The 115,343-nt window shown below is 46.6% G+C and carries 111 protein-coding genes, 3 pseudogenes and 2 riboswitches (2 of these 116 cut by a window edge); of the genes and pseudogenes, 32 read left to right on the top strand and 82 right to left on the bottom strand.

The genetic code is table 11. From position 1 onward, the window contains the following. The 5 genes from prdA to AA84_RS0109385 form a co-directional block, all read right to left on the bottom strand. Positions 1 to 260, bottom strand: the beginning of a protein-coding gene (prdA, locus tag AA84_RS0109405; protein WP_028976983.1) for a D-proline reductase (dithiol) proprotein PrdA. 1,450 nt of this gene lie to the left of the window's left edge; only the first 260 of its 1,710 coding nucleotides appear in the window; its start codon is at positions 258 to 260; the stop codon falls past the left edge of the window. Between the two features lie 26 nt (positions 261 to 286). Further along, positions 287 to 1,600: a proline reductase-associated electron transfer protein PrdC gene (prdC, locus tag AA84_RS0109400; protein ID WP_028976982.1), complete on the bottom strand. Its 1,314-nt coding sequence runs from the start codon at positions 1,598 to 1,600 to the stop codon at positions 287 to 289. A 27-nt stretch (positions 1,601 to 1,627) separates the two neighbouring features. Continuing rightward, positions 1,628 to 2,629, bottom strand: coding sequence for a proline racemase family protein (locus AA84_RS0109395; RefSeq protein WP_028976981.1), 1,002 nt, complete (start codon positions 2,627 to 2,629; stop codon positions 1,628 to 1,630). Between the two features lie 434 nt (positions 2,630 to 3,063). Continuing rightward, complete coding sequence (locus AA84_RS0109390; protein WP_037563334.1) at positions 3,064 to 4,809, bottom strand: sigma-54 interaction domain-containing protein; 1,746 nt, start codon at positions 4,807 to 4,809, stop codon at positions 3,064 to 3,066. A 197-nt stretch (positions 4,810 to 5,006) separates the two neighbouring features. Beyond that, positions 5,007 to 5,996 (bottom strand): asparaginase, encoded by a 990-nt coding sequence (locus AA84_RS0109385; protein ID WP_028976979.1) that lies wholly within the window; start codon positions 5,994 to 5,996, stop codon positions 5,007 to 5,009. Positions 5,997 to 6,113: 117 nt separating this feature from the next. Here AA84_RS0109385 and AA84_RS0109380 point away from each other — a divergent pair, with 117 nt between their 5' ends. From AA84_RS0109380 to AA84_RS0109365, 4 genes are all read left to right on the top strand, one after another. Next, a complete protein-coding gene (locus AA84_RS0109380) occupies positions 6,114 to 6,434 on the top strand; it encodes a helix-turn-helix domain-containing protein (protein WP_051577913.1) in 321 nt (106 codons plus the stop codon). Positions 6,435 to 6,854: 420 nt separating this feature from the next. Next, positions 6,855 to 7,511 (top strand): HlyD family secretion protein, encoded by a 657-nt coding sequence (locus tag AA84_RS0109375; protein WP_028976977.1) that lies wholly within the window; start codon positions 6,855 to 6,857, stop codon positions 7,509 to 7,511. Positions 7,512 to 7,529: 18 nt separating this feature from the next. Continuing rightward, complete coding sequence (locus tag AA84_RS0109370; protein WP_028976976.1) at positions 7,530 to 9,356, top strand: DHA2 family efflux MFS transporter permease subunit; 1,827 nt, start codon at positions 7,530 to 7,532, stop codon at positions 9,354 to 9,356. Between the two features lie 9 nt (positions 9,357 to 9,365). Beyond that, the gene (locus AA84_RS0109365) at positions 9,366 to 9,791 is read left to right on the top strand and encodes a MarR family winged helix-turn-helix transcriptional regulator (RefSeq protein ID WP_028976975.1); all 426 of its coding nucleotides are present in this window, start codon (positions 9,366 to 9,368) and stop codon (positions 9,789 to 9,791) included. Positions 9,792 to 9,917: 126 nt separating this feature from the next. On the opposite strand, the gene AA84_RS0109360 is transcribed toward AA84_RS0109365, so the two are convergent. The 7 genes from AA84_RS0109360 to AA84_RS0109325 all read right to left on the bottom strand — a co-directional run bounded on the left by AA84_RS0109360 (position 9,918) and on the right by AA84_RS0109325 (position 16,985). Further along, the gene (locus AA84_RS0109360; protein WP_028976974.1) at positions 9,918 to 10,295 is read right to left on the bottom strand and encodes a hypothetical protein; all 378 of its coding nucleotides are present in this window, start codon (positions 10,293 to 10,295) and stop codon (positions 9,918 to 9,920) included. Between the two features lie 72 nt (positions 10,296 to 10,367). Next, positions 10,368 to 11,204, bottom strand: coding sequence for a PTS system mannose/fructose/sorbose family transporter subunit IID (locus tag AA84_RS0109355; protein ID WP_028976973.1), 837 nt, complete (start codon positions 11,202 to 11,204; stop codon positions 10,368 to 10,370). A 14-nt stretch (positions 11,205 to 11,218) separates the two neighbouring features. Then, a complete protein-coding gene (locus tag AA84_RS0109350; RefSeq protein ID WP_010023727.1) occupies positions 11,219 to 12,019 on the bottom strand; it encodes a PTS mannose/fructose/sorbose transporter subunit IIC in 801 nt (266 codons plus the stop codon). Between the two features lie 38 nt (positions 12,020 to 12,057). Then, positions 12,058 to 12,549, bottom strand: coding sequence for a PTS sugar transporter subunit IIB (locus AA84_RS0109345; RefSeq protein ID WP_028976972.1), 492 nt, complete (start codon positions 12,547 to 12,549; stop codon positions 12,058 to 12,060). After that, positions 12,546 to 12,995 carry a PTS sugar transporter subunit IIA gene (locus tag AA84_RS0109340; RefSeq protein WP_028976971.1) on the bottom strand — a complete coding sequence of 150 codons (450 nt, stop codon included), beginning with the start codon at positions 12,993 to 12,995 and terminating at the stop codon, positions 12,546 to 12,548. Before AA84_RS0109340 ends, AA84_RS0109345 begins: the two co-directional genes overlap by 4 nt. Before the next feature lie 234 nt (positions 12,996 to 13,229). Continuing rightward, a complete protein-coding gene (locus AA84_RS17555; RefSeq protein WP_160168713.1) occupies positions 13,230 to 16,037 on the bottom strand; it encodes a sigma-54-dependent transcriptional regulator in 2,808 nt (935 codons plus the stop codon). Positions 16,038 to 16,775: 738 nt separating this feature from the next. Beyond that, on the bottom strand, positions 16,776 to 16,985 hold the full coding sequence (locus AA84_RS0109325; protein WP_028976969.1) for a hypothetical protein: 210 nt from the start codon (positions 16,983 to 16,985) through the stop codon (positions 16,776 to 16,778). Between the two features lie 112 nt (positions 16,986 to 17,097). Here AA84_RS0109325 and AA84_RS18645 point away from each other — a divergent pair, with 112 nt between their 5' ends. Beyond that, complete coding sequence (locus AA84_RS18645; protein WP_081791758.1) at positions 17,098 to 17,469, top strand: cupin domain-containing protein; 372 nt, start codon at positions 17,098 to 17,100, stop codon at positions 17,467 to 17,469. Positions 17,470 to 17,555: 86 nt separating this feature from the next. On the opposite strand, the gene AA84_RS0109315 is transcribed toward AA84_RS18645, so the two are convergent. Together AA84_RS0109315 and AA84_RS0109310 are read right to left on the bottom strand one after the other, a co-directional pair. Next, complete coding sequence (locus AA84_RS0109315; protein WP_028976968.1) at positions 17,556 to 18,749, bottom strand: aminotransferase-like domain-containing protein; 1,194 nt, start codon at positions 18,747 to 18,749, stop codon at positions 17,556 to 17,558. Between the two features lie 19 nt (positions 18,750 to 18,768). Further along, positions 18,769 to 20,271 carry an aminotransferase-like domain-containing protein gene (locus AA84_RS0109310; protein ID WP_028976967.1) on the bottom strand — a complete coding sequence of 501 codons (1,503 nt, stop codon included), beginning with the start codon at positions 20,269 to 20,271 and terminating at the stop codon, positions 18,769 to 18,771. Between the two features lie 238 nt (positions 20,272 to 20,509). On the opposite strand from AA84_RS0109310, the gene AA84_RS0109305 reads away from it, so the two are divergent. The 5 genes from AA84_RS0109305 (at position 20,510) to AA84_RS19010 (ending at position 24,104) form a co-directional block, all read left to right on the top strand. Then, entirely contained in the window at positions 20,510 to 21,223 is a 714-nt protein-coding gene (locus tag AA84_RS0109305) for a metal ABC transporter ATP-binding protein (RefSeq protein WP_028976966.1), read from the top strand. Between the two features lie 15 nt (positions 21,224 to 21,238). Next, entirely contained in the window at positions 21,239 to 22,069 is an 831-nt protein-coding gene (locus AA84_RS0109300; RefSeq protein WP_028976965.1) for a metal ABC transporter permease, read from the top strand. A 50-nt stretch (positions 22,070 to 22,119) separates the two neighbouring features. Continuing rightward, entirely contained in the window at positions 22,120 to 23,010 is an 891-nt protein-coding gene (locus AA84_RS0109295; RefSeq protein WP_051575262.1) for a metal ABC transporter substrate-binding protein, read from the top strand. 364 nt (positions 23,011 to 23,374) lie between these two features. Continuing rightward, positions 23,375 to 23,899, top strand: coding sequence for an ImmA/IrrE family metallo-endopeptidase (locus AA84_RS0109290; RefSeq protein ID WP_028976963.1), 525 nt, complete (start codon positions 23,375 to 23,377; stop codon positions 23,897 to 23,899). A 43-nt stretch (positions 23,900 to 23,942) separates the two neighbouring features. Further along, positions 23,943 to 24,104: a hypothetical protein gene (locus tag AA84_RS19010; RefSeq protein WP_160168712.1), complete on the top strand. Its 162-nt coding sequence runs from the start codon at positions 23,943 to 23,945 to the stop codon at positions 24,102 to 24,104. Positions 24,105 to 24,170: 66 nt separating this feature from the next. Here AA84_RS19010 and AA84_RS0109280 read toward each other — a convergent pair whose 3' ends face one another. After that, entirely contained in the window at positions 24,171 to 24,929 is a 759-nt protein-coding gene (locus AA84_RS0109280) for a TetR/AcrR family transcriptional regulator (RefSeq protein WP_028976962.1), read from the bottom strand. A gap of 131 nt (positions 24,930 to 25,060) precedes the next feature. Here AA84_RS0109280 and AA84_RS0109275 point away from each other — a divergent pair, with 131 nt between their 5' ends. The 3 genes from AA84_RS0109275 (at position 25,061) to AA84_RS0109265 (ending at position 27,397) form a co-directional block, all read left to right on the top strand. Then, a complete protein-coding gene (locus AA84_RS0109275) occupies positions 25,061 to 25,960 on the top strand; it encodes an ATP-binding cassette domain-containing protein (RefSeq protein WP_037563331.1) in 900 nt (299 codons plus the stop codon). After that, the gene (locus AA84_RS0109270) at positions 25,950 to 26,729 is read left to right on the top strand and encodes an ABC transporter permease (protein WP_028976960.1); all 780 of its coding nucleotides are present in this window, start codon (positions 25,950 to 25,952) and stop codon (positions 26,727 to 26,729) included. Before AA84_RS0109275 ends, AA84_RS0109270 begins: the two co-directional genes overlap by 11 nt. Before the next feature lie 101 nt (positions 26,730 to 26,830). Further along, on the top strand, positions 26,831 to 27,397 hold the full coding sequence (locus AA84_RS0109265) for a biotin transporter BioY (protein WP_028976959.1): 567 nt from the start codon (positions 26,831 to 26,833) through the stop codon (positions 27,395 to 27,397). A gap of 166 nt (positions 27,398 to 27,563) precedes the next feature. Here AA84_RS0109265 and AA84_RS0109260 read toward each other — a convergent pair whose 3' ends face one another. The 7 genes from AA84_RS0109260 to AA84_RS0109230 form a co-directional block, all read right to left on the bottom strand. Then, on the bottom strand, positions 27,564 to 28,571 hold the full coding sequence (locus AA84_RS0109260; protein ID WP_028976958.1) for a D-2-hydroxyacid dehydrogenase: 1,008 nt from the start codon (positions 28,569 to 28,571) through the stop codon (positions 27,564 to 27,566). Beyond that, positions 28,568 to 29,764 (bottom strand): pyridoxal phosphate-dependent aminotransferase, encoded by a 1,197-nt coding sequence (locus AA84_RS0109255; protein WP_028976957.1) that lies wholly within the window; start codon positions 29,762 to 29,764, stop codon positions 28,568 to 28,570. Before AA84_RS0109255 ends, AA84_RS0109260 begins: the two co-directional genes overlap by 4 nt. Before the next feature lie 405 nt (positions 29,765 to 30,169). Beyond that, entirely contained in the window at positions 30,170 to 34,582 is a 4,413-nt protein-coding gene (locus tag AA84_RS0109250; RefSeq protein WP_028976956.1) for a coiled-coil domain-containing protein, read from the bottom strand. Further along, complete coding sequence (locus tag AA84_RS0109245; protein WP_028976955.1) at positions 34,566 to 35,309, bottom strand: DUF6063 family protein; 744 nt, start codon at positions 35,307 to 35,309, stop codon at positions 34,566 to 34,568. The genes AA84_RS0109250 and AA84_RS0109245 overlap by 17 nt, the downstream gene beginning before the upstream one ends. Beyond that, the gene (locus AA84_RS0109240) at positions 35,296 to 36,813 is read right to left on the bottom strand and encodes a hypothetical protein (protein ID WP_028976954.1); all 1,518 of its coding nucleotides are present in this window, start codon (positions 36,811 to 36,813) and stop codon (positions 35,296 to 35,298) included. Before AA84_RS0109240 ends, AA84_RS0109245 begins: the two co-directional genes overlap by 14 nt. Then, positions 36,801 to 37,817, bottom strand: a complete 1,017-nt coding sequence (locus tag AA84_RS0109235; RefSeq protein ID WP_028976953.1) for a Wadjet anti-phage system protein JetD domain-containing protein — start codon at positions 37,815 to 37,817, stop codon at positions 36,801 to 36,803. Before AA84_RS0109235 ends, AA84_RS0109240 begins: the two co-directional genes overlap by 13 nt. A 58-nt stretch (positions 37,818 to 37,875) precedes the next feature. Then, positions 37,876 to 38,148 carry a hypothetical protein gene (locus AA84_RS0109230; protein ID WP_028976952.1) on the bottom strand — a complete coding sequence of 91 codons (273 nt, stop codon included), beginning with the start codon at positions 38,146 to 38,148 and terminating at the stop codon, positions 37,876 to 37,878. A gap of 60 nt (positions 38,149 to 38,208) precedes the next feature. Here AA84_RS0109230 and AA84_RS0109225 point away from each other — a divergent pair, with 60 nt between their 5' ends. Then, complete coding sequence (locus AA84_RS0109225) at positions 38,209 to 38,958, top strand: NADPH-dependent oxidoreductase (RefSeq protein WP_028976951.1); 750 nt, start codon at positions 38,209 to 38,211, stop codon at positions 38,956 to 38,958. Between the two features lie 290 nt (positions 38,959 to 39,248). On the opposite strand, the gene AA84_RS0109220 is transcribed toward AA84_RS0109225, so the two are convergent. The 6 genes from AA84_RS0109220 to AA84_RS0109195 form a co-directional block, all read right to left on the bottom strand. Continuing rightward, positions 39,249 to 39,704: a putative immunity protein gene (locus AA84_RS0109220; RefSeq protein WP_028976950.1), complete on the bottom strand. Its 456-nt coding sequence runs from the start codon at positions 39,702 to 39,704 to the stop codon at positions 39,249 to 39,251. 327 nt (positions 39,705 to 40,031) lie between these two features. Beyond that, positions 40,032 to 40,589, bottom strand: coding sequence for a cysteine hydrolase family protein (locus AA84_RS0109215; RefSeq protein ID WP_028976949.1), 558 nt, complete (start codon positions 40,587 to 40,589; stop codon positions 40,032 to 40,034). A 233-nt stretch (positions 40,590 to 40,822) separates the two neighbouring features. After that, the gene (gene queC / locus AA84_RS0109210; protein ID WP_028976948.1) at positions 40,823 to 41,518 is read right to left on the bottom strand and encodes a 7-cyano-7-deazaguanine synthase QueC; all 696 of its coding nucleotides are present in this window, start codon (positions 41,516 to 41,518) and stop codon (positions 40,823 to 40,825) included. Between the two features lie 17 nt (positions 41,519 to 41,535). Then, the gene (queF, locus tag AA84_RS0109205; protein WP_028976947.1) at positions 41,536 to 42,021 is read right to left on the bottom strand and encodes a preQ(1) synthase; all 486 of its coding nucleotides are present in this window, start codon (positions 42,019 to 42,021) and stop codon (positions 41,536 to 41,538) included. Between the two features lie 14 nt (positions 42,022 to 42,035). Continuing rightward, the gene (locus AA84_RS17545) at positions 42,036 to 42,719 is read right to left on the bottom strand and encodes a queuosine precursor transporter (RefSeq protein ID WP_010027062.1); all 684 of its coding nucleotides are present in this window, start codon (positions 42,717 to 42,719) and stop codon (positions 42,036 to 42,038) included. Positions 42,720 to 42,977: 258 nt separating this feature from the next. Then, entirely contained in the window at positions 42,978 to 43,640 is a 663-nt protein-coding gene (locus tag AA84_RS0109195) for a Crp/Fnr family transcriptional regulator (protein WP_037563326.1), read from the bottom strand. A 239-nt stretch (positions 43,641 to 43,879) separates the two neighbouring features. Here AA84_RS0109195 and AA84_RS0109190 point away from each other — a divergent pair, with 239 nt between their 5' ends. The 4 genes from AA84_RS0109190 to AA84_RS0109175 are packed head-to-tail and all read left to right on the top strand — an operon-like array spanning position 43,880 to position 45,625. Next, positions 43,880 to 44,188, top strand: a complete 309-nt coding sequence (locus AA84_RS0109190) for a cupin domain-containing protein (protein ID WP_010027064.1) — start codon at positions 43,880 to 43,882, stop codon at positions 44,186 to 44,188. A 29-nt stretch (positions 44,189 to 44,217) separates the two neighbouring features. Further along, positions 44,218 to 44,454, top strand: coding sequence for a ferredoxin (locus AA84_RS0109185; RefSeq protein ID WP_010027065.1), 237 nt, complete (start codon positions 44,218 to 44,220; stop codon positions 44,452 to 44,454). Between the two features lie 11 nt (positions 44,455 to 44,465). Next, positions 44,466 to 44,846 (top strand): DUF488 domain-containing protein, encoded by a 381-nt coding sequence (locus AA84_RS0109180; RefSeq protein ID WP_028976945.1) that lies wholly within the window; start codon positions 44,466 to 44,468, stop codon positions 44,844 to 44,846. Further along, a complete protein-coding gene (locus AA84_RS0109175; protein WP_037563323.1) occupies positions 44,843 to 45,625 on the top strand; it encodes a flavodoxin family protein in 783 nt (260 codons plus the stop codon). Before AA84_RS0109180 ends, AA84_RS0109175 begins: the two co-directional genes overlap by 4 nt. Positions 45,626 to 45,678: 53 nt before the next feature. On the opposite strand, the gene AA84_RS0109170 is transcribed toward AA84_RS0109175, so the two are convergent. Next, positions 45,679 to 47,121 (bottom strand): MFS transporter, encoded by a 1,443-nt coding sequence (locus AA84_RS0109170; protein WP_010027070.1) that lies wholly within the window; start codon positions 47,119 to 47,121, stop codon positions 45,679 to 45,681. Positions 47,122 to 47,239: 118 nt separating this feature from the next. On the opposite strand from AA84_RS0109170, the gene AA84_RS0109165 reads away from it, so the two are divergent. After that, the gene (locus AA84_RS0109165; protein ID WP_010027071.1) at positions 47,240 to 48,142 is read left to right on the top strand and encodes a LysR family transcriptional regulator; all 903 of its coding nucleotides are present in this window, start codon (positions 47,240 to 47,242) and stop codon (positions 48,140 to 48,142) included. Positions 48,143 to 48,222: 80 nt separating this feature from the next. Then, positions 48,223 to 48,711 carry a GNAT family N-acetyltransferase gene (locus AA84_RS0109160; RefSeq protein ID WP_010027072.1) on the top strand — a complete coding sequence of 163 codons (489 nt, stop codon included), beginning with the start codon at positions 48,223 to 48,225 and terminating at the stop codon, positions 48,709 to 48,711. Between the two features lie 39 nt (positions 48,712 to 48,750). On the opposite strand, the gene AA84_RS18640 is transcribed toward AA84_RS0109160, so the two are convergent. The 5 genes from AA84_RS18640 to AA84_RS0109135 all read right to left on the bottom strand — a co-directional run bounded on the left by AA84_RS18640 (position 48,751) and on the right by AA84_RS0109135 (position 52,787). Then, complete coding sequence (locus tag AA84_RS18640) at positions 48,751 to 48,921, bottom strand: DUF1540 domain-containing protein (RefSeq protein WP_010027073.1); 171 nt, start codon at positions 48,919 to 48,921, stop codon at positions 48,751 to 48,753. 600 nt (positions 48,922 to 49,521) lie between these two features. Beyond that, positions 49,522 to 50,016, bottom strand: coding sequence for a hypothetical protein (locus tag AA84_RS18385; RefSeq protein ID WP_051577908.1), 495 nt, complete (start codon positions 50,014 to 50,016; stop codon positions 49,522 to 49,524). A 90-nt stretch (positions 50,017 to 50,106) separates the two neighbouring features. Further along, positions 50,107 to 50,385 carry a hypothetical protein gene (locus AA84_RS19210; RefSeq protein WP_028976943.1) on the bottom strand — a complete coding sequence of 93 codons (279 nt, stop codon included), beginning with the start codon at positions 50,383 to 50,385 and terminating at the stop codon, positions 50,107 to 50,109. A gap of 227 nt (positions 50,386 to 50,612) precedes the next feature. Beyond that, the gene (locus AA84_RS17535; protein ID WP_010027557.1) at positions 50,613 to 51,326 is read right to left on the bottom strand and encodes a YczE/YyaS/YitT family protein; all 714 of its coding nucleotides are present in this window, start codon (positions 51,324 to 51,326) and stop codon (positions 50,613 to 50,615) included. Positions 51,327 to 51,710: 384 nt separating this feature from the next. Beyond that, on the bottom strand, positions 51,711 to 52,787 hold the full coding sequence (locus AA84_RS0109135; protein WP_028976942.1) for a C40 family peptidase: 1,077 nt from the start codon (positions 52,785 to 52,787) through the stop codon (positions 51,711 to 51,713). A gap of 957 nt (positions 52,788 to 53,744) precedes the next feature. Here AA84_RS0109135 and AA84_RS0109125 point away from each other — a divergent pair. Beyond that, complete coding sequence (locus AA84_RS0109125) at positions 53,745 to 54,554, top strand: ZIP family metal transporter (RefSeq protein ID WP_010026009.1); 810 nt, start codon at positions 53,745 to 53,747, stop codon at positions 54,552 to 54,554. Between the two features lie 70 nt (positions 54,555 to 54,624). On the opposite strand, the gene AA84_RS0109120 is transcribed toward AA84_RS0109125, so the two are convergent. Beyond that, a complete protein-coding gene (locus AA84_RS0109120) occupies positions 54,625 to 55,122 on the bottom strand; it encodes an AAA family ATPase (protein WP_028976940.1) in 498 nt (165 codons plus the stop codon). A 260-nt stretch (positions 55,123 to 55,382) separates the two neighbouring features. Between AA84_RS0109120 and hemG the strand changes: the two genes are divergently transcribed. Continuing rightward, positions 55,383 to 56,765 carry a protoporphyrinogen oxidase gene (gene hemG / locus AA84_RS0109115; RefSeq protein WP_028976939.1) on the top strand — a complete coding sequence of 461 codons (1,383 nt, stop codon included), beginning with the start codon at positions 55,383 to 55,385 and terminating at the stop codon, positions 56,763 to 56,765. A gap of 99 nt (positions 56,766 to 56,864) precedes the next feature. Here hemG and AA84_RS0109110 read toward each other — a convergent pair whose 3' ends face one another. From AA84_RS0109110 to AA84_RS0109075, 8 genes are all read right to left on the bottom strand, one after another. Beyond that, positions 56,865 to 57,386 (bottom strand): shikimate kinase, encoded by a 522-nt coding sequence (locus AA84_RS0109110; protein WP_028976938.1) that lies wholly within the window; start codon positions 57,384 to 57,386, stop codon positions 56,865 to 56,867. Continuing rightward, positions 57,386 to 58,498: a prephenate dehydrogenase gene (locus AA84_RS0109105; RefSeq protein WP_028976937.1), complete on the bottom strand. Its 1,113-nt coding sequence runs from the start codon at positions 58,496 to 58,498 to the stop codon at positions 57,386 to 57,388. Before AA84_RS0109105 ends, AA84_RS0109110 begins: the two co-directional genes overlap by 1 nt. Further along, entirely contained in the window at positions 58,495 to 59,805 is a 1,311-nt protein-coding gene (aroA, locus tag AA84_RS0109100) for a 3-phosphoshikimate 1-carboxyvinyltransferase (RefSeq protein ID WP_028976936.1), read from the bottom strand. The genes AA84_RS0109105 and aroA overlap by 4 nt, the downstream gene beginning before the upstream one ends. A 7-nt stretch (positions 59,806 to 59,812) precedes the next feature. Beyond that, entirely contained in the window at positions 59,813 to 60,361 is a 549-nt protein-coding gene (locus tag AA84_RS0109095; protein ID WP_028976935.1) for a hypothetical protein, read from the bottom strand. A 57-nt stretch (positions 60,362 to 60,418) separates the two neighbouring features. Beyond that, positions 60,419 to 61,585 carry a chorismate synthase gene (aroC, locus tag AA84_RS0109090; protein ID WP_028976934.1) on the bottom strand — a complete coding sequence of 389 codons (1,167 nt, stop codon included), beginning with the start codon at positions 61,583 to 61,585 and terminating at the stop codon, positions 60,419 to 60,421. Next, positions 61,582 to 63,042 carry an MFS transporter gene (locus tag AA84_RS0109085; RefSeq protein ID WP_028976933.1) on the bottom strand — a complete coding sequence of 487 codons (1,461 nt, stop codon included), beginning with the start codon at positions 63,040 to 63,042 and terminating at the stop codon, positions 61,582 to 61,584. The genes aroC and AA84_RS0109085 overlap by 4 nt, the downstream gene beginning before the upstream one ends. 387 nt (positions 63,043 to 63,429) lie before the next feature. Beyond that, positions 63,430 to 64,200 (bottom strand): alpha/beta fold hydrolase, encoded by a 771-nt coding sequence (locus AA84_RS0109080; RefSeq protein WP_028976932.1) that lies wholly within the window; start codon positions 64,198 to 64,200, stop codon positions 63,430 to 63,432. An 82-nt stretch (positions 64,201 to 64,282) separates the two neighbouring features. Next, positions 64,283 to 64,825 carry a pyridoxamine 5'-phosphate oxidase family protein gene (locus tag AA84_RS0109075; protein ID WP_028976931.1) on the bottom strand — a complete coding sequence of 181 codons (543 nt, stop codon included), beginning with the start codon at positions 64,823 to 64,825 and terminating at the stop codon, positions 64,283 to 64,285. Positions 64,826 to 64,934: 109 nt separating this feature from the next. Here AA84_RS0109075 and pdxR point away from each other — a divergent pair, with 109 nt between their 5' ends. After that, positions 64,935 to 66,338, top strand: a complete 1,404-nt coding sequence (pdxR, locus tag AA84_RS0109070; protein ID WP_028976930.1) for a MocR-like pyridoxine biosynthesis transcription factor PdxR — start codon at positions 64,935 to 64,937, stop codon at positions 66,336 to 66,338. Between the two features lie 179 nt (positions 66,339 to 66,517). Here pdxR and AA84_RS17530 read toward each other — a convergent pair whose 3' ends face one another. From AA84_RS17530 to AA84_RS0108985, 17 genes are all read right to left on the bottom strand, one after another. Further along, complete coding sequence (locus tag AA84_RS17530; protein ID WP_051577906.1) at positions 66,518 to 67,054, bottom strand: hypothetical protein; 537 nt, start codon at positions 67,052 to 67,054, stop codon at positions 66,518 to 66,520. A gap of 200 nt (positions 67,055 to 67,254) precedes the next feature. Beyond that, complete coding sequence (locus AA84_RS0109060) at positions 67,255 to 68,535, bottom strand: ArsB/NhaD family transporter (protein ID WP_028976929.1); 1,281 nt, start codon at positions 68,533 to 68,535, stop codon at positions 67,255 to 67,257. A gap of 51 nt (positions 68,536 to 68,586) precedes the next feature. Beyond that, complete coding sequence (locus AA84_RS0109055) at positions 68,587 to 68,877, bottom strand: hypothetical protein (RefSeq protein WP_010025172.1); 291 nt, start codon at positions 68,875 to 68,877, stop codon at positions 68,587 to 68,589. Between the two features lie 14 nt (positions 68,878 to 68,891). After that, positions 68,892 to 70,052 carry a cation:proton antiporter gene (locus AA84_RS0109050; protein WP_028976928.1) on the bottom strand — a complete coding sequence of 387 codons (1,161 nt, stop codon included), beginning with the start codon at positions 70,050 to 70,052 and terminating at the stop codon, positions 68,892 to 68,894. A gap of 220 nt (positions 70,053 to 70,272) precedes the next feature. Then, the gene (locus AA84_RS0109045) at positions 70,273 to 71,568 is read right to left on the bottom strand and encodes an arsenic transporter (protein WP_028976927.1); all 1,296 of its coding nucleotides are present in this window, start codon (positions 71,566 to 71,568) and stop codon (positions 70,273 to 70,275) included. Positions 71,569 to 71,687: 119 nt separating this feature from the next. Continuing rightward, positions 71,688 to 73,439, bottom strand: coding sequence for an arsenical pump-driving ATPase (arsA, locus tag AA84_RS0109040; protein WP_028976926.1), 1,752 nt, complete (start codon positions 73,437 to 73,439; stop codon positions 71,688 to 71,690). 18 nt (positions 73,440 to 73,457) lie between these two features. Next, complete coding sequence (gene arsD, locus AA84_RS0109035) at positions 73,458 to 73,817, bottom strand: arsenite efflux transporter metallochaperone ArsD (protein ID WP_010024593.1); 360 nt, start codon at positions 73,815 to 73,817, stop codon at positions 73,458 to 73,460. A gap of 13 nt (positions 73,818 to 73,830) precedes the next feature. Beyond that, positions 73,831 to 74,262 carry an arsenate reductase (thioredoxin) gene (gene arsC / locus AA84_RS0109030; RefSeq protein ID WP_028976925.1) on the bottom strand — a complete coding sequence of 144 codons (432 nt, stop codon included), beginning with the start codon at positions 74,260 to 74,262 and terminating at the stop codon, positions 73,831 to 73,833. A gap of 54 nt (positions 74,263 to 74,316) precedes the next feature. Beyond that, the gene (locus tag AA84_RS0109025) at positions 74,317 to 74,640 is read right to left on the bottom strand and encodes an ArsR/SmtB family transcription factor (protein WP_010024591.1); all 324 of its coding nucleotides are present in this window, start codon (positions 74,638 to 74,640) and stop codon (positions 74,317 to 74,319) included. A 1,066-nt stretch (positions 74,641 to 75,706) separates the two neighbouring features. Further along, positions 75,707 to 77,068, bottom strand: a complete 1,362-nt coding sequence (locus tag AA84_RS0109020) for an aspartate kinase (protein ID WP_010023617.1) — start codon at positions 77,066 to 77,068, stop codon at positions 75,707 to 75,709. 278 nt (positions 77,069 to 77,346) lie between these two features. Then, positions 77,347 to 78,108, bottom strand: coding sequence for an SDR family NAD(P)-dependent oxidoreductase (locus tag AA84_RS0109015; RefSeq protein WP_010023619.1), 762 nt, complete (start codon positions 78,106 to 78,108; stop codon positions 77,347 to 77,349). Positions 78,109 to 78,141: 33 nt separating this feature from the next. After that, the gene (locus AA84_RS0109010) at positions 78,142 to 79,296 is read right to left on the bottom strand and encodes a pyridoxal phosphate-dependent aminotransferase (RefSeq protein ID WP_028976924.1); all 1,155 of its coding nucleotides are present in this window, start codon (positions 79,294 to 79,296) and stop codon (positions 78,142 to 78,144) included. A gap of 317 nt (positions 79,297 to 79,613) precedes the next feature. Beyond that, complete coding sequence (locus tag AA84_RS0109005; RefSeq protein WP_028976923.1) at positions 79,614 to 81,182, bottom strand: Vga family ABC-F type ribosomal protection protein; 1,569 nt, start codon at positions 81,180 to 81,182, stop codon at positions 79,614 to 79,616. 461 nt (positions 81,183 to 81,643) lie between these two features. Further along, positions 81,644 to 82,198: a serine O-acetyltransferase gene (locus AA84_RS17525; protein ID WP_010023624.1), complete on the bottom strand. Its 555-nt coding sequence runs from the start codon at positions 82,196 to 82,198 to the stop codon at positions 81,644 to 81,646. 356 nt (positions 82,199 to 82,554) lie between these two features. Beyond that, positions 82,555 to 83,721, bottom strand: coding sequence for an amidohydrolase (locus AA84_RS17520; RefSeq protein WP_051577903.1), 1,167 nt, complete (start codon positions 83,719 to 83,721; stop codon positions 82,555 to 82,557). Between the two features lie 293 nt (positions 83,722 to 84,014). Next, positions 84,015 to 84,118, bottom strand: a riboswitch (SAM riboswitch). A gap of 184 nt (positions 84,119 to 84,302) precedes the next feature. Further along, positions 84,303 to 84,992, bottom strand: a complete 690-nt coding sequence (locus AA84_RS0108990) for a VIT1/CCC1 transporter family protein (protein WP_010023626.1) — start codon at positions 84,990 to 84,992, stop codon at positions 84,303 to 84,305. A 21-nt stretch (positions 84,993 to 85,013) separates the two neighbouring features. After that, a complete protein-coding gene (locus AA84_RS0108985) occupies positions 85,014 to 85,760 on the bottom strand; it encodes a VIT1/CCC1 transporter family protein (RefSeq protein ID WP_010023627.1) in 747 nt (248 codons plus the stop codon). Between the two features lie 561 nt (positions 85,761 to 86,321). Between AA84_RS0108985 and AA84_RS19510 the strand changes: the two genes are divergently transcribed. Further along, positions 86,322 to 86,450, top strand: a complete 129-nt coding sequence (locus tag AA84_RS19510) for a hypothetical protein (RefSeq protein WP_263282748.1) — start codon at positions 86,322 to 86,324, stop codon at positions 86,448 to 86,450. 30 nt (positions 86,451 to 86,480) lie between these two features. Further along, positions 86,481 to 86,768, top strand: coding sequence for a DUF5316 domain-containing protein (locus AA84_RS0108975; RefSeq protein ID WP_028976921.1), 288 nt, complete (start codon positions 86,481 to 86,483; stop codon positions 86,766 to 86,768). Between the two features lie 4 nt (positions 86,769 to 86,772). On the opposite strand, the pseudogene AA84_RS19635 reads toward AA84_RS0108975, so the two are convergent. Further along, positions 86,773 to 87,103, bottom strand: a pseudogene (locus tag AA84_RS19635) (DUF6176 family protein). A gap of 125 nt (positions 87,104 to 87,228) precedes the next feature. Then, positions 87,229 to 87,651 carry a VOC family protein gene (locus AA84_RS0108965; protein WP_028976920.1) on the bottom strand — a complete coding sequence of 141 codons (423 nt, stop codon included), beginning with the start codon at positions 87,649 to 87,651 and terminating at the stop codon, positions 87,229 to 87,231. Positions 87,652 to 88,036: 385 nt separating this feature from the next. Between AA84_RS0108965 and hcp the strand changes: the two genes are divergently transcribed. Continuing rightward, positions 88,037 to 89,674: a hydroxylamine reductase gene (hcp, locus tag AA84_RS0108960; protein ID WP_028976919.1), complete on the top strand. Its 1,638-nt coding sequence runs from the start codon at positions 88,037 to 88,039 to the stop codon at positions 89,672 to 89,674. A 76-nt stretch (positions 89,675 to 89,750) separates the two neighbouring features. Here hcp and AA84_RS17510 read toward each other — a convergent pair whose 3' ends face one another. From AA84_RS17510 to AA84_RS0108905, 11 genes are all read right to left on the bottom strand, one after another. Then, positions 89,751 to 90,770, bottom strand: a complete 1,020-nt coding sequence (locus AA84_RS17510; RefSeq protein ID WP_051577900.1) for a uroporphyrinogen decarboxylase family protein — start codon at positions 90,768 to 90,770, stop codon at positions 89,751 to 89,753. Between the two features lie 24 nt (positions 90,771 to 90,794). Next, positions 90,795 to 91,538, bottom strand: a complete 744-nt coding sequence (locus AA84_RS0108950; protein ID WP_028976918.1) for an SDR family NAD(P)-dependent oxidoreductase — start codon at positions 91,536 to 91,538, stop codon at positions 90,795 to 90,797. A 65-nt stretch (positions 91,539 to 91,603) separates the two neighbouring features. Next, positions 91,604 to 92,344, bottom strand: a complete 741-nt coding sequence (locus AA84_RS0108945) for an amino acid ABC transporter ATP-binding protein (RefSeq protein WP_028976917.1) — start codon at positions 92,342 to 92,344, stop codon at positions 91,604 to 91,606. Between the two features lie 21 nt (positions 92,345 to 92,365). Next, entirely contained in the window at positions 92,366 to 93,124 is a 759-nt protein-coding gene (locus AA84_RS0108940) for an amino acid ABC transporter permease (RefSeq protein ID WP_028976916.1), read from the bottom strand. 14 nt (positions 93,125 to 93,138) lie between these two features. Further along, positions 93,139 to 93,837, bottom strand: coding sequence for an amino acid ABC transporter permease (locus AA84_RS0108935; protein WP_010023645.1), 699 nt, complete (start codon positions 93,835 to 93,837; stop codon positions 93,139 to 93,141). Positions 93,838 to 93,859: 22 nt separating this feature from the next. Beyond that, positions 93,860 to 94,741 (bottom strand): transporter substrate-binding domain-containing protein, encoded by an 882-nt coding sequence (locus tag AA84_RS0108930; RefSeq protein ID WP_028976915.1) that lies wholly within the window; start codon positions 94,739 to 94,741, stop codon positions 93,860 to 93,862. A 13-nt stretch (positions 94,742 to 94,754) separates the two neighbouring features. After that, positions 94,755 to 95,525 (bottom strand): VOC family protein, encoded by a 771-nt coding sequence (locus AA84_RS0108925; protein ID WP_028976914.1) that lies wholly within the window; start codon positions 95,523 to 95,525, stop codon positions 94,755 to 94,757. A gap of 3 nt (positions 95,526 to 95,528) precedes the next feature. Continuing rightward, complete coding sequence (locus AA84_RS0108920) at positions 95,529 to 96,338, bottom strand: pyrroline-5-carboxylate reductase family protein (RefSeq protein ID WP_028976913.1); 810 nt, start codon at positions 96,336 to 96,338, stop codon at positions 95,529 to 95,531. A 743-nt stretch (positions 96,339 to 97,081) separates the two neighbouring features. Next, a complete protein-coding gene (locus AA84_RS0108915) occupies positions 97,082 to 98,443 on the bottom strand; it encodes an amino acid permease (RefSeq protein WP_028976912.1) in 1,362 nt (453 codons plus the stop codon). Positions 98,444 to 98,725: 282 nt separating this feature from the next. After that, entirely contained in the window at positions 98,726 to 100,777 is a 2,052-nt protein-coding gene (locus AA84_RS0108910) for a KUP/HAK/KT family potassium transporter (protein ID WP_028976911.1), read from the bottom strand. Positions 100,778 to 100,901: 124 nt separating this feature from the next. Further along, positions 100,902 to 101,049: riboswitch (cyclic di-AMP (ydaO/yuaA leader) on the bottom strand. Positions 101,050 to 101,168: 119 nt separating this feature from the next. Beyond that, on the bottom strand, positions 101,169 to 101,675 hold the full coding sequence (locus AA84_RS0108905) for a hypothetical protein (protein ID WP_010023334.1): 507 nt from the start codon (positions 101,673 to 101,675) through the stop codon (positions 101,169 to 101,171). A gap of 122 nt (positions 101,676 to 101,797) precedes the next feature. On the opposite strand from AA84_RS0108905, the gene AA84_RS0108900 reads away from it, so the two are divergent. Then, positions 101,798 to 102,490 (top strand): tyrosine-protein phosphatase, encoded by a 693-nt coding sequence (locus AA84_RS0108900; protein ID WP_028976910.1) that lies wholly within the window; start codon positions 101,798 to 101,800, stop codon positions 102,488 to 102,490. Between the two features lie 51 nt (positions 102,491 to 102,541). Here AA84_RS0108900 and AA84_RS0108895 read toward each other — a convergent pair whose 3' ends face one another. After that, on the bottom strand, positions 102,542 to 104,944 hold the full coding sequence (locus AA84_RS0108895; RefSeq protein WP_028976909.1) for a heavy metal translocating P-type ATPase: 2,403 nt from the start codon (positions 104,942 to 104,944) through the stop codon (positions 102,542 to 102,544). An 18-nt stretch (positions 104,945 to 104,962) separates the two neighbouring features. Further along, on the bottom strand, positions 104,963 to 105,352 hold the full coding sequence (locus AA84_RS0108890) for an ArsR/SmtB family transcription factor (protein WP_028976908.1): 390 nt from the start codon (positions 105,350 to 105,352) through the stop codon (positions 104,963 to 104,965). Between the two features lie 516 nt (positions 105,353 to 105,868). Between AA84_RS0108890 and AA84_RS19395 the strand changes: the two genes are divergently transcribed. The 4 genes from AA84_RS19395 (at position 105,869) to AA84_RS0108865 (ending at position 109,306) form a co-directional block, all read left to right on the top strand. Further along, complete coding sequence (locus AA84_RS19395) at positions 105,869 to 105,958, top strand: putative holin-like toxin (RefSeq protein ID WP_223362365.1); 90 nt, start codon at positions 105,869 to 105,871, stop codon at positions 105,956 to 105,958. A gap of 478 nt (positions 105,959 to 106,436) precedes the next feature. Then, entirely contained in the window at positions 106,437 to 106,772 is a 336-nt protein-coding gene (locus tag AA84_RS0108880) for a PadR family transcriptional regulator (protein ID WP_028976907.1), read from the top strand. Next, positions 106,769 to 107,617, top strand: coding sequence for a DUF1129 domain-containing protein (locus AA84_RS0108875; RefSeq protein ID WP_028976906.1), 849 nt, complete (start codon positions 106,769 to 106,771; stop codon positions 107,615 to 107,617). The genes AA84_RS0108880 and AA84_RS0108875 overlap by 4 nt, the downstream gene beginning before the upstream one ends. 681 nt (positions 107,618 to 108,298) lie before the next feature. Beyond that, entirely contained in the window at positions 108,299 to 109,306 is a 1,008-nt protein-coding gene (locus tag AA84_RS0108865; protein WP_051577898.1) for an SDR family oxidoreductase, read from the top strand. Positions 109,307 to 109,397: 91 nt separating this feature from the next. On the opposite strand, the gene AA84_RS0108860 is transcribed toward AA84_RS0108865, so the two are convergent. The 7 genes and pseudogenes from AA84_RS0108860 to AA84_RS0108830 form a co-directional block, all read right to left on the bottom strand. Further along, positions 109,398 to 110,270, bottom strand: a complete 873-nt coding sequence (locus AA84_RS0108860) for an AraC family transcriptional regulator (RefSeq protein ID WP_028976904.1) — start codon at positions 110,268 to 110,270, stop codon at positions 109,398 to 109,400. A gap of 128 nt (positions 110,271 to 110,398) precedes the next feature. Next, a pseudogene (locus AA84_RS19390) lies at positions 110,399 to 110,641 on the bottom strand (hypothetical protein); the annotation flags it as partial. Positions 110,642 to 110,967: 326 nt separating this feature from the next. Then, positions 110,968 to 111,249 carry an aspartyl protease family protein gene (locus AA84_RS17500; RefSeq protein ID WP_232057196.1) on the bottom strand — a complete coding sequence of 94 codons (282 nt, stop codon included), beginning with the start codon at positions 111,247 to 111,249 and terminating at the stop codon, positions 110,968 to 110,970. After that, on the bottom strand, positions 111,246 to 111,494 hold the full coding sequence (locus AA84_RS0108845; RefSeq protein WP_028976903.1) for a hypothetical protein: 249 nt from the start codon (positions 111,492 to 111,494) through the stop codon (positions 111,246 to 111,248). The genes AA84_RS17500 and AA84_RS0108845 overlap by 4 nt, the downstream gene beginning before the upstream one ends. Before the next feature lie 285 nt (positions 111,495 to 111,779). After that, positions 111,780 to 112,141 (bottom strand): annotated as a pseudogene (locus AA84_RS17495) (iron chaperone). 155 nt (positions 112,142 to 112,296) lie between these two features. After that, positions 112,297 to 113,397, bottom strand: a complete 1,101-nt coding sequence (locus AA84_RS0108835; protein WP_051577891.1) for a murein hydrolase activator EnvC family protein — start codon at positions 113,395 to 113,397, stop codon at positions 112,297 to 112,299. 226 nt (positions 113,398 to 113,623) lie between these two features. Further along, positions 113,624 to 114,502, bottom strand: coding sequence for a DMT family transporter (locus AA84_RS0108830; RefSeq protein ID WP_028976901.1), 879 nt, complete (start codon positions 114,500 to 114,502; stop codon positions 113,624 to 113,626). Between the two features lie 604 nt (positions 114,503 to 115,106). On the opposite strand from AA84_RS0108830, the gene AA84_RS0108820 reads away from it, so the two are divergent. Next, positions 115,107 to 115,343: the beginning of an MFS transporter gene (locus tag AA84_RS0108820; protein ID WP_028976899.1), read on the top strand. Its footprint extends 1,044 nt past the window's final position; only the first 237 of its 1,281 coding nucleotides appear in the window; the start codon lies at positions 115,107 to 115,109; the stop codon falls past the right edge of the window.

The raw sequence follows: 115,343 nt of genomic DNA, 5'->3' as shown, positions 1-115,343 counted from the left end.
GCCTTATTTGAATAGCCATCGAGTAATTTCGCGGTCAATGACGTCATGGCATCTGTATCTTCTTTCAAGGTCGCGCCCAATACCTGACCGATCGTCAGCGCATCCTCGGGAATGGTCAGTAACCCGGATTCTTGCAGGTCGGGAACAATGGCAGGATCTTCAAGATCAGACGCAGAAATAATCGTTCCTTTGTTTCTCAGACAACAAAGTACCGCTGGATCGTTCTGATGCAGATTGGCTGTTTCATTTGTAATTGACATAGAAATGCTCCTTTACCAAAAAATAATTACATGCGTAATTTGAAATTGACCTCATGATTACGAAGCTTGCGGACAAGCGGCAGATTCATCGCGCGCAATGCACTGTCCGTGACATGGTGCACCGGAAGGTTTAATTTCGGTGCAAGAGCCATCACCGTATTGCTGCAATCGCTGCAATTGCCGATTAATAGTGCTTGGGCACCGGCTTTCTTCAGGCGCAGCACCCGATCAGCCTGTCCGGGACATATCCCTGGATTTCGGCATCGCAAAACGCCGTGAACCTCCACTGCATGTTTGCACCGTTCACTCGCCGCCACATCCGCTCCCATTTGATCTGCAATCTCTTTCATTCGGGCCTCACTCGCACTGCAGGCACAAACGAGCAGACCAAGGGGCGCTTTTGCTTTCAGAAAAGGCATCGTCACAATCATTGCACCGGTGGTTTTGGTCACCACATCGTCCAACGTCACACGTTGACTCATAAACGGTCCGCCGGTAATCACTTCACCGTAGTCCCGATCCATTCCACCGACACTTTCGATTAAGTCTCCGATACGCGTTCCGATTGGCACATCCATAAGCGTGACTGACTTGGGTCCTCTGCGCAGTTTTCCTGCAATCGTCAGATTTTTAGAAAGCACAGGTCGGCCGAGTTCCACGGCCTGGCTCACGCGGGAAAGCGTTTCTGAATTCAAGACAATCGCGTTAGCGTGAACCGTTCGTTCATCCGGAGCCAACAGCACGCCCAAAACATCACGGATCAGTGCACGCTTCTCACCAACCGGATACCGATCCTCTAATTGAAAAACGGACACACGGTCATCCTGAATGATCGTTTTCAAACGGGCGATGGCTTTCTTATGTTTCGCTTTGACAGCAATCACTCCATGCGCAGCGTCGACCGATTCCATCGCATAGAGCAGACCCCTGTAAACCTCATTCGGACCGCGTTCGATCTCAGCAATATTATGGGCGAGAATTGGCTCGCATTCAGCAGCATTTGCAATCACTGTTCCGCCAGGTATCTTTTGGGCCAGCTTTATCCAAGTGGGGAACCCCGCCCCTCCCATACCGACAATGCCCGCGGAACGAACACGTTCGCCGATGTTTCCCGGCGGAATTATTTCAAATTCACTATTTTCAGACTTTTCACCGCGTATAAAAATCGCTTCATCAGTCACCTGAATTACTGTTCCGGCTACACTCGCATGTAGGTCGGCACCTAGGCCATCGGCTGTTGCAATGCAATGGCCACGTTTTACAGACTCTCCTGCTTTAACACACGGAATCGCCGGTTTGCCCATGCCTTGTTTTAAAAGAAGTTTATACATTTCGCTCATGGTGAATCTTCCACCTTTCATCCGTCGTTACAACGCAAAGCCAAATTCAAAGGGATCTTCATCATCAAAGATGAGCCTAGATTCTCCGGTCGCATAGGCGCGACCTGTGATTTCCGGAATGACCGCCGGATAGTCGCCCACAGCGGTTTTTTCCAAAGCATGACCGGTGAAACGCGTCCCCATAATGCTCTCACAAACAAAATCTTCACCGAGCTTTAATTCCCCTCTAGCACAGAGCGAAGCAATCTTGGCACTGGTTCCTGTGCCGCATGGCGAGCGATCCACTTGCCTTTTCCCGAAGACAACGGTATTTCTAATCGTCCTCGGATCGTGCAGGGGTTCGAAAAACTCTACCAAATCAACCGAATGAATGTCGGAAAGCAGCGGATGTTGGATGACCGTCTGCTGATTCACCGATTCACGGATGTCAACGCCGATTTGTAAAAGTCTGTTCAGATTTTCCGGGATCAACGCTATGCCCAGGTTTTCAGCATTTACCAGTGCGAAGAAGTTGCCGCCAAACGCAACGTCTACCCGAATCTCTCCCCATTTAGGAACCTGAATCGCCACGTCTTTGCGATATAAGAAAGCAGGAACATTAATCATACAGGCTTCTTTTACGCGACCGTTTTCCACCTTCACCCTTGTGCGAATTAAACCTGCAGGCGTTTCCAATGCCACGTGCGTATACGGTTCAGTCACGGGAACCAAGCCTCGAATGACCGCTATGGTTGCGACACCAATGGACCCATGCCCGCACATATTCAAGTAACCGCCCCCGTCCATAAAAATAACCGCTAAATCGGCTTCTTTATGAATCGGTTTCATCAAGAGTGCGCCGAACATGTTCCGATGTCCCCGCGGCTCATTGATGATCGCGCGGCGAAGATGGTCATAATTCTTTTGCAGGCAGATTTTCTTTTCCATGATGGTGTTCCCATCGACTTCCGGAAATCCGTTCACAATAATTCTGGTCGGCTCGCCCATCGTATGCGAGTCAATGATAAAAAGGCTCTGATCATCGGCCATCACCGTCCTCCTTTCTAAAACGGAACGAAAATTCGATTAGTTTAGAATATATTCAAAATTATTCTAGCAAGAACCGTGCCAACTTTTTTCTTGGCTAAATCCACGAAAGTGTCTCAATCATTTGACAGTCATCGTCTAATTATTGAGACATGTTTCATTTAGTAGGCATATTTAATAACATCCAGTGTAATAAAATGAAATATTTATTGGCTCAATGTATTTTTTCGTGGAAAAAATTAGGGAGGTACGTCATATTGTGTTAGATTTTCTGTCAATCAAAGGATGTAGTGGTGTTTGTGGAAGTTCTCTCTTTCATGCGCGTTTCGCTTTAACTTTCGCGGAATTTGCTTTAACTTCGCGGTTTTGATTTAGCAGGCGATTCGGGAGCCTTCCCAGACTGCGGGAGCTGCCCTAGCTCACGACTCGCAAACCGTTCAAGGAGAAATACCCAGTTTATGCATTTTGTTATAAAGTGTTGCTCTTGAGATTCCTAAAATTTGGGCCGTTTTGTTTTTATTTTCATGCGTTTGTTCCAATACTTGCTGAATGGTTTTTGCTTCACATGCTTTCAACGTATCATTTAATGAAGAAAAAGTCTGCATTTCTTGTGAAGGGAACGTCCGGTGTCCTACTGTACGCTCCTCATGTTCACCCGCTTGAAGATTCACTGGCAAGTCGGTGAAATTTAATTTTCCGTCTTTCGAAAAGACGACTAAGTTTTCAATGACATTCCGCAACTCGCGGATATTCCCGGGCCAGCGATGGTTGACCAGCGCGAGCATAATTTCTTTCGGGATTTCTTTTACGTCTCGATTGTATTTCTTGGCGAATTCATAAAGAATTTGGTGACTTAATTCGACGACGTCCTCAATTCTGTCTCTTAATGGGGGGATGAGAATCGACACGATGTTGAGCCGGTAGTAGAGATCTTCTCTGAATTTGCCCTGTTTTACGCGTTCTCGCAAATCCTTATTTGTTGCAGCTATGATAAAACAATCGGCGTATTTAAGTCTTGTCCCGCCTACTGCGTAAAAGGTTCCCTCCTGAAGCACGCGCAACAGCTTCACCTGCATATCAAGCGGAAGTTCGCCAATTTCATCCAGAAACAGCGTCCCGCCTCTTGCCAGTTCAAGGGTTCCTTTCTTTCCGAGTGCACTCGCTCCGGAAAAGGCGCCTTTTTCATAGCCGAACAGTTCACTCTCAAACAGGGAGGGAGGAATTGCGCCGCAGTTAATGGCGATAAACGGCGCCTGATTCGATGTGCGCAGATCATGCAAGGCTTTCGCAAATAATTCCTTCCCGACCCCTGATTCTCCAAGAAATAAAACCCTTGCCTGTGTCGTTCCGATTTGCTTCACCCGGTCGATCGTTCGGCGAATGGACGGACTGGATCCCTGAATCGGGTAAAACGGATCAGCCGACGGCTTCAGCCGCGACACTTTCTTTTGCAATTGCTGGATCATTTCGTTCGCGCTGTTTAATTGTTGATTAAGATGGACTTGATGCGTCACATCAGATTCACAAGAAACGGCGCCAATGATCCGATCATGCACCCTTACAGGATTCGAATTGATTAATACAAACAAGTCCCCCCTTGGCTGATGCTGCTTATGATAAAAACGCTTACCTGAGTGAATGATACGCAAGTTATCCAAACGGCTCTCGGAGAAAAAGTCAGTCATCGGCTTTCCTAAAATCTCTTCTTTCTTTATTGAGTATAATCGTTCTGCACCACTCGTCCAAACAACCGTTTTCATCTGTTCGTCAATCACCGAAATGGTGCTATCTGTTGTTTCCAATATTGTATCGTTGTATGCCTTTAAATACGTATAGGCCTCTAAAATAATGGGAATAAGTTCACCTGTTTTTATATAACCGATTGGTTTTTTCGCTTTAACCACCAGTAAATAATCGTATTGATTTGCTTTTTTGCCGATCGTGTCCCACGAATCATCCAGTTGAACCAAACCAGCGCTTCTGGCCGGCAATGCTTCTAAAGGGATCCTATATTTATTGGCAAACGCATGGCATTGGGGCGAACAGGCAATGAGCTGAAGCGACTTTTGCACAAAAATGAGATCAAATGCATGTTCTAATGCATAGGTCTTCCACTGCGCTTCACTGAGCATGACAAAGCTTGTATGGAGCAGATCCTTAAGTTCCGGCAAAAGATGTTTCATTGACCTCTCCTCCTGGCGTACATGCATTCTGCAAGCTGATTCCCATTCAATCCATCGATTTATTATAAAGTTCACACTTTTAGATAAATTTAAACATATTATTTCCGCACTGTCCAGTATATAAAGCTTGATCACCAGGACGCTCATGCAGGGGTTTCTGATCGCCAATGAACACGTTACTCTGTCGCACGCTCTGATTAGATATAGTCGAGATCATGGGCAATCGGCGTCTGAATCATCTTTTTAACCGTTGCAGGATCCGAAGTCTGCGCGAGTACCCACATCAGCTTTGCAACAATGGCTTCCGTGTTCATGTCACCCGCAGTAATTCCACCGGCATCGGCCACACGTTTTCCTACTTCGTACAGCTCCATATTCTGCCCTTCCTCAAGACACTGGGTCGTGATAATGACCGGAATCCCCTGCCGCACCAGTTTTTCAACGCCGGTCACCAGATCTCTGTTCTCAAAAGGGAGACCGCCATTCCCGAAGCTTTCAATAATCAGTCCCTTGACATGGTTCTGCAGGAACGCAAAGAACGCCGGCGACAGTCCGGGAAATGCCCTTAATAAAAAGACATCCGGACAGATTCCGATATGCTTCGGCACTGCGGTCTTCTCCGCTTCCATTCTGAAATGAATCCGAACATGCTTGTCCGCAATATCAGCTATGTAGGGGTAATTGACACTCTCAAACGCATCGTAACTTTTTGTTCGCAGCTTAATCGCCCGCGTACCAAGGATTGCTTTTCCATCAAAAACAATAAAAACGCCGGGAAGATCCGCTCTCTGCGCAAAGGTAAGCGCATCTTTTATATTTTTCCTTGCATCGGTCCGTTTAAAGCTGACCGGAACTTGTGAACCCGTGATCACAATGGTCTTATTGAGACCATTTAATAAATAGGACAATGCAGCAGCCGTGTACGCCATCGTATCCGTACCATGTGTGATGATGAAGCTGTCGTATTGGCTCTGACTTTTATCAATCACCCGCGCCATCTTCAGCCAATCCTCCGGCTGCATGTTGGTGCTGTCCTTGTTCATGAGTACATGAAAATCAACCGATACATCCTGACTATGTTCAAAATAGCGCGCCAGCTGATCAATCGTCATGCCCGGCGCCAGTCCCTCCTGGTGCGGTGTTGACGCAATCGTTCCCCCGGTCGCCACCACTAAAATTTTCTTCATATGAATTTCCCCATTTTGTGTATTTATTACGCCCATTATAACTTTTTTCTCATATAATTCAATAAAATGTTTACTATGCGTGTACAAGCAGTGTAGACTGATCAAAGAGGTGATCTGATGCTCGCTCAATTAATTGCGTTAAGAAAGCAAAAAAATTTAACAATCCAGAACGTGGCTGATGCGCTCGGGATCGCTAAAAGTACCTATGCCAGCTATGAAAGCGGCTATCGTCAACCGCCAATTGACGCGTTGATCAAAATTGCCGATTTCTTTTCGCTATCGCTTGATCGATTAGTTGACCGCCCTTTTGAAGCCGTTATTCATCTCGATCATCCGCAAAATGAGTGCTGCCGTTTATTCATTGATGGGCAGGCGTTAACTGAAGCGGAGCGAAAAGAGATCATCGCATTTATAAAGGTGAAGCGGACACTTCACTAAAAACCGCCACATCAATTCCCCCTATTCCGACGCTACCCGCTACCGATAAACGATCAGACAAACCAAGCGGTGCCCGGTCCTTCTTTCACGTGATGACGTCCGCGTTGCATACAGGACATATGCGCACTTAGCGAAAGTTCCTTTTACTCTGAATGCCGTTTTAAACCATCAATTTTGTACCTAACGGGCACTCCAGTTGCTCGCTTGCCGCGGACGTCCCCGAACCTGCTCTTTCACTGTTCTCGCTAAGCCTTGCTGCGTCTGCCTGTACTTTTTTACGTGCATCGAGAAAAAATATTTTTTCGTTTCTATTGAATGATGAAAACAATCGTGGTAAAGTGACTAATGCACTCAATTAGTTAACAAAGTTAATAATTAACTTAATTAATCTTTTTTTTAAGAACGAAAGGGGATTCGTCGATGAACAACTTTACTCGTCTGCTCATCATTAATATCATTGTGATCGTAGCTTTGATCGGTGGCGGCGCAGCAGGCTACTACTATTATGATCAAGCAACCAACTACGTCAAAACCGATAACGCCGCAGTCAGCGGCCAAGCCATTTCCATTGCCGCACCGGCTTCTGGAAAACTCGTGAACTGGGATGCTTCAGAAGGGAAAACCTTTGATGCTAATGATACGATCGGCAATGTGGAAACAATCGGTGCTGATGGCAAGAGTGCTAAAGTTGCAGTAAAGATGCCGCAAAAGGCGACGATTGCGTTAAACAACACGACAAAGAATGCGTTTGCCGCTGCGGGCGCACAACTTGCTCAAGCCTATAATCTAAATGAGCTGTACATTACCGCCAATGTCGATGAAAATGCCATTGAAAATGTAAAAGTAGGACAAAAAGTTGATCTCAAACTTGACGCGTTCCCAGGTACGCATTTCACGGGAAAAGTTGAGAAGATCGGAACAGCGACCGCCTCAACCTTCTCGTTGATTCCAAGCTCGAATAGTAACGGCAACTACACAAAAGTTACGCAAGTCGTGCCTGTAAAAATTTCAATTGACGACTACAAGGGCAATGACCTGCTTCCCGGCATGAATGTTACGGTGAAAATTCATATCTAATTTGAGAGGAGGGATTTGATGACATCGTTCCTTTCTGTGTATATCGGTTGTGCGATCATTTTTCTCGTGATTTTCAACTTCATTTTGCATCGCCGCCGCAAAAGCAAACTTGCGGCAGATGATCGGCCGCGCACGCAAGAAGCTTCCATGCACGCCCCCGTCGAAACACAAGACAGGGAGCCGCATGCTCCGCATCAGCTAAGCGCGCAGAACGCTCCGCATTCTGCTGAGGTAACCCCTGCAGCGCACGCGGAAAAGCATGAATCCGGCACGCAAGACACTTCCGGTCATCACCTGTCGATTATTCTGGTGCTGATTCTCGGCGCTTTTGTTGCGCTGCTGAACCAGACGCTCATGAACGTGGCTCTGCCTAAGATGATGACTGATTTGAATATTTCGACCAACACGGCGCAATGGATCACCACCGGGTATATGCTGGTCAATGGGGTTTTGATCCCAATTACCGCCTATTTAATGGAAACTTTTACGACGCGAAAGCTCTTTATTTCAGCAATGGTCCTGTTCTCGCTGGGAACACTTGTCTGTGCCTTGTCGCCTAACTTCATCATTTTGATGGGCGGGCGCGTGATTCAGGCAACCGGTGCCGGGATCATCATGCCGCTGATGACCAATGTCTTCTTGACCATTTTTCCGCCTGAAAAACGTGGCGGGGCAATGGGTCTGATGGGTGTGGCAATGATCTTCGCGCCTGCCGTTGGGCCGACGCTTTCCGGCTATATTGTGGAACACTTTACATGGCGACTCTTATTCTGGATCGTGCTCCCGCTTGGCATTGTCGATGTCTTCCTGGCGATCACATTTCTTAGAAATGTCGGCCGCCGCTCATTTCCGAAGCTGGATCTTCTGGGCATTATCCTGTCGACGATTGGCTTCGGCGGCATCCTGTACGCGTTCAGTGAAGCCGGAAACAACGGGTGGGATGACGCCGCCGTACTGGTGACACTTATCGTTGGGATCATCTCACTGATTCTATTTGTCTGGCGCGAACTGCATTTGGATACGCCACTGCTTAACCTGCGCGTTTTTCAATACAAAATATTTACTTTCACGACAATCGTTAATATACTAGTGACAATGGCGATGTTTGCCGCAATGATTCTGCTTCCGATCTACTTGCAGAACATCCGCGGATTTACACCACTTCAATCCGGACTGCTCTTACTGCCGGGCGCGCTGCTCATGGGTGTCATGTCGCCGATTACCGGCATGCTCTTTGACCGAATCGGCTCGCGGCCGCTCGCGGTAGCAGGGCTCGCTGTGACAATCATTACGACGTGGGGCTTTGCACATTTGAGCGATGCAACCACATACGGCTGGATTATGTTTCTCTACACCGCGCGAATGTTCGGTATGTCGCTATTGATGATGCCGATTATGACTGAAGGGCTGAATAATCTGCCCCGCGAGTTGAACAGTCACGGGACGGCAATGTCCAATACGATGCGTCAGGTTGCCGGTTCACTCGGTACCGCTTTCCTTGTTACCGTTATGTCGAACCGAACCACATTTCATATTGGCGACTATGCCAATCAGGTTGCTTCAAGCAATCATCCGTTTATGCAGCAACTGCAGAGTTCCAGTCTTTCACTGGCTGCAAGCGGTCACGTTTCCGCGGTACAGGGGCAGCAAACCGTCATGCAGCTGCTTGAGATGAAGGTGCAGCAATTGGCGACGATTCAAGGCATTAATGATGCCTTTATCGTTGCGACCTTGCTGACGATCGTTGCTTGGGTGCTCTCCTTCTTTATTAAACGCGCGACCCCGCCGCAACAGAACACGGATCTGAAAAAGACACAGACGAATCTGACAACGGCCAAAGAATAAGGGAAGCAGGTGTCTCTTACGGACAGAGAAGCCAAGATCCATGAAATCGAAAACAGCTTTGCAATTGTTATTCGCCGCTTTCGGCGGACAATCAATGAACTTCAGGGCAGTGAACTGACTGCTCATGAATTCTCGTTCCTGTCCCATCTTTACCGACATGATCGGGAAACCTCATCACGAATTGCAAAGAAATTCGATGTATCTCCAAGTTACGCGACGACGGTCATCGATAAACTGATTCGTTGCGGCTATGTGATGCGTCAGCGATCTAAAACAGATCGGAGAAAAGTTCGGTTAACGGTCACTGAAAAAGGCATTGCGCTCTATCACCAATTGATCTGCATCCGCGAGAACTACATGCGTCAGGTTTTCAGTGATTTTGATGATCAGGAGCTTAATCAGTTGTCCGAGCTGATTGCTAAATTGGTTGACTAATCGCTGACGTTTCAGCTTAGGCTCCAATTCATTTATGACTCACAAAAAGCAGCACCGCAATCATTGCGGTGCTGCTTTTTAATGCGTTTCATTGATTTTCTGCAGCTGAGCATCACAGGGCGCACATCAAAGGTATCGTTCCGCATAGGCAAGGAGTTCACGAATTTCAATCTTTGCTGATTTAGTGAGTGCTTTGTTGTCGCGAAGCATTTGCTCGCCACGTGCTTTGATAAAGCGCAAATAGTCTTTGTTTCTGGTTTGCCCATAACCTTTCTTGGCATGATGCAGGTCGCGAAAATCATTGGTGGCCTGCTTGACAAGCAGATGACGACCGATCATTAAACCAATCGCAAGCGCGAGACAAGCAATCGTCCCCCAGCCGCCGGTAATCGTGTAAAGCAGGAGGCCGAGTACCATTAATCCGGTTACTAATTTCGCCGAACTGAAGATGTAGCCTTCCGGTTTATGATTAGGTTCCAAAAATGCGATGATACTTTTTAACATGAAAATCTCCTCCTAGCCTTTTTTGCAAAATCGTATACGCTGCGCGCGTGATGCCTCGCCAAACGACTCAATTTACAGTCCGAAAATCCCTGCCCAGTATCCGAGAATACCAATCGCAAACATGCCGAAGATGATCCAGATTGCATTGACTTTCCGTTTCAGAAGCCACATGCAAGCGAAGGTCATCAGCAAAGCAACGAGGCCAGGAAGCAGTTGGTCGAGAATCATTTGCAGCGTTGTGTTGACCGTCTTTCCCGCTTGTTCATAGGACACAAGGACAAAGGGCATTTTGATACTGGTCCATTTCGAAACAAGTGAACCCATGACGAACAGTCCGAGCACCGAAGCCATTTGCGTCAATTTCTTGAGACGGTTGCCGGCGACATCCTGCACAATATCCGTACCTTGGCTGTAGCCAAATTTAAACCCATACCATCTGGTCAGCATGCGGATGATGTTGATCCCGAAGAAGAAGAGCAGTGGCCCTAGAATACTTCCGCTCAGTGCCAGCGACGCGCCGAGTGCGGCTAAAATTGGACGTGCCGTTCCCCAATAAATCGGATCGCCGATACCGGCAAGCGGTCCCATCAAACCGATTTTCACGTTCGTAATGGCGGCCTCATCAATTTCACCGTTTTCTGCTTTCTTTTGTTCCATCGCTGCGGTCACACCAAAGATCGCTGATGCTGGCCAAGGCGTTGTGTTAAAAAATTCCAAGTGGCGTTTCAATGCGGCTGCCTGATCTTCTTTTCGATGATAAAACCGTTTGATCGCCGGGATCATCGTAACGGCAACCCCAATTGCTTGCATCCGTTCGAAGTTAAAGGAGCCGAGCATGAATGTACTTCGAAAATAGGTATTGATAATGTCTCTTTTCGTTAACGGCTGTACTTTTTTCGTTTCACTCATTTCATTCACCCTCCTTATCCTAATACATCGTCATCATCGGATCCGACGTTCGTTGCAGCTGTTGGCGCTTTAATCGCGTCATGGAAATCTGGATTCAATTGAACATAGACAACGGCAGCACAAGCACCGAGAATACCAAGACCAACAAGGTTGATTCCACTCATAAAGGTGGCAAGCGTGAATCCAATGAAGAAGAACGGCATCAACGCACGCGCTTTCATCATGTTAATAACCATGGCATACCCAACAACCACGATGAACCCACCCGAAACTTGCAGACCATGGGTGATGACCGGCGGAATCGCATCCAGCCACTGGCTGACAAGGCTCGTTCCGGCAATGGCGGCAACGGCTCCGGTAGGAATCGCCACACGCAGGCCTTGTAGCAACAGCCCTCCTATATGACACCACTCGACCCCTCGGAAATTCGCATTCGCAGCAAAATGGTCCGCTTGGTGCTGAAAGAATACTGTAATCGTTCGAACAAAAATGGTCAGTACTTGACCGGCGGCAGCAAGTGGAATCGCAATCGCAATCCCTTCACCGATTGATTGATGCCCGACAATAACGATAATCGCTGAAATCGTTGAAGCGAGGGCCGAGTCAGGTGCCATCGCTGCACCAACGTTCATCCAGCCGAGCGCAATCAATTCAAGTTGACCGCCAAGAATAATACCGGTGTGCAAATCACCAAGAACAAGACCGATAAGCGTACACGCCACAAGCGGACGGTGAAATTGGCGTTCATCCAAAACACTCGCCATCCCGCAAACCAGCGCAACCAAGATAACTAAAATAAATTGCATGGCATTCATGTTTGAAGACCTCCCTTTTTGTCTGCTAATCTTTTTATTTATACAAGATTTTTGCTTTTCAGCCGGTTCATAAAATCAGACGCTTGCGTGTTGGGAAGCTGTTGCAGAATCAGCTTGATGCCGCGCTTGTCAAGCTCCTTAAATGCCTCGACATCTTCTCGGCTGACCGATACGGCTTCGGAGATTAGTGTCATGCCTTCTTTAAAGGTAATGCCGCCGACATTGACCTGAGTCACGTCAACGCCCTGATCCATCAAACGAAGAACGTCTTTGGGCGATTCAACCACCATCAGGACGTCCAAGTCTTTATAGGTCGGGTTTTTATAGCAGCGCGCCGTTTTATCGACGGTCATCACATAGGACTTTGTGCGTCCCGGGGCAACCTGAAGCAGCAGTGTTTTTCTCAAATCATCCTTGGCAGCGCTGTCATTTGTGGCAATAATTGTTCCGGCCCCCACATGGTTCACCCAGTTGTTTGCCACCTGTCCGTGAATTAATCGAGAATCAATACGTAACCATTTAATGTTCATCCCAACTCATCTCCTTCGTCTTCTTGTGCACTATTGGCAATTTTTTGATGCGAAAAAACGTCTTTGAATGACTTAATGCCGTCTGTTCCGGCGGCTGTTGCAGTTTGTACCAGTTCCTCAAGTGAGGCTCCCGCAAGACGCTTGCCAAGGACTTCAATCAGCATCGGCAAATTGACGCCGCTGACCACATCCATGGACGGTTTACGCGCAACAAAACGGCTGGCGGCATTGTATGGGCTGCCTCCAAACAAATCCACTAGGAACAGAACCTGATCATCTCCTAACCCATCGCTCGCTTTCTGATATTTATCGAGCAAATGCTCGATCCCCTCACCGGGTTTAAAGGTAACTTCAGCAATATGTTCCATTGTTCCGAAAATCATCTTGGCCGTTCCAATCAGCGCTTCCGAGAGATTTCCGTGTGTAGCAATAACAATCGCGACCACTTTTCTCTCCTCCTCTCTCTGTGCACTTTTTACTAAGCAACTTTTATGCCAACACGGTGTGTTAAAAAAAAGAGCCTCGAGAAGGCCCTTTTGTAAGCGCTATTATTATTGATCTGTTTTTAGTCAACACACTATTTATGAAAAACGAAACACTAAACCTTCGAATAACGCACTAATAGGTTTTCTGTTTTAAACTAAAACACTAACCCATTCGTATTCAAAAAAAAGAACACACTAGTTTTGAAGTGCGCGCCGATAAATGACTTCTTTGCCAAATTCATCGATCACCATATCAATAAAATAGTACAATTCATCCTCGCTGAGCGAGAGGTTCAGCTTGTCTTTTAGCACGGCCATTGTCGGATCAAGCTGCTTGGCTAAACGCTTTTTTTCCGAACTGCGCGCGCCTTCGTAAGTCAGTGGCATGCGGACAATTTCCCGTTCAAGAGCAAATGCAAGATGCATGACGATTCGAATCTGGGTCGCATTTTTAAAATGAAGGTGCAGCGCTTTTTGAACGGCTTCATTAAATTCAAGAATTGCGGCGACCGCTCGTTTCGGGTTTAGGTACATCAGCATATCCTGCAAGCTGTCCACGCAGACTCCTTTTACGATAACATGAGAGGGGTTGTCTTTCATCGGCAAGGTTTTGCCCGCAAGAACGGATTGCAGAATCTCTTGACCTTCGCCGCCGACAAATTGAGAAAGCGTGATGTACGGTACGCCCTCAAGTTTCGGGTTCTTTGCGCCAATGCTGGCGACAACCTCATATTTACATTGCATTTTTCGTGCGACATCATATAGGTCCTCGATTGATACCGGTATAACAAGGATTTCTTCATCGGTAAGGTTGCGCAGATACATGCTGACAATATTTTTAATACGTTTGGCAATGCCGCTTCCAGTTGTGCAAATGGTTAGAATCGCTTTCTGACGTTCACTGCGCGCGCTGCGCGTCTCCATACCAACCGTCCGGCGCAATGTATCGAGGGAATCAACCATTCCATTCAAATCCATATGCAAATAATTGGCATTTTTCACCGCATCGAGCACCATCGGCGTTGATACCATGTCGATGGCCTTGACTCGCACTTTGGCACCCTGCGCGATCTTTTCTTCAAAATAGTAGAGCGACCCCATATCGACCATCATCAGCACGCCGGCACCCTGATCAACGGAACGAACCGCTGCTACGATATTTTCAAAGATATCGCCGAAATTGAGACTGAGCGGCATATCGACGGCCGCAATCGGATAATCGCCCATTAATTCCTTGACAACGCTGACCATGGAGCTTGCGGTTTGCGGACCATGTGCCGCAACAACAATGCCAACGTTGCGCTGCTGAGAAAGTTCAACAAACGAACCGATCAGAAAAGCAATGTAGACCATCTCTACCTCTGGCAACGCTACACCAAGCCTGCGATCAATTAAATCAGCCACCTGAACCGCTGCTTCATAATCTTTCTGTGCAAAAGGAAACATCGCCTTATCCGGCGCTCCATTCATTCTGCGCAGCGGATGTTCCAGAAACGCGGACAGATGCACATTAAGCAGCGAAACAAATTGATGGCTCAAATGCTGACCTAATACGCGGGCGCAGATGACCTCCAAATCTTCGGAAAGGCGGGCGACGCGCTGATCCACAACTGTATTTGACGAATCACTCGACGTTTTTTGGTAAAATTGTTTCACTTGATTCTTAATATCTTCCATGACGAGTTTGCGAATATCCTGCATTGATAAACCTTCATGGATCAAAGCGTCGTATTTTCCCGAGATCATTTTGTAGAGATCAAATGGAGGTTCGTATTGATCCACATCGTTTAAGAGCGGGTCCTTGCTCCCGGTTACCACAAGGAAAAGCGGCAACCGTTTGCTTAGCTCCTGATTGACTTTGGGCTGATGCGAGATGCGGTGCAACCCTTCCTGCATTTCCGTGGGCAGCATTTTCGCATCAAGTTCAACATAATCTTGGTTCATGCTATCAAGGAATCCTTGCGCACAGACCAGCTGCACATTCGATTTCAGCTGGCCAATATTGCCAAAAGTAACACTGCCAATCAACGCTTTGATCACATCGGAACTCACGTGAAATTCATGATGCGTGCGATGTGCTTCCCGAGAGAGCAGAAATTTGCTCAACTCAATCTGCTCACTCACACTTCGGCTTTGGAAGTTGGGAACATTGATCATCACCGGAACACGCCGCAGAAAGGTCTGCAACAGTGCCGATTCCGGGTCGGCTGTCGTCGCACCGATGATCAGAACCCGAGCGCCGCGCTTGTTGCCGGTTTCGCCTAATTTGCTGTAGTGGCCGGTATCCATAAAATAGAACAGCATTTCCTGACCTTCCGGCGGCAGCCGATGAATTTCATCAAGAAACAGAATACCGCCATCCGCCTTTGCGACCAATCCGTCCTGATCGTGAGCAGCCCCGGTAAATGCGCCTTTTATATAGCCAAACAGCTGTCCAATCAACAGCTGCGGATTGTTGTAATAATCCGCGCAGTTGAAATCAATGAACGGCGCGTGTTCCTTGATGCGCTTGATTGCAATTGCATAGTGATGCATCATATGCGCAAATAATGTTTTCCCTGAACCGGTTGGCCCGAGGATTAGCGTGTGCAACCCTCTTGGCGGATAAACAATCGCTGATTTGGCTTGCTTGACGCTTTTTTTCAAACTTTTATCTGAACCGATCAGATGGGAAAATGGATCTTCATTCTTCTCGCGCGTCCGCTCTTGATTGAACCATTCCTTCAACGATGCACACTTAAGCGCATACGTATCGACCGCATCGCCGAATTGTTCGTGAATCAGCGCGGCCGGTGCATAGAGCACCGGCCGCGTCACGAACTTGATCACGCGCTTCTCGCGGACCAGTTCATTGAGCTCTGCGCTGACATTACTGCGCAGGATGCCCAGCGCATCAGCCAAGTCCGATGCTGACACGCCCGAAAGATCAAGCAGCTTTTTCTTATCTAATTGCGCACATTGCCGCGTTAATTCCTCAAAAATCTTTTCACGTCGCCGTCCCATTACGTTCACCTCTATAATCCCATTCTCCATGTTGTCTGCTATATCCTCTATTACAATCGAAAGCGTTTTCTTTTCGGGCGTTTCACTCCCTTTCATCAAAAAACTTCTATTCGGGAATTGATCGGGAGAAATGCGTTTCGATGTCCGGCTTGAGACTAACGAAAGCTTGATTCGGGAATCCGCCATTGATTCGGCGGCTAAGGAGAACGTATTTGACTTTACATCGATAATCATTTTACTTTCCAACTGTTCTGCATGACCGACCACCCTGCCGATTTCATTGTTTTTCGAAGATGTGGATGAGAGTTTAGATATTTACGATTGAGATGCACTTGCTGCTTGAGAAAAACCAGGCAAAATACGCCCGATCCTTACTTCCGCCTTCCATCCGGGCTTTGTTCATCACCTTGTGCACAAACGACACTCCAGCTGCTCGCCTGCCGCGGACGTTCCGGAAGCCTCCTCGGACACGCAATTGATCTGCGGGGTCTTCCTTGGCTCGCTGTTCCCGCTGACGCCAGAGCATCTGCGCATTTGATGCACTGTCTTTTGCGGGACCAAAAATCATATACTTTCTTTTCCTGTAAAAAAGGACACCCAATGCTGTCGCAAAGGATGTCTTTTTTAGCAAAAGAGTGCCCCAAATGAAAGCTCCCTTTGAATATGACAGTCTTATATCGAAACTGTCATTTCAGTACATAATTTTCGAAGCCTGTTCGACTAAGCTCCAAGATTTCACTATAAATTACTATTCTCTATTTTTTTTAAATCTTCTTTTAAGAACTCTACATCCTTCTTATATTTGTGAATCGTTTCTTCGATTGCATCCTTAACAATTGCAGGATAGTCATTTTCATATTCTTTTTTTAATTGGTCTATATCCTTAATAGCTAAATCTATCGCCTTTTTCTTCTCTCCAACATCCATAAATCTATAAATTCTTCTCATAATCTAGCCTCCTTAAAATTTTTTAGATAATAAATATAATATTAATATAACGAAATTTTCCATACAAAATAAAATTCATAATAGTATAATTTCCCCTTAGGAGGGGATAAAAATGAAACTATCATTTTTTAGAAAACTAGCTTTATTATCTTTGGTAGCTATCATGCCATCGTCAATCATACTTCCTACGATATCACATGCTGCTACTGAAGATATTGCAAACACCTCTAAGAATAACATCATAGAAAAACCAGAGACTGATAAGCCGATACCACAAAGTGAGTTTACAGAAGCCCACCAATTCGGCGTCAACGAATACGTCACCGTCATGGCCGGTTCCTTAAATGTGGCGGTAGGCGGCGAAACCTACCCTCTTCATGCGTACGATTCGATCAAGTTTAAAGGAGATCTCGATCATAAATACATCAACCCCTCCGGCGAGCTTGCCATTTTACATTTCGTGATTGCTTATCATTCCATGTAGCCTTACTTTCGCCATCGATTGGCTCATTCGTGAACCTGCTTTGATTGAAAACAGCTCTTCAGCGAAGTCTCCTGAAGAGCTGTTTCTTAAGCATATTCGGAAAGTGCTTCACCAAGTGCTTCGCCAAGCCGTTTCATTCCCTCTTTAATCCGTTCTTCACTCATGTTTGAGTAATTCAATCGAAAAGCGTTTTGTTTCACATCATTAGGATAGAAGGAATCGCCCGATACAAACGCAACATTATTTTTAAGGCATCGCTCAAATAGTGCTTGAACATTGACCGATTCAGGCAGCTCAACCCAGATAAACAAACCGCCTTCCGGAGCGCTGTGCTTAAGATGACCCGGCAAACAGGTTTCAATACAACGCATCATTGTTTCGCGCCGGGCACGGTAAACTGCTTTGATCTTTTGAATATGCGCGTCAAGGTCATTCAGCTCCAAGTACTTCGCCGTAACGCGCTGGGCAAACACATCCGAATGAAGATCGGTTGCCTGCTTGAAAGAAACATAACGGTTCATGAAATCAGACGCTGCACAGATCCAGCCAAGGCGAAAACCCGGTGCAAAGATTTTCGAGAACGTGCTGAGGTAGATGACGCGCCCTTCTGTATCAAAGCTTTTAACCGGCGGCAGTGCTTCACCGGCAAACCGAATTGCGCCATACGGATTATCTTCAAGTATGACGACATCGTATTGATTGGCAAGCGCCACCATCTGCTTGCGACGTTCCAGTGCCATGGTCCGTCCGGTTGGATTTTGAAAATCAGGAATCGTATAGATAAATTTCGCTTTGGGGTTCTGCTGAAGCGTTCGCTCAAGCTCGTCCATCCTCATGCCAGAGTCGTCCATGGCCACCTCTGCAAATTGCGGCTCATAGGCCTTGAACGCTTGAATCGCCGCAAGGTAGGTTGGACTTTCGCAAATGACGGTATCTCCTTTATCAAGAAAAATTTTCCCCGTCAGATCAAGGCCTTGCTGAGATCCCGTAAGAATAAGCAGATGATCTGCATTTGCACGCACACCAATCGCTTCCATACGTGTGCTAATCGCTTTTCGCAATGGAAGAAATCCCTCAGTTGTGCTGTACTGAAGTGCCTGTTCCCCCGCTTCATCAAGCACGGCCGAACAGGCCTCTTTAATCGCTTCTACAGGAAATAGTTCTGGTGCCGGCAGTCCGCCGGCAAATGAAATGATTTCCGGTCGGCCGAGCACTTTTAGAATTTCACGTGTTGCCGAACGCGCGACATGCTCGGCGCGCTTTGCATACTTAACTGTCATTGATCAATCCGCTCCTCGTTTATACAATTGGGGGGGCGCCCGTGGGTGCGTCTCTTGTCCCATTCCATTCATTCAGTTTCTTAACGGACTTAATAAATACCATTAATCCTTGCTTGAGCCGATCCATTCGCTCATAGGTAAAATTCAGCCGTACCCAATGCTCGCCATCACTTTCTTGCGGGTAGAATACATTGCCCGGTGTGTAGATCATGCCTTGTTCCCCGCATAGCGCCAGTAATTTTTTCTGCGGTACTGCATAAGGGAGACGACACCAGAAATAAAAGCCGCCGGCGGGCAAATCAAACGGTATGGCCGATTGCTCCTGCCGTAATAATTCTGCAGCGGCATCCCTTTTCTTTCTGTATAATGGCAGAATTTTCTTAAGGTGTTCCTCATAGCATCCGTCCCGCAAATAGCGATCCACAAGGATTTGGCTGTCTGTATTCACATGAAGATCGGTGATTTGCTTTAACAGCAAAAATTTCTTCATCACTGCCTCAGGAGCGATGGTCCAACCGATTCTTAATCCTGGAAAAAGTGCCTTTGACAACGTACTGAGATAAATCACATAGCCATAAGCATCAAGCGCTTTAATCGGAAGCGGATGTTCCTGATCAAACGTGATATCTCCATAAGGATCATCCTCTAAAATCGGAACCTGGAAGCGATAGGCGAGTTTCAGCAACGCCTTCCTTCTCGCCATGCTCATCGTAATGCCCGTCGGATTATGAAAGTTGGGAATGGTATAGATGAACTTCGGTTTATAACGAGAAATTTGCGCTTCAAGTACATCCAGCCGCATGCCTTCCCGATCCATGGGAATGCCGATAATTTTAGCGCCCATTGCCCGAAAACACTTAATCGCCTGTAAAAAAGTCGGTTCCTCAACAATCACAGCGTCGCCGGCAGACAGGAATGCGCGTGCGGCAAAATCAATGCCTTGCATCGAACCGGATAAAATCATTGTTTCCTTTGCAGTCACAGTAAGATTGCGACCTTCCATTAATTGGCTGATGCTTTCGCGAAGCGGGTAATAGCCTTCGACCGGACTAAAATTAAGATGAGCACTGGTGATTGGCAGTTCCCGCTGAATGCGCTGGAAATCAGCAATTGGATACAAATCCGGATCACCAATCCCTGCCGCAAGCGAGATGACGCGATTTTGATTCCCCATATACATAATCTCGCCCACCGCATCATTTAAGTTCGCCATGCGCTTATCAAACAGGGGATACCATGACATCGGCAGCACTGCCGGCTGTAACGGGACGGGATCGGGAACCTTCTGTTCGGTAACAACCGTTCCCCTGCCGGTCTGTGCATCAACCAGACCAAGCGCTTTTAATTCCTCATAGGCCTTAATGACGGTCGTCCGGCTGATCTTTTTAAGCTCAGCTAATTTGCGTTCCGGAGGAAGAATAAACCCTGCCGGCAGGTTTCCAGACAGAATCTGTCCTTTTATCTGACTGGCAATTTGAAGATAGACCGGTGTTGCCGCTTCACGGTTAATCGTTACGTTCATTACATTCCTCCTTCTGCTGATTCAAATTATTCTTATCATATCCATACCAATACCTTATGAAAAGATCCAATTGGATCGATCCTGAGCAGTCCAATTTTGGCCACAATGATTCGTTTATTTTCTAAAACATTCGTAGGACCTTTACAATGAAAATCATTGTCGTTTATAATTAGGCTAACAATGTTTCTCAAAAGAAACATTTTGTCTTTTGACTACTAATTTTTCTAAGGAGAATGATATGGAGATCTCAAATTTATCGGTCTACTACGGCAAGCGGCGTGTCCTAAACGATGTCTCAGTGTCCATTCGTTCCGGCAAAGTTACCGGGATCATTGGCCCAAACGGGGCGGGAAAGTCAACATTTATGAAAGCTGTGCTTGGATTGATTCCAATGTCGACGGGAACGATTACGTTGGACAGCGGCGAAACCAATCCGAAAAAGTGGCATCAAACGATCGCTTATGTACCGCAACGACAGTCGATTGATCTGACCTTTCCCATCACGGTTTTTGACATGGTACGGATGGGTACCTATCCATCTCTGGGGCTATTTAAACGACCGGGAAAAGCTGAGAAAGCCCGTACGCAGAAATGGCTTGAAGCTGTCAAACTGGGCGATTTAGGCCACCGGCAGATTGCCGCATTATCCGGCGGTCAGTTGCAGCGTGCGATTATCGCCCGTGCGCTGGTTCAAGAAACAGACCGCTTTTTTCTTGATGAACCGTTCGCCGGTGTCGATGTCGTCAGTGAAAAAATCATTATGGACTTAGTCCGTGAGATGAATGCTCAAGGAAAAACCTTTGTCATCGTCCATCATGACCTCAGTACAGTTAAGGATTACTTTGACGATGTGGTGATGCTTCATTCGGATCATATTGTCTGTGGTGAAGTGGCGCATGTGTTTACCGGTGAGCAGCTCAAACATTTCTACGGTGCGGAAATCAATTTTTAAGGGAGGTTAAATCATTTGGAATTTTTCTCAGACATCATGAACTATCGTTTTCTTCAGCAAGCGCTCATTACCTCAATCTTGGTAGGGATCGGATCAGGCGTTATCGGATCGTTTGTCATTCTTAGAGGGATGTCACTTATGGGCGACGCCATCTCTCATGCCGTCCTTCCAGGCGTGGCTATTTCATTCATGCTGGGCATTGATTATTTTATCGGTGCAACGCTCTGCGGTGTTTTCGCTGCCCTCTGTATGGGGTTTATCAGCAGAAAGAGCCCGATTAAAAGCGATACATCAATCGGGATTATCCTCAGTTCCTTTTTAGCGCTGGGCATGATTTTGATCACGGTGGTACAAAGTTCAACCAATCTCTATCATATTCTATTCGGCAATATTCTCGCAGTAACAATGCATGATCTCATGCTTACCCTAATCGTCACGCTTCTCGTTATTATTCTGGTCTCACTCTTTTACAAGCAACTGCTGGTCAGCTCATTTGATGAAACCATTGCCCAGACCTATGGAATCAACACGCAAGTGATTCACTATTTCTTAATGGTGTTACTGACGCTGATGACGGTGGTCTCCCTGCAAACGGTTGGTGTCATTCTGATTGTGGCGATGTTGATTACGCCTGCCGCCACGGCTTACCTGCTCACCGATAAGATGAGTCGCATGATTGTTCTTGCAGCCGTGTTCGGCGTCATCAGTTCCGTCATTGGCCTCTACTTCAGCTTCACGTACAATCTGGCCTCCGGTGCAACGATTGTCGTCAGTGCAACGGTGATGTTCGGCATTGCTTTCCTCTTTTCGAAAAAAAACCAATTTATCTTTAAAAAGGAGCAGTGATTCATTTGCATACGACCAGCCGCTATTTTACCCTCGCCTTAGGTCTCATCATGGTATTCGCTCTTTCCGCCTGTGGCAGTTCGTCAGGATCTACAAACAACAAATTGAAAGTTGTTGTCACGAACTCCATTCTTTACGACATGGCTAAGGAGATCGGAAAAGATCATGTCGACGTTCATAGCATCGTACCGATTGGCACGGACCCGCATGAATATGAACCACTGCCAACAGACGCGAAAAGTGTCGCTAAAGCCAACCTCATCTTCTATAATGGGCTGAATCTCGAAGTCGGCAATGGCTGGTTCAAGAAAATGATTGACAGTGCCGGGCGAAGCAGCGATTATAATAAAAACATCTTTGCCGTAAGCAAAGGCGTTACAGCCATTCATCTAAACTCAGAGGGTCAGGAAAAACAGATCGATCCGCACGCATGGCTTGATATTCAAAACGGGATCAAATACATCCGCAACATGGAGAAACAAATGGCGAAGCAAGACCCGAACCACGGCGATGCCTATCATAAAAATGCAGATGCTTATGTAAAGAAACTTGAGGATCTCGACAAAGAAGCCAAGGAAAAAATGGCGGCAATACCGGAACAACAAAGCTATCTAATCACTAGTGAAGGTGCATTTAAGTACTTCTCACGTGCGTATGGACTTCACCCGGAATACATTTGGGAAATCAATACTGAAGAACAAGGGACGCCTGATCAGATGAAACGGATCATTGGTATTATAAAAAAACACAAGGTCCCGCACCTCTTCGTGGAAACCAGTGTTAATCCGAAAAGCATGGACACATTGTCCAAAGAAACGGGTATTAAGATTTACAGCAAAATCTTCACCGACTCCTTGGCTAAAAAAGGTAAGGATGGTGACACCTACTACGGCATGATGAAATGGAATCTTGACCATATCTATGACGGACTAAGCAACTAATTTCCCCTTTAAAACAGCCGTTCTCAATTTGAGAGCGGCTGTTTTTTCCAGAATATGATTTTGTCCCATCTTCAAACCCATAGCCCAGTATCTGGACCGAGAATCAAATGCGCAGATACGCGAGACGCCTGCGGCAAGCGAGCAATCGGAGCGATGATTCAGCACTGAAAAGACACGAATCCATCACACATGGCTGAAGATGAGGGACCGGGCGCTTTTTGCTAGGTTTTTCTCATTTTATCCGCCAAAAGTTTAAACAAAGGAACTTTTGTTTCTTATTGACATTAATGTTTCCTTAGTGCAAAATAGAGTTAGCGAATCTCTGCATCTGACCTTGAAGTTTATTTTATGGAGGTTGTTGGTTGTGCTGGAAAGTAAAGTTAAAGCATTGTCATTGCATTACGGAGCGCAAGCACATGTCCCTGTCGATCCATTTCTGATCGCTTCTAAAGCGCACATCACCGTCTATCATACCGACTGTGAATTTTCCGATCGCTTCGGCATCATCCGAACGAAAAATGAAGGGCAAACGTTATTCTATTTGGCAAGCAACTGGGACCAAGCACATCAGCGTTTCTTTCTCGCGCATCTGCTTGGTCACTATTTTCTTCATCTCAATCAGGAACAGCACGCAGACCGTTATTGCCGTATTCGCTACAACAGCGATCCATCAGCAGGGTATCCTGAAGAACAAGAGGCCGATGAATTTGCCCGCTTCCTTTTAATTCCGAGTCATGCATTGAGTGATTGTTTGAATCAGCGGTTGTCGGTGGAAGAAATCGCCACGCATTTAATGGTTCCGAGCGCCCAAGTTAAAGCGCGACTAAATGAGCTCAAGCGTGCGCAGAACCCGTCCGCAGATCCATCGATCCGTGGGCAAGTCAGCTAATGGAGCAAGAGACTGATCATACTAAGGGGGAAAGGCTGCGCCTATGTCTTACAAAGAGGATGAAAAAGCAATGAATGAAGCTGTTGATCGGCATTTTCAAGAAATGATTGAAAAAAGCGGTTATCCATACGAAGACGTTCACAAAGAATCAACCTGCGCTAAACGCCCTTGGCAATGGATTCACCGTTTGCTCGTAAAACTGTAAGTTGCTTAAGCATTTTCATATCTTAGCTTCTCTAATTGAGCAATACTAAGCCTCTCAGACTTCAAATTAAGTCTGTTCTTTTTTTTTCTTTAAATACTGTTCAATCCCATCCAAAATACGCTTCAGCCCAAACTCAATATCGTCGCCGGCATCTTCAGAGGACTGGTTTTCATCTGTATAAGCACCCGATGCAACAACGCTGTGCAAGTAGGGAAAACGTTCCGGGGTCACTAGACTTGCCAGTGTATCGGCATATCCTTTTCCGCTAAACGCATCCGGAGGACTGCCTAACTGCATCGCACGTGCCATGTCCTTCTGAAGAATGCCGCACGCACGCGCGTAACTACTGAGCAGCAAAATCACGGCCATCTTCTCAGAATCTTCAAGCGGTACATGCTGCAGCCCACCAAGCGCCCAGTCTACTACTTTCAGTGCATTCGGCGTCATCGGCACACCATAAATTGGTGTCTCTAGAAACCACGGATGTTCTTTATAGACGTCAATGGTCGCTTGAACAAATGCTTCCATCGCTTCTCTCCACCCATGTTCCGCCTTCTCCAATGGAATAGAAAGATCAGAAATCGCATCCTGCATCAAAATGATGAGATCATCCTTACTTGGTATGTATCGATAAAGCGACATCGCTGTAAATCCGAGTGATTTTGCTACCCGATTCATGGAAACCGCTGCAAGTCCATCCTTATCGGCAATCGAAACCGCTGTATCCACAATCTGTTTCAGACTCATTTCTCGCTTTGGGCCCCGGCTCGACGGTTTTCCTAATCCCCAGCTGAGCGCAATACCGTTTGGAAGCTGCTTGTCCATAGTCCATCCTCCTGATCTCGCATCTGGTCGACGTTTCCGCCGATTTAGATCATAAAAACTTGCACATTAATTGTATACGTTATATACTGTGTACGCAATAAACCGTTTATATCATACACAGAAGGGGATGTATGCATTTGACACGTTACGCGATTGATGTCCATGGTCTGTCAAAATCTTTTAATGGCACGCGAGTCCTTAAACAGATCGATTTTTCCGTCTCTTCCGGAAGTATCTTTGCATTGCTCGGGCCTAATGGAGCGGGAAAAACAACCATTATTCATATTCTTTCCACCTTATTGAACGCGGATGCGGGTTCGGTTTTTATTGATGGGCATGATGTTTCCGCCAGTAAAGAAGAAGTGAAACAATTGATCAGCCTCACCGGTCAGTATGCTGCGGTTGACGAATTGTTGACTGCCCAGGAAAATCTGATCATGATGGGCCGGCTCTTTGGGCTGAAAGCTGTTGTAGCTAAGCAACGTGCGCTTACCTTGCTCCAACAATTCGATTTAGTCGATGCTGCCCATAAAACAGTCAGAACTTTTTCCGGAGGCATGCGACGTCGTCTTGATCTGGCCGTCAGCATCATCGTCAAAAAACCAATCTTGTTTCTTGATGAACCGACAACCGGACTCGATACGGTAAGTCGGCGAGCCTTGTGGGCAATGATCTGCGCATTAAAAGCACAAGGCACAACCATTTTTCTGACCACACAATATTTGGAAGAAGCCGACCAGCTTGCTGACCATATTGCCTTTATTTCCAATGGACGGATTGTTGCGCAAGGAACCGCTGATGAATTAAAAGCGCAAATTAATCAGGATATCATTGAATTACGAAATGAACACAATGAAATGCTTCAGGAAATTCCGACAGACGGAACAATCCAGCAGCTTAAACAGCGGATCGATGAACTCATCGACCACGTCCCTGCGCAAACCCGTATTCGTATTCGCCGGCCAAGTATGGATGACGTTTTCCTGTCTGTAACCGATCGGCGAAAGGAGGAAATCAATCATGAACAATGAGTCACTTAAATCCAGCGTTTGGGTTGCGCAGCTCATCTTCATTCAGCGCAGCATTCGCCACAGCATCAGAAACACGGATGCAATGATTATGGCCATTGCTCTACCCATTCTCTTAATGCTTCTGTTTACTTATGTTTTCGGTGGTGCCATTGACCCAAGCGGAAATTATGTGACCTACGTGGTTCCCGGCACCATCCTCTTATGTGCCGGCTTTGGCTCATCCAGTGTAGCCGTTGATGTTGCTCAAGATATGACCAATGGCATCATTGACCGCTTTCGCACGATGTCCGTAAGAAGCCTTGATGTGATCAATGGTCATGTGGTGGCCAGTGTTTTACGTAATTTGCTCGCTACGACGCTTGTAATCGGTGTTGCGCTACTGATCGGCTTTCGTACGGAAGCCAGTTTCTTGCAATGGCTTGGCGCCATTGGGATCATTACATTATTTATTTTTACCTTCACTTGGCTTTTCGCTGCAATTGGGATGATGGCATCCGGACCGTCTGCTGCCGGAGGATATGGCTTTGTCTTACTTTTTCTTCCTTATTTATCCAGTGCATTTGTTCCGACAAACACCATGCCCGGCTGGCTTCGCGGGATTGCCGACCATCAACCGATCACGCCGATCACCGAAACGATCCGCTCGCTACTCAATGATTCCCCGCTGCATACCAACGGATGGTGGTCCCTCGGCTGGTGCGGCGGCTTACTGCTCGTCGCATTTGTTCTGAGTGCTTGGTCCTTTCAACGGAAATCCGGACGTCGATAAATCATTTTTCATAGATCACGATAAATTTATAGTCAAATCCTTCAATATATGTTAACCTATTATTCGATATAGTTAACTTATAAACAAGGAGATCTATTAAAATGAATCATACACGTCTGAAAAATTTAATTCTATGTGCACTGTTTGCCGCCATTACTGCAATTCTTGCTCAAGTGACGATTCCGCTGCCGATTATTCCGATCAGCGGTCAAACCTTAGCTGTCGGCCTTACCGCCACAATTCTAGGAAGCCGCTACGGAACCGGCTCGATGCTCGTCTATGCCGGTCTTGGCGCAATCGGCCTACCCGTATTTGCTGAAATGAGTGGGGGATTCGGCATTATCCTCGGACCGACCGGCGGTTATATTATCGGTTTTATTTTCGCCGCTTTTGTGACCGGATGGCTTCTTGAACACACGAAATTCAATACGCCAATGGCGATCGTTGCCAACGTTGTCGGCATGTTCGTCACACTTGCGATTGGCACGATCCAGCTGAAATTTGTGCTCGATCTGTCATGGGCCAAAGCAATGGCTGCCGGCGTCTACCCCTTCCTGCTTGTTGGCGTCGTGAAAGCGGCCATCGCCAGCGTTGTCGGTATTCAAGTACGCTCACGCCTGACAAAGTTTGGCTTGTTGACTGCTAAGAACAAGCAACCTGCAGCATAAAAAAATAGTGAACAGCCCTCCGTAATTACAGGGGGCTGTTTTTCATTTAATACGATAAGATTATCGATTAGAGTATTAGGGCAACGAACGCTTAGCCGGCGCTAGAAGCTTGGCTTCGCCAAATTTATTTATAGGAACCAAGCGCAGCCTTATGCCGCTCTTCTGATTAGTTTTCGACCGCCACTTTGTTCACTTGGTGCTCGCTTGTGCCCGTCTTCACAATCGTCAGGACATCATTCAGGCTGATTTCAACCATATTTTTCACTGCATTATTGGTGTAGAAGCCGATATGCGGTGTGATCAGTACATTCGGCAGCGTGCGCAACGTCTTCAGCTGCTCACTCGGTAGTGCTTTGCCGCGCAGATCCTGATTGAAAACGCATTCTTCGCCGTCCAAAGTATCCAGTGCTGCACCGGCAAGTTGCTTGTTTTGCAAAGCGGCGATCAACGCATCGGTGTCGACAACCGGACCGCGTGATGCGTTGATGAGTACAGCGTCATTCTTCATCAAGGCAAGTGCGTTCGCATCAATCAGGTGTGTCGTTGATTCCATAAGCGGCACATGCAGTGTCACAACATCTGCCGTTCGAAGCAGTTCTTCTTTGGACACATACGTGACGCTGTCCTTGAGTTCATCGCGTTCAACAATGTCGTTGGCAATGACTGTGGCGCCAAGCGCTTTGAACAAACGAGCAGCCGTCCCGCCGATCCGCCCCGCACCAATGATTCCGACGGTCAGTGTGCGAATCTCGCGTGCCATCAGTCCTGCCCAGCGGAAATCCTGCTCGGCACCGCGCGCATCAAACAAAGGCAAGTTGCGAATCAAGCGCATCGTTTGTGTCAGTGCCAGTTCGGCGACTGAGTTCGGCGAATAAGCCGGCACATTGGTGACAACGAGTCCGTGCGCGCTCGCTTGCTCAAGGTCAACCATATCATAGCCGGCTGTGCGTGAGGACAGCTGCTTCAGTCCATTTTTCTCAAGTTTTTCGTATACAACTGGATCACTGATGCGACTGCGCTGTTGAATCACAATCCCGTCATAGCCCTGCGTTTGATCTGCCGTATCCGCATTTAATTCAAGCTGGTTGATGTCCACTCGGACCCCTGTTTTCTTCTCCCATTTCCTGATTGCCGCTTCCTCATCATCGCGAACGGAAAACATGATAATCTTCATTGTTGCACGCTCCTTTGTTCTTTTAGCGTTTCCACATAGTGTGCGATCCGGCGCATCGCCTCTTGCAGCTGTTCCATGCTGGCCGCATAACTGATGCGAATATAGCCTTCACCGCCGGGGCCGAACGATCCGCCTGGAATTACCGCCACCTTCGCTTTATGTGCCAAATCGCGGCTGAAATCCATGCTGTTTTGAATCATATGAGCCGGAATCTTAGCAAATAGATAGAACGCACCTTGTGGTTTGACGCAATCGAAGCCATTTTTACTCATCGCCTCATAGACAAAATCACGCCGCTTCTGATATTCCGCGCGCATGTGAACCCCGTCATCTATCCCGTTTTCAAAGGCTTCCAGTGCCGCATCCTGAGCGACCGTAGCCGTCGAGGTAATCGTGAATTGATGAATCTTTCCCAGTTCCGTTGCAATCGCAGCCGGAGCACAGATGAAGCCGATCCGCCATCCGGTCATCGCGTGTGATTTTGACGCACCATTGATCACGATCGCCTGATTTGGAAGGTACTCAGCCATTGAAATATGACGCTCACCATAGGTCAGTTCGCTGTAAATATCATCACAGATGACGAAGATGTCGTGCTTTTTCAATACATTTGCCAGTGCCTCAATCTGATCACGCCGGTACGTCACACCGGTCGGGTTACATGGGAAATTGAAGATTACTGCTTTCACGGCATCGCCATGCTCGGCAAGTGTCTTCTCCAGCAGCTCCGGTGAAAGCACAAAGCCATTATCAGACGTATCCATGAATACCGGTTCTGCTTTGGCAAGCAGCGTGTCCGGGATATAGAGCGGGAAGATCGGTGTCGGCATCAGCACCTTGTCTCCAGGATTCAAAATTGAGGTGAGTACCGTATAGATTGCTTCGGTTGCTCCGGCAGTGACAAGAATTTCATGATCCGCATTGTAGAACAGACCGTACTTTTTCTCGAGAAAACGGCTGATTGCCTGGCGAAGCTCAGGCGTTCCGTTCGGCGGCGCATAGTGGCTGCGATTATGGTCGATGCTCCGTTTTCCGGCCTCTTTCACATGTTCCGGTGTATTGAAATCCGGTTCTCCAATGGTTAACTTAATAATCCCTGGAATTGCTGAAGCTTCCTGATCAAACTTCAGGATGTCAGACGGCTGAATTAAACTTAATTCCTTTTTCATCTTGCTGACTAATGAATGGGTCATGATGATTTCTCCTTTTCCAAAGTGTGAAAAAAACACCCACGGTTTCAATAAACCGTGGGTGCTCAGGAATTCTTCGCGATAAAACAAAAACCACACGGATTATTGATTCTTTATCCATGTGGTTATTTTTCCAAGTTTAATCGTACCACCTTGGCTCCCGCATGGATGCAAGCTTCTGTTGAAGAAGTGTTTGCATCCAGCGAAGCAAATGCAAACACTAACGAAAGAAGCCAAAGTAGTAATAAAAGCTATTCAATTGGAGTTTTCCTGCTCGTTTCATGACCAAGGACTCCTTTTGAGTTGGTGATCTATTTATATCAAATTTTTTAAAAAGTGTCAAACTTTTATTTTTTCAAGGCGCTGGGAAAACGAATGAAGCTTCGTTCCATCGACGCCGAAGCTGGATCAATCAAACAAGCCGATCTGCTCGGTTTCGCCAAGGCGTTCAAGGCTTTGCGGAGCGTGGTCTTCAAAGTACGCTTTGCGGATTCGTTTTTCCTTGGTCATGACTTGTTTGCCGGAGTCAGACGCGCCTCGCAGGCGGCAACTGTAAATGACAGGGAAATAGTCTTGCAGAAATTTGCCTTCGGCAAGAGCCGTGAGCGCAATCATCTGGAAGCCAAGTTGCTGGGCGACAAAAAATACTGGACTTAGCACATGGTCACTGGATGCCTGACCGAACGGGTTGTCGAGAATGACGGCCCGATGCAAGTGTCCATTCGATTTAAGATGCTTCTTTTTCTCCGCAACATAGTTGAGGATACCGAGAAAAAGCGTCATGTTTTTGCTCCAGCGCTCGCCTCCGGACCAAATATTGCTCGTCTCCCATGTGTAAAAGCGTGTGGACACCGTACTGTCGCTCGCTACCTTTCGCAGCGTCACTTTTAAAACATCGCTGCCGATGATCTCGCGGAGTAGTTGCTTCGACTGCAGCCAAGTATCCAGCGCTTTGCGTACTTTTCCGCTGTCCTGCCTGCCCTCCTCATTGAAGAAGCTCGGCTCATCCAACTTATCTAAAATCCATTCAACATGATTGCGAATCCGCGCTTTTCCGTCTTCTTCTTTCCACTCTGGAATCGTAAACGAATAAATTTGCTTCCAATCGTCTTTGACCTTGACCTTGGTTTTCTTTGGAATCTGCCGCAACTCTTCCGCCAATGTACGGAGATGGGTTTGAATTTGGTCAATGAACAGCTGCAAGTCCTTGTCGCTCTGGCGGATATGCTCACGGGCATAATGAGAAATGCGCGCGATACGCAGTGACATATTCTTCTTGAAGGCAATGATCGCCTCAAAGCTTTGCTTTGTTTCGATGCCGCTGATTGCCATTTGTCTGAGCTTAACATCGGAAATTTGAGTTCGGCAAAAGTTCTTAAATGTCTGCTGAGCACGTCCGACTTCACTTTTCCCGGCCATCACAGTGGCTTGATTTTCTTCTAGCGCATCGGTAATCGCCGACACCGATTTTTTACGGTTATAGGTCAGATCATTGATTTCTTCGCGGGTTAACGGAATCGCTTTGAGATCCGGAGCCGTAAAATGATGGGCGATCTCAAATTTATCGAGCTGCGTGCTCGCCTGATTAAGCGCCGTCAGCTCTTTTTCAATGCGTCCGGCTGCCTGATCAAGATAGCGTTTGCGTTCGTTCAGCCGCTTTTTCTCGCCCTGAAGCGCCTGCTTTGCATCGCCCGTATCCTTATGAAAATCAACAACTTCTTCATTCGGGAAATGCTGCTGGAATTGTTGCAGGCTGCTGCGCACACTCCCTTTTTGTTCCGCTGCTTTCAATTGAGCCGTCTGCGCGGCATCGGCACGCTGCTGCTGCTCCTTTTCACGTTCCTTAATGCGTACCCGGAGTGTTTCAATTTGCTGATCGCCATCGCCCGGGAACCTTTGCGTTTCGTCAATGGAGTCGTACGTGCGGCGCAGGCGGTTCATGGCTTCATCAAGATGGTTAATTTCGCTCGCCGCACCCTTGCGTTTTTCATCCCATTCGCCGCGCGTTTTGTTGATTTGATTTAAGCGCATTTCCAAATTCTTGATCTGTTCCTTGATTACCGCTTTGCTTTTGTCTGTCCTTTCCGGAGTCAAGTCGCGCAGAGCAATATAGTCGTCATCTCGCCGCAAAATACGAAGTTCGGCAGAAATGGCGTTCAGGCGCTCATCAATGCGCTTCTTTTCATCATTTAAGAGACTGAGCTTGTCGAGCACCGCTGCAAGCGCCTGCTCGGCTGCGCGTACATGCGCTTTCGCTTGTGTTAATCGCTCTTTTTCTTCTTCAATCGTTTTCTCAATCCGCAACGCACGACGCGCCTTTTCCATATACAGCGCCAGTCCGTTTCGTTCTTCTCGATACTGGTCGATCGCTGCCTTGCCCTTCATTCGCTCCGTTTCCAAATCAGCTGCTTCCTGCTCCGTTTCGCGCATCGACAAGGTAAGCGTCTCGAGCGCGTTTTGCAGCTCGTTCTTTTTGGCACGCTGCGCTTCGACCGTTTGATAGGCATAGTCGCTGAAAAAGCTGTTGAATGCATGGAGCGTCTGCTGCCAGCGAGCGGATTCGCGTTCATTGGCCGCGCGTCGTCCCGTCGCTTGATCGGCTTCATCCCCCAGCCGCTGTTTCCATTCTGCAAACGAATCGGGGTTCGTATTGCCCTGCCAATGCGCCGGAGCCACCCATTGGCCCGCATGTCGAGAATCCGCCGCCAGTGCTTCTTCCGTTGAAAGCACCGTGATCGGGTATTGCAGACGTGCCGCAACATGATCCAGTTTCTCCAGAAGCTGCCCCTTTTCCGAAGCCGTGGTCACAAGCGTAAGCGCCCATAGCGGGTAACCCAGCATCCGCCTTCGATCCGAGTCATCGACCATTTGCAGGTATTCCACACCTGTCGCAAGAAACCCAAATTGATTTTTCCATGCGGGGATGCGCTGATCCAAATAAGCATCGCCAAAAAATAGATCCTGATCGCCGTGATCATCGACAAATCGGCGGGCAACCCGTTCTTTATAGAGGAGCTCCTCGCGTTCTGCCGTGAAGCGATCGATCGTCTCGCCAAGCCGCTGCGTGATCGAGTCCTGATCAAGATACACGGTCTCAAGCCCGCTCCATTGCGGGCGCAGTGCCGCCAGCTGTTTGATGACACCGCGCTCTGCCTTCTCCATCTGTGCAAGCGCATTTTGCAGCTGATCGGATTCACGCATGGTCTCATTTTTCTCATTTTGTAACGCTGCTTTCTGTTCCTGAACTTCTGCCTGACGTGCACGCAGCTCCTTCTCCTGCTGCATCAAAGCAATGATTGCCTCGTCTAAAAATTGATCGCGCTGCGTCCATTTTCCGAGCTGCTCGGTCACCGTTTCTTGTTCCGAATGGATCGGCAGTTCGCGAATCAACTGTTCCAACGCTTCCCGATGTGTTTGCAAGCGTCCCTCAATTTTCGCGCACGAATCACGCCTCATTTTTTCTGTTTCGATGCAGGCTTTCTGCGCCGTTTCCTGCTCACTGATTTGCTGAACAAGCGGTTGCTGCGCCATTGTCAATTCCTGCCGCGTTGTTTCTAAGCTCTCGATCTCTTGCAGCAAACAGCCAAGCAGCTGGCGCTTGGCCAGTTCATACTCGCTGCGCAGCTCGCGCGCGTCCGCACGCCGATCCATCGCCTCCAACTGCCGTTCGCACTCCTGCAACAGCTCCATCTGTACGTTGCGTCGCTCAATTACTTTAGCCCATTGCAGCGAGGCATAGGCATGCCGGTCCTTTTGCAGCCGTTCTTCCGTTTCCGTTTGCAACGCGCGCGCCTTTTTATAGGCTTTGTCCAAATCGGCAAGCGCAATCTTTTCGGTGAAAATTTTGTAGGATTCGGCCTTAACCGCGTGCGTATAACGATCGTTTTTCCATTCTTGAAGCTTTGCATCGTTTGCCTCTTGCTCTGCCTGCTGTTTGCGCTGCTGATCCGTCAGCTGCTTCCAGACCCCTTTGGCATGCTGCTTTGTTTTCGTATACGTCACTTCGTGTTCATGCAGCCCTTCACTGGTTTTGCTGTATTCCTCAAGCGCGCTGCTGATCTGTTCGTTTTCTTCGATTGTCGCTTTCAGCTTCTGATAATTTTTCAGACTTTCAAGCTGTTTTTCAAACAAATCGGCGAAAAGATGGCGGTCATGTCCGACCATCGAATCCTCCACGGTTGGGATCAAGAGACGATCAAACAGTTGACTTGTATTCTTGCATTCATCAAAGAAGGCTTCAACGCCGCCTTCAGAACCGTTAATTTTGACAATGCTCTCCCATTCACTGGAGATAATGTTGTATTGCTCCTCCAGAAACGCTTTATAGTCCTTAATCGTCTTAAAGGTTTGTGCGCTGAGCGTCTTCTCATGCATGCCGCTGTAATAATCCTGCATTTCACCGCGGTCAGCGGGACGTTTGCCGCCTTTAGTGGCTCGGACAAACGGAATCCCCTCAATACCGTTCAGATCGTTCTCGTGGTATTCATAAACATAGCGCAGTGAATCGAGTGTGTTCTTCGTTGTAAACAGTGACACCGCCGTCACTACATAACGTCTCGGCTGCTCGTTGATGATCCATTCGATTGCAATATGCGCCGGCGCGCCGTCAAGCATCAAGGTATTCTTTATTTTGCGATCGGCAAGGTCGGTATGCGGCAAAATGGCCTGAAGCGCGGTTTGGATAAAGACGGTCTTCCCGCCGCCGTTCTCAATCAAGATCGCGCCATTCTGTCCGTCAAAGAGAAACAGCTCGTCATTATAGCGTTTGTTGCCTTCCTCGTAGATGACATTCGTTAAGCGGATTTTACTGATCGTCGGCATGCGGTTCATCTCCTTCAAAACCATAGAGGAATTCAAAAATTCCTTTACTATATTCGACTTCCATGAAATAGCGCTGAATAATCGTCTTCGCTTTCTCGGTCAGCCGGATCTCTTCATTGCCAATGTCTTGCACCAACTTTTGATCGGCCAAGAATCGTTTGACCGTATTGATAAAACTCATACGGCTAATCGTGTTGCCGCTTTGCTTCTTGGCGGTTTCTTTAATGTCGTCCATATCGTCCCATTTTTCGATAATCAGCCGCCAGTTATAGGAAAACGCTTGCTCCAACTGTTTCAGTTCCTCTTCATCATGCGTTTTCAACTGATCGATACGTTCCTGAATAAAACGTACCCACTCATCGAGGCGCAAAAACAGCCGCGTCGGTTCCTGACTCTGGTAGGTATCGTAAAAACTACCAAACAGAATCATTGTGGCGAAGTAGAGCAGATAGAGGTCGCCATTGGTTGCTCCGGTACGCAGATAATTGCGTTTGATCCAGTCGTTGCTGACGTGGAAGGGAGAAAGCTTGGTTTCAGGAATGAGAAACAGCTGCTCGCTGGTACTGATGACGACACAATCCACCTCTCTTGCAAAGGTGTCCAGCAAGCCGCGGATCGCATCATCGGCACGATAATTTTGTACGGCGTCTTCCGCTGCAGCGCCGTCTCTAGCGAGAAGCGTATAAAGGCGAAACGCCTGGGTCACTTTTTGTTCAGGATAGTTCATTGTTGCCCTCCTCCATATGGATCAGCAGCTCCTGGATCGAGAAGCGCTTGGATTTTTTCAGGATACCGCTTCCTTCACGCACATGGAGCACTCGGTCGCCAAGCAGTGTCAGTGCATCATCGAGTACCGTTTTGCCCTCATCGTCACCCTCAGTTTCTCCATTAATAATTGGCGAACGTTGATGCAGAATGAGCCAAAACTGGTAAAAGTAACGCTGCTCAAACAAATCGGAACGATCGCTTTCTTCGAGAAAATTGATGAACTGAGACAGTTTTCGAACACCGCTCTGCTCGGAAGCGCCCAGAAACAGAGCCATTAATTCTCGATATTTTTCCGCCAAAAGGCGTCGATACGGCAACGCTTCATCATCTGAGTCGACATCGATAAAGCCTTGGTCATCCGCCGATGCACGTTCTTCACTGATTTTCTGATCGGCGAGGATAGTCAGCGGCGACCACCGCTTGTTCTCCTCTACCTTCAGAAAAGGCTGGAGCACGCCGGCCATCGCTTCAAGCGGCAAAGGAGTTGCAGTAATTTTTGCAGACAAGTCCTGATCGAAATTGAAGGCTTGAATACCTGTATAGTATAAGGACTCTTGTGCTGTCAGCAGCGTGGTATTCTTCAAGTCGCCGGTTTGTTCCAGCAGCCGTGTATGCTCGTAATGGACCGACTCCAGTTCACGCGCAATGCGCAGAACCAGGTCATAAGTACGCGATTCTTTCTTATGCATGTCCTTTGCATACAGGCGCTGGCGCGTCTCTTTCACAAACGCACGCAGCGCTTTGAATTCATCATTCTCCCGGTTCAGCCGCCCGTAGATATCCTCAAGCAGCTGCTTATAGCGCTCAAAGGTCTCTTCAGACACGATACTGCGCTGGATTTCGTGTTTGAGCCGCGTCATCCGCTCGACAAGGCTTTCCACATCAATGCGCATCTCATTGATCTGCCTAAGGGCGCCCTTGAATTCACCCTTGTCCAGCTGCTTGCGCAACATGAGCTGATTGATCGACAACTGAAATTCACTGTAAAATTCCTTCGTCGCAAAAACGAGTTCAAGCCCGTCCTCATCCAAAGTGTAGTACTGCTGATTTGTTTTCATGTCGAAACTGCTCGCCTTCAAAATCGAATAATCAATCCCATCATCCGCCCCGGTTTCCCAATTAAAAAAGCTATAGCACCGTTTTTTTCCGGTGGTTGGCCGGAAGGTCTGAATAATCGACCGGGCCAGACGCTCGTAATCTTCATGATCCAGCCGGTACTGCATCTCAGCCGTTTTTTCTAGAAAAGCAGCCAGTTGTTTCGCTCCCGCCTTATATTGGCGCATTAGCTTCTGCTCAAAGAAAAACAGCAGCGCAAGCAGCCCAAGGCCTTTCATGTCGATGTCTTTTTTCTCGTGGTCCTGTTCACGCTTGCGCTCCAGCTCATAAAGCGGATCAAACAAAGCAAGCCGGCGTATCCGCTCCTTATAGCCGCTGACGATCTCGCGCAGATCTAGTTCTTCCAATCGGCTTCCCTCCCTATCTGCTGCAATTCCTTAGTCTTCAAGATTTCCTGTGGATAATAGTTTCCATTTTGAAGTGCGCGTTGTATTTGCTGCGCTTCCGGTGCCGGGAAATGGGTGAGAAAAGCATCGATCGCCGTGCTGCGCGCCTGTTGGTACGCTTTCCCCGCCGCCGCCTTTTTCTTCAGACACGCCTCATAAAAAGGAAGTGCCGGCTCTGCTGCTTGCTTTTGATTGAGTGAATACCAGATTGATAGTCCTTCTCGATCCAGATCGCCGAAATACAGAAAGCGATGTGCTGCCCGAACCGGATACTGCATCGAAAACTGCTCGATACTTTTAATCACCGCTTTACCGCAGCCATAGATCAGTGTGGCAAAACGTGTCTGTTTTAATACCGGCAGCAAGCCTTGATAGGTCGTTTTATTTTCAACAATCAGATGTGTTTGTTCGGATTCATGAATGAATCGAGGATTGATCGCAAGCATCAGTGGATCAGAGACGGGAAGGATATTAAGGCGCGCATACAAGCCGGTCTTCTCAAGCAGTTCCCTTCCGCCTTTTTCATCAATCCATTTTTCGTCGGCAACGAGTTCAAAGCTGCGCTCCGGTGCTGGAACCGCTTCTTGCGGAAATCCATGGTTTTTAAGGTAGTGATCCACTTTGATGAGGTCAGGCAGATCGCGCGCCCACAATTCCGGATCGCTGCGATAATAGCTATCCAGACTGATCGCTTGGTGCAGCTTGCTCCGGTAGTGCTGGAGCTCTTTATGGTAGTCGCCGCTCAGCGCGCTTTTATTAATTCGGTAGCGATTGGCAAGCGCGGGTATGCGAATTGTTCGCCCCGAAGCACGGATCATCACCAGCACCTGATGCCGCTCAAATTCGCGCACAGTTTCAGCGAAATCCGTATAGGAGCTGAAAAAGGGGTTGAGCAGCTGTTGAAGCTCATCCAAAGTGATCGTTTTCTTTGCAAAGGTTGCAATACGCTTTGTTACGTCATCCATAAAATGCCCCCGAATTCCTGCTATAGTACTATTGTACTAAATTTTCGAAGTATTTTCCTCATGACCTGACAGATGATGAAATTTTCCAGTTGAACGGTTTATCAGGCAGTTTGAGCGGTTTATCAGGCAGTTTGCGAATTTTATCAACCAGTTTGGGCGGTTTATCAGGCAGTTTGCGAATTTTATCAGCCAGTTTAGGCAGTTTATCAGTCAGTTTGCGAATTTTATCAGCCAGTTTGGGCAGTTTATCAGTCAGTTTGCGAATTTTATCAGCCAGTTTGGGCAGTTTATCAGTCAGTTTTATTAGTGATTCTTCCCTTTTCCCCTCCATGCTATAATCATAGTAACTGTTAAACAAGATCTATTTATGAAAAAAGGAGTATCCATTGGCATGAATGAAACAATTAGAACCCTTTTAAATCACCGCAGCATACGCAGTTTTACCGATCAGAAGATTCCTGAAGAACAGATTGATCTGATGGTTCGCGCTGCGCAGCATGCATCAACGAGCAACTTTTTCCAACAATACTCGATGATCCGCGTCACCGATCCGGCAAAGAAACAGGCGCTAGCCGAGATTGGCAATCAGCACTATATCGCCGAAGCTGACGGCCTGTTTGTCCTTGTTATTGACTTGCATCGCAATGCCGCGATTGCCAAGGCGAAGGAGCAGCCGTCCGATGTACTCGGTTCGACCGACTTTTTCTTCCGTGCATTCAGTGATACGGTCATCGCTGCGCAGAACCTCGTAACTGCAGCAGAAAGTCTGGGGCTGGGCGCCGTTTATCTTGGCAGTATCTTAAACGATCCTCAAGCGGTGGTTGATTTATTAAAACTGCCAAAACTGACCTTTCCGGCGTTCGGCGTTGCCACCGGCTATCCAAACCAAGCGCCGCAGCTGAAGCCGCGCCTGCCAAAAGAAACCGTATATTTTGAAAATGAATACCATTCAATGGAGCAGCCGCTTGAGCAATTAAAGGACTATGATCATGTCGTCAATCAGTACTATGATCTGCGCGATGCCAACCGCCGCGTCGATACGTTTACAAATCAGATCGCAAAAGCTGTCACAGGAACCCAATCGGAAAACAAACAAAAAATGATGGAAACGTTGAAAGCGCAGGGATTGTTTCAGTATTGAGGGGATGATTCTGCAGGTGGATGAATGGCAGACTCGCGATCATGACTTGGATAAGGACGTGCAGCAAGAATGAATCATCGATAGATGAGCACTCATCCCAGTTATAACGGCCAGCGTTTTGGCCTTTCTTTGTGAGTGATTTTGGCGGTTCGATCACACTTGGATTTACTTGATTGCTTAATCCAGAGTTTGGAGATCCCTTTCCAGACTCATTTTTTATGTTCTCATTTGAGACACCCGCGCTAGTGAAGGACCTGCTTGCTTCTTTTAAGCAATGGCCATCGCGCAAATCAGTCATCTTTTATAAAAAGCGCAAGCTCACACAGTCGGTCATACTGCCACATGCGCTCCTGATCCACCGCTTTCAGATCACCGTCAGTCGCATGGAAGACGCTTTTGGCCGCATAGGTCGATGCATGGATTGCGTGCCCTGTCATATGTGCGGTAGCTGCCGCTTGGCCGGCAGCTCGAGCGGCGGCAATAGCCGCGTCGCTTTTGGCTGCGCGGGCGGCGGCATGCGCAGCAAAGGCTGTTTTTCGTGCGTCACCGATGCTAATGCGTCCGCGTGCCCACGCTCGTGCCGCATCCACTGCTTTTCTCGGGCGATTGTCTTTCGGACGTTCCTGATCAAAATAGCAAATAACATGTTCCGCGCATTGTACCGCCCACAGCGCAGCAATCTTTTGACTTACCGTTTGAAGCTTCTCATCAATTGCCTTCTTACGTTCTGATTCTATGAATTGCATAACATCCCTCCTTGGCAGGCGGTTATTTCCGTGGCGCAGGCGCTTCTGTTTACCGCTGTTTCTACACGATCTGCTCCAGAACAGGTTGCGCCTCTGTCCGCATGCTCAAAATCAGCACCTGTTTGTGCCTCCTTATTTTCTCCAATTTTTCAAAGATCATTGGTTTTTTCGTTTTCGGGAAGATCTAGATGTTCCTGACCCCCGAACCAATCATCATTCATCCCGCGAAGCGCCGTTTTTCATCGTTTAAAAACAAACCTCTCCCAGCATTTTGGAAGAGGTCTGCAGCAATCGCGCTTAATCGTCTAAATTGAACAAAACGTGAGATCATCGGTAACGCTCATGAATCGGCTGAAAGAGTGCTTCATCCGAATTCCGGACGAGCGAAAAATGGTCATCGTTGTCATAGCCATTCAACGTTTGATTATGATGTTTCACGATCTGTTCTGCCGACAAAACCGGGGTGTCCGCAGTTCCATGGGCGTCGCCGACCAAGGTAACATCAAAGCCGTTGACCGTTGCCATCCGAACGGCGGTATCAATACAATATTCAGTCTGACAACCGGCTATCACAAGATGCTCGATGGCGCGTTCTTTGAGGTAGTCCAATAACGATGTGTGATAAAAAGCGCTTGTCGCGCTCTTTTTGAAAAAGGCTGCGCCTTCCGGTCTACGGATCGCCGGATGCACCTCGAAGCCTGGTCCCTCTCCTCCGGCAACACTTGTGTCACGAACAAAGACGATGTTCACATTCTCTTGAACGGCTTTTTCGATCACTGCATTAATCTTTTGAAGCAGGATTTCTTTATTGCCAACGCCGGGTTCGCCGGCATCGCCGTCAATCAGCGCTTGCTGAGCATCAATAACAAGTAACGCTTGGTTCATCGGGGCACGCTCCTCTACTATTTTTTTCATTGTAGCATAGTCGATTGATGAACATGCGGCCTGAACCATTCTTTTCGAATTCTCTTTTTCCGCAAGCGAGCATGCGGGTTGGAGCCGTATAGATTTGATCAATACAGACAAGGCAGATGCCGAAATGTAAAGATTTTTAAAAATTTTTTCTAAAAAAACTGCCCCAGCGCCAATATGACGCGCGAGGCAGTTTTATCGAAGCGTTAGGCACGCGACCAATCGATCGGAATCGCATAGTCAATCGGATCGACGAGACCGGCTTCTTGAAACCCTTTAATGCGCAGCCGGCAGCTGTCGCAGGTTCCGCATGCTTTATCGCCACCATTATAGCACGAGGTCGTCCGTTCATAAGGGACGTGCAGCCGCGTGCCAAGGCGAATGGTTTCCGCTTTCGTCAAGTGCATCAGTGGTGTTTCAATAGAAATTTTGTGTTCGGTGACGCCGGCACGTGTAGCCAGATTGACGGTTTTGGCCATACTTTCAATAAATTCCGGCCGACAGTCGGGATAGCCGCTGTAGTCGACCGACGAAACACCGGTGAACACAGCCGATGCACCAATCACTTCGGCATATGCAGAAGCCAGCGCCAGAAAAATCATGTTGCGCGCCGGCACGTAAGTAATCGGGATGCCCGGATTTTCTTCATTTTGCGGCACATCCAGCTGTTGATCGGTTAATGCACTGCCGCCCAGCTGCTTGAAAAAGTCCAGATTAACAATGCGATGCGTGTTGACTTGAAAATAGTCGGCAATCTTTCGCGCCTGTTCCACTTCTCGATCGTGACGCTGCCCATAGCTGAACGTCATCGGCCAGAGCTCGTAACCTTGGTCTTTGGCGACGCCCATACAGGTGGTGCTGTCGAGACCGCCGCTTAAAACAACAACCGCTCTTTTTTTCATCGCCGGATGCCTCCTTTTTATCGGTTATCAATTTTTTCCGGATACATATCATGGCGGCTCAGCCGCTCAAAGGCGACCTGTTCCCAGCGCGTGCCCGGCTTGCCATAGTTGACATACGGGTCAATGCTGATGCCGCCGCGTGGCGTAAATTTCCCCCAGACTTCGAGATATTTCGGATCCATGAGGTGGATCAGGTCATCGGCAATTTTATTCATACAGTCTTCATGGAAATCGCCGTGATTGCGGAAACTGAACAGATACAGTTTCAGCGACTTGCTTTCCACCATCCGTACTGCCGGAACATAGCTGATATGAAGCGTTGCGAAATCCGGCTGATGGGTAATTGGGCAGAGACTGGTGAATTCCGGAAAATTAAATTTTACAAAGTAGTCCCGATCCGGGTGCGCATTCTGGAAGGTTTCCAGCAATCCCGGATCATAGTCAAAGCTGTATTTTGTCCCTTTATTGCCAAGCAGGGTTAAATCTTCCTTGGATCGGTCCATGGGATCGTCCCCTTTCATTCTTTGCTAAGCCCATAATCCGTATGAGCTGCTCTGCTGCGAATCCAGTGAACAATGAGGTAAATCAGCGGTACGCCAACAACCGCGTAACCGAATTTAAGCACGTATTCGCTACCGATCGTTGACAGAATCGCGGTAACGGGCAGAATGCCGGTAAACCCGACAAACATAAAAACGGTCGAGTCGGCCAGCTGGCTGATTGCTGTACTTAATAAACTGCGCAGCCAGAGCATTTTGCCCTGCGTGCGCTTTTTCAGTCCGGTAAAAATGGCAATATCCAGCGTTTGCGAAATGCTGTAGCCGCACAGCGAGGCAATGACGGTGCGCGGCATTGCACCGAGAATCTCAGAAAAAGCTGCCTCATTTTTCCAAAATGGCGCCGGTGGAAGATGAATCGCTGCCTGCAGCAAAACAATAAAAAGCAAATTGGCGAGCAACCCGATCCAGACGATTTTCTGAGCAATCGATTTGCCCCAACATTCGGTAATACTGTCAAGCACGAGAAAAGTCAGCGGATAGATGATAATACCCGAGGTCATGGAAAGGCCGCCAACAGAGAAAAGCTTTGCGGCCACAAGATTGGCTGCGATCAAGCAGGTGACAAACACCATCGCCAGAACGATCAGCTTAAAGGGGATAAAAACAGATGATTGAGTTGATACATGTTGCGGTGCGTTCATGGTTATCACTCCCGTAGTTTTTTTGGTAAGGCAGAGGAGGGTTTCGAACTCTGCCAAACGTGCAACTCCTTGATTATAGGCGCTGTTCTGGAATAATGGCAAGCACTTCATGAAAAAATGACGCATTTATTCGGGACGAAAAAGACGACCATCCCGAGGTTAAAGCGAAATCCGCCATAGTTAAAGCGAATCGCCCAATTCTTAAAGCGAATCTACTCAAAGTTAAAGCGAATTCCGCAAAAGTTAACGCCCTGTTAATCAGCATCGCTCCAAATCAATGTAAATTTTGCCGCGTCCGGCTGATTTGGCGCGTTTTTCACGATACAGCCGATTGAGCAGACGGCTGACGGTTTCAGGCGTTACGCCGAGATATCCGGCCATATCCTGCTCGGTCATCGCATGACGGATCAAGGTCCAGCCGCTGGAAGCCGGCGTTCCTGAGGTGCTTGCCAGACGTTTCAGTAGGGACAAAAGCTGATTCAGTGCTGGTTCAAGCACCGAATCGGCATAGCGATTCATCAGTTCCCGGCTTTTCTTTGCGAGAAATTCGGTCAGGCGACGTTCAAGCACGGGGTAACGAAGCATCAATTTTTGCATGTTCGTCCGACTGATGACGAGCAGCAGGCATGGCGTAATCGTTCCGCCATTAGCCGGATAATGACTTTCATCATCCGCCAAACCGACATGCGGGAACAAATCGCCGCTTGCAAACAGGCTGGCGATCCACCTTTTTCCTTCTTTATTCTGATGGTACGCATGGACCAGACCATCGACAACAAAAAAGTAATCGGTTAATGGTTCCCCTTGAACAAAGAGCAGTTTTTTATCCGCAATCCGTTTTATCCGTCCAAATGACGCGATCTCCCTCAGCTGCTCATCGGTAAAATTCTGAAACCAACCGGTTGCTTTTAAAACAGACATCAATGTCCCCCCCTTTTATCATTGACCCGCCGGCATGCGCCAAACGCGCGACCTGGCTCCCTCGCCTTGCCAGCACTTTAACCGCAAAACGAATCCGCCGCACTGCGGTCATTTGCTCTCCATTCACACAAACTTGATCTCGATCATGTTTCGTTTGCCAACATTATTATATAGTATAGGTGATACAAATTCTCAATTAAACAATAAACCATCCATTTAATGATAAAGGGGCGTTTTCAGTGCAACTGCTTACATGTGAAACTCATTCCGCTTTAAAAGAACGACTGTATCATGATGAATACCAGACCGTGATGCACCTCTCCTTGAAAAAAGGCCAAAGCATTCCCGAACACCATGGCGGTGACGCAGCCGTAACGGTCATCCCCGTTCGCGGCGCAATCGTCTTCACCGCTTCCGGACAATCGGAACATCTGGTACCGGGCAAGCTTGTCCATTTGAACGCGCAAGAGCTCCATTCGCTCAGTGCCGAAGAAGACAGTGATGTGGTACTCGTGAAATCCGCCGCCGGTCCGGTAGGCGGCTGCTAATTCGCATCAAGAACAAGGAAGTGACTGCTTTGGAAGAAAAACAACATCAATACACACGTGTCGATAAGGATACCTGCATTTCCTGCGGTGCGTGTGAGATGGCTGCTCCGGACATCTTCAACTACGATGATCAAGGGCTCGCTTTTTCAATCATTGACGGAAATAAAGGGATCCAGCCGGTTCCTGAAGAATTATTAATAGATTTAGAGGATGCCTATGAAGGATGTCCTACAGAATCGATACTTGTATCAGACAAACCCTTTTGACCCTACAGGTGATGCATGTGAAACGAAAAATTAAACGAATCTATGAATCCGTTCAGGATGACGATGGTTTGCGCGTTCTCATCGACCGTTTGTGGCCAAGAGGTGTATCGAAAGCCAAGGCGCAGCTCGATGAGTGGATGAAAAATGTCGCGCCAAGTCCCGAGCTTCGCACACAGTTCAATCACAAACCGGAGCGCTTTGCAGCATTTGCGCAAGCATACCGGCGCGAATTGTCTGAGGATGCGGAGAAACAGCAGGCCGTGCGCCAGCTGCTTGACTGGAACCGCACGCAAAATGTGACGCTGCTTTATGCGGCGAAGGATCCCAACTGCAACCATGCGCGCGTTTTGCTGCATTATCTTGACGAGAAAGAAGCACCTGAACAATCATGACACCAACAATAATCGGCATTCTCGGTACAGAGAATCGCAACGGCGTGACCGCGCAAATGCTGGATGCTGTTCTCGACGGTGCACGCCAGCGCGGCTGCCGCATCGATACAATCGATTTAAATGACTATCGGTTAAGCATGAATCCGGAAGATTCTGAGGCACGTGACGCCATGGCACAGCTGGACGCGCAGCTCAAGCAGGCAGATGGTCTCGTGCTCGCTTCACCCACTTACTGGGGCGACGTATCCGGGTTGATGAAGCATTTTCTTGACTGCTTCCGTCCTCAGCTCGTCCGCTTCACGAAAAAAGGGGAACCCATCCCTGGTGATTATCGTGGAAAAAGCTATGTACTCTTGACCAGCTGCTACACCAGCAAGAACGTCAACCGGTTCAGTGGCATCACGGATCAAACGTTTCTTACGATGGATCGGCCACTTCAGGCAGCCGGCATGCACCGGCTTGCCGAAGCGGTATGTACGGATACATTCGGGGTAACCACCTTGCCGGAAGCAAAACAGGTGGCCTGCAGAGCGATCGGTCAGGACATGCCGCTACGTATCCAAAAAGGAGGATTCACTTTGAAACGCTACATTCAGCTTTTCTTTATGCTGGCCTTCACCATTCTGATTGTTATGGGGATCCAGCAAGGATTGGCGGCGATGCATCTCATTCAATTGCACCGCTTTTGGATCAACTATCTCTCCTTTGTGATTCTGAGCTACCTTTTTCTTTCCTTAATGCTCCGCTATTTCGCCGTTCGCAAACACCGGCGCACCTAAAGCAAACGGTCGTCCGCTCATGATTGAGCGGGGCGACCGTTTTTTATTAATACTCAGTTGACGCTACGTGCTTTACGGGCATCGATGATCCAGAAGTACATGCTGATTAAGATCAGAACCATCATGAGTGCGCTATAAATGAATACGGCATTGTTCAAGCCGACCCAACGCGCGGCAAATCCGAGGCCAAGGATCGGCAGGCTAACGCCGAGATACGTGACGACGTAAAACGAAGCAATAATGTCGCCGCGCGAAGCATCCGGGGAAATATGATTGGTCAGCGCAAGGCTGCCGGCAAAGGTCGGACCATGGCCGAAACCAATCAACAGTGTCGTTAAAAAGAGAAAGACAAGCGATTTTGTTTCAAGCGTCACAATGAGCGAAGCAAGACCGAGCAGAGTCACTGCAAAACCGACAAGCGATAAGCGCTGAAGCGGTAAATTTTTCAAGACGATTTGACTGATCGTGGACACACTGAGCACAAGGGCAACAATTGCGCCGGCAACAGCCAGGTTGGCGCTGCCGACAAGCTGTTCGGTGTAACTGGGAATAATCGACAGCATCAAGCTCATCAGCGACCAAGCGATGAATGAAGTGATGCCGGAGAGATAAAAACGGCCGAAAAGTTCACGCGGTACCGCCGGACGATGGATCCGAATCGCCTCCGGCCGCCTTACTTTTTCACGCATATAGAAAAGGCCGAGAAAACCGGGAATGGCGAGGAACATATGCACAAAGTAAGCAAGCTTCATTGGATGCGGTGCATATTCGCCAAGTAACCCGGATAAAACCGGACCCAATGCGTTGCCGATCGTTACGGCCATCGAGCCGACAAATGCGGCTTTAATCCGGTTTTGTTTCGGATCGAGTTCGGTCAGAGCGGCAACGGCCACCCCGTTCAGCATGCCAACAGAAATCCCTTGAAAAATACGTGACACAAGCAGCAGCGCAAAATTTGTGGAAAAGGCAAAAAGAAGTGAACCGACAACGGTGAAGAACACGCCGGGGATCAGCAGTTTTTTGCGTCCGATTTGATCCGACAGTTGCCCGGAAAGAATGATCGTCGGGATGACCACAATGGCGTAACTGGCAAACAGCAACGTCACCATGCCGACGGATAAATGCCATTGGGCGCGATACAAGGCCAGCAGCGGTGATGGGATATTAGTGCCGAGCAGCGTGATAAACAAGCTGTAGGCCACCAGCCAAAAAGCGACTCCGCGTTTTGAAAGAACGGCACTCAGGCTGCTGCGGGCAGCATGTCGGGCAACGTTCACTTGAAGCACGTCAGCAAGACTGCTTAGTTGCTGGATCACGTGCTCAATGAGCGGTGGTTCCGATTGCAGCGTAATTTTCATTTTTGAGGTGCATACTTTTTTGTTGGCGTCAACGGTTAAGGCATCAATATTTAGTCCGAATTGGCCAAAGAGTTGCGATACCTTTGCCAGTATGCCCGGCTCGTTCTTAACCGTTACAAAGATGCGATGCTTTTCCATGCAGCGTCCCCCCTTCTCGATTCGTTTCTTTTATGATATCATTCGTTTAACCATACATTAACTATCTGTTTTATCTCGTTAACATACCTTTTAAGTATACATAAGAAGGTGAAGGAACATGGACTTGAGACAGCTCCGCTACTTTTTGGCGATTGCCAAAGAAGGACAAATTACGCGTGCCGCGAAAAAATTATCTATAGAACAGCCACCGCTCAGCAGGCAGCTGAAATTGATTGAAGAAGAGCTCGGCGTCGCCTTGTTTGACCGACAAGGCAAGCGGATGCGCCTGACTGAAGCCGGCGAAACCCTGCAGAAACATGCAAAAGATATGCTTCGGCAAATGGACGACACCATCACAGAAGTCAAAGAAATCGACATGGGCCTTCAAGGACGGCTCAATATCGGTTCTGTCTTTTCATGCGCCTCCCTTCTTCCTGAGAAAATCGCCTGTTTTCGAGACCGCTATCCGCACGTCACCTTCAAAATTCTCGAAGGAGACCATGTTGTTTTGGGCGACTATTTGGCCGACCGCAGTATTGAACTCGTCGTCACACGCCTGCCGTTTGAATCAAACGATGATCACGCCAAATACGAGACGTTGCATCTGCCGTCCGATCCGTTTGTGATGATCGTCCCTAAGAATCGAAAATGGCAGCAAGCCAAATCTCATTTTCGTCTGAAAGATTTGGCAGCGACACCACTGATCGCTCTAAAAAGCGATAAGACGGTTCAACTCAATGAAAAAATCGTAAACGAATGCCTCCGCCTCGGCTTTAAACCGAATATCATCTGTGAATGTTCCAGTGTATCGATAACCATTGCACTCGTCACAGCCGGAATCGGCGTCACGATTTTACCGAAATCTGTTCTGACCGCCTTTTCCATCGCCGACATCGACATGTTCGAGCTGCCGGATATCACGGCTCGGTCGGAGGTTGGCATCATCTGGCTGAAAGACAGCTACTTAACGAAAAAAGCAAAGCGATTTATTGATCTCTTTCGTCAAGAATCCGGCCATTAAACGTATGCCTGGTGACGGTTCGCCAATCGCCCTTGCGCATGCAGCACTTCCGAAAACACCTAAAGGAGACAAGAAACGTCATGAAGATCAGAAAAGTCCGCAAATCAGATTTAGCGCAGCTCATCGAACTGGAAAACAGCGGTTTTACTCCGGAAGAAGCCGCAACCAAGCAAGCATTCATCACCCGTATTGAAACCATCCCCGACACGTTCCTCGTCGCTGAAGAAATGAATCAAATCATTGGCTACGTCAACGGACCGGTCATTTCCATGCCGCATATTACCGATGACCTGTTTGAACAAACCATACCCAATCCGGATCGCGGCGGCTATCAGAGCATCCTCGGACTTGTCGTCGCGCCGAATTGCCAAGGAAAAGGCATTGCCTCCCAGCTCCTGCGCGCATTGGAGGATAAAGCCCGTGAAAAAGATCGCTTGACGGTGACCCTTACCTGCCGCCAATTTCTTATCCCTTTTTACGAGAAGAACGGCTACACCAACCAAGGCATCGCCGCATCCGAGCACGGCGGCATGAAGTGGTTCAATATGGATAAACCGTTAAACGAATGAGGCGAGAGCATCCGCGCTCCCGCCTCATTCAACATGCCATTAGTGATGAACTTTCGAGTGTTCCGGTTTAAACGTTTTGCAGTCGGTTTCTTCGGTTTTTGATGCTTGGTTTCCTTTGTGACTCACCACATAAATCGCGTTTGCGGAACAGTGGTTTCCTTCATCCCAGAACGTGCAGTTGTTTACTTCGCACAGTACATCTTTTGCCAAAGCGGATCACCTCCCACGATTATTATGATCACCCACCCGAAATACATGCAGCGGCCCCTTTTCCAGCAAGACAAGGGTGGGTAAATTCAATCTAAAGCCTCAACGAATGGCGTTAAAAAGACAATTCTCATAGGTATTCACGATTTTTTCACGCTCCCAAACCATTGATGTTTCACAGAAAATGACCAAGAATCGAAACTATTTCATTTCCATGCTTTTTGTTATAATTTTTTTAATTATTAGCAGGATTGAAAAGATGAATTTTATTCACAAGTGGTATGAACTGATATGGTGGATTCCCTCTATGTTGGTGTTTTTACTTATTTTAATTGACAGTTTTGTGTTTAAAAGTAGCAATTTTTCTTATTGGACAAGGTTTGAAGGTCGTTTTTGGTATTTCAAGTTTTAAGCATTAATAGGTGATGCATAATATGGCAGGCATAGACGTGTATGGACCCGCCTCATTCATTGAAAATAAGAGAAATGAATCTATTTTACTTGGATTCGTTGGGCGATCATCGGGAGTAATTAACGTGAAGTAATCTTTCTTGAGGAGTCAACAAAACACCAGTATGATGGATAAAAGCAAATAACAAATCCTTACTTGGAATGTTCATTAAATAATTCCACAATAGTCATGAACGCTTTCGTAGTCTTATCTTGAGCGGCTTCAATCTTTGATAGGCGGACATTCGTTTCAATTTGAGCCGTTTCCAAGTTTCCGATCCGGTGGTTCATAATCGATTGTCCGTCACTCAATTCACTTAGACGTTTGTCCATTGATTCAAAGTGTTTGTCCATTGATTCAAAGCGTTTGTCCATTGATTCAAAGCGTTGATCCATTGATTCAAAGTGTTTGTCCATTGATTCAAAGCGTTGATCCATTGATTCAAGGCGTTGATCCATTGATTCAAAGCGTTTGTCCATTGATTCAAAGCGTTGATCCATTGATTCAAAGCGTTTGTCCATTGATTCAAAGCGTTGATCTATCGCGTCAAACCGCTTGTCTACGCTTCCCTTAAAATCCAACATAATTTTTCTCGTGTCTGTGAGCACCTCAAAAAGTTGGTGAAATTCACTTTCCTTGTCAGTCATACCGTCCCTCCTTTTGTGTGATTTCTGTTATTATACATCCATTCGGCTATAACCAAAAGTGTTTTCGGAGTATTCCAACAACCGTTTCATTTAGAAATCGTTTACCATCACGAACCTTCCATTTTTTGTGCAGCTGCACTCTCGTGTATATTTTTTCAGGACTTGCAGATACATCGTCATAGGTGCCATCCTTACATGTACCAACGAAAAGCGTCGCAGATGTATTGTTTCCGCCTTGCGTCTCGTAATGATTCGGATGCTGCGCATAATCAACGGCATAAATTCAACAAACGAATACGTGGCAATCTCATGAATTAAAAATGGGTCTTGTTCTACAAATTCCTGTGCTTCATCCAATGCCGTATCCATTAAGATTACTCCTCCGATTCGGGGATTTCTTCTACCAGAAACGATGAATTTCTTTTTTTATAATAATGGTTCAGCTAGCTATTATGCTGTTGCAAGTGTTTCTCAACTTCTTCGATCGGTTTAAGTCCTTTTAATTGCACTTAAAGTGTAAATTCAAGCCTGAAAAAAACTGTTTCACTACTGACTAGTGAAACAGCTTTTTCCGATTCAGGGTCGTTTGCGTTTTCTCATGAATGCACGCGATCGTCATTCTTGGTTTCGCCGTGGTCAAGATTCTGATGTTTTAATGAAGGAAAAACAATCTTATCAAACACGCCAACAAGTGAACCTTGGAACAGCAATGCGAAAATTGTTCCGATATTTATCGCAAGCAGGTGCTGACCGATGATCCAGCAGATCACGGTGATGAGGATTGGCGGCATGAAGGTCACTAGCTGAGCAATTGTCGCGCTCCCTTTAAAATACTTAAAGCGGATGATCTGCATCAAGTCATCAACAGGATGAAGCATGAGATTCACACGTTGATAGATCGAAATGGCAAGTGAAATGAGGCAAACACCGAAACAATCCATCACCACTCGGACAATCAACGGAAGATCGTTTATCCCCCACAAGATCAAGTAATTACTGAGTATCCCGATTAAATAGCTGAACGGAACCATGAAGATGACGTTCCCTATGATGCGGTGCCAGTCCAGTTTGCCGATAATCACAGCATTGGCAATAATGACAGCCACACCGAATGCAAACAGTACGACAGCAAGCGGAATGCCTGTAATAAAAGTAAAATTCACTGCAGAAGCCGTCCACAGCGCACTGCCAAGATTAAGCGCAACGGTCAATGCATTGCCTAAAGAATTAAAAAGAATTGAAAGGGCAAAGTAAATCAGATTTTCACTTTGTCTTCTGGTACGTACAGGTACAGCATGATTGGCAACCACGAAAATGTTCCTTTCTTGTATCAATCTGATGCTTCGTTTCAAGCATCACTGGTTGAGTGACGTTGTCCGTGCCGGATCACTCCTCTTCATCCCAAGGACAAAAAGGTTTACCGACATACTTTAGCTAGCGTATTACTTTCTGCACGCGGGATCAATGGGAATGATGAAAAAATACTTTTTTATCGTAATTCTTTTTGCGCATCTTAAACGGTTGCCCCCCTTATCTAATAAAAAAAGTTGCGCTCGCCTAGCATTTAGCGGCTTCGCTTGTTTCGGTCAATCAGCAAAACGTCCGAAAACATGAAAAGACCGGGCAAAAAATGCCCGGTCTTTAATCCTCAATCCTGTTCTGTTCGGAGGATGGCTATATCACCAATGCTTTCCTTATTTGATCGTCAGGTGATCTTCCGGATAGATCAGATCCGAATCCAGATGATTTGCCGTCATTAACTGTTTGACGGTTGTGTCATGCTTATCGGCAATGGCCCAAAGCGAATCACCGGATTTAACGGTATAGGTTTGCTGCGGATCCTGCAGGTTGAGCTTCTGTCCCGGATGGATCATCGTGTCGGATAGGTCGTTCAAACGTTGCAGCTTTTGTACGGAGATGCCGTTTTGATTTGAGATTTCCCAAAGCGTATCGCCGACGCGTACGATGTAACTGCCATTTTTTACTGTTCCTTGTGAAGCTGAAGAAGCACTTGCACTTGGCTGCCGCACCGATGCGGATGGAGCCGACGGTGTTTTTTTAGAAACACTGCTCTTGGCTGTTTGGGTCGTCTGCTGCGCTGAGGAAGACGGCTGTGCGACCGGTGTCCTCTTCTGATCATCACTCGTTTGATTCTTCGCACCACTTGGCTGAGCCGATGCAGGCTGAGACACGTGAGTCGTTGAATCGGAAGCTGCAGAAGCTGCCTTATCTGAACTTGATTGTGCAGGCGCTGATGAAGCGGATGGCGCCGGCGCCGTTGATGATGCGGGCGTTGATTCTGCTGCCTGCTGCGAAACGGATTGGCCGGCGACAACTCTTCGCGCAGTCACAAAACGCGGCTCCCAATAGCTAGAGGCTCCTCCACCAAAGATTTGTGTTTCGCGAACCCCCGTTTTCTCCGTCTCCGCACTGATCATCCGATTATTGCCGACATAGATGCCAACATGAGAAATGCCGCTGCCTGACGTATTGAAGAAGACAAGATCACCCGGCTGCAGACCCCCACGGCTGACGGCTGTGCCGTAACCCGCTTGGCCGGCCGAGCTATGCGGCAGCTGCACGCCTAGTTTTGAAAATACGCGTTGCGTGAATCCGGAGCAGTCATTTTGCCCCCATGTATAAGATGAACCAACGCCCTGTTCAGCTACATTTACAACCGATGCTCCTGAAGCTGCTTGTGCCTGATGTGTTCCGAGACCTGTAACTGTCAACCCGCCGATTAGTGCTACGGAAAGGATGCTTTTTTTCATAAGTTGTCTACCTCCATTGCGAGCTCTAAAAGTATCTCTTTGTTTCTCAGTGTTTATGAACTTTTTCAACACCATTAATCATAGGCTCCGGACGTTGCATTCCAATAACATCCTATTGACAGCACCGATACAATCTGATTACAAAAAACGCCATCAAACTTCATATTTGCGCTATATATTCACATGGTTAACATTGGAAAACATTAATGGGTATTGTTGGTAAGACAAACCAAGCTGTACTTGGTCCTCAAACCATCCTGGTTTTTGTGTACGCTCCGATTGCTCGCTTGCCGCGGGCAGTCCAAGAGCCTCCTCAGACAGGCAGGAATCTGCGGGGTCTTGCTGGCACGCATCAACAACGCGCGATCCCGCAGGCGCCAGAGCATGAGGGGGTTCTTGGCCATTTGTGAGCGAATAAAAACGATCTCCATTTCATCTCACTTCCGTTTCATTAAGTATTCTGATCCTTCATTAAGTATCTCGTAAAATAAGCGGAGTTTTTTCGGTTATCTGCAGAATGGAGCGCGTTTCGGGGATAATAAGGGGAGGTTTTCCGTTTATGCAAAGCAAAATTCCCCATTTTCACGTCTTTTAAGTTGATAAGCGGAATCTCTCCGTCTATTAAGCTATTTTTTATTTTATTTTCTAATTAAGAGAACTTTTTCCGTCTATTCACTTTCACAGGACGCGGTTTTGAACCGTCAATGCTGTGCACGAACGACACTCAGGTTGCTCGCATCAACAGAGCGCGACCGCGGGCGATCCGAGCGTATCAAATGTATTGTGCCTGATGAAAAATGAAGAACGTTAATCAAAATGAACCAGAAATGAAATAATAACGATTTAGGAGCAATTGACGCGATCAATCACGGTAATCTTCATTCATCGGATCGGCTCATTTCTCGATAAGCGCATGCTTTCTATGATAAAATAATAAGAAAAAGGTGGTTTTGCCTGTTGCTTGGCACACTGTCCACATTGAACCCCGTTTTTCTCGCCCTGTTGGCCGGATTGTTTACCTGGGGCTGTACCGCTGCAGGTGCGGCGCTCGTGTTCTTCTTTAAAAATCTTGATAAAAAAATGGCGAATGTGATGCTCGGCTTCGCAGCCGGCGTCATGATTGCGGCCAGCTTCTGGTCGCTGATTGCACCGGCGATTGAGATGAGTGCCCACTTAGGCAAGCTCTCCTTTGTTCCTGCTTTAGTTGGCTTTCTGCTCGGAGGTGCCTTCTTGCGCCTCGTTGACCGGGTCACACCACATCTGCACCTTGGTATGCCGGTTACCGATAAAGAAGGCCCAAAAACACACCTGCGCAAAACCTTTCTGCTCGTGTTATCGATTACCATTCACAATATTCCGGAAGGTGCGGCGGTTGGTGTTGCCTTTGGTGCGGTTGTTGCCGGCCAACACGAATTGCTTATCGCCGCCATGGTTCTCGCTTTCGGGATCGGCATTCAGAATTTTCCTGAAGGCGCTGCTGTTTCTATCCCGTTGCGCGGTGAAGGCTTCTCCCGGACAAAGAGCTTCTGGTATGGACAAATGTCGGCAATTGTCGAACCGATCTTTGCGGTCATCGGTGCCTATCTCGTCATTCTTGTCACGCCGATTCTGCCCTATGCCCTGTCCTTTGCTGCCGGCGCCATGATTTTCGTTGTTATCGAAGAATTGATTCCCGAATCACAACGCGAAGGATCGACCGATCTGGCAACGGCAGCAACCATGGTCGGTTTTTCCGTCATGATGATGCTGGATGTCGCACTCGGATAATACCGGTATTAAACAAATGTTTATTTAGCGAAAAATCGGCGCGATCGGTGCGTAATCGACAAAGGCGCAGTCACTTAACCCGCTGCACAATCTGCATCGCCGCTTCCGCAGCACTGATTTCACTGACATCAATTTTAACTGTGCTCATTTTTTCATAGAGCGGCAGTCGCTCAATGCTTGCTTCAACGGAGCTGATCGAACGGATTCCTTTTTTCACATCGTGCAGGATATGCGCACGCAGCACCTCTTTCCTGCACATCAGTGTCATTTTATGCAGCTCATAGTCACCCTGGAGGCGTTTCAAAATTTCTTCAATGATCTGGTCTTGATGCATGACCCAGCAAAAAATAATGTAGTCGAAGCAGGAATTGGCGATATACGCATTCAACAGATAGGTAATATTACTGAGCACCATCCGTTTGTTCTCTTCACTGAACACCCATGGATTCATCTTCCAGCACCAATCTCCATCCAAGTAGACGCTTGGCTTCAGCTGTTTGCTCAGCTGCTCGGAGACGGTGCTTTTTCCAACTCCCATGGTTCCGTTAATCATAATTAGTTTTTTCATCGCCATTCCCCTTACCTTTTATGAAGCTGATCCATCGCCCTTGGGCCTTCAGACACCCGCCTGCGCCCGAGCGCTTATGTGCTCGTATTGATTTCAGGATCGGTCGCTTCTCCCCGTTCAACAAATCCTTCTCATTATAAACTTTTTTGATGCTTCAGCGGACAACTATTGGGGATCCTATCAATGCTTTTGGTACGGTTCTTCTCATGAATCGTGTTAAAATAGAGATCGAATGCATGATGCGTAAGCGGGGGATCAGTATGACAGCCAAACAGCGAATAATCATTGTCGGTGCCGGTATTTCAGGACTCGCGGCAGCCTTTTACATAAAACGTCACAAACCGAATGTCCATGTGACGGTACTGGAAGCAGCCGATCGAATCGGCGGAAAAATCAAAACGATTTATAAAGACGGCTTCACCATTGAATGCGGTCCTGAAGGGTATATGGCCCGTAGGAAGGGGTTGACCGATCTCATCAAAGCGATTGGCCTCGGCGATCAGCTTGTTCATTCCAAACTCGGCGGCTATTCGATTTATGTGAATCGCCGTCTGAGGAAAATGCCAAAAGGGGCCGTCATGGGTGTGCCGACAAAGCTGCTGCCAATGGTGACAACCGGACTTGTCAGTCCGTGGGGCAAATTGCGTGCGGCAATGGACTTGCTGATTCCGCATGTCTACCAAGACCGAGACCTGTCCGTCCGCACATTCTTTGAAAGGCGCCTTGGAAAAGAACTGGTCGCCAACATGATTGAACCGCTTCTTTCCGGTATCTATAACGGCGATCTTTCTGATATGAGTCTGGAGGAAACCCTGCCGCAGTTTGTTTCCATTGAGAAAAAACATCGCAGCCTGATTCTGGGTATGAAAACGCTACGCCCACCCAAACCGAAAGAGGCGATCACGAACAAGACCGGTGCCTTTGTCTCACTGTCAGGCGGACTAAGCACGCTGACCGAAAAACTTGCGGACTATGCCGACGAGGTCAGGCGGAACACAACGGTTTCGCAAATTAATGCTGGCTGTGTGACGCTCGAAGACGGTAGCGTTTTGAATGCCGATGCAATCCTTTTAGCTGCTTCTCCAAAACAATTTGGCCCACTGCTTCATTTTCCGGAAGCATGGGCACTTTCTAATGATAAACGTTCCTCAACCGCAACCGTTGCCTTTGCTTTTAAAAAAGAAGAAGTTGAAGCATTGGGTATCACGGGCTATGTGGTTTCGCGAAAAGAGCAGCTGCACATCACGGCCTGCAGCTTTATGGATCGAAAATGGCCGCATTTGGCACCAGACGGTTATGCGTTCGTACGTACCTATGTCGGCACACCTGAGGATCAAGCAATCGTTCAGCAAAGCGATGCGGCCATTGCGCAAGCAGCCCTTGCTGATTTGCGAATGATCAGTCGAATCGGCACACCGCTGTTCTCGATCGTCACGCGGCAAATCGACAACATGCCGCAATATACCGTCAATCACCAACAGCGCGTTCACGCGTTTGAAAACGCACTTAGCAAAATTGACGGCGTCTTCGCTTGTGGGGCCATGCTTCACGGAGTCGGGCTTCCGGATTGTACAGAAAATGCCCGACAGACTGCTGAACAAGTGGTTCATTATCTCAGCATTCTTGAGCATACACGCAGCTAATCGACTTAAAGCGTCAGACGTCGAACCAAAGCTGAAGCGCACATGCCTTCGCCTCAGCTTTGGTTCATTTTGAATGTATCCCGGTCTGTTTGTGCAGGCCTATTTTCTCTTGGACTCTAATAATTCTGCACGTGATAAGATTTCACGGACAATGCCTGCAGGCTTCCGATGATCCGTAATGACCGTCAAATCTGCTGCCTGCGCATAATACGCCTCGCGCTCCTCATGCAAGTGTACGAACTGCTGAGCAGACAGTTTACGCAGCAACGGCCGGTCCGATACTTCTTTCAGCCGAGCGCGAATGACTTCCGGTGAGGCTTTCAGGAAAATAACCGGAATACCTGATTGCACCAAAATCTTCCTGTTTTCTTCACGAACCGGTGTGCCTCCACCTGTCGATAGGATGCCCTCAGCCTGCATTGCCGAGCGCAGCACTTGCGATTCAAGATCGCGAAAGTATGCTTCGCCATGCGCGGCAAAAATTTGATTGATCGACTGGCCGGATTGAGCAACAATCAGCTCATCCAAATCCAAATGCGGCGTATGGGTCGTCTCCGCCATGAGACGACCGACCGTCGTTTTGCCGCTGCCCATGAAGCCGATTAAAATGCATTGCGCCATTATTGGTCACCTCGGATGGTTGGTAATCCGTGCCGGTCCAGTTCACATTTTGCCTGCAACCGGTCTTCCTGATTGGAAAATGACAACTGCAGCACCCCGGCCACGTCTTCACGGATTTCCAGAATATGAATATTTACTAAATTGATCTTTGCGTTCTCTAAAATCCGCGTTACGCGGGCTAGCGAACCAATGCAATCCGGGAGATTAAGAAATAAGTCGTAAAAGTTCGGTGCATGCGCGCCGGTCTGTGCATTAAGATTGTCGCGCGTGACTTTCGCTTCTTTAAAAAACGTCCGGATCGATTCACGGTCGGAAGCCGCTAGTGCTTGTCTAACCTCATCCAAACACTGGCTAAACCGATCAATTTTATCAATAAGCGTTTCGCGATTGCTGAGCAGAATGTCTGTCCACATCGTTGGATCAGACGAAGCGATCCGTGTAATGCTCTTGAATCCTCCTGCAGCCAATTTCAACGAAAGCGGCGAATTTCGAAATTCATTCTGGGACATGTTCACCAATCCGGAAGCCAAGATATGCGGGAGGTGACTGATCTGTGCCACGATCCGATCATGCCGGCTGGCGGAAACCGTCAGCCATTTGACGGACAATTCGGACAGCAGCTCTTGCAGCGCACGGGCAGCCGCTTGATGCCGCTCATCAATCAGCGTATCGTTGATCAGAAAATAATAGGCACTCTGAAACAAATCTGCACGGGCAGCACGTATCGTCGTCTTGTGCCAGCCGGCCATCGGATGCCCGCCGATAAAAATAACCTTTTTTTCCGTAAGTTTCTGTGCGTGCTGCATGATCGCTTGCTTCGTACTGCCGACGTCGGTCACAATGACTTCAGGTTTCAGGCTCAGTTCTGCAAGCGTTTTGATATGGTCAATAATAATCCCGACCGGTGCAGACAGCACGATCACATCGGCGTTGGCGGCAACTTCGTTAAGCTGCAGCGAACCCTCATCAATGATTCCGGACCGTTTTGCGTGCTCAAGCACATCGGGGCTGACATCGACAGCAACAATCCGCTCATCCGGCCATTTCTTGCGAATCGCCAGCGCAATCGATCCGCCGATAAGTCCCAAGCCATCGATTAAAATCGTTTTCATCGCTCCTCAGTCCCCTCTTCGCAGAGCAGCTGCTTAAGATCGTCAAAAAAGCCGGGATAAGAAATATTAATGGCCGCCTCGTTTTCCAAATAAAGCGAACGGTCGCAGAGCAGCGCCGCAACCGCCAGCATCATCCCGATTCGGTGATCGCCATGTGTATCGGCCCGATCACTCATCTGGGGGTTCAATGCGGTCTGTCCATGAATGATCAAACCATCAGGCAGTTCTTCGATGCGAGCGCCGAGCTTCGTCAGTTCTTCGGCAACAACTGCAATACGATCCGTTTCTTTGACGCGTAGCTCTTCCGCACCGGTAATGAGTGTTGTTCCTTTCGCCTGAGTGGCCAGCAGAGCAACCAAAGGCAGTTCATCAATAACGCTTGGAATATCTTCCTGTGACAGATGAATTGCTTTTAAATGGGAATGGCGCACCCGCAGATCACCGGACGGCTCCACCTGTTCCTTTTCGTTAAGCACGTCGACGGAAGCACCCATTCGATTTAATACATCCAGGAAACCGGTACGCGTTGGATTAAGTCCAACATTTTTCAACGTCACCTCGCTGCCCGGGAGCAGTGCCGCCGCAGTAAGAAAGAAAGCAGCCGAAGACAAATCACCCGGTACCGTAACATTTTGCCCGATCAGTTGCGGTTTCCCCATCACTTGAATTGTCCGTCCGTCCTGATAAATCTCACCGCCAAAAGCCTTGAGCATCCGTTCCGTATGATCGCGGGTTTGCAGTTTCTCAATGATGGTCGATTCACCGCGCGTCTGCAATGCGGCCAAAATCAGGGCGCTTTTCACTTGAGCGCTGGCGACCGGTAAACGGTAGTTGAGCGTTTTGAGATTTTGCTGCCCAAAAACGGTAATGGGCAGCGTCCCTTTTTCGCCGACTTTAAAACGTGCACCGGCTTGGGAAAGCGGCTCAGTGACCCGTCGCATTGGCCGCCTGCTTAGCGATGCGTCGCCAAATAGCTCCGTCGTAAAATGCTGCCCGCTCAGTAATCCGAGCAGAAGCCGGGTTGTTGTCCCGGAATTGCCCATGTTCAGCGGATGGCGCGGCGGCTTCAGACCATTCGGTGCTCCGTGTACACGAACATGATCACTGCTGCGTTCGATCACAACACCCATGTCCCGAAACGCCTGAATCGTTGTGATACAGTCATCAGACGGCAAAAAATTACTGACTTCAGTCGCACCGCTGCTGATCGCACCGAAAATGATACTTCGATGGGAAATGCTTTTATCTCCTGGAACATGGAGCTGACCATGAAGTCCCTTGCGAATCGTTGTTGTTAATTTTTTCATCTGACATTCACCTTGATTGCTTCAATATTTTGTACACGCACCAAACCATATCAACCGCATAGGTTTTTTCAATCGTTTCTTGCTCGCCAAGACTGATGATTTTCTTGTTGGTCACAACAAGTTGAGCGTGGTTTAACCGATAGTTCTGGTAAGCTAAATATTTGCTGTTCGTGTAACGAATTTCCACCGAGCGGTCACTGTTCTGCAAGTACTTCTTTAATAAGGCGACCGTTGCCGGATGTGTATAGGCAATGGCATGAGCCGCATCCTGCCTGCGGACTAATACAAGCGGATCAAGTTGAGCGTGAAAACAGTCGATCAGTTTCAACTGCTCCAAATAGCCGTAATGAACATCCGCCCAATCAATGTTTCTGCGCGAGGATTTAAATGCTGCCGGTATGAGCAGAAAATCGCCCACAAACGCATCCAAATGATTGATCACGGACTCGAAGCTGTCATGGAGTACGAGACGTCCATCGTCACACTGATGCCGAAGATAGTCCGACGCCGCTTCGCAGCTGTCCGTTTCTGCAGGTCCTAAAGTATGGATAATCACGCTCAGCACTCCTTCGTTCTGTCCCCAGTCTATAAAACTCGACGAGACAATGATTCATTAATAGTTTTTCAGTTCTTCGCAATAGTCGCTGTATTGCTTCTTCAAGCGATGAAAACGACTGCAGTCAAACGTATCGAGAATGACTTTGCACAGTTCAATGGCAACAACCGATTCGATAATGAGTGATGCTGGGACAATTGCCGTCACATCCGAGCGCTCGATGCTGGCTTTTTGTTCTTCTTTGCTGTCGATCGCCACGCTGTGCAGCGGCTTATAGAGTGTCGGGATCGGTTTCATCGCCGCATTGACAATAATCGGCATACCGTTGGTCATTCCACCTTCGAATCCGCCAAGATGGTCGCTGCTTCGGCACCAGCCTTGCTCCTTGTCCCAATAGATCTGATCCATCACATCACTGCCGGAGCGTCTGCTCAGCTCGAAACCATCGCCGAATGAGACCCCTTTAAAGGCATTGATCCCCAGCACTGCAGCAGCAATTTTGGCGTCCAATTTTTCATTCCAGCTGATGTAGCTGCCGAGACCGGCAGGTACGTTCGAGGCAACGACACGAACGACGCCTCCGAGGGTGTCCCCCGCTTTTTTCATTTGATCGATCAATTCATGGATCTGCTGAACCTTGTCCTGATCAACGATACGCAGATCGTTAAGGGCGAGCGCCTGTTCAATTTCGTCTGGAGAAAGCAAACGCTCACCATCGGCTTCGATTGGACCAATGCTACGCACATATCCGGCAATCGTTATCCCCAATTGATTGAGCAGCTGCGTGCAAACCGCACCGACAGCAACGCGCATTGCCGTTTCGCGTGCTGAAGACCGTTCCAGCACATTACGCAAATCGCGATGTCCGTATTTCATCCCGCCGACCAGATCGGCATGCCCGGGACGCGGCTTCTTGACTTCCCGCATCGCGACCTCAGGGTCCGGTGCACCGATTGGCTTCATGACCTCGCCCCAATGTTTGTGATCGATATTGGCAATGCGCAACGTAATCGGTGAGCCGAGCGTGACGCCGTGACGCACACCGGATGTGATTTTCACCTCGTCTTTTTCAATTTTTTGCCGATAGCCGCGGCCGTACCCACACTGGCGTGCATGCAATTTCTCATTTATTTTTTCAACCGACAAAGTTAATCCTGCCGGGAATCCTTCGATCACCCCGGTCAGTTCCGGCCCGTGTGATTCGCCGGCTGTTAAGTAGATCATTGAACTCTTCCTTTCTCTTGAATCTCGGATTGATAGTTTTTCGAGCTGGTCATAATACTCTTAAAAATGGATTGGTAGTATCTGCTGTTTTCTTTATCGCGGATCTTTTGTTCAATTTTATCAAGAATTTCTTTTTCCCGTGCCGAATCGAAAATCGTACCGTTTTGCTGGATTTTTTTCAAACCGATCGCCCGCACATGCTTAAAACGCCGCTGCAACAGCTTCAGAATGAAGAAATCAATGCTATTGATTTGCCTGCGTTCACGGCTAAGATCTGACGATTCAATGCTATCCATCAGACGATGTCCGATCACCCAGATGACTAGGGAAATGAGTGCGAGCACGATATCAAAACGCAAGGCGGCAGCCGTGCTGATTTTCGACAGCATGCCGGTAATGATCGGCACGGTAAATAATGCGATGCTGCCGAATGAGAAATAAATGCCGGTGACGCGCCCTTTTGCATGTGGGAACATGGCGCTGAAAATGTTCAGTCCAACCTGCATGACACCACCGGCTGCCGTGACTCCGAAAAGAAAAGAGGTGATACTGACGAGCAGCGGATGCGTTGAAAAGCAGATGACCAGCAGATTAAGCACAGATAAGCCGTTCAATCCCACAATTAAGCGGATGTCGCGAATCAACCCGCGTTGAAGAATGCTGAAAATCAAGAGTACGCCGATAATCGATCCCATACTGTATAGCGACAGCAGAAAATGCGCCTGAAGGTTGTTCATTCCCAAAAAATCGATCCCATAAAGGGTAATCCACTGAGTAAACAAAATCATCACGGCCATTGACGTGTAGCCATAGATTGACAGAATTATGAGCATGCCGATTTTCGGTGCGGTCAATCGTTCACTGAACAGACGCTGGCTGATTTGTTTTTCTGTTTTTGGCCGCTGCGGGAACTTGGTCCGACTGATCAAGATCAAATTGATAAGCAAAATCGCACCGGTGATGATAAAGCTCATGCCGTACCAGCCGCCTAGATTTTCATTAAGCCCAATATAGATGGGCAGAACAAATTCACCGAGCGACATGGCGGCCTTGATCAAGATATTGTAAGCCCCGTTATTACCGTTCATCTCAAGGAAAGTTGGATAGGTTCCCGAATCCAGCGCCGAATTTGCCATGCCGGCCAGAATGGTCAACAAATAGGCGATATGAAAATCATGCGTGAGCGTTATACCGAAAAAAAAGACCACATACAAGCCCATGCCGAAAACAACTAACGCCTTGCGGCCGTAACGATCCGATAAGCTGCCCAGTGCGTAATAGGCGATCAGCTTGCCGATGCCCATTCCAGAAATTGCAAAAGAAACGACGGCAAGCGGCGTGCCCCACTCACCACTCAATGTCTTCATATTCTGCGTCAAAATAATCAGCCCAATGCCGTGAACAAAGTAATTCAGATACAAAATAAGACTGAGTCTGACTTTGTTTGATCGATTCATTTCATTCATCCCTTCTGTTTCTCTGAAAAAAAAAATAAACCAGCCGGATCTATTGACCCAACTGGTTTTATAACAACGCCAAATAAAGATGCTCTTCCACTTGCAATGGCAACCAATTAGATCGAAGTTACTTCGCATCTAAGTTGGCCTGCCTATTACAGCTTCCCAACTTCAGACGCTCACGCAATCTTGCGTTCGCACCCGAAGCGGATACGAACGCTACCTAAAGTAGTAATAGAAGCCGTAATAGTCTTTTTCAAACCATTGCCAAGTCTGCATCATTTAACGTTCCCTTCAAATGAGATTACGTATAATTTAAACACCAACCGAAACGGTTGTCAATACCATTTTCAGATGTTTCGATTGAAACGATTGCCGCACGATTGATTAGGTCGTGATCCCCTTGGCAATTGCCCGAGCCAGCCCGCTTGGATTCTCCCAAGCCATGGAGTGCCCGGCATTTTTTACCACATCAACGCCAATGCCCTGCTGTCGAAGCATCTGTTCATCCGGGTCTGGAAGGGACTTCGCGCCAAAAAGAAATGTTTTTGGGCAATCCAGCGCATAGAATTGTTTTCGCCACGAAGGCTCGACTCCTTTTGCCGCCGACTTTGAAAGACGATAGGCCGCTTCGCGCGACCATAGGGACAAGGAGGCTGCCCACATTTGATTTCCGCTCGCGCGGCTGTCTTGAATTAACGTTTCAAATCCATTTTTCAGAAATTGATCTTCTTCATAATCAGCAATACATTTACTGGTTGATCCCTCACTGCTTTTGTCTAGATTTGCTTCACTCAAAAGGAGGCGATTCACCCGTTCCTGGCACTTGCCGGCAAGTGCGATTGCAATCGCTCCGCCTAAACTGTGCCCGAACAGCACGAAATCATGCAAATGAAGTGCAGCAACAAAGTCAGCCAGATATTCTGCATGTGCGCTTACGGTATAACTGAAATCCGGCGGTTTGTCACTGTAGCCGGCCCCTAGAAGGTCAACGATAATGCAGCGATGTTTTTGAAGTTCTGCCTGAGCCGCGACTTGAGGATAGTCAAATGATCCGGCACATCCGAGTCCATGAATAAAGACAATCGGTTGATCTCGCCCTGGAAAATCATTATAGCGCATGGTTGCATGTGCCTTTTCAATGTAAAATGCTTTCATGGAGTATCCCTCTTTGCAGATTCGTTTTATTCATTTTAACATGCCTTCTGCAAAGCATGCCTTGCGCAGCCGCCACGTTCCTTTATTTTTTCCTGGCCTTCATCCCCGCTTCAAACTTCCGTCCCGACTCAAGCGGACTCTCTTTTGCCGTCAGCACATCCGGAGTCAGGCAGTAAACAGTGGTCGGGCTGCCCAGTTTTGAACGATACTTCTCGACATGACTGCGTGCGAGCGGACGGTCAAAGTAACCCGGAACATATTTATCTAATAGCTTCTGCATGACCTCCGTCGCTTCATCCCAATCCGCGATCTGCTTCACTTGTCCAAAGATCATCACACTCATGTATGCGGTGCTCGTGTGTGCCGGCACTGGACTCGTCATGATGCCCAGTTCCTCGCAAACCGTGAAGGAAACCTTGGAATTCGCACGCATTAGCTCGGCCTTTTTCCCCGCATTCGCGCCATGAAAGTAGATTCTATCTTTGTGCCAGATATAATTAAGCGGAACCACATAAGGGTATTCCTCATCGGCAACGCCTAGAAACCCAATCTCGGAATTGATTAAAAATTGGTTAATTTTATCCGTATCCTTACATTCCAGCGCCTTTTTTCGCAATGCACGCATGTCAACCACCGCCTTTTTTATTCTGATCATTTATAATATTATATAAACCACTGTATCCTTTAAAAGATACAGATTAGCATAAATTAACCGGTACAGAGGAGAAAAGGTAATGGAAATTATTCCGAAACTTGATGATCACTTAAACGAACCGTTGTATCTGCAGCTCTACGCATACTTTAAGCGCGAGATTGAGTTGGCCGGCTTACCGGAACAGACGCGGCTTCCCTCGATCCGCTATCTGGCAGATCAGCTCGCACTCAGCAAAACCACTGTACAAATGGCCTACCAGCAGCTGCTCGCGGAAGGTTATCTTGAAAGCAGACCACGCAGCGGCTATTTTGTCGCAAAAATGGATCACCCGTTCCTGAACCGTTCCGCCGGTTCGATGCGCACAATCAAGCCTAAGCAGCTTAACCGGACAAGTGAAAAAGCGCCTGACATCGACTTCTTTATGTCCGCGATTGATGTCAGCCATTTTCCACTCAATGCATGGCGGAAATGTGAGCAGAGGCTGTTTGAAGATCCAAGTGTGATCGGATACGGCGCTTATCAAGGCGAAGCTAGCCTCAGAGAATTGCTTGCCGGCTACTTGCATCGCTCGCGCGGCGTCCAATGCATGCCGGAACAAATTGTCATCGCTGCTGGAACTCCGTCCATACTTGCGCTACTCTACCAGCTTATCGATTGGAAAACCGGTCGGATTGCAATGGAGGATCCTGGTTATCAAGGCGTGCGCCGCTCGCTTCAAAAACGACCGATCCAACTGGTACCGATCAGCGTTGAAAAGGAAGGTCTGTCCATCAACAAATTAACGCATGCACCCGTTGATGCGGTCTACATCACGCCATCACATCAGTATCCATTAGGCATGGTGATGCCGATCACAAACCGCATTCAGCTGCTCGACTGGGCCAACAAGCAGGCGCGATGGATCATTGAAGATGATTATGATGGCGAGTTTCGCTATCGAGGTAAACCGATCCCCTCACTTCAAGGCATTGATGAGCACAATCGGGTCATCTACATCGGCACGTTTTCTAAATCACTGATGCCGGCGATTCGAATCAGCTACATGGTCTTGCCGCCCGAACTTCTCGGCACCTATCAACAGCTAGAATGGCGGCAAAGTGCGTCGCGGCTGCATCAACAGACGCTTGCTCTATTTATGAGAAGTGGGAAATGGGAGCAGCATATCCGCAGGATGCGGACGCTGTACAAGAAAAAACAAGCGCTGCTCTTAAACGAAATTCAGTCGGTCATGGGTAACCATTGTGCAGTAAGCGGTCAGGACGCAGGGCTCCACATTGTCCTCCATGTGAAGAGTAAAGTCCCCGCCGCTGTGCTGATTGAGAAGGCGAAATCGGTCGGTGTTCTTGTGTACGAAGTCTCTGCCGTTCTTCACAAAAAGGAGCTTCAAACCTCCGTTCTGCTTGGCTACGGCGGATTGTCTCCAGAAGAAATCAAAAAGGGCATCCAACGCTTGCATCAAGCCTGGCTGCATGATTATCAATGAGTTCAATTAGAAAAGGGATTGTTTTATGCGAGACGCTCGAATGTACGCAGTACGATTTCTGAAGATAAAATAAGGACTTGAAGAGCGCACATCAAATGTGATTCTTATTGCAGAGGAAGGGTCGAGTAAATTAAAGAAATGGTGTGCTATTGCTATTCATGACGTTTAATACGCATGAGTTATTTTGCGTGTTCCCTTAGAACATCAGCAATAGCCGTCAGTGCCTGCGTTGTTTTGTGTTGACCTGCTTCGAGTTTTGAGAGACGTGCATTGGTTTCTAATTGAGCGGTTTCAAGGTTGCTCAATCGGCGATCAACAGTGTCAAAATGCTTGTCGATCTTGTCGAAACGTTCATCCACCGCTTCAAAACGTTTATCCATTTGATCAAAACGTTCATCCACCGCTTCAAAGCGCTTGTCCACTTGATCAAAACGTTCATCCACCGCTTCAAAACGTTTATCCATTTGATCAAAACGTTCATCCACCGCTTCAAAACGTTTGTCCACTTGATCGAAACGTTCATCCACCGCTTCAAAACGTTTGTCCACTTGATCAAAACGTTCATCCACCGCTTCAAAGCGCTTGTCCACTTGATCGAAACGTTCATCCACCGCTTCAAAGCGCTTGTCCACAGAATCTTTAAAATTCAAAATCACTTTTCGTGTATCGGTGACCAGTTCAAACAATTGATGAAAATCGCTGTCTTTTATTTGCATAGACTCACCTCCATTTATGTGGTTTCAGTTATTATACAATGAAATGCCGCTTAGCAAAAGTCCTCTCTACCCATACCACACGGCTTTTTCAACGACAAAGTTACAAATTTGCACCGGTTTGATTCAAAACGTTTTCCTATTCATCGCGTATCGTTTTCAAAAACAACATTAATGCTGTTTTCCTTTATTCCAGCAATCGATTACGTTAAGTACCTAAAATAAATGTAAACCGTTGAGATTACCAGTGACAAAATCATTACGGGTAATCCGATTTTCATAAATCTTAGAAAGGTGATTGGATAGCCCTCTTTCCCAGATAAACCGGCAACAATTAAATTTGCACTTGCTCCAATCAGCATTCCATTTCCTCCAAGACAGGCTCCCAGAGAAAGGCTCCACCAAATTGGTTCCAGATCATTGACTCCCATTTGGCCCATGTCCTGAATCAAGGGAATCATTGTCGCTACAAATGGAATATTATCGATAAATGCGGATGCAAAACCGCTCATCCACAAAATTAAAAAAGTTGCCGGTGCAAGATTGCCTCCGGTCAATTGGATCACTTGCTCTGCAAGCAAACGTATCATCCCGGTCTCCTCTAATCCGCCAACAAGAACAAATAACCCAACAAAGAAAAAAATTGTTGTCCATTCCACCTGATGGAACGCACGTTCAAGTTGCTTCTCTCCGGATAAAAGGAGCAGAAGAAAAGCACCCATCAGCGCCACAGTTGCCGTCTCCAACCCCAATGCCTGATGCAGAAAGAACCCTGAAATGGTCAGCAACAAGACAGCTAAAGATTTAATTAGCAATAGTCGATCCACAATCTCACTGCTCGGATCCAGAGCGGCAATCTGTTCCCGCGCTTCATCAGTTGTTGTTAATTGTTTACGATATATAAACCGAAGAATTAGCAAGGTGAGAACCATAATGATAATGATCACCGGTGCAAGATTCGTGATAAAATCCATAAAGCTAAGGCTTTTAACCGCACTACCGATCATGATGTTCGGAGGGTCGCCGATCATCGTTGCTGTTCCCCCGATATTCGACATAAGTATCTCTGAAATAAGAAACGGAATCGGAGAAACCTTAAGTGCTCTTGAAATACTGAAGGTCACCGGCACCATCAGCAAAACTGTAGTTACATTGTCCAGAAACGAAGAGCCCAGTGCAGTAATCAACGAAAAAACAACAAGAAGAGCGACCGGCCTGCCGCCTACTTTTTTTGCTGCCCAAAGTGCAATGAATTTAAATAATCCGGTTTCCGCTGTGATTGATACGATGATCATCATTCCGATCAGCAAGCCCAATGTATTAAAGTCAATATGTGCTAATGCCACGTGCTGACTGACGATCCCCAATACAATCATTAGTCCGCCGCCGATCATCGCGATGATCGTTCGATGAATTTTTTCAGCAATAATCAGTCCATAGGTCAGTACAAAGATACCAATTGCAAGTAACGATTCATTCCCCATGCTGCTCTGCCTCCTGTTGGTTTTCTCTTCTCTTTAGCCGTGTGCGGATCTTCATGCTATCCCGTTCCATTGAACTGTTTTCAGCAGCTGAAGTTGAAATAAGTGAACAATGAACGCAGTGTAAACTTCCTTTCGGACAATCACTTGATACACCTTGTCTTTTTGCGGATAAAACAAAATGTCTGTTGAGACTTTGTCGCTCTCAAAAAAAATCTTCATTTGACGCAAGCGATTCAGCGCATCATTGGTCTTTGCCTGAATCATAAATGCACAATCTCCTGCATCGTCTTGTTCTTTCAAATAAATTTGTGATTTGTTCACCTCATAGGTCAAGTTCTTCACTTTTTCATCACCCTTTATTTCTCAGTGGTATTCACTTGAGTGTGCTCATTTTCAAACAGGACCTTCAGTAAAGGCGGCGTGACAAGTGTGGTCACCATAACGACGACAATCAGCGGTGTGAAAAATTCTTCAGCGAGAAGCTTGGCGTCCAATCCTATTTTGGCTAGGATCAAGGCGACCTCACCTCTGGAAATCATCCCAGCGCCGACCCGCGCCGACCCATGGAAATCAAATCCAGTCAAATAAGCACCAATGCCAGAGCCGGCCAGTTTTGAAAAAACAGCCAAGAGCGAAATCGCCACAATAAACCAAATCTGCTCGTTAAGCCCTGAGAAAGAAACGTTTAGTCCGATACTGACGAAAAAAATGGGAACAAACACGCCGTAGGCAACCGGCTCAATTTTATGCTCGATTGTTTTACTGTACTGAGTTTGCGCAATTGCCGCACCGGCGATAAAAGCACCGATAATTCCCGCAACACCAAGTAGATCAGCGTAGTAGGCAAAAAGCAGGCAAAGAATGAGTGCACCGCTAAGTAACGGTTCACTGACTTTCATTTTACCGAACCAGCTCATCACCATCGGAAGTCCCTTCCAACTAATCAGAATAATAGAAGCGAAGAACAGTACTTTTTCACCAATCACAAGCAGTGTGCTTTGATCGGATTCCCCGAAGAAGCTCATGGCAAAAGCTAACAGAATAATGACTAGAATGTCATCGAGAACGGCCGCCCCTAGTATCGTGGTACTTTCTCTTGTTTGCAGCTTTCCCATTTCTTTCAATGACTGGACGGTAATACTCACGGAAGTTGCCGAAAGAATTAATCCTAAGAAAACAGCGTGAGCTAAATCCATGCCTAAGATCAGCCCTGCAAGATATCCGAAGCCAAGCGGGAAGATGATGCCACCAATCGCCGCAGCTGAAGAGGGTCTTGCATTTTGACGCAGACCATCCAAGTCGGTTTCGAGTCCTGCAATGAACATCAGTAGAATGACACCGACTTCGCTTAATAGATGGATGGTGTCCGAATTTGGAATCCAGCCAAGCAGCGCTGGACCAATCACGATACCAACCACAAGTTCGCCGAGAACAGCCGGCTGTTTTAACAAAACACTCACATGACCAGCTAATTTTGTTGCAATCAAAATAATCGCTAATTCTAAAATAAAATGCACGATTTTCCTCCTTACACAATTGGTTATTTTTGGAAAAAAGACAATTAAAAAAGGAGCCTATGTGACAGGCTCCTCCAAAACGCTCAATATAATACAGTTCTTAGTGTTAAGAGTAACGAAGTTCCCTTTTTCTGTCAAGATAAACCCTCGCCTGTTCAAGCGCTTTTGCCTGAGTATGCGCTAATTTATCGAAAACCTCCCATTAGCCTACCGTCTGCGATTAACCCGACAAAACCATCGACACATACACACCTATTAACGTCACGACGAGAACCGGTATCGTCATTACAATTCCGATTTTAAAGTACGAGCCCCAGCCAATTTTCACGCCTTTTCCTGAAAGGACGTGTAGCCAAAGCAACGTTGCGAGCGACCCGATCGGTGTCATCTTCGGTCCAAGATCGGCACCGACAACATTAGCATAGACGAGTGCCTGTTTCATCACTCCGGCAACCGGCAATGCATCAATCGACAGCGCATTGATCATGACGGTCGGCAAGTTGTTCATCAACGCCGACAGCACTGCTGAGAGAAATCCCATCACGATTGTTCCCGTCAGCAGGCCACCATCGACACCTGCCTCAATAACCCGAGCAAGTCGATGAATGATCCCAGCATTTCTTAAACCATAGACAACGACATACATGCCTAAAGAAAAAAATACAATACTCCACGGTGCACTTTTTATAATCGTTCTGGTATGAATCGCAGGGCTTCGGCCTCCAAGAAAAAGAAACACAAACGCAACCGCCAAAGCAATAAAGGATACTGGAATTTTAATGAAACTGCTGACAAAGTAGCCGGCCACAAGCGCGATCAGCACGAACCAGGAAATGTGAAACATACGACGATCCTTAAGTGCGGTAGCCGGCTTCTTCAAATTGGTTAATTGATAGGTACGTGGCCAGTCCTTCCGAAAATAGAAATAAAGGACGGCAATACTTGCAGCCAATGAGAAAAGTGTCGGGATCAGCATATGCATGGCATAGCGTCCAAAAGAAACGCTAAAGAAATCTGCTGAAACAATATTTACCAAGTTGCTTACAACCAGGGGCAAAGAGGTCGTGTCCGCAATAAACCCACTGGCGATCACAAAGGGAAACACCCGACGTTCATCAAAGTTCAAGGCACGCACCATCGCAAGCACAATCGGCGTCAGAATCAGCGCGCCGCCATCATTGGCAAACAGTGCCGAGATGAGCGCGCCGAGTACGGAAATCAAGATAAACATACGAATTCCGTGACCGTTCGCCAGACGCGCCATATGCAGCGCCGCCCACTCAAAGAAACCGATACGATCCAAGATCAATGAAATAATAATAATCGCTACAAAAGCAAGTGTCGCATTCCATATGATGCCTGCAACCGTCCAGACATCCTGAAACCGAACAACGCCGACGAGCAAAGCAAGCAGCGCTCCGCCGCATGCAGACCAACCGATCGATAGATTTTTCGGCTGCCAAATAACAAACGTCAATGTTAATAAAAAAACAAGAACAGCTAAGATTGCTGCCATTACGTTTCCCCTTTTCTCTATTATAACAAACTAAAAATGGAGTCAGGAAAGAAGCACCGACTCCTGTGTACATAGAAAGCATGTTCTAACAAAAATACTTGAATCCATTTTACCGTCCCTTAAAAATGGTCTTCATCCGTTTCTTGCCACGGGATAACCGTTAACCGATGGCCAGCATTTCGATCTACACGCTCGATCCATATGCGCTCGTTAACTGAACGTTTCTTTAGCAACGGATCATTGGTGCGGGTCCTCATCAAACTTTGGTTGACAACCCACCACGATGGCCGAATGCCGGCACGTTCTAAGTCAGCAGTCAGACGCTCTGCTTCAAACACAGGCGTTGGTTCCGGTAGCATCACGATTACTACTGCCGTCTCATCCGGATTGCGGAGCCGCGGGAGAAGCTGTTGGATGGATTTGGGTACTGTTCCTGCTGCATGTGCAATTTCACGATGATATTCCTCAGTTGCATCTAAAAGTAGTAGCGTATGACCGGACGGTGCCGTATCAATGACTACATACGTATCATCAGCCTTTTGAACCAACTCAGCAAATGCGCGAAAGACGGCGATTTCTTCCGTACACGGTGATTTCAGATCTTCTTCCAGATACGCGAGCCCTTCATCATCCAGCTGTTCACGAGAGCGTTCCAGAATCTTTTTTCGATAGTTTTTAACTTCTGTCTTCGGGTCAATCCGGCTCACGGTAATCCTTTGAGATTTTCCTGCGCTAACGAAGTCACATTGACCTGCAGGATCTGTCGTTGTTAAATGAACATTTTCTCCCTGGGCAGCAAGTTCCAAGGCAATGGTCCGGGCTAATGTTGTTTTGCCCACGCCGCCTTTTCCCATCGTGAAGACCACACGCTGCTTTCTTTCAATCAATTCATCGATGAATCGACTCAACTCAGGGTACTGCTTCGATTTCTTCGTTTCGAACGGGGACGCCCATTGATCACGTGTACCCATCACTTGATCGGACAAAAGCTTACGAATATTTCGTACGCCGGTCATGTTACAAGGTGCCAAAAACAGATGGTACACCGGAATCGTGCGAAGTTCCTGCGGCAGATTTGCGAGTGCTTCATGCTGACGAGTCACAAGCGCAGCAGCTAAAGCATCATCAGTCTTGCTTTGTTCAATCTGCCCATTGATCACTAAATGCTGATTATTCATGCCAATATTCGTTAATTCCCTAGATGCTCGAGCCGCTTCATTAATGGTCGAAAGTTCCGGTCTCGCGACTAGGATCAGCATCGTTCGCTTCTCATCCTCGAGTACCTGGACGGTTTCTAAGTATTGTTCTTTTTTATCATTTAAGCCGGCTAATGGACCAAGACATGATGTGCCTTGTGTGTTCTCATTCAGAAAGCCGCTCCATGCACCTGGCAGCTGCAAAAGGCGCAGCGTATGGCCGGTGGGCGCCGTATCAAAAAGAATGTGATCATAGCTTCGGTCGAGCGCTCGATTGGTCAGCAACGACGAAAAGACGTCAAATGCAGCGATTTCTACGGTGCAACTTCCAGAAAGCTGCTCTTCCATTTGCTTCACAGCCGCGTCCGGCAACAGACCTCGATATGGCGCGATCACTTTTTCTCTGTAGCGTGCAGCCGCTTCTTCCGGATTCAGATTGGATACGAACAGATTCGGAACTTCAGAGATTTCAGTGATCTCCATGGTGAGCACTGCATCAAAAACGTCCTGCAAATTCGATGCAGGATCCGTACTGACAAGCAGCACCCGCTTTCCCTGATCCGCAAGTGCAACCGCCGTCGCGCACGCAATCGATGTTTTTCCAACGCCGCCTTTGCCTGTAAAAAATAAGTAGCGGGGCAGCGCCATTGTTTGTGGCCGGAATAGGCGCGTCAAGAGATCTCCTTCTTTCCCTTATTGGTTCATATTCAGCTTGAATTGAAAGTGCTGCTTTTTATTGATCGCTTCAAGCGCAATTCCCGACCATTCTGCCAGTTCCTGGTTGGTCGGATAGCTTCCTTTTTTCACAAGCTTTCCGTCTGCGAGTGTTATCGGGAGAACCTCTGTACCTTCCTTTTTCAGCAAATCCCGAATGAGTGAATTCGCTACGAAGGCATCCGGATTACTGGTCAAATTCATGCGTACAATATCGAATTCCTTACGCCGGATATTCCGTACTGCACAAGTGATCCGAATCAACTCTGAATCAGTACTTGGTCCACAAACGCCCGTTGCACAGCACATCGCCGCCTCGAAAATTTGAATGGATTTCATCGCTGACATCTCCTTAGTGATTGGACTGCTTATCTTCCTCAGCAAACCGCTTAATCCGTGCACCGATTCCATCACGTACCCGCTGAAAAACCTGCCACTTTTCTTCATCCGTTCCTTCAGCTTTTGCCGGGTCATCAAAACCCCAATGTTCGCGCCGCACATTCGGCGGAGTCCTTGGGCACCGATCCTCAGCATCGCCGCACAGCGTCACAACAAGATAAGCACGGCTGAGCAGCTGCGGATCAATACGTTTCGATTTTTGATCAGAAATGTCGATACCGACTTCATTCATCGCCTTCACCGCTTTGGGATTCAAGCCGTGCGCTTCGATCCCGGCAGAATATACGTCAAAGTCGCTGGCTAAATACTTTTTGGCAAATCCTTCAGCCATCTGACTGCGGCAGGAGTTGCCGGTGCAGAGAAAATAAATGATTTTTTTGCTCATGGTCACTGTTCCTTCCCTTATTGGATTTACCTGTGCTCAGCTTCAACAGTCGTTTCATTCACAGCATTTCGGATTGTCGCAGCTTGGTAGCTGTTGATCCGGCAGAGCTTTGAGAATTACCGACACATAATCCGGCAGCTGCTGATTCAGGCTATAATAGACCCATGTCCCCTGCTTCCGTTCTTGAACGATACCCGCAAGCCGAAGCTTTTTAAGATGTTGGCTGATTGCCGGTTGTGAGACATTTAGGACATCCACAAGTTCACACACGCATAGTTCTCTTTGCTTCAAATAGGAAAGGAGAGTCAAGCGTGTTTGATCGCCAAGCAGTTTAAGCAACGCAGCAAGTTCCGAAACACGTGCATTTGTGCCGATCATCGATTCAACTCCTGTCTATATTCACTCACACTTATATTATTATACACTTATATTAAAAGATAACTGCTCTTCATGCAACAAAAATCATTTCCTTTACTTTTTTTGCGGATTGGCTTTACCCGGGATTTTTCACATAAGAAAAACCAATCTTATTTTTGTGTACGCTCCGATCGCTCGCTTGCCGCGGGCGCACCGCGAGCCCCCTCAGACAGGGCAGGAATCTGCGGGGTCTCGCTGGCACGCATCAACTAGGCGCGATCCCGCTGGCGCCAGGCACCTCCGCTTTAATTCTTGGCTAAGACACTGGTCCCATCCATTTCACTTCTTTTTCATTAAGCATTCTGGGTCTTAATTAAGTAACTCGTAAAATAAGCGGAGTTTCTTCGGTTATCTACAGAACGGAGCTCGTTTCGGGGGTACATAAGCGGAGGTTTTCCGCTTATGCAAAGCAAACCCCTCATTTTCGCGTTTTTCAAGTCGATAAGCGGAAGCTCTCCGTCTATTTAAGCTAATTTTTAGTTTTATTTTCAAATTAAAAGGATTTTTTCCGCCTATTTACTTCCGCAGGATGCGGTGACTTCTGCGTTGTGCACAGGACGTACTTTCACAGGATGTGATGACTTTCGCGTTGCATACAGGACGTACTTCCGCAGGATGCGGTGACTTCCGCGTTGTGCACAGGACGTACTTCCGCAGGATGCGGTGACTTCTGCGTTGTGCACAGGACGTACTTTCACAGGATGTGATGACTTTCGCGTTGCATACAGGACGTACTTCCGCAGGATGCGGTGACTTCCGCGTTGTGCACAGGACGTACTTCCGCAGGATGCGGTGACTTTCGCGTTGCATACAGGACGTATGCGTCCTTAGCGAAAGTTCCTTTATAATTAGCGGAAGTTCCCTTACAATTACGAAAGTTCCTTTATAATTAGCAGAAGTTCCTCTTACAATTAGCGAAAGTTCCACTTTTATGCCGTTATCATCGTCCCAGCAAGGCAAAATTATAAATTGTCTTTACCTATAAAAAAAAGCCCCGATCCGGAGCTTCTTCCATTGCTTATTCCGCTCATACTTTAGCAGTCGAAAAAAATTCTTCGTAAAGGGCCTGTACCGCCCGATCTTCAACCGCTTCCTTAACGCCGAACATCATGCTCGTTTCCGATGAACCTTGATTAATCATCTCAATGTTAATATGAGCATTGGCTAATGCCATTGATGCGCGTGCGTTTGTACCGACCTTTTGTCTCATCCCTTCGCCCACCATCATGATCAGCGCAAGGTCGTGTTCAACATGAACTTCATCGGCGTGAAGTTCCTCGATGAGACGCGCGGTAATCTCCTTTTCAAGCGTTTCATCAATCTGGCTTTGGCGAAGAATAACCGTCATATCATCAATCCCCGAGGGAATATGTTCAAAGGACAAGCCATAGTCTTCTAAAATACAGAGCACCTTGCGTCCGAATCCGATTTCCTTATTCATGAGGTATTTGCTGATGTATATGCTGCAGAAGCCGTCGTCACTAGCAATTCCGACAACCGGCCCGTTCGTATTTTTGCGTTCGCTCACAATTCTCGTTCCTGGAGCCTCCGGATTGTTGGTATTCTTCACGTTGACCGGAATGCCTACGCGGAAAGCCGGGATCAGTGCTTCATCATGAAAAACAGAAAAACCGCCATAAGAAAGTTCGCGCATTTCACGGTACGTCAGTTCGCAAATTTCTCTCGGATGAGAAACAAGATGCGGATTCACCGCATAAACGGCATCAACATCGGTGAAGTTCTCATAGAGATCCGCTTTTACCCCATTTGCCAAGATCGATCCGGTTATATCCGATCCGCTGCGCGAAAATGTAACCACTTCGCCGTCGGTATTATAGCCAAAGAAACCTGGAAATACGATAATTCCCGGCTGATCGCGCAATGCGTAAAGCCGTTCATACGATTCAGGGAGCACCTGCGCGTTGCCGGGCTCATTGCTGACAAGCAAACCTGCTTCTTTTGGTGAAACATAATGAGCATTCAAGCCTTTATGTTTAAAGCAGGCAGCAACAAGCTTGGCGTTATTATCCTCGCCGCTCGCCTTAACCGCTTCAATAAAGGCGGATGGGTTGGTCTTGTCGCTTGCAAGCAGACTGAGCAGATCATCTTTGACTTTTCTGATAATTGTATCGGCAAGATGAAGTTCTTCAGCAATGCTTTGGTATCTGCCGACAATCGTATCGACTAGATCATGCGTATCTTCACCTTTCAAACAGCGTTCAGCGCAGCTGATCAAAAGGTCGGTTACTTTTTCATCGTCCGCATAGCGTTTTCCAGGAGCGGATACGACGACGATTTTACGTTCAGGATCTGATGAAACAATTTGATATACTTTTTCGACTTGTACTCCGGAAGCCAGTGAGCTTCCTCCAAATTTAACTACTTTCATGAAGCAACAGCAACCCCTACTTATTTGATTCTTTCCGCAAATGTCTTTTCATTATTACTCTTTTCAGAAAAATTTTCAAACCCTTTTTCTACTTTTTCTCGAATAATCAGTGACAAAATTGGAAGAAGGGGTAAAAAAACGTCTGTCCATCCAATTATTCTGAGTGCGGACGCTCAGATGACTCACATCACAGAGCGGTTCGGTACCAGTAGGCAGCTGCTTCAACTTCCTCCGCGTCAGCCCTCTTGTCCTCTTTTCCTCGACATCTCTAGACTTTCTTACAATGAAATAAAGTCGTTCACATCATAAACTTTCCCATTCACTAACGGTTCATTTAATATCAAGTTGACTAACGTACCTGCAACCGTTGCAGGTGGACGCAGCTTACCGTTTTCTTTAAAGCCTACAAAAGTACTATGGTCGGCGAATGCTTCTGCTGCTGTACTTCGGATCGTTTCCTGCATCTCAGTATCCATAATTCCCGGACTGAAGGCGATCACTTTATGCGGCAACCCGGCCTGTTCCTGTTCCAGCCCTGCTGTTTTCGTATGCATATCAATCGCCGCTTTGGTCGTGCAGTAGACGCCCCAGCCATGGATCGCCCGTTCTGCGGCACCGGAAGTCACGTTGACAATCACTAGTTCCGTTTTTTCACCGTCCAGTTGCTGCAGTATGCGGTTATTGATTAACATCGGCGCAAGCATATTTAATTGAATGGCTTGCTGAATCGCTGGGGCATCTAAATAGCCCAACCGTTCAATCGGTTCCACAGTTCCCGCATTATTGACCACATATACTTTTTCGGGTTTCTCAGATGAGATCCGCGCACAGACCTGCTGCATGGCGGATGAAACATCGGATGCATCTGCAAGATTCGCTGCAACATGCACATAATGCCCGTTGCTCCCTTTAATGAGTGCATCAATGGTCGCGTTGATGCTGCGGGAGATGCCGATCACCCGAATCCCGCGCTCAAGCAGGATACGGCTCGTCTCATACCCGAGTCCGCGTGATCCGCCGGTAACTATTGCTAACTCCATCACGTATCCCTCCTAGTGATTCATTTCCACATCTTACAACCGATTGACAAACGCTTCGATTCGGTCCATACCCTCTTTAATCTTTTGCATCGACGTTGCATAGGAAATGCGGACGTATCCTGAAGCATGCGTCCCGAAATGGTCACCGGGAACGACCGCGACATGCGCTTCATCGAGCAGACGATCACAGAATTCCTTTGCGGCAAGTCCCGTCTTTGTAATGTTCGCAAAAAGGTAGAAGGCACCCATCGGTTTAATCGAAGACAGACGATCAATCGCATTAATCCGTTGATAAATATAATTACGCCTCTTTTCATATTCAGCGACCATCATTTCACGGTAATCCGTTCCGCGGGTGAACGCTTCGATCGCCGCGAATTGGGCAGAAGTATTCACGCAGCTCCAAACGTCCTCGGTAATCTTCGTCATCTCTCGAATCAAATTCAGCGGTCCGGTTGCAAAACCAACACGGAAACCGGTCATCGCATGGGTTTTCGAGCAACTGTCGATAATCAGCGTACGTTCCTTCATTCCAGGAAAAGAGGCGATACTTGTGTACGTTTCTCCATCAAAGAGAATGTGGCGATACACCTCATCACTGATCACAACAAGGTCATGTTTCACCGCAATCTCAGCAATCGCGCGCAGCGATGCTGCATCAATCACACTGCCGGTCGGATTGCTCGGTGAGTTTAGCAGAATTACTTTTGTCTTCGCAGTGATTGCCTTGTCAATGGCAACTGGATCAATCACGAAATCATGCGCTTCATCGACATCAACCGCAACAGGCTTGCCACCGCAAAGCACGATCTGCTGCCCATAATTGCTCCAGTACGGCGAACTGAAAATGACTTCATCCCCAGAATTCAAAAGTGTGGTCAAACCGAGAAAAAGCGCGCCCATGCCGCCCGTTGTCACGAGACAGTTTTCCGTCTCATAAGAAACACCGATGGCCTCTTTGAGGTAGGCTGCATAAACCTCCCGCAGCTTTGTCATTCCTGCGCCAGGCGCATATTTAGTTTCTCCATTATCGAGAGCGCTTTTTGCTGCCTCAATCACATTCGGTGCTGAATGAAAGTCCGGTTCACCAACCGCAAACGAAATGACATCATCAATACGCGCGGCACGCACCATCATATCCCGAATCGGCGATGGATGGATGGCGGCCACTTTCTTTGAAAATTCCACGTAACGCTCCTCCAATTCTTAATAACCTTTCTCTATACTATCAGTAAATCGATTCGAGCGGATAAGCAAAAGATGCTTTAAAATAAATTTTCACAGCCAATGCATCCCGGTGCTTTGGGAAAAACAAGCATTGTTTAAATAAAGCGCGTTGTTTTCCAGAATCCTAATTGCCGTGCGACAAAAAACGAGCGGTAGGGATTCACCCTCCCTCCGCTCGTTTTCTTGCGTTGCTCGCGCTGCGTTTTCGTATCTGCTTTGATTGGCCAGCTTTATCCTATTTAATGCATCATTGCCCGTTATCGTCTGCCTTTTCTCGCTTACTGTTCAAGCTCTTTCTTTTCTTTTAAAAGCTTCTGGAACGCTTCCTCCAATTCAGACGATGGTTCAATACTCAACCGGCTGAGCACCTCGGTCATCTTTGTATCAATAATCAGCCGCTGGTCCTGTTTCACGTCGTGTTTCTTTTTCGGTTTCCGGTTTCGGAACTGCCGATAGCTTCCTTCGAAAAGGGTGATTTTCTGATTACGGATCTCAAGCACCCGCGTCGCGACACGCTCAATAAAGCGACGATCATGGGAGATGAAGATCACGGTTCCTTCATAGTCCTTAAGCAGTGATTCAAGCGCTGAAGCGGCTTCCAAATCAAGATAGTTCGTCGGTTCATCCAGAATCAGTGTATTCATCTCGCTTAAAAAGAGTTTGGTTAGCGCGACTTTGACGCGTTCACCACCGCTAAGTACGTCAACCGGTTTTTCGACAGCATCGCGGTAAAAATGCATCCGTGCCAGTACCGTTCGAATCAAGGTTTCACTCTGTTTGGATGAGACACGGACATTCTCAAGAATCGACTGTTTTTCATCTAAAATGTTCAAGTTCTGACTGAAATAAGCAATTTTAACCGAAGGCGATTGTGAAATTCCTGCTTCTTGGTGAATGATTTTTTTAATCAGTGTCGTCTTCCCGCTCCCGTTCGGACCAATGACTGCCAGTTTATCGCCGCCGCGAATAAGAAAACGTGCACGCTTCCACAGCACCCGTTCGCCAATCTGCCCAGATACATCCTTCACGCGAAAAATGATTCGGTTTTTAAATGCATCGGCATTGGGCAAAGCCATTTTGATCGGTTCGACTTCTTTAACCTTATCAACCTTTTCCAATTGATCCAGGCGTGTTTCAATGGAACTTGCCGTTTTCTGCAGCTTCTTCTGTTTTTTTGCGAAATAGGGCCGTGCACCTGTAATCTTTGATTCGGATGCACTCACATGTTTCGGCTTTTTCGTGGCCCGCTCAGCTTTCCTCACCTTTAATTGCAGCGCATCCTCCAGTTGGCGCTTTTTCTTCTCATATTTTTCATAAGCAAGTTGCTGCTCGGCGCGTTGGGCTTCTTTTTGTTTTTCGTAGGCGCTGTAATTGCCCGTGTATTTCGTTAGCTTCCCATCCTCAATCTCCCAGATTGTCGTGCACAAGTGGTCGAGAAAGGCACGGTCATGCGACACAAGGATCAATGCGCCTTGCCAGGCATTCAATTTCTTTTCCAGCCACTCAATATGCTCAAGATCAAGATTTGTGGTTGGCTCATCAGCGAGCAAGAGTTCCGGCGCCCTAAGCAGTGCCTCCTGAATGTATGCCTGCGTCACTTCACCGCCGCTTTTGGTCGTATCCGCGCGTTTCAGCTGAGGCAGCAGGTCACATGATGCCCGTTGGATCACGGTTCCTTCCTCCGGAGTCAGCTTTTTCGCAAGTATATTGAGCAGTGTCGTCTTCCCGCTTCCGTTTCGTCCAACCAGACCAATCCGATCCTTCTCATGCACGTATAATTGATCGATGGCAAACAGTAGCCGATCTTTGACCGAGTGTTTGATCTTCATTGCCTCAAGTAAAACCATTGCATCATCCCCATTTTCATTCAATATCCGGGGACAGAAAAATGCCCCCTATCCGGCTTCAGAATAGGCGGCATCACTTTGGTGAACAGCAAAAAGAGATCCACTCTTTTTGGGCACGAGCGAAGAAAACCATCCTACTCTGAACATCCGACTGAAGGCATGAAGACAGAAAAAAGCTACTGTTTCAACGTCCCTCAGTTATCAGCTTCAAAAATAGGATTAGTTTTTCATCGGCCCTTGGTTCACCCTTCCGTTCGTTTGATTACCTTTAGTTTAGTTAAACGCTCTCCGTTTGTAAAGTCCGACCGCCTCTGAGCACTTATCTGCATTCGAGGATCACGAATTTTTGACACATGCTGCTTTTCAGTTGACGTTCCTTGCCTTGTCAAGGTTGGGCGTGATCATGAAGCTCCGCCAGTTGGGAGATGCCTTTTGATGAGACGTGCTGAACGGCTGAGTTCTTACTTCTTCCTTAAATTTACTGAGGGGGAATGTCGTGTATAGATGATTTTATCGCTTTTGATGATGTGGGCCGGGATGCCGACTGCCCGAGCAATATCTGGGACATCCTTTAAAACGACAGCGTTTGCTCCGATAATTGCGCTGTCGCCGACTTTGATCGGCCCAACCACTTTGGCACCGGCGCCGATATAAACATCGCTGCCGATGATCGGTCCAACATCAGGATGTGTTCTGTGATGAGAATTTTCACCAATCGTCACTTGCTGAAGGATTGATACGCGCTCGCCGATGACCGACCGTTCGTGGATGACAACTCCATTGCCGCCGTGAGCTAAGTAAAGACCCGCACCGATTTTGGTACTTGCAGGGATGTCCGCACTGCAAAACCCCTTTGCAATAACTAAATTCAAAATCTTATAACTCCACCAAAGCAGCCAATGAAACACCGGGACTTTAAAATCTTCGTACAGCCAGTTGCCAAAGCGGTAAATGGTGAGTACAAGTTTTCCATTGACCCGATCATTCGCCTGCATATCGATTCGCCATTTTTTCATCCAACCACCAAACTCTTGTCTTTTTCCATTACTGATGCATCATCCTTTCATTTTTTAGATAAACTTTGCTCATCTGCAACTTTCTGCCCACGATCCTAAATATAAAGATACAAAAAAACACCTTTCTAGGTGCTGTCCGATTACTATGAATAACAATGGAAGAAGCGCTCATCTTTATATTTTAGCAGAATTTTCAGATTGTGTAAAACGATCTGCTTTATCCGCTCAATTCAGGCTACGCTTTAAAGCAGTGGCGACTTAACCACATAATGAGCCACTCGTCCAACACGGCTGGTCCCGGCAAAACTGGCGCTCGACCCCGGCTGCATGATCGGTCCGAACACATCGTTAAAAAATCAGGATAGAAGCGTTTCACCATCGCTTAAGCCCCTTTCAAAATAGGCTTTGACTAATGCAATGAAAAGAGGAACGGATGTTTCAAAGGCTTTCGGATCCGCCTTAAATTTGCTGTTATGCACCGGATAGTCCGAAGAAACACCAACATTGAAAAAGGTGCCGGGAATCACCTGTTGATAGGATGAAAAATCTTCGCCGCCCATACTTGGATTCAGAGGAACAACATCAAAGTTCTGCTCCTTTGCTACAGACGCAACCAGTTTCGTTAAGCGGTGGTCATTCACCACGGCCGGCGCACCATCCACCCATTTAAATGCACCGCTAATGCCATTGGTAGCGGCTATGCCACGCGTCACCTCCTGCAAACGGGCTTTGATTTGCCCGCGAACGCTTGGCGCGTATGAGCGAACCGTCCCTTCAAGCAAGGAGGTACTCGGTAGGACATTCCATGTCTTTCCAGCTTCAATGTGTGTAATCGACACCACACCTGGTTCGAAAGGACTGATATTGCGGCTGACAATTGATTGAGCGGCACCGATCAACTGCCCTGTCGCAACAATCACATCATTCGCATCTTCAGGATGAGCGGCATGCCCTCCTTTTCCTGTAAACGAAACAAAGAAGCGATCAACCGCGGCATTCAAATTGCCTTCTTTTATACCCACAACGCCCGCCCGTAGTTCTGTATTGACGTGAAGACCAAAGATCGCTTCCACACCCTCTAAGATGCCGGTCTGCACAACCTTGTCTGCACCATGATCGACTTCTTCCGCCGGTTGGAAAATAAGCAAGACTGTTCCGTTCAGCTCATCTTCAATTTTTTTCAATTCGATGGCTGTCGCAAGTAAATTGGTTAAGTGAAAATCATGACCACAGGCATGCATCCGATTGGGATACTCAGAAGAGTAGGTCAGCCCTGACTCCTCGTTAATCGGCAGTGCATCAATATCCGCTCGAAGCGCAATCAATGGTCCGTCATGCTTGCCACCGATCTTTGCGAAAACACCGGTATCCAGCGGGTTGGGCAAAAGCTCAATCGCGTGCTCGGTCAGCACCTGTTTGATTTTTTTCGTTGTTTCAAATTCGCTAAGCGCGAGTTCCGGATGGCGATGAAACCAGTGAAAGAGCGGTTCTAATGTTTGCAAAGTTTCCTTAATCTGAGTCATGTCAATCCTCCTCATACGTCAGTTTTTGCAGAAAAGCTTGCGTGCGCACACGTTTGCTGTTTTCAAAGCGTTCTTTTGGTTTCGAATCCTCGACCAGTTCCTCGTTCTTCTCGAGACGACACTAAGACTTTCCGTTACATCTTCAAGTACGGTCTTATTTTTGAACAAGTTATTATGTTGGAATACCATGGAACTTTGCCCGCGAACGCTGCCCTTACACGAATCGTGTACAGAAAAACGGCTATTTTTCTTGAGTCGAAGAAAAATAGCCGTCGCAACGTTCGCTGCTATTATTCTTATCTCTCAGAATGAATCTGCTGGATGTGACACCATACATCGTGCAAATGCTGGTTGTCGGGGTTCATTGGACCAGTCCCTCCCCCGCTCTTGATAAGAATGATTCAGTTGGTGTATTGAGTGTATCTAAAATAATTGCAAGCGTCAAGATAATTCTTAGTATTTTTATCCGAATAATTTAATTAGGCGCATCCATTGTCACGAATTCGTTGAAAAGAGCGGGACTACAGCCTCCTTGCAGCACAACCCTAACCCGCCTTTAAATCATGACGGGCACGCTGTTTTCAAACAATCAGCACACCGACGTAATAATGGATCAGCATTGTAACAATCCCTATGATCACATTACGAATAATCGCTTTTTTAACAAATCCTCGGCCAAGCTTCGCGCCAAGAAACCCGGTAAGTGCTACGGACAGAATGACTGCACCGATTGTTCCCGGCCATTGCGCGTTTCCAGGAAGAAAGGTAAGGGCGAGAAGGGGCAGGCAGCCGCCCATCGCCGCAGAGATCAAAGAGGCACATGCGGCAAACCAAGGATTCATATAATGACCCAATTGAATGTTGTGCTTTACGTCGACAACGGTTTGTAATGGGCGGCGTACCATCAGTTCTTGGGCAATCGCGTACGCTGTTTTGCTTGTTACCCCTTTCGTTTGATAATAGTCCGCAACCTGCTGCAGCTGAAGCGCACGATTGCTTTCAAGCAGTGACCGTTCTTTTTCCACAACCGCATGTTCCGTATCTTTTTGCGTACTAACCGATGCATATTCTCCTGCTGCCATTGAGAACGCGCAGGCAATCAAGTCGGATAATCCGGCGATCAAGATTGTGAAGTGGTTCGTCGTTGCCGCACCCACACTGAACAGCACGCCGACAACGGTCAAGATTCCATCATTCGAACCGAGCACGCCGGCTCTTAGTGTATTTAATTTTTCACTCATGGTCTGTTTCGTTACCTTACTCTGAATCAATGAAACTCATCTCCTGAATCCTTAGGCAAATAGACTTCCGATAAAGTAAGTGACAAGCATCGTCAGCAAGCCCGCCACTACATTGCGAAAGACGCTGCGGGATCGATTGGTGCGCGCCAAGGCAGCGGCGCTGTACCCTGTAATCATGAGCGCGAATACGACAGCGAGCATCGTTCCAATGGTCTTCCATTGAGCGGGCAACAAGGTCATTGCCATAAGGGGAAGCAATGCTCCCAGTGTAAACGACAGCATCGAAGCCAGTGCGGCCGCAAACGGACTTGTGAACTGTGCTGGATCAAACCCATATTTCTCACGAACGACCGTTCCGAGCGGATCACGCGCCATCATTTCTTGAGCCGCATGTTCAGACAGCTCATGAGAAATCCCCGACGTCTCCAACCGCTTGCAAATGTATTGATACTGTTGGTCATAATTTGTTGCCAATAATTGCTTCTCTTTTCGTGTCGCTCGTTCCTGAGCATCGCGTTCCGAATGGACCGACACATACTCTCCCATTGCCATCGAGATATTTCCCGCAAGCAAGCCACCGATTCCGGCTATAAAAATCGCAAAATTATTATTTGTTGCTCCGGCAACGCCTAAAACAATGCCGGCAACGGAAATAATTCCATCATTCGCCCCCATCACGCTCGCGCGCAGGACGTTAACTTTCTGAGCTAATGTACTTTTACGAAAAAATTTTTTTAGCGTCTCATTCTCTTTCAATCTCAGTTTCAATTTTTCGACGTTATTCTCCATCATTGACATGACTCTGCGCTCCCTTCCAATGATCACTATTAATAAAAGCTCTAATTTTCATCGAGGAAACATTTATTCTATACATAAAATTGTAGCACTTGTTATTAGAAATTCAAGCCTTTATTATCATTTATATTTTTTAATTGATAATGATAATCACAATTAATTACGCTGATAACAAAGAATGATTATCATTGTTAATCGCCGTATTATAGGATTATTTCGTTAAAAATCACAATTAAGAATGAACTCAGAATCAATCCAGATGATTTTATATATACTATTTATCAATTAATAATCATTACTTTATTATATTCAAAAGGAATTCACGTTTTGTCTTATCGTTTATAATTGAGAATTAAGCGAGGACATGAATTGCTGCTGTTCCACGTAATAAAATGGGGGACCACCTCGAAAGATGATGCAGAGGAATCGGAAATCTCAACGATGCATTCGTTATCATGACACCACCGAGGCAGCATTTTTTCCGGCAATCATGTATAATAGATTGTAAATACAGAAAAATCAGTAAGAAAATCGTAATGATTTGTTAATGCAAAGGAGTGCAGCATGTTCGAATCGAACAAGAACAGAAAAGACAATTTCGATCGCGTATTTATCGGAAAACCAGGATGTATGTCCCTGATCGTCATTGCAGCGGTAGCGTTCATTGTCTATGCCATTTTTATCGCGCACTAATCTCCCAACAAAACACTTGAGGTGAACCAATTGAAATTCTTTGCAACCGGATTAACCATAGCCATACTGCTCTTTGTCATCGGCGCTCTATCGCCTTTTCGTGATTTCTTCGCAAGCATTGCCGCCGTCATCGGTATTGTTTGTCTGCTTATTTCCGCTCTAGCTTCCGGCGCATTAGTCAGTGGCGACCGCAACCGTGCGAACTTCGCAACTGAAGACAAGAAAAGCAGGAACGAACGAACCGGTATGATGAGCCGCTTGTTTCTTTTAGGCCTTCCCAATTTCGTTGCTTTTATCGCTCTTCTATGGATTGCATAGTCCTTTAGCTCGTCAACCGCCGTATTCGCTTGGGGATCATCTCAACCTGCGGTGCCAGCGTTGGTACATGAACGGATTCAATGATACATTCGTACCAATAGTTTAGATGAACGCAGTCGATTTCGTGATTCAATTCTTCGACCATCGCTCCGCCTTCGCTTTGAATCGAGAACCAATACAGGAATTCATCATCGGCATCCTTTTCGCGAAAAATCGCTTCGACGTCATTTTCAAAGTCAGCAGGACTTCTGGCATCCAATTCAGACATACCAGCCGTTCATGTACCTTTTTGTTTTGCCTTTTTTCACACGCAAGTTGCTCAATTCTGTTTTCAACCTCCTGTGTACAATCCGAGCACACATGCACAAACACCCCAGCATTTAAAACTGCTGGGGTGCCTAATTAGTCAAAGCTGCCTTTGACGCTCTGTAAAGCTTTCCGTGCGCCAAGTCGACGCAATTCAACGCTTAACTTCTGTTGAAATCTGCCATGTAACGCCAAACTTATCTTTTACTTGTCCGTAGGAAGGACTCCAAGGCGTTTCTTGAAGTGGCATGAGCACATCGCCGCCTACTTGAAGTTTCTCGAATGCAGCCTTTGATTGGCTGACTTCATCGAGAATAAGTGCTACATCAACTTGGTTTCCCAGCTGATAAGCATCACCCGGGAACGTGTCCGACAGCATAAGAACGGTAGCACCGACTTTTAGCATCGCATGCATGACCCGATGCTTCGCTTCTTCAGGGAGCGGAAATTCCGGGTTGGACGGCATTTCACCAAATGTCTGGACGCCAACAACCTCTGCGCGCAATGCCTCTTCATAAAACTTAACGGCCTCTTGCCCATTGCCATTCATTCGCAAATAAGGATGAACGCCACTCATCGCCTACACCTCTGCCTTTTTTTAGATTTTCTATGTACCAGGAAACAGGAACGTACATTCATATAGCTTACCCTATATTTCTCATGGGTCAAACGCTTTTATCTTTCCCAAGTCTTCCCGTTCAAATTCAGGAGCACGGGATGAAGGACATACCTATTTATTTATACCCGGCAAGGCTCGATTAAAAACATGCGTTGTTCTGTTCCTTTAATACGCCGCTTCAAGAATGTCTCACCTGCAAAACAATTCTTCGAAACACTTGATCCAGATCATGGCATTTGATTCACCTCATGACTATGATTGAAGGAAATTGAAGTTCAAACACGTCTTAGCCAATCGTTTGCGCAAAGTAAATCAAAAAAATCTTGATCTGGAGGAATGAAACATGGAAAAGAGAATGTTTTGCTACCAATGTCAGGAAACAGCAAGGGGTAGAGGCTGTACATTAGTCGGCGTCTGTGGGAAAAAGCCTGAAGTCGCTGCTGCGCAAGATTTGCTCGTATACGTCACGAAAGGGCTTTCCGCTGTGACCATGCGTCTGCGTGATGAAGGCAAGAAAATCTCCGCCGACATCAACCATTTGGTCACAGAAAATCTCTTCACCACGATTACAAACGCGAACTTCGATGAACAAGCCATCCGCTCCCTAGTCAAAGCAACGCTTACAGTAAAAAACAGACTGATTGATGCATTAACCGATAAGAAGAATCTTCCGGATGCAGCACTTTGGACATCTTCCGATTACAGAGGTCTTGCTCTTAAAAAGGCACATCTAGGCGTCCTCTCTACGGAAAACGAAGATGTTCGCAGTTTACGCGAACTCATTACTTATGGTTTGAAAGGCCTCTCCGCCTATATGAAACACGCCAATGTCCTGCTCAAAGACAGCGAGGAAATTCATGAATTTCTTCAACATGCCTTGGCAGCAACCTTGGACGATACGTTGGGCACCAAAGAACTCACAAGTCTGACACTCGAAACCGGACGCTACGGTTTGAAGGGCATGGCCTTGCTGGATCAGGCTAATACAAATGCGTACGGAAATCCAGAAATAACCGAAGTCAATCTTGGCGTCAGAGATCGTCCGGGAATTCTAATTTCAGGCCATGACCTGCGTGATCTTGAGCTACTGCTTCAGCAGACGCAAGGAACCGGTGTCGATGTCTACACACATTCGGAAATGCTCCCTGCGCATTATTACCCCGCATTTAAGAAGTACCCGAATTTCGTTGGAAACTATGGAAATGCATGGTGGAAGCAAAAAGAAGAGTTTGAGCGTTTTAATGGTCCGATTCTTATGACAACAAATTGTATCGTTCCACCAAAAGCCAGCTATAAAGATCGTATATACACAACCGGTGCCGCAGGTTTTCCAGGATGCACGCACCTCTCTGGCAAAATTGGTGAACAAAAAGATTTCTCCAAACTCATTGCCCACGCCAAAAAATGTCCGCCGCCTACTGAGCTTGAAACTGGAAAAATTGTCGGCGGCTTTGCGCATGAGCAGGTCTTTGCACTGGCAGATAAGATCGTCACTGCGGTCAAATCGGGCCACATTAAAAAGTTCATTGTCATGGCCGGATGCGACGGGCGCGCTAAATCAAGAAACTACTATACCGACTTTGCCAAATCGCTCCCTAAAGATACCGTTATTTTAACGGCTGGATGTGCGAAGTACAAATACAATAAACTCAATCTAGGCGCGATCGATGGCATCCCGCGCGTGCTTGATGCCGGGCAATGCAATGACTCCTATTCTTTAGCGTTGATTGCCCTTAAGTTGAAGCAGATCTTCCAGTTAAGCGATATCAATGACCTGCCAATCATTTTTAACCTTGCATGGTATGAGCAAAAAGCGGTTATTGTACTCTTAGCCTTGTTGCATCTCGGCATTAAGGACATTCATCTTGGACCGACCCTGCCGGCATTCCTCTCACCTACCGTCGCCGCATTGTTGACCGAACAATTCGGTGTCACAGGCATAGGCACCGTTCAAGAGGATTTGAACATGTTCTTCGGCTAATTGAATCGCTCAAACACAAATCGCGACCCCCGAACTCGGGATCGCGATTTTACTCTTCTTTGAACTTGTTTTCAAATCAATCGCCGACATTCAACCCGTTCGCCGCTTCAGAAACCCACGCAGCATGCGCGTCGTCGGTGTCAAACGGGATGCTGCAATCGCCGCTGATCAGAATGCCTTGGCGCCCATTTTCTTCGAGCAGACGCTTTGTCTCCGCCTGAATTTCTTCTTTGCTTCCCTTATAGAAGACACCGTTCTCTGTATTTTCAAAGCCGCCCATCACCGCGCGGTCACCAAATAGTTTCTTGCCTTCGTTTAAGGAAACTTCTTCGACATAAGAGGCCCAGTGGAATGCTTTAACCGGATAGTTCTTGTAATCGCCAAGGCGATTCCGCTTGCCTTCAAAGCCGCAGATATGAATCATGTTGTAATCGTGAACCTCTTGAACTGCGCCCAGCAGTTTCACCTCGCTGGGCTGCACGAACTGCTGCCATGTTTTCGTACTAATGACGGAGTCCTGCGGCTGCTGTACGCATAGATAGATGCCGTCAATTCCCGACTGTTGAATCAACTTGGTACTTAAGAAAATTAGATCATCGGCAAGAATGTCAAAGGCATCGGCAATCGCTTGAGGAGCTTCTCTTAAAAAGCGGTATATCTTCTTAGGATCCTGTTCAAGGATCTCAAAACGCAGGCGTAACTGATACCATGGCGAAAAAATATTGTAAAAGCTGCCGATTTCACCCTTGTAATGGTCAACAATTGCTTTAATTGCCGCCACTTGACGCGTGATCCACGGATCATTCGCATCAATGCGCTGAATCTTCTTCAAGTCTTCCGGCGTTTCAAACGTGTTGTCAATCACGCTGGGATGCAGGAAGAATCCGTCACTCATAATCTTTGTAAAATCAGGCTGATAGCGATCATAGAAATGTTGTTGCCGTGCAACAATATCATCGATCACCGCCTGATCACGGTAGCCAAGCACTTGCTTTTTTTCATCCGACAGATAGTGATGCCAAAATCCGGCCAACACTTGGTCTGTCGGCTTATTATCCAGCGTATCGAGTAAAATCTGATGTTTGTTTTCTGCCACAACCGTCACTCCCTGTATTTTGCCTTATGCGAGACGCCAGCCGCCATTGACATGGAGGCTCTGACCGGTGATGTAACTTGAATCATCAGAAATCAGAAAAGCAATCGGCTTTGCAACTTCAGACGCTTGAGCCGCACGCTGCATCGGCACTTTTTTGCGATACTTCTCAATGTTTTCCAGAAGCCGTTCGTGCGTCATTTCCGTATCGGTAATTCCGGGAACAACCGCATTCACACGCACATTTTTCGCTGCACCCTCCAGCGCCAATGTCTTTGTCAAGCTGGTTACCGCACCCTTTGACGCGGCATACGCATCGTAATTCGAGATTCCGTCAAAAGCATCGACAGACGTCACGTTCACAATGCTGCCGAATCCTTGAGCGATCAGTTTCGGAAGCAGTGCCAGACTCGGATACAGCGTCCCATAGAAGTTGACATCCATGATTTCCTTCCATGACGGGTCCTCATAGTCTAAAACGTTCGTCGTGTAGAAAATGCCTGCCGCGTTCACTAACCCGTCAATACGTCCGGTTGTTGCGTAGATTTCATCAAATACCTGTTGAACCGCGGTCTTATCCGTCAATTCCAATTGATACGTTGTGCTCCGCACGCCTTCACGGCGTGTCTCAGTCTGTACGTTTGCAAGACGTTCTGCATTTCGGCCAATCAAATGCACGCTGTACCCCTGCTCAGCTAGGGCAACCGCAGTCGCGCGTCCAATGCCGCTGCTTGCTCCTGTAACAATTACATGTTTCTCGTCGTGTGCCATGCCGCCTCGGTCTCCTTCAATCATACGTTTTGAAAAATTCTGCTTCACCTACAGATGGTTCTTCTTCACACGTTTGCTAAGATGTCCGTCAAGAATTTCTTCGTTCGCTGCTCAGAAGGTTTTTCAAAAATAGCTTTTGGTGCCCCTTGTTCGACGATGTGCCCATCCGCCATAAAAATCACGCGATTGGAAACATCACGGGCAAAACTCATCTGGTGTGTGACGACCACCATGGTTGTCCCTGAACTTGCCAAGTCCTGCATGACTTTCAGCACTTCCCCGACAAGTTCCGGGTCCAAGGCTGAGGTCGGCTCATCAAAGAAAATAACTTCCGGATTCAGCGCAATCGCCCGAGCAATGCCGACACGCTGCTGCTGCCCGCCGGAAAGCTGTGACGGATAGTGGTTTTTGCGGTCTGTCAGGCCAACACGCTCCAATGCTTTCAACGCAATTTTCTCCGCTTCGCTTTTCTTCACTTTGCGTGCAACGATTAAGCCTTCCGTAATGTTCTGCAAGGCCGTTTTATTGTTAAAAAGGTTATAGTTTTGAAAGACAAAGCCAACATTGCGTCGAATCGTGTTGACTTCTTTTCCTGTCAGCTTCTCAAAGTCTTTATCAACGCCGGCAAACGTAAGATGTCCGCCATCGGCCTCTTCCAGCGTGGTCATCGTCCGCAAAAGGGTCGTCTTTCCGGAGCCGCTGGGCCCAATGATTGAAATGACATCACCTTTATTCACATCGATACTGATCCCCTTGAGAATGTCATTTCCTGCATAGCTTTTCTTTAAGCCTTCAATCGTGAGCATGATTGATCCTCCCGCTTTCTGCTAGCTCTGTTTTCGCTCTAGTTTCGGCTGCTTAATACCAAAAGGAAGCCAATTGAAACCGCTCGTCTTCTTTATAGGTCTGCGATACTTGCTGAAATAGCGTTCAAGCAAGTAGAAGACCACTTCTGCAGCATAACAGATGATCAGATAGTACACCCAAACCACCAGATAGGCCTCCAGAAAATTATAGTTGAACGCGGCCTCCGTTTTGGCAATCGCAGTAATGTCTTTAACCGACATGATAAAAGCAAGCGATGAATTCTTAATCAGATATAACGTTGTGTTGGCGATATTGGGCAGTGCTGAAATCAATGCCTGAGGCAGAATGATCCGCCAAAACGTTTGCCGCGGCTGCATGCCGACCATCAGACCCGCCTCCATCTGCCCTTTGTCAACCGTCTGCAGTGCGGAACGGAAGACTTCCGTCAAGGTCGCAATCGCGTTCAACGTAAAGACGATGTACGCGTAATAAATCGGATTTATGGCGAATGCTGCCCTGCCAATGATCATATTTAACAGGCTCGGAAATGCACTGTATACAATCAGAATCTGAGCAATGATCGGCGTCCCTCGAACCAGAGAGACATAGAATTGCACCAAGCGTTGCAAGCCTTTGACCCGATAAATTCGGATTAAAGCAAAGAGAATGCCAATCGGGAATGCGATCACTAATGCAACCAAGACAATCTGCAGGGTAACGGGAACCCCTTGAATGGCCGTTTGGGCTACTTTTACCATGAAGTCTGTATTTAATGACATTGAAGCGCCCCCCTTTAAACGGCAATCGTTTTTCGTTTTGCTTGATAAGATTTTTCAACCTGAGACACGCCTTTGTCAATCGCCAGCGAAATCACCCAGTAAATCAAGGCTAAAGCACAATACGTCTGCCAAGCATAGCCGCCTGAGTTATTGGCAACGATCATTTGCGCTTTGGCGACCATGTCGACAACCCCGATGGTAAACGTCAAGGCACCTTCTTTTAGAAGATTGATGACTGAATTGGCAAAGTTAGGCAGTGCCACAACAAACGCTTGCGGTAAAATGATTCGATAAAGGGTTTGGAACGGCGTCATGCCGACCATCAGTCCGGCCTCCATCTGTCCTTTTGCAATCGATTCATACGCCGAACGCATAATCTCCGATACCGGAGCGGAAAACAGAACGGTTAATGCAATAATGACAAAGTACATACGGTTCCAACCGTCAATATTCGTATGGAACCAGTCATTAAACAACATCGGCATGCCGTAATACACCACGAAAATCATGATGATCGCCGGTGTTGCCCGAACCACACTCACATATACACTAGCAAGCACCCGCAGGACAACCGATTCGCTTAATCGCGCTGCAGCAAGCAGCAGGCCGAGCAGACTGCCCAAAATGATGGATGATACCGAGACGATTAAGGTAATGTTAATGGCCGGCAGCAACTGACCTAAAAAATTAATGATTAATTTGATATTCTCCATTTACATAACCTCAACTTTTCGATTACTTGAACGGTTGATCGAGTAATTTAAAGTTATCCTGACCAAAGTATTTCTCTGAGAGTTCGGATGCCTTGCCGGAATCAATAATTTTCTTGATCACCTTATCGTAGGCTGCCGCAAATTCCTTTTGATCCTTATTAAACAGCGGGTAGGTCTTGATGCCGCCTAACGTCACATAGCTCAACTTGCCCTTCAAGTCTGCATTGGCTCCGTTTTTCTTTTCAACATTGGCTTCAAACATTGGACGGATCGCGAAGAATGCGTCGTAACGACCTTCATTGACCCATTTCAAGGCATCGGAAACAACGAATGTGTCTGCACTCCCTAAGTCAATCTTAGGATCATTATTCTTGTTGTATTCAGCGATGACCCCATATTGTCCATTTTGCGGCGCAATGGGAACGAGTTTACCCTTATTCTTAGCCAGCTTCGCCAAGCCGCCGAATTTATCCTTATCTTTTGTACGAACAACAAAGCCGGAATCACTCACACCGAAATAGTTCTTTGGAAAGAGATAGGTCTTCGCGCGATCTGCCGTATAGAAAATATTCTTAACACCGACTTGATACTTGCCGCTCTTCACACCGATTAAAACGTCATCATCACTTGTACCGACATAGTCGAATTTATATTGAGGCAGTTGTTTATCAATTTCACGCATGATGGCAACGTCATATCCGTCCCCTTGCTTCTTGCTGTTTTGATAGGTAATCGGGAAATTGGTCGTAGCGTAGGCCACTTTAATCACTTTTGGCTTGTCGGAACTTGCTTTATCGGAAGTTGCCGATTTATTCGACCCGAGACCGCCTAGAAAATAAATACCTGCAGCGACAATGACAACTGCTGCGATGACACCGATGATGATCTTGTCCAACTTTTTCATGTTGCTCTCCCCTTTAGTTAAATGAAAGTTTTATTTGGTCAAACACAAGTGTTTGTTGTTTTAATGGATCACCGGCACCGTCAAAATTGAGCTGAACGATGTGATTTTCCGCGCCTTGATCAAAAATCAATTGCCGATCCTGCAACTGTATACGATATCCGCGCTCTGTTTTTTCCGGATTGCCCTCCAGCAGCCGTCCCCAGACGTCGGCTGCCTTTTGCGGATCGGGTACATGGAATACCGCCTGTCTCGCCAGCAAATCTCCGGCAGCATGTTGGACAATCAGCCCTTGCTCCGTAAGTTTTTGCGCGCGCGTTTCATCGCTGCCTTGCCATTGAATGAAAAATGGATAAGGCAAACCGTCAATCGTACCATCGATAAAGAAAATCGACCAGGTAATCAAGTGCCCTTGCTCGTTCAGTCGTTTGCCGACTTCGATGTCACCGGCAGGAACACCGGCTTGCTTCAGGCGTGCGTGTGTCGCCTCAATATCCGATGTTCGGAGCGCAATCGTGTTGATGCGCTGCAGTTTCTGTTCATAATCTTGAACCGCGTCATAGACTGCCGAAGCATCTGAGCGTGAAAAGTCCTTTGCCCGCGCCTCATCATAAACAGAAATCAGTTCAATATAGTTTAGACCAAAATACCCGAGTGCATTTTCGGTACCCCACTTTTCATGGCGTCCGCCCCGTGCGAACACAATGCCGTGCTCGCCAAAAAATTGGACTGCTTCATCGACATCCTGAACATTGATCATCGTATGATCCCAGTTTAAAACAGCCATTTATTATTCTCCCTTCCCCAATTCGGTTGTTCTTCGGATCGCTGCGAGTACAGCATTCTGAACACCCGCCGCAAAGTCGCTTGCATCCAGCTCATGTTGCGCGGTGATGCCTACACCACCTGCCGAATTATTGATATCTAGCAATTCATAAGGATGTTTGCCGGTGATCTCCAGCATCTTCGCCGCGCCCTGAAGATTCTCACGGGCAATTTGATTGGCTTGTTTTCGTGATAGTCCGCCAAGTACACCGGCATTGGTCAGTGCAAGATAGAAATTGTACACATAATTTGGTCCGGCAATCGCATACCCGGTATAGATATCAATTTGTTCTTCGGGAATATAATCAACTTTTCCGAAACTCTTCAGAAATTCATCGACGTCCGCTTGCTTTGCTGCTGCGTTCAGCGCGGCTCCAGTAACTCCGAAACCTGTATCCGTGAGCGTGTTCGGAATAATACGAACAAGTGGATAATCCGGCGTTTCGAGCGCGTCCTCCAATTGCTCGATCGTGACACCGGCAATGATCGAGATCAACGGCTTCTTCAGTCCGCTCGCACCAATCTGCTTGGCAATTCCCGCCCAATCATCCTGCGGGCGAACGCCCAATAGCACAACATCCGCAGTTTCTAAAGCTTCCGGTCGGAATTCTGTGTCGGCAGTCACGTGATAGATTTCCTCTAAGTAACGCACTCGATTCGAGCTAATATCTACAACCTGTGTTGTATCCGCTGAAATTGCCTGATTCTTTAATGACGCACGAATGATCGCCTCGACCATTTGCCCGCCGCCTATCGCATACAAAGATTTTGTCATGTTCTTTTCCCCCAATTTGTAGCCTTTCTGAAAATGTCAACTCATGTACGCTCAATCTTATAGGATCCCCCAAAAAATAATCGTCTATTTTAACTATTGTAAAGCAAATGCGATCAAAACAGCCAATTATTTTTCGAAGATTATAAGTATTTCAAATCATCAGTTTCAATCTCCTTCTTCCATTTTGTACAAAAAAATCGTCTTAAAGCTTATTGGGCTTAAAGACGACGTATTGATCCATACTTTGTAATCGAAATACTCATTCACTCGTAAAGGGCTGACTGTTAAGTGAAATTAGATTCAGTCGATTCGGTGCACATGGATAAACGCCGTACAAAATCATTTACATTCATACACATGAGTTCATCGCAACACATCGACATCATTTGCACTAATTTCACCTTAAGTTCGCCCCCAACGAAACAAGATAAACGATAAAAACTATATACCCAATAGTAATAGTATGCTTTAAAGTTGTCAATTCATTTTCCTTTTGCAGTTGGTACAAAATCGATAAATGTAGCAATGAATACCGAGAAATAAGGGGATTGATGACGAAAAATATTTTTCGACGATCTGAAATCTGACATGATTCTCGCTTTTGCGCGCGACTCTATTTGAATGAGAAAAACCAAACTGTGCTTAGTAAAAAAAGTGCGTAACAACACATGTTGCCGCGCACTTTTTCACTTCTATTCATCTTGCAAAATACTCAGGCGTCAGTCATCTATGCGCCGCTGTTCTTATTCTGGGGCAATGGATTCGGCTGTAAGCTGCGCCTTTGATCTGAAGTAAGTCACAGTAATGATCGCGTAAATGATTGCAGTAATGACCGTCATAATCAGAGCGGTTGTCGCGAGCACACCGATCAGGATGGCAAGCAGCGCCAGTAACGCAAACCAAGTTGCATAAGGAAATGTACGCGTGCCATTGCTCTGTTTGTTCAAAGGGCTGCGCGACTTTATATGGGCCAAGGCAATAATGATCCAGATGAACAAGACGGTATAGCCAAGCGATCCCATTAAATAATTGAATGTTTTGCTGCCGATGAACAGCGAGGTCAGCACGCCAATATACAAAGAGGAGGCACAGGCTAAGATCGCATACACCGGCACACGTCTTTTCGATACCTTGGCAAACAACCTCGGCACACGTCCATCCAGCGCCTGTGTATAGAGCACACGCGACGAGGCATAAAGCCCGGAATTCATCGAAGAAATGATCGCCAATAAAATGATCGCATTCATTATATGGTTGGCATAAGGGATGCCGATCAATTTAAATACGGTTACGAACGGGCTTTCCGGAACACCATTAACCTGATTCCAAGGGATAAGGCTGACAATAATGAAAAAGGGCAGGATATAAAAAGCAATAATACGCACCAGTGTTCCACGGGCGGCCTCCGGGATCACCTTTTCAGGGTTCTTTGCCTCAGCCAAGGTTACCCCGATCATTTCCGTACCGCCGTACGAGTAAATAACGACAAGCATCGCTGCAACCAAACCGTGCATTCCATTTGGGAAAAAGCCGCCGTACCGAGTCAGATTAGCAAACCCCACGGCTTGATGCCCATGAAAAGATACGAACAAAATAACCAATCCTAAGATAATAAACAGCACAATGACACTAATTTTCAATAGCGCAAGCCAGTACTCCGTTTCAGCAAAAAGTTTAACTGAAAACAGATTGATCAGTGTCACAATGGCCGAAACCGTTAACGCAATTACCCAAATCGGCACAGTCGGCAGCCAATATTGAATAAACAGGGCGGCAACCACTGATTCTGCCGCGATATTCAGCACCCACATTTTCCAATAAATCCAGTCAAGGAAGTGGGCGGCATAGCCGCCGAGCAATGGTTGAACCAAATCACGAAACGTTCTTGCCTGTTTATTATTCACTGCCAGTTCAGCAAGCCCTTGCATAACAAATAGTAAAATGATTCCGCCGACCAAATAAGTGAGCACGACAGCCGGACCGGCTAAATCAATCGCTGCACCGCTCCCTTTAAACAGACCGGCACCGATTGCTCCACCCAGCGCCATCATCATAATATGGCGTGCGGTCATCGTGCGTTTTAATTGTTCTTGCGTACTGCTCATCTATGGGTACCCTCCTGATTTTCTTGAGTACATAGAAAAAGGCCCATCATCTCGCGCGCGAGACGACAGGTCTTATTCAATTCTCTTTCAAAGCCATACGAGCGTCACACATTGATGAATTTCTCTAGAAATTGTACTTCTCTTTATGGCTGCTCTTCTCATGTTTTCTATGCACATTCACATAATGCTTTACTATACAGGCCGCCCCATTCGCTGTCAATGTGAAATGATGGGATAACGTTCTGAACAAATCGTCCCCGTTTCATACAGCATAAAGCCCTTTTATTGCTTCTTTGTTGATGGGTTGGTCATGTCTTTCACTGCATGCCGAACTCCTTTTTGCTGTAAGCGCAATACTTCCGGATCATAAAGCATCAGCGGAATCGGTTCTTCAACCACTTCGCTGAATTTCAAACCGTACCAAATCGCTGGAGAAGTCGTGATGTTTTGCAGAAAAATGCGCCCTCCGATCAGAAAACGATTCAAACGATTCATTTTTGGATCGGTCGCCAGGTCCATCAATTGCTCGGTCGTAACGACAAACTTAAAATCTCCGACACGGCGATTCTTGAGTGTTGTGTATTTTGGATATTGCGTGTCGATAATCTTTTGATCAATCAAATCGTTGATAATTTGGCGAATATAGACATTCACATGCTGCGAATTTTTAAAGCCCAGGTAGAGCTGTACATTAATGATATTACGTGTCCCCAGCATATCGATGGTGTACTGACTCCTATATGGCGCATCCGTTTCATTAACCGTAACGAACCAATAGACCTTCGCCCGTTTCGGTCGTTTGTCCAGAATGGAATACAGCACCTTTCGTTTAATGCTGTAGCCCGGGCCGACTTTGGTCATGTAAACTAAATTCGTTGCATAGATCGGTTCCGCATGATCATTGCTGAGTTGAATCAATTGCTTTCGATAGTCCATCAACGAAACATTTTCACTTGTCTTCTCATAATTCTCACGCAGCTTATTGCCGAAATACCAGACCACCATAACCGCAAGAATCAATAGTGTGATCAGGAGCGTTAAATAGCCTCCATGGACAAACTTGACGAGACTTGCAAGTAAAAACAGCGTCTCAATCGAGCCAAAGAATAAAGCCATGCACAAGGCAAGGGTCTGATTGAACCGATCTCTCACAAAAACAAACAAAAGGATCGTAGTCATCAACATCGTTATGGTGATCGATAGACCATAAGCTGCTTCCATATGCCGCGACGTTTGGAACAACCAGACAATACTAAGCGTAACGACACATAGAAACCCGTTGACGGCTGAAATGTAAATCTGACTGCGTACCGTACTTGGGTGTTTGATCACCATTCGCGGCAAAAATTTCAAACCAATCGCTTCATTGACCAAGGTGTAACTGCCGGTAATCAACGCTTGAGAAGCAATGATTGCGGCAAAAGTCGCCAGCGCGATCGCTACAAAACGCAGATGATCCGGCAACATCTCATAGAAAGGATTCACATCAAGTAAATGACGATAGGCCGGATTCTGATAATGGCCGATCACCCACGCACCTTGCCCCATATAGCTCAGCATCAGCATCAGCGAAACAAAAGGCCAGCTTCCATAAATATTTTTCCGACCCACATGACCCATATCCGAATAAAGCGCCTCCGCCCCGGTCGTTGCCAGAAAGACACTGCCGAGAATAAAAACACCCGCTTTATTTGCCGGACTAAAGAGAAATTGAACGGCATAATATGGGGACAGTGCTTTTAAAATTTCTAAATGACTCAGCATATTGATAAAACCCGTGGCACCGATAAAGACAAACCATAGAAGCATAATCGGTCCAAATGAGCGTCCAATCGCGGCCGTTCCAAAATGCTGAATCAAGAAAACCCCTAATAAAATTGCTGTAACCACGAGAACCACAACAAGCTGATTCTCACTGAATTCAAAAGAACCGATATGCTGTCCTTTCAATCCCTCAATCGCTGAGGTTACCGACACAGCTGGGGTTAAGGTCCCATCGGCTAGAAGTGCTGCCCCACCGATGAGTGCCGGAAAAATCAGCCAACGTGCTCGATTGCGAATTAATGCATATAATGCAAAAATACCGCCTTCATGATTATTATCTGCACGCATGGCAATGATCACATATTTTACCGTTGTAATAATCATTAACGTCCAGAAAATCAGCGAAACCGAGCCGATGATATAGTCGGGTACGGCATGCCGTATTCCTTCAGCATCCGATAGAATCGCCTGCATCACATAGAGCGGCGACGTTCCAATGTCTCCATAAACAATCCCCAAAGTCACCAGCATCCCGCCAAGCGACAGGTGCCGGTTCATTTTATTCGCCATGATCGTGTTGATCTCCTCACAAAAATTTTTTCTGTAATCACGGGCCGTTTATTAAAAAATGGGACGACAAAAAGACCACAGAGGATCAACTCTATGGTCGACGTTTTATTTCGATCATGCGTTCACACCCTCTCTCTTAACGCTTACGAGGTTAGCTGTCGGATTCGGGCCATGAGAGTAGCCCGTCCTTACATTGAAGGATTCACCCCAAGTGATGCCCAGCATCACAAAGTTGGTTCCCCCGCTCCTGACGGATTCAGCGAATAAAGAATGATTTAATTTTCGAGGTTATTATACGCTTGACTGTTGATGATGTAAAGAAGTACAATGCAGCGGATGTGGCCCTTTCGAGCGTCCGATCGCAAGGCATGACGTAGGGTCAAGCAAGCCATTAGTTGACTGCGTAGCTCCCATCTTCATAAACCCGGTAAATACCTACCGTGCCCGATCCGCCTCTTTCTACAAGTTCCTTTGATTCTTCACGAATAAGGTAATAAAATCCCGTTGAATCTTTTTTCTTATCTTTACCGAGCGCATTAAAACTTATATCTGAGTCCTGTCCTTCTTTCAGATGGGTTTTCAGCACCTGAATGGCTTCATCTGTATTGGCAACAAATGATGAACTTGCAGTCGAGACGTCTGCCGCAGAAGACGTCGAGCTAGCCGATTCTGATTCACTTGCTGTTGAAGCCGAACTGGTTTCGGAAGCGGTTTGGCTGGATGATGCGCCTGCATCTGAGGATGACGCTTGGGTTGCACCGTCTTGATTTAACTGTACATCCGCTGATATTGAGTTGGAGGATTTACCCTTCGTTTGATCACCTGCACGCTCTTGCCCGCATCCCATCAGCGAAGCGGTGAGTGCCATACAGACGATCAGTTTCGTTATTTTTTTCATGAAAAAACCTCCAATTTTGTCTAACAGCTATTGTAACATAGGCCCTTGAACGGGTCCCCGCATGTTATAATGAGAAAGGAATTGTAATGCTTAGCTTTGAATAAAATCAGTGAGGTGCACCTATGCCAACACGACGAATTCACCTCTCCTGCACGGTCAACACGCGCGATTTGGGCGGTTATCGAGCGAAGGACGGCAGGACAACCGCATTCGGAAAAATCATCCGCAGCGATGCACCCGAAGCATTTACCCAAGAAGATCTTGCATTATTGAAGGATCTAGGCATCACAACTGCACTCGACTTCCGTTCAAAACCGGAAACGGAGCGGATGCCAAGCGCTTTTGAACAATCTGCTGATTTTGCCTACTTCCATTGCCCATTCGCCTTTGGCAATCGCAACCCGGCCTCGAAAGCCGAGGTTCCTTTACTGTACGCAGAAATGCTGGCTGATTTTCCAGCGGTCAAGCGAATTCTCGGCATTATTGCTCAGCAAAAAGGCTCCGTTTTCATCCACTGTTACGTCGGCAAAGACCGCACCGGTGTTGTCGCCGCACTGCTGCTGCTCATAGCCGGTGTGGGCGTCAGTGACATCCTCGCGGACTATCAAGTCTCCTACACCTATTTGCGACAGCGCATACGCAAATTGCTGCAGGAACATCCGGAACTTCCCGATTTCACCGGCCGCTCCGACATGGCATATATGGAAAAGACGCTGAACCACTTTTTTAAGACCTACGGAACGATCGACAACTATCTTCAAAAAGTAGGCTTGCAACATGAAACGATTACAACTTTAAAAAATAAGCTGTTTTAAGACAGAAAAGAACGAGAGAAACGCATTCTCTCGTTCTTTGTATCGGTCGTTTCACTGAGCCTTATGTTGAAACAAACGCAGACTATTGAGGATGACGAGTAACGCGGCCCCGGTATCACTGAATACGGCGAGCCAAAGCGTCAGCCAGCCTGGAAAAATCAAACACAGTGCAGCCGCCTTGACGATCAGAGCAAAGACAATATTTTGTTTAATAATCCTTAACGATTTCCGACTTAAGGCTATGGTGAAGGGCAGCTTTTGTAAGTTATCGGCCATGAGAACGATATCGGCCGTTTCCATGGCTGTATCCGTTCCCGCACCGCCCATGGCAATGCCAAGATCTGCGTTGGCAAGAGCCGGGGCGTCATTAATGCCATCACCAACCATGGCCGTTTTCAAACCGGAGCCTTGCAGTTCATGAATTGACTTGACTTTATCTTCAGGAAGCAGGTCAGCAAAAAATCGGGTAATGCCTGCTTCATCGGCCACTTGTTGTGCCGTTGTGTGGTGATCACCTGTCAGCATCACCAATTCACGAACGCCGATTTTTTTCAACTGATCCATCGCCGCAACGGTTGTCGGACGAATGGTATCCGATACAGCAATCACACCAATTAATGCCCGATCCGTTCCAATCATAACGATCGTCTGACCGGCTTTCTCGAAGGCTTGTACCTGTGCATATTGATCCAGAGTACCGACTTTTTTTTCACGGAACCATTTTTGACTTCCGGCATAATAAATGGTACCTGCTACGTTCGCCTGAACGCCTTTGCCCGGGATATTTTTAAACGCTTCACCGGCAAGTGCAAGTACTTTTTTCTCATTTGCATAGTCCGATAGGCAACGCGCAATTGGATGCGTAGAGTAGTCCTCAAGCGTCTTCGCAAGCGCGAGCAGTTTCGTCTCGCTCCCAGTAAAGGGAAGAACCTGCGAGACGGTTGGTCTCCCTTCGGTAATCGTGCCGGTTTTGTCAAACGCAATTGCTTCGATATGACCGGCTTTCTCCAAAAAAGCGCCGCCTTTTAGCAAAACGCCTTGTTTGGCAGCATTGCCAATTGCTGAGATGATCGCTACAGGCGTTGAGATCACCAAGGCACACGGGCACGCAACGACAAGCAATTCCAGTCCACGATAGAACCATATACTCCATGAGCCTAAGCCAAACAAAGGCGGGACGATCATCAGAACAAGTGCAAGACTAAATACAATGGGCGTATAAATTCGGGCAAAACGTTCGACAAATGTTTGCGTCGGGGATTGCTTCTCTTGCGCTTCCTCGACCATTTGAATGATTCGCGCGATGGCCGTATTTGAAAAAGGTTGTGTCACTTGGCATTCAAGCGTCCCGTTTTCATTAAGCGTACCGGCAAAAACGGAGTCGCCCTGGTTTTTGTCAACGGGAATTGATTCTCCTGTAATCGGCGCCTGATCCACACTTGACTCGCCGCGCATGACCGTACCATCGAGTGGAATTCGCTCACCCGGTTTCACAACCATAATCTCGCCTACCGCGACTTCCCCAACTCCTTTTTTCACGAGTTGATTTCCAAACTTAATCCATGCCGTTGAAGGCGCGACCGTCATTAAATCGCCAATGGAACGCCGCGTCTTTTCGACTGATCGGTTCTCTAATACAGCGCCCAATGCAAACAGCCAAACGACTGTAGCTGCCTCGAACCATTGATTAATGCCGACCGCACCGATAACCGCCGCGGACATTAAAACATTCATATCAAGTGAACGGCTCTTTAACGCATAATAGGCACCTCGCACAGGCTGACGACCACTAATGATCAACGCAACCGCAAATAAGAGATTTTGTAAAAGATCAGGAAGCGCGGTGAATGATAAAGCAAATCCAGCAGCGATGCTTGCCCCGGAAAGCACGATTTCCCAAAGTGATTTATTCGCGTGCGTACGCTGAGGCGTTCCCGATCCGTTTTGCTTTTCAGACATTGCCTGATAGCCGAGTTTGCTTACTTCTTTTTGGATACGTTCAGCCGTAAGCGTATGCGTAATGGACATTTTCCCCGACGAAAAATTCACCGTCACATCTTGGACTTCCGGGAATTGCTTCAAATGTTTTTCAATCGTTTTTGCACATGCTCCGCAATCCATTCCCTCGATCTTATAGCTTTCTTTATCCTCATTGTGCGGCTCGTTTTCTTCATGCTTCTCGTCCTGGCAGCAATCATCGTCACAACAGTCATCTTCATGATGTTTCTCATTCCGGCAGCAATCATCGTCATCCTCTGAGCAATGGTCTTCGCTCTCTTCATCTGAACTGCCGCACGAACAGTCAGCCGCTTTCACAGCAAGACTGCCCTCTGTTTCATAGCACGCGCAGCAGGTACATTGGTTCTGAACACATTCATGCCGCTCTTGATGACTGCATTTTGTACAGGTACAATGCTTTGCAGAATGGACGGGGGTTAATTTTATCATTCTCATGCTCACGCAGCTCTTTTCTTATTCAGCCAGTTCCTGATCGGCTTGGCCTTCTTTTGATCTTTCATGTAAAAACGTAAGTTTGACCAACTGCCGGACAGCCTCATCATTCAAAGCATAATAAACAAACTTTCCCTCTTTGCGCGACTTGGCAATCCCCCATTTTTTCAACAACCGCAAATGGTGCGATGCCGTTGCCTTGGAGCAGCCAACTACCGCACAAACGTCACAGACACATAACTCCTTCTCAAGCGCCAACGCATGAACAATCGTCACCCGCGTTTGATCCGCCAATAATTTAAAAAGGTCGGAAACACGATCCGAACGACTGCCGTCCAGCTCCTTCCTAAGGCGCATCACCTTGTCTTTATGAATACAGGTCACTTCACAGACATCCTGTTGCTGACTCATTCGATTCACCTCAATCAAATAATCATTTGACTATAGTATATGCCGTGGATGGAAAACAGTCAAACAATCGCTTGACTGTTTAATGCTTGGGAACAGCGATAAGATAAAAAATTAAAGCGATTACAAAAATGACCATATAATAAAAGGTTTCCATCACATCGTAGTATACATATAAAAATAGCTCATTCATGAGATGAACGTTGAAAAGACTTGTGGAGACTTTTAGGCAGTGTTAAAAAGAACAAAATACACTATTACTTTTTTACAAGTAGAAACAGCCAAAAGTCCAATAAGGATAAAGATTCGCAGGTGTTTTTTGATCCATATAAGTGCAAAAGTTAGATAAAAAATTTGAATTTCAAAAGTCTATTAAAGTCGAGCAGAAGATAACAAATAGTAGTAATAGATCCAAGCTATAATAGCAGAGACAACAAAATGAACTGGGTGGGAGCGCTGCTCTGCTGCTTCTGTTGGTGTTCGGTGAATCCGACGCTTCGGGAGAAAGGGGGCGCGCTCATGACGACATATCAGGCAATAAGCTTGATGATCAGTTTCAGCATACTGATTATCATGATACTGTCGTTTAAAGATAAAACAAAAAAGTAATCCACCCGGTTTGCCAGCCTGTGTGAATTACCTTTTCATGATTCATGCAGCGCTATGATCGCTTAGCGATTTTTGCTGTCACTCTTCCGTTGGTGTGCTCACACCAACGGATTTATTTTGCTTTGTTATTAATTACATTATACGCATTTTTGCAGTAATTAACATGGGTATTGATTTTTGCTTTTAGTAGTTCTTCTTGATTTGATCTAAAACTTAGTAAATGCCTGGCGTAATTCGTTACGATGCTTTATGAAACGATTCTCGTTTTGGTTTCCCAGGGTCAATTGAACACAAATATTCCACAGCAACAATTAACGACAACAGCCTATGGTTTGCTCACAATGTCATCCACTGCCGATTTCACATTCAGGTTATAGCTAATGGATCATCTATTATGCTTTACAAAATAGCCGGTTTCCTCTACAATAAAAACAACACTAGTAGGTATTACATTATAGGTGAAGTCAGGTGTGATCCTGTGAAACAAACGCAATTGTTAAAAGGTGTTCTTGAAGGGTGCGTCCTTCTCATTGTCTCAGAGGATGAAGTATACGGTTATGAACTGGTTCAGACATTAAGAAACTACGGCTTTACAGAAATTACAGCCGGAACCGTTTATCCACTATTACAGAAGTTGGAAAAGAAGGATTATCTTTTAAGCAGAATGAAGCCTTCGCCGGATGGTCCGGATCGAAAGTATTATCAGATCACTTCTGAAGGAATGAATCATTGCCGGGAATTTATGAACCAATGGGAACAGCTTGTATCCAATGTCAATCATCTAATTCGTATAAAAGGAGGCAGACGACCATGAGTAAGCATACGCCTACCGTTGAAGCCATGGTGAAGCTGAATAATCAGTTGCGTGAAGAACTGATGGGAGAGAACAAAACGTATTATGAGGATTTGCTTACGTATATCCGTACTGCCGGATTATTTTATGATGATCACGAAGTTGAAAGTCTCTTAATGCAGATTTTGCAGGATATCCTTTCTGCGCAACATGACGGACAATCGGCCGAAGCATTTTTTGGAAAAAGTCCTCAGAAAGCCGCCGATGCGTTGATCCATAATCTTGGCAAGGCCAGCTGGAAAGAAATTATGAAACTGACCGGAATAATTTTCGGTATCAGCTCATTTTTTGAGCTTCTGAACGCCTTGACTCTTCCCGGAAAAGGCATCAATTTTCTTGTGCTCATGCTGAATGGCTTGTTGAGTTTCATCGTTGTTGGGATTGTTTTTCATGTCCTGCACAGAAGTATTTATGCAAAAATAGTTAAGAGCAAAGTACTGTCGTTCCTAGTTCTCTGGTTGGCTTGCATGCTCATTATCGGCTTATTTGTCTTGATACATGTCCTGACGCCTCCCCTGCTTACGCTCTATTTAGCGAGCCCGGTCGGCATTCTGATGATCACGATTTTGCTCGTCGGGCTAACGATCGCGGCCCTACGTCGCAACAAGGAAGACAGAAAAATCTGGTGGTCATTTCTGCCTCCAGTCTATATTATGGGTCTGATTGGAATCCTTTCCAGACTGCCGCTAACGGAAGACTGGTTGGCTAGCCGCAATGGACGCATCACTGCAGTTGTTTGCATCGGGTTCGGACTCATTCTCAATTGGGTGATCACCTATGTCAACATAAGGGCGGAAAAAGAGTAGCCTATTCCCTATTATTTGCAGCGTATAATCAAACGTTTGATTAAAATAATCGTGCCCCAGTTTCCCATATTGATTAGAAAATAAGAAAAACCGGGCAAAAAGCACCCGGTCCTTAACCTCCAGCCATGTGTGATGGATTCGTGTCTTTTCGGTGCTGAATCATCGCTTCGATTACTCGCTGGCACGCATCAACTAAGCGCGATCCCGCAGGCGTCTCGCCCCTCCGCTTTGATTCTTGGCCAAGACACTGGTCTATTGGCTTGAAAACAGGACAAAATCATGTACTTTCTTTACCTGTTAAAAAAGACTAAATCCCTATGGATTCAGCCCAGTTTTGGATTAATGATGATTAAACGGGTTTTTCGAAAATTCACTGTATCTTCCCCCACCTAACGGGGCAGAAAGTTCCCACTGATCGATCGCATTATAGGTTTGGATAATAGGCTTCATAGACAGGATGGCTGTAGTAAGGGGGTCTAACAACAATAGTTGGGGTGGGCCAGCTATACTGTAAATAATCCATCTTTAATTCAGCGTTCACATTTTCCAATAACCGTGTGACCTGAGGCATAAATTCAATGCGCATCTTGTTGTCACCTCCTTCGTTTGAACAGGCAGCCAGCTTTTCTTCACATCAGAAGATGGCTAATCATAGCCTATGAAATGGAGGAGGCATTCGTTATGAATAATCAAAATGAGCATAACCCACAGCATCATCAATCATTATCTAAGGAAGAACTTGAGCAAATTCGTGCTTATCAAAAATGGTTTGAAGACAATAAAAAGCAAGATCCGTATCCACTTTATCCGGCGTATGGAAAAATTACTCGCTATGAAGAGGTCCCCTTGACTCAACCCGAGCAAAGACAATTGAGGCAACCTGGGCTTGAGCATTTAATGGTTCCAAAACCCATTATTGAAAACCCGCATTATAAAGGGAGTGGAAAATTAAAAAACAAAGTGGCTCTTATTACTGGTGGTGACAGTGGAATGGGGGCAGCAGCAGCGATTGCTTTTGCAAAGGAAAAGGCAAATGTTGCGATTGCTTATTTAGATGAGCACGAAGACGCCAATCGAACAAAAAGAAGAATTGAGGCGTTTGGCCAAAGATGTCTTCTACTACCAGGCGATCTTCGAAAAAAAGAACAATGTGAGCACATTGTACATGAAACAATGAAAACCTTTGGCAGGCTCGATGTATTATGTAATCATGTCGGGATTCAGTTTCAGCAAAATGATCTTATGGCTATTACGGACGAACAATTTGATGAAACCTTTAAACTGAATATTTATTCTCATTTTTATACGACAAGAGCTGCGCTCCCCTATTTAAAAGGAGGCAGTTCAATTATTGGAACTGCCTCAGTTGTCGCCTACGCAGGTGAACCGTTGTTAATTGATTATTCAGCTACAAAGGCTGCCATTGTTGGCTGGACCCGTTCTTTAGCAAAAAACCTTGCCAAACGTCAGATTCGTGTCAACGCGATCGCACCTGGTCGTGTTTGGACGCCACTTATTCCGGCGAGCTTTTCTTCTGATGAAAATGCCTTGCACGGATCGAATTTATTTAATCGCATGGCTCAACCCTTCGAAGTCGCCCCTACCTTTGTTTATTTAGCATCCGATGATTCTCGGCATGTTACTGGGCAAGTTCTCCATGTAGATGGTGGAGAATCAACAAATTCCTAACTTTAAGAAGTTATCTATTAAAGACGAGGGAAAAAGAATACGTTCTCTCGTTTTTTAATACCGAGATGAGTCAGTGGCAGGGATGAACAGCTTAAATTTTCCCTTTCTTCTTCACCGCGAACCAAATTTCACTATAAACATTTTTCCTGTCAGACAGATCTCCTGTAAATGAAAGGTTTGGAGCATCAACTAATTCACAATCTGAAGAAGGAAGCCATTCTGAAGCGAATTTTGCCCAGGTTTCTTGCATGATTTTTGGAAATTCCCCTTTAGATGAAAATATCGCCCAAGTTAGAGCGGGTACTTCGACTACATCAAACTCATCAAAATTTGACTCTTTTGTCGTTAAGCAGCCAATCATATGATCAAGACTGCCTTTTTCCTCCATACATCCCTCATCTAAATTATAGGAGGCATTCACAACCTGATTTGGTTCCATATTTGCGTAGCTGTGCAGCTTTTTTCTTTGTTCCGGTGTAATACGTTTAGCTAACTTTATAATTTCCGGATTTTCGCCTTCAAATTGAATGGGAACTCTCTTCTTCACCCCAATAATCTTAAATGGATCCTTATTCTCGATTCGATAATCCATATCTATTCCTCCTCGTATGGTTAACTGAAAGGAGAGCTTTGGAAATGCTTTAAGCATGTTTTTCTTTTTAACCTCTGAAGGACTAATGCCCGACCAGTCCCGAAAGGCACGCGAAAATCCATCAACAGATGCATAACCATATTTGAATGCTGTATCTGTGACACTCATTCCTTCATGCAGCAGGTCAAACGTGGCGTTAGATAATTTTCGATTACGGATATATTCACCTAAGGTCATCCCTGAAAGAAATGAAAACATTCTTCGAAAATGATAAACAGAAGTTCCTGTTATTCTCTCCAATTTGTTGTCCTCGATCTCGCCATTTAATTGTGATTCAATGTAATCTAACGCCTCGTTCATACTTTTCAGCACCGCTAGTTCCTCCTTCATGCATTCATTATAATAACGATCGTGAACCGATACCCGATGAAAAGGAGACGGTTATTATCGGGTGTACATGGCATGTCCTTGGATAGAAATTTGTTTCGTAATCATTGACCCTACGGAAATAGGCTAGAATTTTCAAAGAGAAAAGTGTTCAAAACTACTTGACGGTTACAACAGTCCGCCTTATCCGAAATATTGAATTCGATCATTTTGTCCAGCAATGAGAAATTAACCGGCTGGTCCCACGAGATACATACTAACTGCTTGGTGTGATCATAGCCGGCTTGCACAATTTCATCAGAAAAATGAATAATCCCTGCCTGTTCAGGCGCAACAGCCAAATAACATTTAACTACGACATTAACGGCATTCTTCCGTTGAACTATCATTCATTGTATGGGGATTCTGTTTCGATTACATTAATTAAGTATACCTTGAGTGAATTACTGAAAGATGGTGAGACAGATGAATAATTTTATTGAGGACTCGAATGAATGAGAAGAGGACTCTATGAACGCAGCAACTGATAACAGTACGTGATGTTGATGGATGTGATTTTAAGAACGTTTCCACCTATCTCCAGACTTATATTAACAATCTAATTCTAATCTTTCTAAATCAATGATACATTTCCCATTCATTAAGATATCAAGTCCTATGAGACCATTGATACCCCAATCATCTAAATTTCCAAATCTAGCTTTATTTCTGGTATTTTGTGTGTACCTAGTTTAATAATATCAACTGGTTTTCGGAACGAATATTCTTCGCCGCCAATTCCGTATGCACTTACTAGAGAATCTCCGTTTTCAAAGTAAATTCCTATTTCATTAACAATGTCGGATGAGATAAGAGTATGAGCTGCTCCAGTATCAACAACAAGCTTATCCATTTTTTTCGATTTTCCTTTATAAGAAATCGTCATTTTGACTGCAAGCAAATGATTCACTAATTCTAACTTCATAATCTCATACCTCTTAAACCAGTAGGGATTCTCACTTCAATAACGATTTTTTCGGACCCTGTATGATAAACAATGGTATCACCTTTTGATTTAAGTAACTCTCTTGTAGCTAATTGAGAATCTTCAATAAGATTAATTAATGCAACATCCGTTACAATCTTTTTATCGTTTTCTAAGTAAAAGTCAAGGATATTGAGTTTTACATATTGATTTGGGTATAATTTACGAACTTCTTCCCATTTCATTCTCTATCACTCCTTGTTTTCTTTTACCCGAGCACACTCCTATTATAACTTAAATTATTCGTTCTGATAAATGCACATAAAGACGTTTTTCGCAATAGCATTAAGACGAATCCCGCCATTGAAATGAGAAGCGATGTAAGAAAAATTATATACTCGTTCAGCTATTCCATTAAGTACCCATAGATTTCATGCTTGAATTGATACAATTTCATCAAGGTATGTTGTTTCAGAAAATTATTTGATCAAATTGATACTCGTGGTGTTAATTCTTAATCATCCGATTTTTTATTTCCGCCAAAAAGTTGAACAATCCGCTTTATCTGAAATATTGAACGCGATCATTTTTTCAAGTAACGAGAAATCCACCGGACAATCCCACGGAATACGTACCAACTGCTTGGTGTAATCATAGCCGACCTGCACAATTTCATTAGAAAAATGAATAATCCCTACCTGTTCAGGCGCAAAAGCCAGATGTTTTTTGGCTACACTAAATCCGATAATATAGGTGCCGTGATCGGTGAACATCGGCTGATTCCACTTAATGGCCGGCACTAATTGTGGGAATTTTAGGCCAAAATTTCTTCCGTCCGATCTCGATGCTGAAGATTATCAATACGCGCTAAATAATCTGCGAAAACGTTCATGTTGTTCCCCCTCCTAAAAACTAAATTATACCCTTCAGGAAAGATCCTCAAACCCATACGTTGTTAGATCAATGATCCTGCGTCTCTTTACTTTGAATTTGAGTAACGAAAAACGAGAGGAATGAAAAGATCCCTCTCGTTTCTTCCAAATCCTTTTACTGAATAAACTTCATCGGATCAATGGCACCATTATGCGGCGGTGGATTCCATTGGCCTTCATACAGTTCGAAGTGCAGATGTGAGCCGAACGATTCTCCGGTATTGCCCATTTTGCCAATGACTTGACCTTTCGCAACGCGTTCGCCTGTTGCGACTTCGTAACTGCTTAAGTGAGCATAAACCGTTGTAAACAATTTTCCTTTGAATTTATGCGAAATCATGACCGCATTTCCATAGCTGGACGAATGATAGGCTCTGAACACAACGCCGTCGGCAGCTGCTTGTACCGGCGTTCCTTCACTGTTTGCGATGTCAATGCCCGGATGGAAACTGTTATCAAAGGAACGTTTGCCGAATCCAGAAGAAATATAGCCTTGCGCCGGTTTGATAAATGCTGCATCACTGTCGGAGACGTTTTCACTAGCTAAGGCATGCGTTTGCGCTTCTGAAACATCTTTTTCTTCATCTTTTTCCATTTCTTTTTCTTTAATTTTCGATGCTTCTTTTTTCAATAACGTCAATTGATTGCGCTGATCCGCTTCCTTTTTAAGAAGCTCCTCTTTCAAATCATTTAATTCAGTTAAACCATTCTCGAGTTGTTTCTGTTCCTTAGCGAGTTCTTCTTGTTGCGCGGCACGATTCGCCTGATCTTGCTTTTGCGCGTTTAGTAATTTTTGATCGTTATCCGAGATTGTCTTTAAGGCGAACATCCGATCAATGAAATCGCCAAAGCTTTCTGATCCGAGAAGCACGTCGATATAGTTCATGTTCCCGCCATTTAAATACATGGCTTGAAACCGTTTCTTTAACAATTTGTCTCTGCTGTCGATCTGCGCGTTCAGCCGCTCAATTTCTACTTTCATCCACTTTGATTTTTCACGACTTTCTGCGAGATTTTCCTGTTTTTCAGTTACATCTGCTTTGATCTTTTTCACGTGACGGTCGGTCTGTTTCAGTTGATTGATGAGTCCATCTTGTTGTTGCTGATTCTCTGAAATCTGCTGATCTGATGCATGGACATCATGAACGCTGTAGCCCATGATTAAGGAAAGCACCAGCACCAGTGCTACTGCGGTATGTATGTAGTTCCGATTCATGATCCCTTTCCCCTCTAGTCGTATTCTCTATTTATATCGCTTCAGGCGAATACCCTCAGCAGGATCTTTTGTTGTCATCTTAACAACTTAATGTGACACAACAAGACATGATTCGATAACAATTTAATGACAAATGGACGTAAAATTGATTAATGGATCAATAGAAAAGGACGGATCAAAAATCATCCGTCCTTACCTCATCATTACTAGATTTAGAAACTAAAGATCAATCTGAATAGCGGATAGTGATCCAGATACTGGCTGAAATGAGGAGCACACCCGCCCAAAAACCAAATCCTATTGCTTCGCCTAAAATAAGCCACCCTAAAAACGTCCCAACGAAAGGCTGAAACACGAAAAACAAACCCGAACCGGTGGCATTCATTAACCGTAACCCACGGTTCCACATCACAAAAGCAACCGCCGTTGAAATAACACCTAGATATAACAGACAAAGGATGATTTTGGGTTGCATCAGATAGTGCCACTGCACCGCGGAACGTTGCAATAAAACAATCGGTGAAAGGCAAACCAGAGCCGTTGCTGTTGCAAGGGTTGTCACCTGTACGGGTGAGTAGTCACCAGGAACCAATTTGACCAATACCGACATGAACGCCCAAGTTAGCGCAGCAATCATTAAAAAAGCTGCACCAAGTAATTTGCCCACAACAAGCGCATGGATCCCAACAATCATAAGTACGCCAATTGTTGCCAGTGCCACAGAAGCTATTTTTGCCCAAGTTAATCGTTCTTTGAGCAGCCACCTTGCAAATAAAATCATAAATGTTGGTGTAGCCGCTGTAATTACAGAGCCCAATTGTGCTGAAGACAGCCATGTGCCGGCCTCTTGCGTTACGATTGACAGCGCATTACCGATCACGCCAATCAAAAGGATTAAGGGCCAATCCTTTCGTTTCACGCGCCAGTCTACATGCTGCGCGCAGCCGATGGCAAATAATACAACAACAGCGATGAGGTAGCGCAGCCAGACCAATTCAATGGGTGGAATATAGGCGACTACTACTTTAACAACAACAAACATACCGCCCCAAATACTGGCGGCCATGCTTAAAAATAAAGCGCCGAAAATTTTATTTTTTTTCATTTGTTCTCTCCGCTTTCGTAATTATTCAGTCGTTCATTACGAATTTAACGGAGACTATTCTCCGTTAAATTATCGGAGAACAGGAACATCACATTCTGTTGCTGGTGCATAAATCATCACCGATATCCCCTCGCCGTTTTAATCATTGAATGATTCTATTTTACTCTTTTCTCTGTATTTTTTGTTGATCATTTTCTCTCTATCCTCTTTTTCAATCCGCTCGTTCCGGATGAACAGATTGCACGTTCCTTGCGCTTTTCTTATTGGGCTGCTAACCATCCATGGAACATGGCATCGTTTTTCATAGCGAAATAAGCTTTCGTAAATCGCATAAACTCTTTTGCGTCCACTTCTTTATTTTGATAAAAATGATAATACGTGTTTAAGAATTGCTCTGCTCCGTTCCGACCGTCGCGGTGTTCAAACCATGTTGTTCTAATATTGGCTAGAATCGACATGCCCAGCTGTTTATATCTCAGTTCATGCCCTCCTCAGCCTGGAGCAAATGAATTGACGTGAGTTTTCTTCACATGCTATCCTTTCCTTTTTAGGAATCCATGACAAGAGGTGACACAGGAAAAAAGAAAATCAGGAGGTTTTTTCATTGAATCAGCCAAAATTATTACCTGTCGTTGCGTCCAGCATCATCGGCGCGACGATTGAGTGGTACGACTTTTTCTTGTATGGTGTCGTGGCAAGTATGGTGCTTAATCATCTTTACTTTCCCAGCGACAACCTGTTTTTATCTACACTACTTGCCTACGTAACTTTTGCCGTTGGTTTTTTCGCACGACCGATCGGTGGCATCATCTTCGGCCATTTTGGCGATAAACTCGGTCGC

It is taken from the genome of Sporolactobacillus terrae DSM 11697 (assembly GCF_000648615.1).
Classification (GTDB): Bacteria; Bacillota; Bacilli; order Bacillales; family Sporolactobacillaceae; genus Sporolactobacillus; species Sporolactobacillus terrae.
The sequence above is the reverse complement of the archived record's forward strand: the minus strand, read 5'-3'. Positions and strand labels throughout refer to the sequence as shown.

What these genes read in the sequence shown, in the direction of transcription:
- AA84_RS0109235 (WP_028976953.1), bottom strand. Translation starts at nt 37,817, where the DNA reads ATGGATGACGTAACAAAGCGTATTGCAACCTTTGCAAAGAAAACGATC.
- hemG (WP_028976939.1), top strand. Translation starts at nt 55,383, where the DNA reads ATGACAGCCAAACAGCGAATAATCATTGTCGGTGCCGGTATTTCAGGA.
- AA84_RS0109110 (WP_028976938.1), bottom strand. Translation starts at nt 57,386, where the DNA reads ATGGCGCAATGCATTTTAATCGGCTTCATGGGCAGCGGCAAAACGACG.
- AA84_RS0109045 (WP_028976927.1), bottom strand. Translation starts at nt 71,568, where the DNA reads ATGGCAGCAATCTTAGCTGTTCTTGTTTTTTTATTAACATTGACGTTT.
- AA84_RS0108935 (WP_010023645.1), bottom strand. Translation starts at nt 93,837, where the DNA reads ATGGAGAATATCAAATTAATCATTAATTTTTTAGGTCAGTTGCTGCCG.
- AA84_RS0109355 (WP_028976973.1), bottom strand. Translation starts at nt 11,204, where the DNA reads ATGAGTGAAACGAAAAAAGTACAGCCGTTAACGAAAAGAGACATTATC.
- AA84_RS0108845 (WP_028976903.1), bottom strand. Translation starts at nt 111,494, where the DNA reads ATGAAATGGGAAGAAGTTCGTAAATTATACCCAAATCAATATGTAAAA.
- AA84_RS0109280 (WP_028976962.1), bottom strand. Translation starts at nt 24,929, where the DNA reads ATGGACAAGCAGCTTCCAAACGGTATTGCGCTCAGCTGGGGATTAGGA.
- AA84_RS0109215 (WP_028976949.1), bottom strand. Translation starts at nt 40,589, where the DNA reads ATGAACCAAGCGTTACTTGTTATTGATGCTCAGCAAGCGCTGATTGAC.
- AA84_RS0109270 (WP_028976960.1), top strand. Translation starts at nt 25,950, where the DNA reads ATGAACAATGAGTCACTTAAATCCAGCGTTTGGGTTGCGCAGCTCATC.
- AA84_RS0109060 (WP_028976929.1), bottom strand. Translation starts at nt 68,535, where the DNA reads ATGGGGAATGAATCGTTACTTGCAATTGGTATCTTTGTACTGACCTAT.
- AA84_RS19395 (WP_223362365.1), top strand. Translation starts at nt 105,869, where the DNA reads ATGACGACATATCAGGCAATAAGCTTGATGATCAGTTTCAGCATACTG.
- AA84_RS0109325 (WP_028976969.1), bottom strand. Translation starts at nt 16,985, where the DNA reads ATGAGAAGAATTTATAGATTTATGGATGTTGGAGAGAAGAAAAAGGCG.
- AA84_RS0108945 (WP_028976917.1), bottom strand. Translation starts at nt 92,344, where the DNA reads ATGCTCACGATTGAAGGCTTAAAGAAAAGCTATGCAGGAAATGACATT.
- AA84_RS0108835 (WP_051577891.1), bottom strand. Translation starts at nt 113,397, where the DNA reads ATGAATCGGAACTACATACATACCGCAGTAGCACTGGTGCTGGTGCTT.
- AA84_RS0108925 (WP_028976914.1), bottom strand. Translation starts at nt 95,525, where the DNA reads ATGGCTGTTTTAAACTGGGATCATACGATGATCAATGTTCAGGATGTC.
- AA84_RS0108950 (WP_028976918.1), bottom strand. Translation starts at nt 91,538, where the DNA reads ATGGCACACGACGAGAAACATGTAATTGTTACAGGAGCAAGCAGCGGC.
- AA84_RS17525 (WP_010023624.1), bottom strand. Translation starts at nt 82,198, where the DNA reads ATGAAAAAATGGCGAATCGATATGCAGGCGAATGATCGGGTCAATGGA.
- AA84_RS0108875 (WP_028976906.1), top strand. Translation starts at nt 106,769, where the DNA reads ATGAGTAAGCATACGCCTACCGTTGAAGCCATGGTGAAGCTGAATAAT.
- arsC (WP_028976925.1), bottom strand. Translation starts at nt 74,262, where the DNA reads ATGAGCAAAAAAATCATTTATTTTCTCTGCACCGGCAACTCCTGCCGC.
- AA84_RS0108910 (WP_028976911.1), bottom strand. Translation starts at nt 100,777, where the DNA reads ATGGCGAATAAAATGAACCGGCACCTGTCGCTTGGCGGGATGCTGGTG.
- AA84_RS0108890 (WP_028976908.1), bottom strand. Translation starts at nt 105,352, where the DNA reads ATGAGTCAGCAACAGGATGTCTGTGAAGTGACCTGTATTCATAAAGAC.
- AA84_RS0108865 (WP_051577898.1), top strand. Translation starts at nt 108,299, where the DNA reads ATGAATAATCAAAATGAGCATAACCCACAGCATCATCAATCATTATCT.
- prdC (WP_028976982.1), bottom strand. Translation starts at nt 1,600, where the DNA reads ATGAGCGAAATGTATAAACTTCTTTTAAAACAAGGCATGGGCAAACCG.
- AA84_RS0109175 (WP_037563323.1), top strand. Translation starts at nt 44,843, where the DNA reads ATGACACCAACAATAATCGGCATTCTCGGTACAGAGAATCGCAACGGC.
- AA84_RS0108920 (WP_028976913.1), bottom strand. Translation starts at nt 96,338, where the DNA reads ATGACAAAATCTTTGTATGCGATAGGCGGCGGGCAAATGGTCGAGGCG.
- AA84_RS0109135 (WP_028976942.1), bottom strand. Translation starts at nt 52,787, where the DNA reads ATGAAAAAAAGCATCCTTTCCGTAGCACTAATCGGCGGGTTGACAGTT.
- AA84_RS0109295 (WP_051575262.1), top strand. Translation starts at nt 22,120, where the DNA reads ATGGTATTCGCTCTTTCCGCCTGTGGCAGTTCGTCAGGATCTACAAAC.
- AA84_RS17500 (WP_232057196.1), bottom strand. Translation starts at nt 111,249, where the DNA reads ATGAAGTTAGAATTAGTGAATCATTTGCTTGCAGTCAAAATGACGATT.
- queF (WP_028976947.1), bottom strand. Translation starts at nt 42,021, where the DNA reads ATGGACCGATCCAAGGAAGATTTAACCCTGCTTGGCAATAAAGGGACA.
- AA84_RS0109375 (WP_028976977.1), top strand. Translation starts at nt 6,855, where the DNA reads ATGAACAACTTTACTCGTCTGCTCATCATTAATATCATTGTGATCGTA.
- AA84_RS18645 (WP_081791758.1), top strand. Translation starts at nt 17,098, where the DNA reads ATGAAACTATCATTTTTTAGAAAACTAGCTTTATTATCTTTGGTAGCT.
- AA84_RS0109260 (WP_028976958.1), bottom strand. Translation starts at nt 28,571, where the DNA reads ATGAAGATTATCATGTTTTCCGTTCGCGATGATGAGGAAGCGGCAATC.
- aroA (WP_028976936.1), bottom strand. Translation starts at nt 59,805, where the DNA reads ATGAAAAAATTAACAACAACGATTCGCAAGGGACTTCATGGTCAGCTC.
- AA84_RS0109220 (WP_028976950.1), bottom strand. Translation starts at nt 39,704, where the DNA reads ATGCAATTCATAGAATCAGAACGTAAGAAGGCAATTGATGAGAAGCTT.
- AA84_RS17555 (WP_160168713.1), bottom strand. Translation starts at nt 16,037, where the DNA reads ATGGGACGGCGACGTGAAAAGATTTTTGAGGAATTAACGCGGCAATGT.
- AA84_RS0109360 (WP_028976974.1), bottom strand. Translation starts at nt 10,295, where the DNA reads ATGTTAAAAAGTATCATCGCATTTTTGGAACCTAATCATAAACCGGAA.
- AA84_RS0108940 (WP_028976916.1), bottom strand. Translation starts at nt 93,124, where the DNA reads ATGTCATTAAATACAGACTTCATGGTAAAAGTAGCCCAAACGGCCATT.
- AA84_RS0109120 (WP_028976940.1), bottom strand. Translation starts at nt 55,122, where the DNA reads ATGAAAAAACTAATTATGATTAACGGAACCATGGGAGTTGGAAAAAGC.
- AA84_RS0108895 (WP_028976909.1), bottom strand. Translation starts at nt 104,944, where the DNA reads ATGAGAATGATAAAATTAACCCCCGTCCATTCTGCAAAGCATTGTACC.
- AA84_RS0109080 (WP_028976932.1), bottom strand. Translation starts at nt 64,200, where the DNA reads ATGAAAGCATTTTACATTGAAAAGGCACATGCAACCATGCGCTATAAT.
- AA84_RS0109165 (WP_010027071.1), top strand. Translation starts at nt 47,240, where the DNA reads ATGGACTTGAGACAGCTCCGCTACTTTTTGGCGATTGCCAAAGAAGGA.
- AA84_RS17520 (WP_051577903.1), bottom strand. Translation starts at nt 83,721, where the DNA reads ATGACTCAGATTAAGGAAACTTTGCAAACATTAGAACCGCTCTTTCAC.
- queC (WP_028976948.1), bottom strand. Translation starts at nt 41,518, where the DNA reads ATGAAAAAAAGAGCGGTTGTTGTTTTAAGCGGCGGTCTCGACAGCACC.
- AA84_RS0109350 (WP_010023727.1), bottom strand. Translation starts at nt 12,019, where the DNA reads ATGAATGCCATGCAATTTATTTTAGTTATCTTGGTTGCGCTGGTTTGC.
- AA84_RS0108930 (WP_028976915.1), bottom strand. Translation starts at nt 94,741, where the DNA reads ATGAAAAAGTTGGACAAGATCATCATCGGTGTCATCGCAGCAGTTGTC.
- AA84_RS0109230 (WP_028976952.1), bottom strand. Translation starts at nt 38,148, where the DNA reads ATGGAGGGGAAAAGGGAAGAATCACTAATAAAACTGACTGATAAACTG.
- AA84_RS0109195 (WP_037563326.1), bottom strand. Translation starts at nt 43,640, where the DNA reads ATGTCTGTTTTAAAAGCAACCGGTTGGTTTCAGAATTTTACCGATGAG.
- AA84_RS0108900 (WP_028976910.1), top strand. Translation starts at nt 101,798, where the DNA reads ATGCCAACACGACGAATTCACCTCTCCTGCACGGTCAACACGCGCGAT.
- AA84_RS0109385 (WP_028976979.1), bottom strand. Translation starts at nt 5,996, where the DNA reads ATGAAGAAAATTTTAGTGGTGGCGACCGGGGGAACGATTGCGTCAACA.
- hcp (WP_028976919.1), top strand. Translation starts at nt 88,037, where the DNA reads ATGGAAAAGAGAATGTTTTGCTACCAATGTCAGGAAACAGCAAGGGGT.
- aroC (WP_028976934.1), bottom strand. Translation starts at nt 61,585, where the DNA reads ATGATCTACTTAACAGCCGGCGAATCACACGGGCCGGAACTGACCGGG.
- AA84_RS17530 (WP_051577906.1), bottom strand. Translation starts at nt 67,054, where the DNA reads ATGCAAATAAAAGACAGCGATTTTCATCAATTGTTTGAACTGGTCACC.
- AA84_RS19210 (WP_028976943.1), bottom strand. Translation starts at nt 50,385, where the DNA reads ATGGATACGGCATTGGATGAAGCACAGGAATTTGTAGAACAAGACCCA.
- AA84_RS0109020 (WP_010023617.1), bottom strand. Translation starts at nt 77,068, where the DNA reads ATGAAAGTAGTTAAATTTGGAGGAAGCTCACTGGCTTCCGGAGTACAA.
- AA84_RS0108915 (WP_028976912.1), bottom strand. Translation starts at nt 98,443, where the DNA reads ATGAGCAGTACGCAAGAACAATTAAAACGCACGATGACCGCACGCCAT.
- AA84_RS0109005 (WP_028976923.1), bottom strand. Translation starts at nt 81,182, where the DNA reads ATGGTTTTACTTGAGGCAATGAAGATCAAACACTCGGTCAAAGATCGG.
- AA84_RS19510 (WP_263282748.1), top strand. Translation starts at nt 86,322, where the DNA reads ATGTTCGAATCGAACAAGAACAGAAAAGACAATTTCGATCGCGTATTT.
- AA84_RS0109390 (WP_037563334.1), bottom strand. Translation starts at nt 4,809, where the DNA reads ATGAAACATCTTTTGCCGGAACTTAAGGATCTGCTCCATACAAGCTTT.
- AA84_RS19010 (WP_160168712.1), top strand. Translation starts at nt 23,943, where the DNA reads ATGTCTTACAAAGAGGATGAAAAAGCAATGAATGAAGCTGTTGATCGG.
- AA84_RS0109170 (WP_010027070.1), bottom strand. Translation starts at nt 47,121, where the DNA reads ATGGAAAAGCATCGCATCTTTGTAACGGTTAAGAACGAGCCGGGCATA.
- AA84_RS18385 (WP_051577908.1), bottom strand. Translation starts at nt 50,016, where the DNA reads ATGACTGACAAGGAAAGTGAATTTCACCAACTTTTTGAGGTGCTCACA.
- AA84_RS0109105 (WP_028976937.1), bottom strand. Translation starts at nt 58,498, where the DNA reads ATGAAAACGATTTTAATCGATGGCTTGGGACTTATCGGCGGATCGATT.
- AA84_RS0108985 (WP_010023627.1), bottom strand. Translation starts at nt 85,760, where the DNA reads ATGTCAATGATGGAGAATAACGTCGAAAAATTGAAACTGAGATTGAAA.
- AA84_RS17545 (WP_010027062.1), bottom strand. Translation starts at nt 42,719, where the DNA reads ATGAACGCACCGCAACATGTATCAACTCAATCATCTGTTTTTATCCCC.
- AA84_RS0109315 (WP_028976968.1), bottom strand. Translation starts at nt 18,749, where the DNA reads ATGACAGTTAAGTATGCAAAGCGCGCCGAGCATGTCGCGCGTTCGGCA.
- AA84_RS0109395 (WP_028976981.1), bottom strand. Translation starts at nt 2,629, where the DNA reads ATGGCCGATGATCAGAGCCTTTTTATCATTGACTCGCATACGATGGGC.
- AA84_RS0109180 (WP_028976945.1), top strand. Translation starts at nt 44,466, where the DNA reads ATGCATGTGAAACGAAAAATTAAACGAATCTATGAATCCGTTCAGGAT.
- AA84_RS0109255 (WP_028976957.1), bottom strand. Translation starts at nt 29,764, where the DNA reads ATGACCCATTCATTAGTCAGCAAGATGAAAAAGGAATTAAGTTTAATT.
- AA84_RS0109025 (WP_010024591.1), bottom strand. Translation starts at nt 74,640, where the DNA reads ATGATCGGCACAAATGCACGTGTTTCGGAACTTGCTGCGTTGCTTAAA.
- AA84_RS0109275 (WP_037563331.1), top strand. Translation starts at nt 25,061, where the DNA reads ATGCATTTGACACGTTACGCGATTGATGTCCATGGTCTGTCAAAATCT.
- AA84_RS0109225 (WP_028976951.1), top strand. Translation starts at nt 38,209, where the DNA reads ATGAATGAAACAATTAGAACCCTTTTAAATCACCGCAGCATACGCAGT.
- AA84_RS0108965 (WP_028976920.1), bottom strand. Translation starts at nt 87,651, where the DNA reads ATGAGTGGCGTTCATCCTTATTTGCGAATGAATGGCAATGGGCAAGAG.
- AA84_RS0109160 (WP_010027072.1), top strand. Translation starts at nt 48,223, where the DNA reads ATGAAGATCAGAAAAGTCCGCAAATCAGATTTAGCGCAGCTCATCGAA.
- AA84_RS0109250 (WP_028976956.1), bottom strand. Translation starts at nt 34,582, where the DNA reads ATGCCGACGATCAGTAAAATCCGCTTAACGAATGTCATCTACGAGGAA.
- AA84_RS0108830 (WP_028976901.1), bottom strand. Translation starts at nt 114,502, where the DNA reads ATGAAAAAAAATAAAATTTTCGGCGCTTTATTTTTAAGCATGGCCGCC.
- AA84_RS0109085 (WP_028976933.1), bottom strand. Translation starts at nt 63,042, where the DNA reads ATGAATCGATCAAACAAAGTCAGACTCAGTCTTATTTTGTATCTGAAT.
- AA84_RS0109075 (WP_028976931.1), bottom strand. Translation starts at nt 64,825, where the DNA reads ATGCGTGCATTGCGAAAAAAGGCGCTGGAATGTAAGGATACGGATAAA.
- AA84_RS0109345 (WP_028976972.1), bottom strand. Translation starts at nt 12,549, where the DNA reads ATGAACATTAAATGGTTACGTATTGATTCTCGATTAATTCACGGACAG.
- arsD (WP_010024593.1), bottom strand. Translation starts at nt 73,817, where the DNA reads ATGAAATCCATTCAAATTTTCGAGGCGGCGATGTGCTGTGCAACGGGC.
- pdxR (WP_028976930.1), top strand. Translation starts at nt 64,935, where the DNA reads ATGGAAATTATTCCGAAACTTGATGATCACTTAAACGAACCGTTGTAT.
- AA84_RS0109310 (WP_028976967.1), bottom strand. Translation starts at nt 20,271, where the DNA reads ATGAACGTAACGATTAACCGTGAAGCGGCAACACCGGTCTATCTTCAA.
- AA84_RS0109265 (WP_028976959.1), top strand. Translation starts at nt 26,831, where the DNA reads ATGAATCATACACGTCTGAAAAATTTAATTCTATGTGCACTGTTTGCC.
- AA84_RS0108905 (WP_010023334.1), bottom strand. Translation starts at nt 101,675, where the DNA reads ATGAAAAAAATAACGAAACTGATCGTCTGTATGGCACTCACCGCTTCG.
- AA84_RS0109370 (WP_028976976.1), top strand. Translation starts at nt 7,530, where the DNA reads ATGACATCGTTCCTTTCTGTGTATATCGGTTGTGCGATCATTTTTCTC.
- AA84_RS0109305 (WP_028976966.1), top strand. Translation starts at nt 20,510, where the DNA reads ATGGAGATCTCAAATTTATCGGTCTACTACGGCAAGCGGCGTGTCCTA.
- AA84_RS0109015 (WP_010023619.1), bottom strand. Translation starts at nt 78,108, where the DNA reads ATGGAGTTAGCAATAGTTACCGGCGGATCACGCGGACTCGGGTATGAG.
- AA84_RS0109245 (WP_028976955.1), bottom strand. Translation starts at nt 35,309, where the DNA reads ATGAACTATCCTGAACAAAAAGTGACCCAGGCGTTTCGCCTTTATACG.
- AA84_RS0109380 (WP_051577913.1), top strand. Translation starts at nt 6,114, where the DNA reads ATGCTCGCTCAATTAATTGCGTTAAGAAAGCAAAAAAATTTAACAATC.